This window comes from Ligilactobacillus pabuli (assembly GCF_022836475.1).
Taxonomy (GTDB): Bacteria; Bacillota; Bacilli; order Lactobacillales; family Lactobacillaceae; genus Ligilactobacillus; species Ligilactobacillus pabuli.
Map to the genome: position 1 here is coordinate 1 of NZ_BQXH01000001.1, position 115,343 is coordinate 115,343.

The 115,343-nt window shown below is 39.9% G+C and carries 111 protein-coding genes, 1 tRNA gene, 1 other RNA gene and 1 other annotated feature (1 of these 114 running past the window's edge); of the genes, 92 read left to right on the top strand and 21 right to left on the bottom strand.

Features of this window, described 5'->3' with window-relative positions; translation table 11 throughout:
- Window positions 1-148: 148 nt before the first annotated feature.
- Window positions 149-709, bottom strand: coding sequence for a peptide deformylase (def, locus tag LPAF129_RS00005; protein WP_244053728.1), 561 nt, complete (start codon window positions 707-709; stop codon window positions 149-151).
- Window positions 710-931: 222 nt separating this feature from the next.
- Here def and LPAF129_RS00010 point away from each other — a divergent pair, with 222 nt between their 5' ends.
- The 15 genes from LPAF129_RS00010 (at window position 932) to holA (ending at window position 17,258) form a co-directional block, all read left to right on the top strand.
- Window positions 932-1,846, top strand: a complete 915-nt coding sequence (locus LPAF129_RS00010; protein WP_244053730.1) for a lactate dehydrogenase — start codon at window positions 932-934, stop codon at window positions 1,844-1,846.
- Window positions 1,847-1,848: 2 nt separating this feature from the next.
- Window positions 1,849-2,139, top strand: a complete 291-nt coding sequence (locus LPAF129_RS00015) for a UPF0223 family protein (protein ID WP_244053732.1) — start codon at window positions 1,849-1,851, stop codon at window positions 2,137-2,139.
- A gap of 4 nt (window positions 2,140-2,143) precedes the next feature.
- Window positions 2,144-2,920 (top strand): inositol monophosphatase family protein, encoded by a 777-nt coding sequence (locus LPAF129_RS00020; RefSeq protein WP_244053734.1) that lies wholly within the window; start codon window positions 2,144-2,146, stop codon window positions 2,918-2,920.
- Window positions 2,921-3,059: 139 nt separating this feature from the next.
- A complete protein-coding gene (gene typA, locus LPAF129_RS00025; RefSeq protein ID WP_244053736.1) occupies window positions 3,060-4,901 on the top strand; it encodes a translational GTPase TypA in 1,842 nt (613 codons plus the stop codon).
- A 252-nt stretch (window positions 4,902-5,153) separates the two neighbouring features.
- Window positions 5,154-5,426 (top strand): DUF1507 family protein, encoded by a 273-nt coding sequence (locus LPAF129_RS00030; protein ID WP_244053738.1) that lies wholly within the window; start codon window positions 5,154-5,156, stop codon window positions 5,424-5,426.
- A 9-nt stretch (window positions 5,427-5,435) separates the two neighbouring features.
- Window positions 5,436-6,635: an FtsW/RodA/SpoVE family cell cycle protein gene (locus LPAF129_RS00035; protein ID WP_244053740.1), complete on the top strand. Its 1,200-nt coding sequence runs from the start codon at window positions 5,436-5,438 to the stop codon at window positions 6,633-6,635.
- A gap of 50 nt (window positions 6,636-6,685) precedes the next feature.
- On the top strand, window positions 6,686-10,144 hold the full coding sequence (locus tag LPAF129_RS00040; RefSeq protein WP_244053742.1) for a pyruvate carboxylase: 3,459 nt from the start codon (window positions 6,686-6,688) through the stop codon (window positions 10,142-10,144).
- 35 nt (window positions 10,145-10,179) lie between these two features.
- Window positions 10,180-10,464 carry a YlbG family protein gene (locus tag LPAF129_RS00045; RefSeq protein ID WP_244053744.1) on the top strand — a complete coding sequence of 95 codons (285 nt, stop codon included), beginning with the start codon at window positions 10,180-10,182 and terminating at the stop codon, window positions 10,462-10,464.
- A gap of 18 nt (window positions 10,465-10,482) precedes the next feature.
- A complete protein-coding gene (gene rsmD, locus LPAF129_RS00050; RefSeq protein WP_244053746.1) occupies window positions 10,483-11,046 on the top strand; it encodes a 16S rRNA (guanine(966)-N(2))-methyltransferase RsmD in 564 nt (187 codons plus the stop codon).
- Between the two features lies 1 nt (window position 11,047).
- On the top strand, window positions 11,048-11,527 hold the full coding sequence (gene coaD / locus LPAF129_RS00055) for a pantetheine-phosphate adenylyltransferase (RefSeq protein ID WP_244053748.1): 480 nt from the start codon (window positions 11,048-11,050) through the stop codon (window positions 11,525-11,527).
- Window positions 11,524-12,534, top strand: a complete 1,011-nt coding sequence (locus tag LPAF129_RS00060; protein ID WP_244053750.1) for a SepM family pheromone-processing serine protease — start codon at window positions 11,524-11,526, stop codon at window positions 12,532-12,534. The genes coaD and LPAF129_RS00060 overlap by 4 nt, the downstream gene beginning before the upstream one ends.
- 77 nt (window positions 12,535-12,611) lie before the next feature.
- On the top strand, window positions 12,612-13,337 hold the full coding sequence (locus tag LPAF129_RS00065) for a helix-hairpin-helix domain-containing protein (protein WP_244053752.1): 726 nt from the start codon (window positions 12,612-12,614) through the stop codon (window positions 13,335-13,337).
- Between the two features lie 111 nt (window positions 13,338-13,448).
- Entirely contained in the window at window positions 13,449-13,937 is a 489-nt protein-coding gene (locus tag LPAF129_RS00070; protein ID WP_244054138.1) for a ComE operon protein 2, read from the top strand.
- 33 nt (window positions 13,938-13,970) lie between these two features.
- A complete protein-coding gene (locus LPAF129_RS00075) occupies window positions 13,971-16,208 on the top strand; it encodes a DNA internalization-related competence protein ComEC/Rec2 (RefSeq protein WP_373875014.1) in 2,238 nt (745 codons plus the stop codon).
- Window positions 16,209-16,226: 18 nt separating this feature from the next.
- Window positions 16,227-17,258 carry a DNA polymerase III subunit delta gene (gene holA, locus LPAF129_RS00080; protein ID WP_244053756.1) on the top strand — a complete coding sequence of 344 codons (1,032 nt, stop codon included), beginning with the start codon at window positions 16,227-16,229 and terminating at the stop codon, window positions 17,256-17,258.
- A 61-nt stretch (window positions 17,259-17,319) separates the two neighbouring features.
- On the opposite strand, the gene rpsT is transcribed toward holA, so the two are convergent.
- Window positions 17,320-17,574: a 30S ribosomal protein S20 gene (gene rpsT, locus LPAF129_RS00085; RefSeq protein WP_244053758.1), complete on the bottom strand. Its 255-nt coding sequence runs from the start codon at window positions 17,572-17,574 to the stop codon at window positions 17,320-17,322.
- Window positions 17,575-17,885: 311 nt separating this feature from the next.
- Here rpsT and rpsO point away from each other — a divergent pair, with 311 nt between their 5' ends.
- The 10 genes from rpsO to LPAF129_RS00135 all read left to right on the top strand — a co-directional run bounded on the left by rpsO (window position 17,886) and on the right by LPAF129_RS00135 (window position 32,008).
- Window positions 17,886-18,155: a 30S ribosomal protein S15 gene (gene rpsO / locus LPAF129_RS00090; protein ID WP_244053760.1), complete on the top strand. Its 270-nt coding sequence runs from the start codon at window positions 17,886-17,888 to the stop codon at window positions 18,153-18,155.
- A gap of 192 nt (window positions 18,156-18,347) precedes the next feature.
- The gene (locus tag LPAF129_RS00095) at window positions 18,348-20,567 is read left to right on the top strand and encodes a polyribonucleotide nucleotidyltransferase (protein WP_244053762.1); all 2,220 of its coding nucleotides are present in this window, start codon (window positions 18,348-18,350) and stop codon (window positions 20,565-20,567) included.
- Window positions 20,568-21,009: 442 nt separating this feature from the next.
- Window positions 21,010-22,713, top strand: a complete 1,704-nt coding sequence (locus tag LPAF129_RS00100) for a ribonuclease J (protein WP_244053764.1) — start codon at window positions 21,010-21,012, stop codon at window positions 22,711-22,713.
- A 20-nt stretch (window positions 22,714-22,733) separates the two neighbouring features.
- Window positions 22,734-23,666, top strand: a complete 933-nt coding sequence (locus LPAF129_RS00105) for a hypothetical protein (protein WP_244053765.1) — start codon at window positions 22,734-22,736, stop codon at window positions 23,664-23,666.
- Between the two features lie 200 nt (window positions 23,667-23,866).
- Window positions 23,867-25,054 (top strand): elongation factor Tu, encoded by a 1,188-nt coding sequence (tuf, locus tag LPAF129_RS00110; protein WP_244053767.1) that lies wholly within the window; start codon window positions 23,867-23,869, stop codon window positions 25,052-25,054.
- Between the two features lie 208 nt (window positions 25,055-25,262).
- Window positions 25,263-26,579, top strand: coding sequence for a trigger factor (gene tig, locus LPAF129_RS00115; protein WP_244053769.1), 1,317 nt, complete (start codon window positions 25,263-25,265; stop codon window positions 26,577-26,579).
- 155 nt (window positions 26,580-26,734) lie between these two features.
- Window positions 26,735-27,982, top strand: coding sequence for an ATP-dependent Clp protease ATP-binding subunit ClpX (gene clpX / locus LPAF129_RS00120; protein WP_244053771.1), 1,248 nt, complete (start codon window positions 26,735-26,737; stop codon window positions 27,980-27,982).
- A gap of 152 nt (window positions 27,983-28,134) precedes the next feature.
- A complete protein-coding gene (gnd, locus tag LPAF129_RS00125; protein WP_244053774.1) occupies window positions 28,135-29,556 on the top strand; it encodes an NADP-dependent phosphogluconate dehydrogenase in 1,422 nt (473 codons plus the stop codon).
- Between the two features lie 203 nt (window positions 29,557-29,759).
- Window positions 29,760-30,446, top strand: a complete 687-nt coding sequence (locus tag LPAF129_RS00130) for a response regulator transcription factor (protein WP_244053776.1) — start codon at window positions 29,760-29,762, stop codon at window positions 30,444-30,446.
- The gene (locus tag LPAF129_RS00135; RefSeq protein ID WP_244053778.1) at window positions 30,446-32,008 is read left to right on the top strand and encodes a HAMP domain-containing sensor histidine kinase; all 1,563 of its coding nucleotides are present in this window, start codon (window positions 30,446-30,448) and stop codon (window positions 32,006-32,008) included. The genes LPAF129_RS00130 and LPAF129_RS00135 overlap by 1 nt, the downstream gene beginning before the upstream one ends.
- A 62-nt stretch (window positions 32,009-32,070) precedes the next feature.
- Here LPAF129_RS00135 and yidC read toward each other — a convergent pair whose 3' ends face one another.
- Both yidC and LPAF129_RS00145 read right to left on the bottom strand, forming a co-directional pair.
- On the bottom strand, window positions 32,071-33,003 hold the full coding sequence (gene yidC / locus LPAF129_RS00140; protein ID WP_244053780.1) for a membrane protein insertase YidC: 933 nt from the start codon (window positions 33,001-33,003) through the stop codon (window positions 32,071-32,073).
- A 129-nt stretch (window positions 33,004-33,132) separates the two neighbouring features.
- Complete coding sequence (locus LPAF129_RS00145; protein WP_373875015.1) at window positions 33,133-33,414, bottom strand: acylphosphatase; 282 nt, start codon at window positions 33,412-33,414, stop codon at window positions 33,133-33,135.
- A 244-nt stretch (window positions 33,415-33,658) separates the two neighbouring features.
- Here LPAF129_RS00145 and LPAF129_RS00150 point away from each other — a divergent pair, with 244 nt between their 5' ends.
- The 19 genes from LPAF129_RS00150 (at window position 33,659) to recN (ending at window position 48,896) form a co-directional block, all read left to right on the top strand.
- Complete coding sequence (locus LPAF129_RS00150; protein WP_244053783.1) at window positions 33,659-34,822, top strand: hydroxymethylglutaryl-CoA synthase; 1,164 nt, start codon at window positions 33,659-33,661, stop codon at window positions 34,820-34,822.
- 148 nt (window positions 34,823-34,970) lie between these two features.
- On the top strand, window positions 34,971-35,978 hold the full coding sequence (locus tag LPAF129_RS00155; protein WP_244053785.1) for a hypothetical protein: 1,008 nt from the start codon (window positions 34,971-34,973) through the stop codon (window positions 35,976-35,978).
- Window positions 35,979-36,135: 157 nt separating this feature from the next.
- On the top strand, window positions 36,136-37,026 hold the full coding sequence (locus tag LPAF129_RS00160) for an exonuclease SbcC (protein WP_244053787.1): 891 nt from the start codon (window positions 36,136-36,138) through the stop codon (window positions 37,024-37,026).
- Window positions 37,019-38,014: a hypothetical protein gene (locus LPAF129_RS00165; RefSeq protein ID WP_244053789.1), complete on the top strand. Its 996-nt coding sequence runs from the start codon at window positions 37,019-37,021 to the stop codon at window positions 38,012-38,014. The genes LPAF129_RS00160 and LPAF129_RS00165 overlap by 8 nt, the downstream gene beginning before the upstream one ends.
- A gap of 11 nt (window positions 38,015-38,025) precedes the next feature.
- Window positions 38,026-38,499: a hypothetical protein gene (locus LPAF129_RS00170; protein ID WP_244053790.1), complete on the top strand. Its 474-nt coding sequence runs from the start codon at window positions 38,026-38,028 to the stop codon at window positions 38,497-38,499.
- Window positions 38,500-38,625: 126 nt separating this feature from the next.
- Window positions 38,626-38,699, top strand: a tRNA-Arg gene (locus LPAF129_RS00175).
- 414 nt (window positions 38,700-39,113) lie between these two features.
- Window positions 39,114-39,191, top strand: a sequence feature (ribosomal protein L21 leader region).
- Between the two features lie 17 nt (window positions 39,192-39,208).
- Window positions 39,209-39,517 carry a 50S ribosomal protein L21 gene (gene rplU, locus LPAF129_RS00180; protein WP_244053792.1) on the top strand — a complete coding sequence of 103 codons (309 nt, stop codon included), beginning with the start codon at window positions 39,209-39,211 and terminating at the stop codon, window positions 39,515-39,517.
- A gap of 24 nt (window positions 39,518-39,541) precedes the next feature.
- Window positions 39,542-39,865 (top strand): ribosomal-processing cysteine protease Prp, encoded by a 324-nt coding sequence (locus LPAF129_RS00185; protein WP_244053794.1) that lies wholly within the window; start codon window positions 39,542-39,544, stop codon window positions 39,863-39,865.
- Between the two features lie 25 nt (window positions 39,866-39,890).
- The gene (rpmA, locus tag LPAF129_RS00190) at window positions 39,891-40,172 is read left to right on the top strand and encodes a 50S ribosomal protein L27 (RefSeq protein ID WP_244053797.1); all 282 of its coding nucleotides are present in this window, start codon (window positions 39,891-39,893) and stop codon (window positions 40,170-40,172) included.
- A gap of 159 nt (window positions 40,173-40,331) precedes the next feature.
- A complete protein-coding gene (locus LPAF129_RS00195; RefSeq protein WP_244053799.1) occupies window positions 40,332-41,393 on the top strand; it encodes a M24 family metallopeptidase in 1,062 nt (353 codons plus the stop codon).
- Window positions 41,394-41,568: 175 nt separating this feature from the next.
- Window positions 41,569-42,126 carry an elongation factor P gene (gene efp, locus LPAF129_RS00200; protein WP_244053802.1) on the top strand — a complete coding sequence of 186 codons (558 nt, stop codon included), beginning with the start codon at window positions 41,569-41,571 and terminating at the stop codon, window positions 42,124-42,126.
- 21 nt (window positions 42,127-42,147) lie between these two features.
- Window positions 42,148-42,579, top strand: coding sequence for an Asp23/Gls24 family envelope stress response protein (locus tag LPAF129_RS00205; RefSeq protein ID WP_244053804.1), 432 nt, complete (start codon window positions 42,148-42,150; stop codon window positions 42,577-42,579).
- A gap of 1 nt (window position 42,580) precedes the next feature.
- Window positions 42,581-42,982, top strand: coding sequence for a transcription antitermination factor NusB (gene nusB, locus LPAF129_RS00210; RefSeq protein WP_244053806.1), 402 nt, complete (start codon window positions 42,581-42,583; stop codon window positions 42,980-42,982).
- Between the two features lie 367 nt (window positions 42,983-43,349).
- Window positions 43,350-44,696 carry an exodeoxyribonuclease VII large subunit gene (gene xseA / locus LPAF129_RS00215; protein ID WP_244053810.1) on the top strand — a complete coding sequence of 449 codons (1,347 nt, stop codon included), beginning with the start codon at window positions 43,350-43,352 and terminating at the stop codon, window positions 44,694-44,696.
- Window positions 44,689-44,931: an exodeoxyribonuclease VII small subunit gene (locus tag LPAF129_RS00220; RefSeq protein WP_244053813.1), complete on the top strand. Its 243-nt coding sequence runs from the start codon at window positions 44,689-44,691 to the stop codon at window positions 44,929-44,931. Before xseA ends, LPAF129_RS00220 begins: the two co-directional genes overlap by 8 nt.
- Window positions 44,924-45,811: a polyprenyl synthetase family protein gene (locus tag LPAF129_RS00225; protein WP_244053816.1), complete on the top strand. Its 888-nt coding sequence runs from the start codon at window positions 44,924-44,926 to the stop codon at window positions 45,809-45,811. Before LPAF129_RS00220 ends, LPAF129_RS00225 begins: the two co-directional genes overlap by 8 nt.
- A gap of 10 nt (window positions 45,812-45,821) precedes the next feature.
- Window positions 45,822-46,649 (top strand): TlyA family RNA methyltransferase, encoded by an 828-nt coding sequence (locus tag LPAF129_RS00230; RefSeq protein WP_244053817.1) that lies wholly within the window; start codon window positions 45,822-45,824, stop codon window positions 46,647-46,649.
- 46 nt (window positions 46,650-46,695) lie between these two features.
- A complete protein-coding gene (locus tag LPAF129_RS00235) occupies window positions 46,696-47,169 on the top strand; it encodes an arginine repressor (RefSeq protein ID WP_244053820.1) in 474 nt (157 codons plus the stop codon).
- A 41-nt stretch (window positions 47,170-47,210) separates the two neighbouring features.
- Window positions 47,211-48,896 (top strand): DNA repair protein RecN, encoded by a 1,686-nt coding sequence (gene recN / locus LPAF129_RS00240; protein ID WP_244053822.1) that lies wholly within the window; start codon window positions 47,211-47,213, stop codon window positions 48,894-48,896.
- A gap of 45 nt (window positions 48,897-48,941) precedes the next feature.
- On the opposite strand, the gene lexA is transcribed toward recN, so the two are convergent.
- On the bottom strand, window positions 48,942-49,568 hold the full coding sequence (lexA, locus tag LPAF129_RS00245) for a transcriptional repressor LexA (protein ID WP_244053824.1): 627 nt from the start codon (window positions 49,566-49,568) through the stop codon (window positions 48,942-48,944).
- A gap of 162 nt (window positions 49,569-49,730) precedes the next feature.
- Here lexA and LPAF129_RS00250 point away from each other — a divergent pair, with 162 nt between their 5' ends.
- Together LPAF129_RS00250 and LPAF129_RS00255 are read left to right on the top strand one after the other, a co-directional pair.
- On the top strand, window positions 49,731-49,979 hold the full coding sequence (locus tag LPAF129_RS00250) for a DUF896 domain-containing protein (protein WP_244053826.1): 249 nt from the start codon (window positions 49,731-49,733) through the stop codon (window positions 49,977-49,979).
- A 123-nt stretch (window positions 49,980-50,102) separates the two neighbouring features.
- A complete protein-coding gene (locus LPAF129_RS00255; RefSeq protein WP_244053828.1) occupies window positions 50,103-50,330 on the top strand; it encodes a YneF family protein in 228 nt (75 codons plus the stop codon).
- Window positions 50,331-50,382: 52 nt separating this feature from the next.
- On the opposite strand, the gene LPAF129_RS00260 is transcribed toward LPAF129_RS00255, so the two are convergent.
- Window positions 50,383-51,015 carry a lysophospholipid acyltransferase family protein gene (locus LPAF129_RS00260; RefSeq protein ID WP_244053830.1) on the bottom strand — a complete coding sequence of 211 codons (633 nt, stop codon included), beginning with the start codon at window positions 51,013-51,015 and terminating at the stop codon, window positions 50,383-50,385.
- Window positions 51,016-51,112: 97 nt separating this feature from the next.
- Here LPAF129_RS00260 and LPAF129_RS00265 point away from each other — a divergent pair, with 97 nt between their 5' ends.
- The 4 genes from LPAF129_RS00265 (at window position 51,113) to tsf (ending at window position 54,135) form a co-directional block, all read left to right on the top strand.
- Entirely contained in the window at window positions 51,113-51,871 is a 759-nt protein-coding gene (locus LPAF129_RS00265; RefSeq protein ID WP_244053833.1) for a tRNA1(Val) (adenine(37)-N6)-methyltransferase, read from the top strand.
- Entirely contained in the window at window positions 51,858-52,145 is a 288-nt protein-coding gene (locus tag LPAF129_RS00270) for a GIY-YIG nuclease family protein (protein WP_244053835.1), read from the top strand. Before LPAF129_RS00265 ends, LPAF129_RS00270 begins: the two co-directional genes overlap by 14 nt.
- 208 nt (window positions 52,146-52,353) lie before the next feature.
- Window positions 52,354-53,151, top strand: a complete 798-nt coding sequence (gene rpsB / locus LPAF129_RS00275) for a 30S ribosomal protein S2 (RefSeq protein ID WP_244053837.1) — start codon at window positions 52,354-52,356, stop codon at window positions 53,149-53,151.
- 108 nt (window positions 53,152-53,259) lie between these two features.
- Window positions 53,260-54,135, top strand: coding sequence for a translation elongation factor Ts (tsf, locus tag LPAF129_RS00280; protein WP_244053840.1), 876 nt, complete (start codon window positions 53,260-53,262; stop codon window positions 54,133-54,135).
- Between the two features lie 167 nt (window positions 54,136-54,302).
- On the opposite strand, the gene LPAF129_RS00285 is transcribed toward tsf, so the two are convergent.
- Together LPAF129_RS00285 and LPAF129_RS00290 are read right to left on the bottom strand one after the other, a co-directional pair.
- Window positions 54,303-55,301: an MBL fold metallo-hydrolase gene (locus tag LPAF129_RS00285; protein ID WP_244053843.1), complete on the bottom strand. Its 999-nt coding sequence runs from the start codon at window positions 55,299-55,301 to the stop codon at window positions 54,303-54,305.
- A 23-nt stretch (window positions 55,302-55,324) separates the two neighbouring features.
- Window positions 55,325-56,755, bottom strand: a complete 1,431-nt coding sequence (locus LPAF129_RS00290) for a C69 family dipeptidase (RefSeq protein WP_244053845.1) — start codon at window positions 56,753-56,755, stop codon at window positions 55,325-55,327.
- 217 nt (window positions 56,756-56,972) lie between these two features.
- Here LPAF129_RS00290 and lysA point away from each other — a divergent pair, with 217 nt between their 5' ends.
- Window positions 56,973-58,265: a diaminopimelate decarboxylase gene (gene lysA, locus LPAF129_RS00295; RefSeq protein ID WP_244053847.1), complete on the top strand. Its 1,293-nt coding sequence runs from the start codon at window positions 56,973-56,975 to the stop codon at window positions 58,263-58,265.
- A 62-nt stretch (window positions 58,266-58,327) separates the two neighbouring features.
- Here the strand turns inward: lysA and LPAF129_RS00300 are convergent, their stop codons facing one another.
- Window positions 58,328-59,140, bottom strand: coding sequence for a Cof-type HAD-IIB family hydrolase (locus LPAF129_RS00300; RefSeq protein WP_244053849.1), 813 nt, complete (start codon window positions 59,138-59,140; stop codon window positions 58,328-58,330).
- 187 nt (window positions 59,141-59,327) lie between these two features.
- Here LPAF129_RS00300 and LPAF129_RS00305 point away from each other — a divergent pair, with 187 nt between their 5' ends.
- From LPAF129_RS00305 to LPAF129_RS00320, 4 genes are read left to right on the top strand one after another with little or no spacing between them, the layout of a single operon-like run.
- Window positions 59,328-60,080, top strand: a complete 753-nt coding sequence (locus LPAF129_RS00305; RefSeq protein WP_244053851.1) for an alpha/beta fold hydrolase — start codon at window positions 59,328-59,330, stop codon at window positions 60,078-60,080.
- Between the two features lie 17 nt (window positions 60,081-60,097).
- Window positions 60,098-60,424 (top strand): metal-sulfur cluster assembly factor, encoded by a 327-nt coding sequence (locus tag LPAF129_RS00310; protein ID WP_244053854.1) that lies wholly within the window; start codon window positions 60,098-60,100, stop codon window positions 60,422-60,424.
- 22 nt (window positions 60,425-60,446) lie between these two features.
- Window positions 60,447-61,418, top strand: coding sequence for an ABC transporter permease (locus LPAF129_RS00315; RefSeq protein WP_244053856.1), 972 nt, complete (start codon window positions 60,447-60,449; stop codon window positions 61,416-61,418).
- Entirely contained in the window at window positions 61,415-62,806 is a 1,392-nt protein-coding gene (locus LPAF129_RS00320) for an RsmF rRNA methyltransferase first C-terminal domain-containing protein (protein ID WP_244053858.1), read from the top strand. Before LPAF129_RS00315 ends, LPAF129_RS00320 begins: the two co-directional genes overlap by 4 nt.
- A 93-nt stretch (window positions 62,807-62,899) precedes the next feature.
- On the opposite strand, the gene fni is transcribed toward LPAF129_RS00320, so the two are convergent.
- From fni to mvk, 4 genes are read right to left on the bottom strand one after another with little or no spacing between them, the layout of a single operon-like run.
- Window positions 62,900-63,928: a type 2 isopentenyl-diphosphate Delta-isomerase gene (fni, locus tag LPAF129_RS00325; protein ID WP_244053861.1), complete on the bottom strand. Its 1,029-nt coding sequence runs from the start codon at window positions 63,926-63,928 to the stop codon at window positions 62,900-62,902.
- 18 nt (window positions 63,929-63,946) lie between these two features.
- On the bottom strand, window positions 63,947-65,020 hold the full coding sequence (locus tag LPAF129_RS00330; RefSeq protein ID WP_244053866.1) for a phosphomevalonate kinase: 1,074 nt from the start codon (window positions 65,018-65,020) through the stop codon (window positions 63,947-63,949).
- Between the two features lie 36 nt (window positions 65,021-65,056).
- On the bottom strand, window positions 65,057-66,025 hold the full coding sequence (gene mvaD, locus LPAF129_RS00335) for a diphosphomevalonate decarboxylase (RefSeq protein WP_244053867.1): 969 nt from the start codon (window positions 66,023-66,025) through the stop codon (window positions 65,057-65,059).
- Complete coding sequence (gene mvk, locus LPAF129_RS00340; RefSeq protein WP_244053870.1) at window positions 66,007-66,981, bottom strand: mevalonate kinase; 975 nt, start codon at window positions 66,979-66,981, stop codon at window positions 66,007-66,009. Before mvk ends, mvaD begins: the two co-directional genes overlap by 19 nt.
- A 324-nt stretch (window positions 66,982-67,305) precedes the next feature.
- Between mvk and dinG the strand changes: the two genes are divergently transcribed.
- The 5 genes from dinG to LPAF129_RS00365 all read left to right on the top strand — a co-directional run bounded on the left by dinG (window position 67,306) and on the right by LPAF129_RS00365 (window position 74,173).
- Window positions 67,306-70,104, top strand: a complete 2,799-nt coding sequence (gene dinG, locus LPAF129_RS00345) for a helicase C-terminal domain-containing protein (protein ID WP_244053873.1) — start codon at window positions 67,306-67,308, stop codon at window positions 70,102-70,104.
- Between the two features lie 85 nt (window positions 70,105-70,189).
- The gene (locus LPAF129_RS00350) at window positions 70,190-70,684 is read left to right on the top strand and encodes a cell wall elongation regulator TseB-like domain-containing protein (protein ID WP_244053875.1); all 495 of its coding nucleotides are present in this window, start codon (window positions 70,190-70,192) and stop codon (window positions 70,682-70,684) included.
- A gap of 21 nt (window positions 70,685-70,705) precedes the next feature.
- A complete protein-coding gene (locus LPAF129_RS00355) occupies window positions 70,706-71,890 on the top strand; it encodes a pyridoxal phosphate-dependent aminotransferase (RefSeq protein WP_244053877.1) in 1,185 nt (394 codons plus the stop codon).
- A gap of 12 nt (window positions 71,891-71,902) precedes the next feature.
- On the top strand, window positions 71,903-73,204 hold the full coding sequence (gene asnS, locus LPAF129_RS00360; RefSeq protein ID WP_244053880.1) for an asparagine--tRNA ligase: 1,302 nt from the start codon (window positions 71,903-71,905) through the stop codon (window positions 73,202-73,204).
- Window positions 73,205-73,441: 237 nt separating this feature from the next.
- Complete coding sequence (locus LPAF129_RS00365; protein WP_244053882.1) at window positions 73,442-74,173, top strand: DnaD domain protein; 732 nt, start codon at window positions 73,442-73,444, stop codon at window positions 74,171-74,173.
- A 51-nt stretch (window positions 74,174-74,224) separates the two neighbouring features.
- On the opposite strand, the gene LPAF129_RS00370 is transcribed toward LPAF129_RS00365, so the two are convergent.
- A complete protein-coding gene (locus LPAF129_RS00370) occupies window positions 74,225-76,513 on the bottom strand; it encodes a transglycosylase domain-containing protein (protein ID WP_244053884.1) in 2,289 nt (762 codons plus the stop codon).
- Between the two features lie 21 nt (window positions 76,514-76,534).
- Entirely contained in the window at window positions 76,535-77,167 is a 633-nt protein-coding gene (gene recU / locus LPAF129_RS00375; RefSeq protein ID WP_244053886.1) for a Holliday junction resolvase RecU, read from the bottom strand.
- Window positions 77,168-77,355: 188 nt separating this feature from the next.
- Between recU and LPAF129_RS00380 the strand changes: the two genes are divergently transcribed.
- The 26 genes from LPAF129_RS00380 (at window position 77,356) to LPAF129_RS00505 (ending at window position 102,089) form a co-directional block, all read left to right on the top strand.
- Window positions 77,356-77,910, top strand: a complete 555-nt coding sequence (locus LPAF129_RS00380; protein ID WP_244053888.1) for an SLOG family protein — start codon at window positions 77,356-77,358, stop codon at window positions 77,908-77,910.
- Window positions 77,911-78,047: 137 nt separating this feature from the next.
- Window positions 78,048-78,386 carry a cell division regulator GpsB gene (gene gpsB, locus LPAF129_RS00385; protein ID WP_244053890.1) on the top strand — a complete coding sequence of 113 codons (339 nt, stop codon included), beginning with the start codon at window positions 78,048-78,050 and terminating at the stop codon, window positions 78,384-78,386.
- 12 nt (window positions 78,387-78,398) lie between these two features.
- Window positions 78,399-78,773, top strand: an RNA gene (rnpB, locus tag LPAF129_RS00390) — RNase P RNA component class B.
- 128 nt (window positions 78,774-78,901) lie between these two features.
- A complete protein-coding gene (locus LPAF129_RS00395; RefSeq protein WP_244053892.1) occupies window positions 78,902-80,044 on the top strand; it encodes a THUMP domain-containing class I SAM-dependent RNA methyltransferase in 1,143 nt (380 codons plus the stop codon).
- 36 nt (window positions 80,045-80,080) lie between these two features.
- Window positions 80,081-80,467, top strand: coding sequence for an EbsA family protein (locus LPAF129_RS00400; RefSeq protein ID WP_244053894.1), 387 nt, complete (start codon window positions 80,081-80,083; stop codon window positions 80,465-80,467).
- A 32-nt stretch (window positions 80,468-80,499) separates the two neighbouring features.
- The gene (locus LPAF129_RS00405; RefSeq protein ID WP_244053895.1) at window positions 80,500-82,161 is read left to right on the top strand and encodes a formate--tetrahydrofolate ligase; all 1,662 of its coding nucleotides are present in this window, start codon (window positions 80,500-80,502) and stop codon (window positions 82,159-82,161) included.
- A gap of 82 nt (window positions 82,162-82,243) precedes the next feature.
- The gene (gene lspA, locus LPAF129_RS00410; RefSeq protein ID WP_244053898.1) at window positions 82,244-82,687 is read left to right on the top strand and encodes a signal peptidase II; all 444 of its coding nucleotides are present in this window, start codon (window positions 82,244-82,246) and stop codon (window positions 82,685-82,687) included.
- A complete protein-coding gene (locus LPAF129_RS00415) occupies window positions 82,684-83,589 on the top strand; it encodes an RluA family pseudouridine synthase (protein ID WP_244053900.1) in 906 nt (301 codons plus the stop codon). The genes lspA and LPAF129_RS00415 overlap by 4 nt, the downstream gene beginning before the upstream one ends.
- Before the next feature lie 205 nt (window positions 83,590-83,794).
- Window positions 83,795-84,319: a bifunctional pyr operon transcriptional regulator/uracil phosphoribosyltransferase PyrR gene (gene pyrR, locus LPAF129_RS00420; RefSeq protein WP_244053902.1), complete on the top strand. Its 525-nt coding sequence runs from the start codon at window positions 83,795-83,797 to the stop codon at window positions 84,317-84,319.
- A 246-nt stretch (window positions 84,320-84,565) separates the two neighbouring features.
- Window positions 84,566-85,867 carry a solute carrier family 23 protein gene (locus LPAF129_RS00425; RefSeq protein ID WP_373875016.1) on the top strand — a complete coding sequence of 434 codons (1,302 nt, stop codon included), beginning with the start codon at window positions 84,566-84,568 and terminating at the stop codon, window positions 85,865-85,867.
- A 52-nt stretch (window positions 85,868-85,919) separates the two neighbouring features.
- Window positions 85,920-86,876: an aspartate carbamoyltransferase catalytic subunit gene (locus LPAF129_RS00430; protein ID WP_244053904.1), complete on the top strand. Its 957-nt coding sequence runs from the start codon at window positions 85,920-85,922 to the stop codon at window positions 86,874-86,876.
- A complete protein-coding gene (pyrC, locus tag LPAF129_RS00435) occupies window positions 86,873-88,147 on the top strand; it encodes a dihydroorotase (protein WP_244053906.1) in 1,275 nt (424 codons plus the stop codon). The genes LPAF129_RS00430 and pyrC overlap by 4 nt, the downstream gene beginning before the upstream one ends.
- Window positions 88,148-88,188: 41 nt before the next feature.
- On the top strand, window positions 88,189-89,280 hold the full coding sequence (locus tag LPAF129_RS00440) for a carbamoyl phosphate synthase small subunit (RefSeq protein WP_244053908.1): 1,092 nt from the start codon (window positions 88,189-88,191) through the stop codon (window positions 89,278-89,280).
- On the top strand, window positions 89,264-92,449 hold the full coding sequence (gene carB, locus LPAF129_RS00445) for a carbamoyl-phosphate synthase large subunit (RefSeq protein ID WP_244053910.1): 3,186 nt from the start codon (window positions 89,264-89,266) through the stop codon (window positions 92,447-92,449). The genes LPAF129_RS00440 and carB overlap by 17 nt, the downstream gene beginning before the upstream one ends.
- Before the next feature lie 42 nt (window positions 92,450-92,491).
- Window positions 92,492-93,439 (top strand): dihydroorotate dehydrogenase, encoded by a 948-nt coding sequence (locus LPAF129_RS00450; RefSeq protein WP_244053913.1) that lies wholly within the window; start codon window positions 92,492-92,494, stop codon window positions 93,437-93,439.
- Window positions 93,426-94,136, top strand: coding sequence for an orotidine-5'-phosphate decarboxylase (gene pyrF, locus LPAF129_RS00455; protein WP_244053916.1), 711 nt, complete (start codon window positions 93,426-93,428; stop codon window positions 94,134-94,136). The genes LPAF129_RS00450 and pyrF overlap by 14 nt, the downstream gene beginning before the upstream one ends.
- Complete coding sequence (gene pyrE, locus LPAF129_RS00460) at window positions 94,136-94,753, top strand: orotate phosphoribosyltransferase (RefSeq protein ID WP_244053918.1); 618 nt, start codon at window positions 94,136-94,138, stop codon at window positions 94,751-94,753. The genes pyrF and pyrE overlap by 1 nt, the downstream gene beginning before the upstream one ends.
- Window positions 94,754-95,225: 472 nt before the next feature.
- Window positions 95,226-96,191 carry a LysR family transcriptional regulator gene (locus LPAF129_RS00465; RefSeq protein ID WP_244053920.1) on the top strand — a complete coding sequence of 322 codons (966 nt, stop codon included), beginning with the start codon at window positions 95,226-95,228 and terminating at the stop codon, window positions 96,189-96,191.
- Window positions 96,192-96,298: 107 nt separating this feature from the next.
- Window positions 96,299-97,222 carry a manganese-dependent inorganic pyrophosphatase gene (locus tag LPAF129_RS00470; protein ID WP_244053922.1) on the top strand — a complete coding sequence of 308 codons (924 nt, stop codon included), beginning with the start codon at window positions 96,299-96,301 and terminating at the stop codon, window positions 97,220-97,222.
- Between the two features lie 209 nt (window positions 97,223-97,431).
- Window positions 97,432-98,196: a DeoR/GlpR family DNA-binding transcription regulator gene (locus LPAF129_RS00475; RefSeq protein ID WP_244053926.1), complete on the top strand. Its 765-nt coding sequence runs from the start codon at window positions 97,432-97,434 to the stop codon at window positions 98,194-98,196.
- A gap of 83 nt (window positions 98,197-98,279) precedes the next feature.
- Window positions 98,280-99,446, top strand: coding sequence for a pyridoxal phosphate-dependent aminotransferase (locus tag LPAF129_RS00480; protein ID WP_244053927.1), 1,167 nt, complete (start codon window positions 98,280-98,282; stop codon window positions 99,444-99,446).
- Between the two features lie 28 nt (window positions 99,447-99,474).
- Window positions 99,475-100,251, top strand: a complete 777-nt coding sequence (gene murI / locus LPAF129_RS00485; protein ID WP_244053930.1) for a glutamate racemase — start codon at window positions 99,475-99,477, stop codon at window positions 100,249-100,251.
- Between the two features lie 35 nt (window positions 100,252-100,286).
- Window positions 100,287-100,550 carry a hypothetical protein gene (locus LPAF129_RS00490; RefSeq protein ID WP_244053932.1) on the top strand — a complete coding sequence of 88 codons (264 nt, stop codon included), beginning with the start codon at window positions 100,287-100,289 and terminating at the stop codon, window positions 100,548-100,550.
- A gap of 78 nt (window positions 100,551-100,628) precedes the next feature.
- On the top strand, window positions 100,629-100,805 hold the full coding sequence (locus LPAF129_RS00495; RefSeq protein ID WP_244053934.1) for a hypothetical protein: 177 nt from the start codon (window positions 100,629-100,631) through the stop codon (window positions 100,803-100,805).
- Window positions 100,806-100,817: 12 nt separating this feature from the next.
- Window positions 100,818-101,507: a YjjG family noncanonical pyrimidine nucleotidase gene (locus LPAF129_RS00500; RefSeq protein ID WP_244053936.1), complete on the top strand. Its 690-nt coding sequence runs from the start codon at window positions 100,818-100,820 to the stop codon at window positions 101,505-101,507.
- A 120-nt stretch (window positions 101,508-101,627) separates the two neighbouring features.
- Complete coding sequence (locus LPAF129_RS00505; RefSeq protein ID WP_244053938.1) at window positions 101,628-102,089, top strand: hypothetical protein; 462 nt, start codon at window positions 101,628-101,630, stop codon at window positions 102,087-102,089.
- A gap of 56 nt (window positions 102,090-102,145) precedes the next feature.
- Here the strand turns inward: LPAF129_RS00505 and LPAF129_RS00510 are convergent, their stop codons facing one another.
- A complete protein-coding gene (locus tag LPAF129_RS00510) occupies window positions 102,146-103,849 on the bottom strand; it encodes an NFACT RNA binding domain-containing protein (protein WP_244053940.1) in 1,704 nt (567 codons plus the stop codon).
- A gap of 187 nt (window positions 103,850-104,036) precedes the next feature.
- Here LPAF129_RS00510 and LPAF129_RS00515 point away from each other — a divergent pair, with 187 nt between their 5' ends.
- From LPAF129_RS00515 to LPAF129_RS00535, 5 genes are all read left to right on the top strand, one after another.
- On the top strand, window positions 104,037-104,465 hold the full coding sequence (locus LPAF129_RS00515) for a MarR family winged helix-turn-helix transcriptional regulator (RefSeq protein WP_244053942.1): 429 nt from the start codon (window positions 104,037-104,039) through the stop codon (window positions 104,463-104,465).
- An 84-nt stretch (window positions 104,466-104,549) separates the two neighbouring features.
- Window positions 104,550-105,416 carry a DegV family protein gene (fakB, locus tag LPAF129_RS00520; protein WP_244053945.1) on the top strand — a complete coding sequence of 289 codons (867 nt, stop codon included), beginning with the start codon at window positions 104,550-104,552 and terminating at the stop codon, window positions 105,414-105,416.
- Window positions 105,417-105,570: 154 nt separating this feature from the next.
- Entirely contained in the window at window positions 105,571-105,999 is a 429-nt protein-coding gene (locus LPAF129_RS00525) for a hypothetical protein (protein WP_244053947.1), read from the top strand.
- 21 nt (window positions 106,000-106,020) lie between these two features.
- On the top strand, window positions 106,021-106,617 hold the full coding sequence (lepB, locus tag LPAF129_RS00530; RefSeq protein ID WP_244053949.1) for a signal peptidase I: 597 nt from the start codon (window positions 106,021-106,023) through the stop codon (window positions 106,615-106,617).
- A 228-nt stretch (window positions 106,618-106,845) separates the two neighbouring features.
- Complete coding sequence (locus tag LPAF129_RS00535; RefSeq protein WP_244053951.1) at window positions 106,846-107,022, top strand: hypothetical protein; 177 nt, start codon at window positions 106,846-106,848, stop codon at window positions 107,020-107,022.
- Between the two features lie 360 nt (window positions 107,023-107,382).
- On the opposite strand, the gene LPAF129_RS00540 is transcribed toward LPAF129_RS00535, so the two are convergent.
- The 3 genes from LPAF129_RS00540 to parE form a co-directional block, all read right to left on the bottom strand.
- Window positions 107,383-107,886, bottom strand: coding sequence for an LURP-one-related/scramblase family protein (locus tag LPAF129_RS00540; protein WP_244053952.1), 504 nt, complete (start codon window positions 107,884-107,886; stop codon window positions 107,383-107,385).
- A gap of 133 nt (window positions 107,887-108,019) precedes the next feature.
- Entirely contained in the window at window positions 108,020-110,419 is a 2,400-nt protein-coding gene (parC, locus tag LPAF129_RS00545) for a DNA topoisomerase IV subunit A (RefSeq protein ID WP_244054142.1), read from the bottom strand.
- A gap of 65 nt (window positions 110,420-110,484) precedes the next feature.
- Entirely contained in the window at window positions 110,485-112,518 is a 2,034-nt protein-coding gene (parE, locus tag LPAF129_RS00550; RefSeq protein ID WP_244053954.1) for a DNA topoisomerase IV subunit B, read from the bottom strand.
- 232 nt (window positions 112,519-112,750) lie between these two features.
- Between parE and plsY the strand changes: the two genes are divergently transcribed.
- The gene (gene plsY / locus LPAF129_RS00555; RefSeq protein WP_244053956.1) at window positions 112,751-113,371 is read left to right on the top strand and encodes a glycerol-3-phosphate 1-O-acyltransferase PlsY; all 621 of its coding nucleotides are present in this window, start codon (window positions 112,751-112,753) and stop codon (window positions 113,369-113,371) included.
- Window positions 113,372-113,457: 86 nt separating this feature from the next.
- Here plsY and LPAF129_RS00560 read toward each other — a convergent pair whose 3' ends face one another.
- Complete coding sequence (locus tag LPAF129_RS00560) at window positions 113,458-114,336, bottom strand: aldose 1-epimerase family protein (protein WP_244053958.1); 879 nt, start codon at window positions 114,334-114,336, stop codon at window positions 113,458-113,460.
- A gap of 31 nt (window positions 114,337-114,367) precedes the next feature.
- Window positions 114,368-115,343 carry the 3' portion of an ATP-dependent protease ATPase subunit HslU gene (hslU, locus tag LPAF129_RS00565; RefSeq protein WP_244053961.1) on the bottom strand. 446 nt of this gene lie beyond the right edge of the window, so the window shows 976 of its 1,422 coding nt (coding positions 447-1,422); its start codon lies off the right edge, out of view — the gene reads right to left on this strand; it ends in the stop codon at window positions 114,368-114,370.

Below are 115,343 nucleotides of genomic sequence, written 5' to 3' on the forward strand. Positions count from 1 at the left end.
GGCTGGCCCCAGCCACACACCCCAGCACTTTAAACTAGCTATCAAAGTATAAAAAAGAACTCCACCTTTAAGATAGAGTTCCAAGGACCATCAACACTATTTGACAAAGTCCCAAATTAATGAGACACTTCTAGTTTAGTTAAGAACATTATCCGATTAAAACGCCGCCATCAGTGGTCTTAAACCGGTCGTCTAAGTTGATATGGTCATAAAAGAGAACACCATTTAAATGATCAAATTCATGTTGAACCACAATTGCAGGATAGTCTTTTAAGCGCGAAATATGTTTATTTCCGTCTAAGTCGTACCAACGTAACTTGATACGATTATGACGCCAAACATAGCCAGGGACATCTTTATCGACTGATAAGCAGCCTTCTCCCATACTTAAAGCAGCACCTTGAACTGATTCTGTTAAAATAGTGGGGTTAACTAAGATCTCTTTAAAGACTGGGGGCTGTGTTTCGTCATCATCGGGTACCAAAACTGCAGCCATTCGTGTTGAAGAGCCCACTTGTGGGGCTGCCAAGCCGACACCAGCACGTAAATGATATTTCTCTGCTAATTTTTCGTCTTGACTGACTTCTAGGTATTCCATCATTTTATGGCCCATTTCTTTTTCTGCATCAGAAAGTGGAAATGTTAGCTCTTGTGCTCGCGAACGTAAAACTGGGTTGCCATCGCGAGTAATATCGTCCATTAGTATCACGTTATATTGCCTCCAAAAGTTATTTTCCTCTTATTTTAGCATATTTACTGGAATGATTGTTAAAAACATTAGCATAGATCTGGAAAAGAAGATGTTTAGATACATTTTAACCGATAAAAAGCTTCCAAATTATTCGGGCAGGGAAAATTTTCAGATATTGTTTTCTGTGTTAGAATAATAAAATAATACTACATAGAGAATGACTTTGCGGGAGGCGGGTATATGACGAAAAATGTTTTGATTTCTGGCAATGATTGGCTAGTGGAAGCTATTTTACAACATAATATTATTCAAGATCAGGAACTGAATCTGATTTGGTATCAAAAAGAGACCGAGTTTCCTCGGTTAGTTCACGAGTTATTGGCGGCAGCGACTCTCGCTGAGAATTTAAATTTAACGGCAACTAATACACCAGATTGGGCGTCGATTGATTTGATACTGGTAGGGAATCAAGCTGGGGAGAAGGCGGAACTTTCATCTGATGAGCGACTGCATGCAGAAATTCATTGGACACAAATAATCGTGAATCAAGCGATGGCGAATAATTTTGCCGGTAAAATTTGTTTTTTGACCCGTTTCAGTGAACCACAGGTATTTGCAGCACTGCATTTTTCTGGCTTACCTGAAAATGCAATTTTTGGTATTGGAACTTTGCCTTTGGCATTAGTGGCTGAACAACTTCTGGCAAACACTTTGAAAATTGATGTGAGACAAATTCATGTGAGTGTTTTAGGAACCTTATTGGACCCAATTCCAGCTTGGAGTCGGGGTCTAGTTGCGGGCACACCATTACTATCATTAGTGGCACAAGAAAATAGTATATTTTCTCAGGATAAACTATTGGAAATTGAGAAGATTTTGAAAGAAAGCACACCTAAAAGTCTGTTACCTGCGATTTTAGCTAGTATTGATAAGATTTTTACTGCTTTATTTTCACCATTCGCGCAAATTTTGCCATTAACCCATCAAGTCCTGCTAGGTAAGCAAAAAATTGCAGTCAGTGAACCGGTGTTGTTGTCTAATCAAGGTGTTTCCAAGTTACCAAGTTTTACTTTATCGGAACAAGAAAAACAGGATCTGGCACGAATTAAGGTTGCAGTGCTAACGCAAATTGAAAATTTGACGGGTGGTAATTAATTATGAGTCAAGATGTTTATGAATATCCATTAATGCCTGAATGGGACATTTCTGCAGTCATTCTAGCAACTGATTTTTATCAGGCAGTTGAGCAGTTTTATGATTCTGGCATTGAGCGAGCAGATTTTTTATCTAAGTATCAACTCTTTCGTGAGTTAGAGCCTGCCAAGATGATTCAAAAACAATTAGATCAAAGATTTCAAGCCGTTTCTGGTTATAGTATTTACCAGGCGGTACAGTATGCCAATCAACATGAAACAAAATTTATTGGATTTAAACCTAAAAAGGGGTGAGCAAATGAATGAGCAATTAGCGATCCATCAAGTTGTCAGTCAATGGTTTCGGCAGGTCCGTCCGCAAATTTTAGCGGGTAGAAAACAAGGATTGGAGATTGAAAATAAGACATCACGGTTAGATTTAGTGACTAATATCGATAAAGAAACTGAACAATTTTACCGGCAACAAATCAGGCAGCATTTCCCAAATTCTAAGATTTTAGGTGAAGAGGGGGCAAAAGAAGACATCAATTCAGCTGAAGAGTTATTTTGGGTGATTGATCCAATCGATGGTACGATGAATTTTGTTAAGCAGGGTCGGTCATTTGTCAGTATGCTAGCAATCTATCACAAACAGCAGCCTGTGTTGGGCTACATTTATGATGTTGTTGCTGACCAGCTTTATTGGGGCGGCCCTGGTTTGGGAGTTTATTGTGATGAAGAAAAACTGAGTGAACCAGAAAACATCAGCCTAAAAGAGGGACTGCTGGGTGTTAATGGCCCAATGATCATGTCAAATTATCGCAATTTGCAAACAGTGGTCAAGCAAAGTGCGGGTGCACGGATCTATGGCAGTGCAGGAATTGAGTTCATTCATGTTTTGCGGGGACAATGCGTTGGATACCTGTCTCATTTACGTCCGTGGGACTATGCTGCAGGAAGTATTTTAGCAGAAAGTTTAAATTTGGTTGTGAAAACGATTGACGGCAATATACTAGACGTGGTATCATCAGAAGATGTACTGGTAGCCACGAAACGAGCTTTTAGCGAAATAACTGCTTTAATGGCTGCCAAATGATAGCCGAATAACTGTGGCTTCATTGTCACAGCTTTTTTTATGCCAGGTTATGAAAATAATGTCTAAGTTTTCACAAAATTATGAAAAACAAATGGCTTGATAGTTTCAGGATTGATTGTAATGAAAGGAAGAAAAAATTTTGAAAACACGCGATGATATTCGTAATGTTGCCATTATCGCCCATGTCGATCATGGTAAGACCACATTGGTCAATGAACTACTAAAACAGTCTGATACTTTGGATGAACATACACAAATTGGCGATCGTGCCCTGGATTCCAACGATATTGAAAAGGAACGCGGAATTACGATCCTTTCTAAGAACACTGCTGTCCGTTATAAAGACAAGCAAATCAACATCTTGGATACACCAGGACATGCCGATTTCGGTGGTGAAGTTGAACGTATCATGAAGATGGTTGATGGGGTTGTTTTGGTTGTTGATGCTTTTGAAGGAACAATGCCTCAGACACGTTTTGTTTTGAAAAAAGCCTTCGAACAACATTTAACACCAATCGTGGTTATTAACAAAGTTGACCGTCCAGGTGCGCGTCCTGACGAAGTTGTTGACGAAGTTTTGGACCTCTTTATTGAATTAGGTGCAGACGAAGAACAACTTGACTTCCCAGTTATTTTTGCTTCAGCTATGAACGGAACTTCTTCATTAGATTCTGACGTTGATAAGCAAGAACACACAATGGATCCAATTTTGGATACAATTATTGATACAATTCCTGCACCAATTGATAACTCTGACGAACCATTACAATTCCAAGTTGCAATGCTTGATTATAACGAATTCGTTGGTCGTGTTGGTGTTGGTCGTGTCTTCCGTGGTACGATCAAAGTTGGGGACCACGTTACAGTTATGAAACTTGACGGCAGCCAACAAAACTTCCGTGTTACTAAACTGTTTGGTTATTTTGGTTTGCAACGTTTGGAAATCAATGAAGCCAAAGCTGGTGACTTGGTTGCTATTTCTGGGATGGAAGACATCTTTGTTGGGGAAACAATTTGCCCTTCTGACCACTTAGAAGCATTACCAATTTTACGGATCGATCCACCTACATTGCAGATGAACTTTATTACTAACAACTCACCATTTGTTGGTCGTGAAGGCGATAACGTTACTGCTCGTAAGTTGGAAGATCGTTTGAAGGTTCAATTGCATACTGATGTTTCTTTACGTGTTGAAGATACAGAATCTCCTGATACATGGGTCGTTTCTGGTCGTGGAGAACTTCATTTGTCAATTTTAATCGAAACATTGCGTCGTGAAGGTTTTGAATTGGCTGTTTCACGTCCTAAAGTTATCTTGCGCGAAGTTGAAGGCAAATTATCTGAACCTTTCGAAAACGTCACAATTGATACACCAGACGAATACTCTGGTTCAATCATTGATGCCTTAGCACAACGTAAAGGTGAAATGACTAACATGGAAACTGGGAATAACGGTCAAACTCGTTTGACTTTCTCATCTCCTACTCGTGGTTTGATCGGTTTTGATTCACAATTCCTTTCAATGACACGTGGTTATGGGATCATGAACCATACCTTTGCTGAATACAAACCTGTGATCCGTAACTGGGAACCAGGTCGTCGTAACGGTGCTTTGGTTTCAATTAACCAGGGTAAAGCTACAACCTATGCTATCATGGGTGTTGAAGGCCGTGGGACAATTTTTGTTGACCCAGGGACAGAAATCTATGAAGGCATGATTATTGGTGAATCTTCTCGTGAACGTGACATTTCTGTTAACGTTACGAAGGGTAAGAACTTAACTAACGTTCGTCAGTCAAGTAAAGACCAAACTGCTTCAATCAAAAAACCAACTCATTTGACATTGGAAGAATCACTTGAATTCTTGAATGAAGATGAATTGCTTGAAATCACACCAGAATCAATTCGTTTACGTAAGCGGATCTTGAACACTAATGCGCGTGAAAAAGAAGCTAAGAAATCAAAGAAATCAACAAACTAATTTTTAACAAAAAAGGCTGGGTTAATTCCCAGTCTTTTTTTGTTAAAAAAGAAAGGTATTGCGTAATCGATAGATTTTAAATGTTGATTAAAAAAAATTTCTCACTGTTTTATTATTAAAAGTTGCAATATAATAGAAGGGTAGCAAAAAATTGGCTAAATAAGAAAGAGCCACAAACGCTAACGAATTTTTAAGCATTGATGAAGTATGATATAATTGCCCAAATGGCGAAAGGGGAGAAAAATTAAGCAGATGGTGAGTCAAAAAGATGCCTTAGATGTTTTAGAAGAAAATGCTGCTAGTATTCGCAAATTGATCGGTAATCAAAAATTTGCCCTATGTTTAACTGATTGTCCAGCTTTTGACGATGTCGCAGATACACGGGTCTATGGTTTTTCTTGCCAGGTTCGCTTTGCTGTTGCGTGTGGATTTTTGACCGAAAAAGAGGGACAGAAAATGGTAACTGCATTAGAAAATGATTTGGCAGATATCAAGCAAGAAGCAAGTGAACGTTCTGCTCGATAAGAAGTTGACATGAAAAAAATAAAAGAAAAACTCAAGTATTTTGATTACTATTTATTCATCCCCTACATTTTGTTGTGTATTGCGGGAATTATTATGGTGTACTCAGCTAGTTCGATTAATTTGTCTTATGTTGGGGCAAAAACAGATGCCTATTTATGGCGTCAGCTAATTTTTGTGATCGTGGGGGTCATTGGCTTATTGATCTTTAGTCATGTGAATCCCCATTGGTGGGCCAGTCCCATTTTTTTAGTGGGCGGCTTTTTCGTGCTCATTGGTTTATTGATTTTTGCCCTGCTGTTTTCGCGGGAAATTAACGGTGCAAGAGGGTGGATCTCTTTTGGACCAATCAGTTTGCAGCCAGCTGAGTTGTGTAAATTATATTTAACGATGTTAATGGCACGGACAATGGCAGTCCGTGAACAAAACCTGGAACAGGGAAAGATATATCCGACATCTGCCAAGTTAAAACCATATCTATTGGTAGCATGTATGCTGATTTTGATTTTATTAGCCCCGGATTTTGGGGGCTTTATGATCAACTTGACGGTTATTTTAGTGATTGCAACCACTTCAACTAATACAGGACGGTTATCTTATAAGAAAAGAGCCGCTGCGTGGAGTGGAGCGGCTCTTTCACTGTTATTGTTAATTCAGCTCTTGCGTCTTGGGAATCCATTAAAAGGAACCCGGCTTTCATATATGTATGAACGTTTCCAGGCCTTTTTTGATCCATTTTCAGTGGCAGATTCCTCTGGAAAGCAGTTGGTAAATTCATATTATGCAATCAGCAATGGCGGTTTATTTGGCTTGGGTTTGGGGAATAGCGTGCAAAAACGCGGCTATTTGCCAGCACCATATACCGATTTTATTTTGTCGGTGATCAATGAAGAACTCGGTTTTATTGGCAGTGCTGTGATTTTATTGTTACTGGGCTTTATGATCGCCCGGATCTTTTTAATCGGGATTCGGTCACAAAACACCTATAACACTTTATTTTGTTATGGAATCGGGTCATTCATGCTAGTACAAACCTGTTTTAATGTTGGTGGAGTTTTGGGAATGCTGCCAATTACTGGGGTCACCTTGCCTTTTATTTCTTACGGAGGTTCAAGTATGTTGGTCCTTTCCATTTCAATTGGAATGGTGATGAATATTGCTGCCAATCAAAATCGTGGAACTGAAATAGATATTGCAAAAAAAGTTAATTAAAATAAATAGAATTAAGCTAATAAGCTCTAATTTAGAAATGGTGGGAGATCATGAAAAAGATTTTAATAGCTAATCGGGGAGAAATAGCTATCCGAATTATTCGCGCTTGTCATGAACTAAAATTAAAAACTGTGGCTGTTTATGCGAAAGAAGATGAGTATGGCGTTCATCGTTTTAAAGCTGATGAAGCTTATTTGATCGGTGCAGGTGAAAAGCCAATTGCAGCGTATTTAGATATTGATGAAATTATTCGTGTGGCTTTGATGACTGGTGCAGATGCAGTTCACCCAGGTTATGGCTTTTTAGCTGAAAATGAAGAGTTTGCTCGTCGCTGTGAGCAAGCAGGGATTACCTTTATTGGGCCAACAGTCCAACAGTTACATCTTTTTGGTGATAAAGTTGCTGCCAAACAAGTTGCCTTACAGGCGGGGTTACATACGATTCCTGGTACAACTGAACCTGTTACATCCCTTGAAGAGGTTGCTCAATTGGGGCGTGAATTTGGCTATCCTATTATGTTAAAAGCAGCTTTAGGCGGTGGCGGCCGAGGAATGCGGATCGTTCATAGTGAAGATGAACTTTCAGCAAACTATCAGCGGGCTAAAAGTGAAGCTAAGCAAGCCTTTGGCAGTGATGAAATGTATGTCGAAAAATACTTAGATCATCCGAAGCATATTGAAGTTCAAATCTTAGCTGATCAACATGGTAACTTGATGCATTTATTTGAACGTGATTGTTCAGTTCAACGACGTCACCAGAAAGTCATTGAATTTGCCCCAAGTATTACTTTAAGTGCAAAGAGACGGGCTGAAATTTGTAATGCCGCTGTAAAACTTATGCAGAGTGTGAACTATCAAAATGCCGGGACCGTTGAATTTTTAGTGACAGATTCAGACTTTTATTTCATTGAAGTTAATCCACGAGTTCAAGTTGAACATACTGTAACTGAAATGATTACAGATATTGATATTGTACAGACTCAAATTAAAATTGCTGATGGGCAAAATCTTTACACAGAAATTGGTTTGCCACGTCAAGACCAACTCACGATGCATGGTTCTGCAATTCAATGCCGCATCACAACAGAAGATCCAGAAAACGATTTTCTACCTGATACTGGTAAAATTGAAACTTATCGTTCTCCAGGCGGATTTGGTGTTCGTTTGGATGGGGGAAATGCCTATGCTGGGGCAACAGTTACTCCATTTTTCGATTCATTATTAGTTAAAGCTTGTGTACAAGCACGAACATTTGAAGATGCCGTTAAAAAAATGAGAAGAGTTCTCAGTGAATTTCAAATTCGTGGGGTGAAAACTAACATTGGCTTTATGACTAAAGTCTTAAACCATCCGACTTTCTATACTGGTCAAGCACATACGACCTTTATTGATGACACCAAAGAATTGTTTATTCCTGAAAAAGAGCCAAACACCAGCAACATGTTATTGAAATATGTGGGAAATGTCACAGTTAACGGTTATCCGGGTGTAGCCCACCATAAAAAGGTTTATTATCCAGAGGCGCGGCTGGACCAACAGCAAATTACTGGGAAACCCCATGAAAATGCTAAGACTATTTTGAAAACGCAGGGTGCGGATGCCGTAATTAAGTGGGTAAAAGATCAACCGAAATTATTACTAACTGATACAACGATGCGTGATGCACATCAAAGTCTATTTGCAACTCGGATGCGGACAAAAGATATGCGGCCGGTCATTGATGTTTATGACCGTGCCTTTCCAGATATTTTTTCTGCTGAAGTCTGGGGCGGAGCGACTTTTGATGTTGCTTACCGTTTCTTGCGTGAAGATCCATGGAAACGTCTGCAGTTAATGCAGCAAAAAATGCCGAATACATTGTTACAAATGTTATTTCGGGGTTCAAATGCAGTGGGCTATCAGAATTATCCGGATAATGTTTTACGTGAATTTATTACAGAAAGTGCTCATCAAGGTGTAGATGTCTTCCGTATTTTTGATAGTCTAAACTGGGTCGATCAAATGGAAAAGAGTATTCAGTATGCACGGGATGCAGGTAAGATTGCTGAAGGAACGATGTGTTATACTGGCGACTTATTAAGTCCAAGTGAACATAAATATGACTTGAACTATTTTGTTTCTCTGGCTAAAGATCTAGTTTCTGCTGGGGCACAAATAATTGCTGTGAAGGATATGGCGGGACTATTGAAACCCAATGCTGCCTATGAGTTGATCAGCTCCCTGAAAGATGCAATTGATGTTCCGATTCATTTGCATACTCATGATACAACCGGCAATGGAATTGCTACCTATCTCCAAGCCACTAGAGCTGGTGTGGATATTGTTGATGTTGCAAGCAGTGCTTTGTCAGGAACAACCAGTCAACCATCCATGACAAGTTTATACTATGGCTTGGCAGGAAACGAACGTCAACCTGAGTTGGACTTGACCGCAGCTGAAGCAGTTAACCGTTATTGGTCTGGTGTTAAACCATATTACCAAGACTTTATGAAGACAACAGATGCGGCCCAAACTGATATTTATGAAACGGGAATGCCAGGCGGCCAATATTCTAACCTACAGCAACAAGCTCAAGCTTTAGGTATCTCTAATTTTGAAGAAGTTAAAGATATGTACCGGACAGTCAACAGTTTGCTGGGGAATATCATCAAAGTTACACCAAGTTCTAAGGTGGTCGGGGACTTAGCGTTGTTTATGTTGCAAAATAACTTAAACGCAGCTAATATTTTGACACGCGGTGAAGAACTTGATTTTCCTCAATCAGTGGTCGATTTTTTTGCTGGAGACATTGGTCAACCAGTTGGCGGTTTCCCACCAGAATTACAAAAAGTGGTCTTAAAAGGTCGGACTCCGCTGACTGTTCGTCCGGGCAGTTTAGCTCAACCAGTTGATTTTGAATTAACTAAAAAGCAGTTGGCCACAGTGATTGGAAGAGAACCAACTAAGTTAGAAGTTTTGAGTTATGTCTTATATCCTGATGTCTTTAAAGACTATGACCAGGCTAATAAACAGTTTGGTGCGGTAGAGTATTTGGATACGGCAACTTTCTATCAGGGTATGCGTCCAACAGAAACAACAGAAATTTCGTTTGGTCATGGTAAGAGTATCATCGTGAAGTTGGACTCAATTTCACGTCCAGATGATGTCGGTAACCGAACTTTATTTTTCTCAGTTAACGGCGAAACTTCTCGGATCGTAATTAAAGATCAGAGCCAGGCAATTACTGGAATTGCTGTACCAAAGGCAGAACCAACAAATCGTGAACATGTTGGAGCAACACTAAGCGGTTCCGTTTTGGAATTACTAGTTCAAAATGGGCAAAAGGTACATCAGGGTGACGAATTAGTTGTAACTGAGGCGATGAAGATGGAGACCACGATTAAAGCTCCATTTGATGGCACGATCAAACACACCTATATTAAGAAGGGTGATCTGTTGGAAACTGGGGACTTACTCTTAGAAATTAGTCCGGACAAACAACAAGGTGACCGTGAAATGCCTGAAATGTAAGGCAAAGTGAGTTACAAGTGAAAGGAGGAACGCAGTTGCCATTTGAAATTAAGCAGCGCCAAGGAATCATTGTCTATTTGTATCATTTGAAACAAAGCAAGATCCTTCGTAAATATGGCACGATTCAATACGTTTCCCGTAAGATGAAGTATGTTATTTTATACGTTGATCAAGATCAATTAGAAGAAACAATTCAGAAAGTTGCTAAACTAAAATTTGTGAAGACAGTCATGAAGTCGCCCCAACCAGAAATCAAACGCGATTTTCAAAATGGTTCTATTTATAAACTAACTGATGAAGATCAAGACAAAAATAATTAGAATTATGTGGAGAAAAAGATGAGAATAGTTGCAGGAAATTATAAGGGACGGAGATTAAAGGCTGTACCTGGGATGAAGACACGACCAACCACTGATAAGGTCAAGGAATCAATGTTTAATATTATTGGACCTTATTTCGATGGGGGGAACGTGTTAGATGCATTTGCTGGGAGTGGTGCCTTATCGATCGAAGCAGTTTCTCGTGGAGCTGACCGAGCAGTCCTAGTCGATCGCGCGTATCAGGCAATCAAAACGATTCATGATAATATTGCGGTTACTAAAGAAGAAGAACGCTTTTCTGTAGTGAAGGGTGATTCTTTTAAGATGTTGCCAGTTTTAGCTGAGCGACATGAAAAATTTGATTATGTGTTTTTTGATCCTCCATATCGGGAACAAAAAATTATTAAAATGATTCAAACCTTAGTTGAACTTAATTTGCTGAACCCTGAGGCGGTTTTAATTTGTGAAACCAACCAGGAAGCTCATTTGCCGGTCCAACTAACAGGATTTGAATTACTGAAACAGGTTGATTATGGAATAACTGAATTAACTTATTATAAATTTGTTGGTGGTGAAAATTAACATGATAGCTTTATTTCCAGGAAGTTTTGATCCGTTAACTAACGGACATTTAGATTTAATTTCACGAGCGTCTAAGATGTACGACCAAATTATTGTTGCTGTCATGACAAATACGTCCAAAAAGCCGCTTTTTTCAACGGATGAGAAGTTAGAGTTGATCAAGACTAATGTGAAAGAGATGGCTAACGTAGAAGTAATTGCGGTTGAGTCGGACTTGACTGTTAATGTCATGAATAAATTAGGAGCGACTGTTTTAGTCCGAGGAGTTCGAGATGTTAAGGACTTTGAATATGAGCGTGAAATCGCTGCTATGAACAGTCAGTTAGACGGTCAGATCGAAACGATCTTACTACTAGCACGGCCTGAATATTCATTTCTTTCCTCAAGTATGATCAAGGAAGTTGGCCAATTTCATGGGGATATTACTAAATTTGTCCCCGCTAATGTTGCGGCTGCGTTAAATCAGAAGTTAGAACGATGAATCAGAAGTTAAAGCACGTTTTAGGTTATGCAGTGTTGGTGTTGACTTTGTTAGTCTTACTCTTTTTACCGCTCCCAGTCTATCTTGATTCTCCGGGAGCTGCGCAAGATGTTTCATCTTATGTGAAAGTAAATGGTCAAAAAGACAAACAGCCGGGGCAATTTATGCTAGTGTATATTAAGCAGGCTAAAGCAACACCGCTTAGCTGGGCTCTAAGTTTTACTAACAAATATGCGACACGAACATCAGCCAAAGAAGAGGTCGGCGACTATAGTGACCGCGAAATGGCCAAAATTCAAAACTATTATATGTCATCCTCAGTGGCAGAAGCTAAATACCAGTCACTAAGCTTAGCGCACCAAAAAGTTAAGCGACAATATCTGGGAATGTATGTGATGTCGGTTTTGAAAAAGTCCAATTTTGCTGGCAATTTAAAAGTAGGCGATGTGGTGAACAAAGTTGCAGGAAAAAGCTATTCTAGTTCTGCGGCTTATATGCGGGCGCTGCAACAAATGCCGCCACGCAAAGACGTCACGATCGAGTATCAGCGTGGTCGAAAACAAGGACAAGCTCATGGTCGTTTGATCAAGTTACCGCAAACTAAGCGCTATGGTTTAGGAATCACTTTGACTGATCGGGTTAAAACTATTAGTTCGGTGCCGATTACGGCAAATATGCAAGGGATTGGTGGTCCTTCTGCTGGTTTGATGCTGACCTTACAAATGTATAGCCAATTAACTCAGCAAGATCTGCTGAAAGGACGCAAAATTGCCGGAACTGGGACTATTGAAGCCGATGGTCATGTCGGACAAATCGGTGGCGTTGAGCAAAAAGTAGTGGCCGCAAGTCGTGCTAAAGCTTCGATCTTTTTTGTCCCGAATGATCCACAGTTAAAAAAAGATAATAATTATCAAGCAGCACTGAAAACTGCGCACCAATTGAAGACTAAGCTAAAAGTTGTGCCAGTCAGCAATGTTTCACAGGCTGTGAATTATCTGAAAAATTAAATCTTGCTAAAAAAAGGAAATTTAAAAAATAAATTTCCTTTTTTTGCGTATATATTAAATGAAAGGATAAAACAGCTATGGAAAAATTGACATTGTTTTGGGAAGAGCACAAAAATAAAATCATCGTGATCAGTGGTGCGCTTTTGCTAGTGCTGATTTTAGTTGGCCCGAAAATCAAGGCTGCCAATACTTTGTTTGGTCAGAGTACACCAACTCAGCCAGAAGAACTAGTGACAAGTGAGTCTAGTACGGTTTCTAGTTCTAGTGAAGGTGAGGTGCAACAGTCCAATTCGACTGGGCAAAGTATGACTAAAAATCAATCAATTACTGTGGATGTGAAAGGAGCGGTTGTTCACCCTGGAGTCGTCACTATGCAAGCAGATCAACGTGTTGACGCAGTCTTAAAAAAAGTCGGCGGTGCTACAGCACAAGCAGATTTAAACCAAGTTAATTTGGCTCATCGCTTAGTTGATCAGATGTTGATTTATATTCCTGCAAAGGGAGAAGAGGTGCAAGTTAATAGCCCAGTTTTGGTTAGTAATGAACAGCCAGGTGAAGGTGAAACACAAGCAAGCCAAACTGAGACTGAAACGGATCCAACGGCGGAATCAAAAGTTAACTTAAATTCGGCAACTAAAGAACAACTAACCCAGTTAAACGGGATTGGCGATAAAAAGGCAGATCAAATTATTGCTTATCGCCAGGAACATGGGAACTTTAAAAGCCCAGAAGATTTAAAAAATGTTTCTGGAATCGGAGATAAAATTTTTGCAGCTTTGGCAGATCAAATTACCGTGAATTAGTTTAGTAAAAAGTTACTTTAAATAACAATGCTAGGAGAATATGCTATAATAATTTAAATCAAATTGTATCAAAAACAACATTAAAATTGATTAAACAACAAGGGGCTTAGGATTATGAAGGAACGAATTCCATGGGATCAATATTTTATGACGCAGGCAGTGTTATTATCAACTCGAAGCACCTGTGAACGTTTAGCAGTTGGTGCAATTTTAGTACGTGACAAGCGGATCATTGCGGGCGGCTATAACGGCTCAGTCTCTGGTGATACACACTGCATAGATGAAGGGTGTTATTTAGTTGACAATCATTGTGTAAGAACGATCCATGCAGAAATGAATGCAGTCTTACAGTGCGCTAAATTTGGGGTAGCGAGTGCGGATGCTGAAATTTATGTCACAGATTTTCCTTGCTTACAATGTACAAAAATGCTGTTGCAGGCTGGGATCCGTAAAATCTATTATTTACGCAATTATCATAACGATCCGTACGCAGTGTCTTTGTTAGAACGAAAAGATGTTGCAGTCCAACGGGTTGAAATTGATAAGAAGTATCTGAATGCTATTTATACGGATGACCATTTCAACGAGCAGGAGTCGTAAGCTACGCGCCAATATTATTGCTTTTTTCTTAGTTTGGATGCTTTACTAATAACGTTTGCCATTTTTGCGCACTCAATTTTATGGTTTATGCTCTGGCTGGTGCTGCAACTTAGAATTTGGCGAGCTAAGCAGTTAACTTTACTATTAGTCAATTTAGTTTTTTGTTTGAGCTGGTGTGGTTACCTAATAGTATGGCAGCAAAAAATTACGCAACAAACTCTCAGTGAGCAAGTGACAGTAAATCGTGAGTTACTGTTTATTGAACCCGATGAGTATACGATCAATGGAGATTTATTGAAGTTTACTGGTCAACGTGTTAGTAACAAACAAAAGATCCTGGGTTATTATCGGATCCGCTCTGAACAAGAAAAAGCAGCATTACAAGGGATTCAACATCCCTTGACGGTTCAAGTCGCTGGTAAAGTTGGTCCAATTAATGCGCCAACTAATCAAAATGAATTTAATTTTCAGCGGTATATGCTTGGAAAAAACATCTCTAATGAGATCCAGGTGACACAGCTTAGAAGTGCAGCGTCTCCACCTAAATTGGGATTGTTGCGGCAATTTTTGGCTATTTTTCATGTGATCCGTAAAAAGATGATCGATCATTTTGAGAGAATGCCGCAACCATTGGGCTGGTTTATTCAGGTCCTGTTGATTGGCTACCAGAGTGAACAGTTTCAAGAACAAATGGACCAAATTAATCGTTTAGGCTTATTGTACTTATTTACCTTGTCTGGGATGCATGTCTTTTATTTAGTAGCTATGATTCGTTTTTTATTGCGCCAAGTCGGTACGACCAAAGAAACAACTGATCTTTTGTTATTAGGAATCTTACCAATCTATGGTATTATTGGCGGCAGTTCCTTAGGATTGGTTCGGTCAATTTTAATGACATGGCTGCATCTTGCAAGTCAGCGCTTCGGTCAGTGGCATCTGACAGGGATAGAGACTTGGTCATTAGTGTTGTTAATGAATCTTTTTTATAGTCCCGTTGCAGTTTTTAGTTTAGGGGCACAGTTAAGCTATTTGTTGACTTTGATTTTAATTTTAAGTCGTCAAAAAAAGCAGTGGTTGACTGGTTTACAGATGGGAGCATTTACCATTCCGCTAGTTTTGCGGCAGACTTTTGTCTGGAATATTTGGACGATCCCGCTCTCGATTTTGATTGGTCCAATTTTTGATTGGCTGATTTTTCCAGTAGTGATCGTGGGAATGATTTTCGTTCCGTTCCAATTAGTTTGTAATGGAGTATTGAAAATTTTAGCAGCGTTTTTTAGCTGGAGTTCAGATTTGCCAGGAACGATTATATTTGGAAAACCGCCAGCCATCTTTATCTTATTCTGGTTGGGATTATTACTAGCATGCCAAGTTAAACCCAAAAAGCTGTTATTATTAAGTTGCTTACTTCTTTCTGGGGTGTGTGCGTATGGTTGGATTCACTTACCATTAAACGATGAGGTAACTTATTTTGATATCGGTCAGGGAGATTGTTCTTTGATCAAAACGCGATTTGATCGTCAAGTTTATTTAATCGATACTGGTGGTAAATTGTCTTTTAATACAGAGAAGTGGCAGGTTAGAAACAGTCGAACTAATGGAGAAACAGTTGTGGTAAATTACTTACACAGTCAAGGAATTTCTCGAATCGACCGACTGTACTTGACTCATCAAGATACTGACCATGTGGGTAATTTTCCGAGTATTAGCCAAAGCATTAATGTTAAGCAAATTATTGTACCGGTAGGCATGGAGCAATTAGCTAGTTTTCAGCGACGATTACAGCTTTCACGGGTTAAACCGTCAGCGGTTGTGGCAGTAACAAATCAAGTCCATGAAACAGTGCCATCGCTGGCATTACAAATTTTGCATCCATTTGAACGTGGCCAAGGGAAAAATGAGGATTCATTAGTGCTGCTTTATCGGTCTGGAAAAACCAACTTTTTGTTTACTGGAGATTTAGATCGGGCAAACGAACTAAAAGTTTTAGAAAAATATCCTAATTTAAGAGCCGATATTATGAAGACTGGTCATCATGGAAGTAAGACTGCTAGTGATCCTAAGTTTATTCAACAGGTCCAACCTAAATTAGCGATTATTTCGGCTGGAAGGAATAATCGCTATGGGCACCCGAATGAAGAAACTTTAGTGACTTTACGAAAATACCGCGTACCATTTTTATTAACTGCTCGTGATGGTATGATTAAGGTGATACTAAGTAAACAGGGACCACCAAAATTAACAACCTATGGGCAGATGAATATTTATTGATGAAAAAGAAGGTTTAAGATGAAAGTTCAACAGGCAATTAAAAATATGACCAATGGTAAAATTGCGCCAGTCTATGTCGCTTTAGGCACAGAGTCATATCTTCAAGATCAATTTAAAGATTTTTTAGTGAACCTAATCCCGGCAGAAGAACAAGAATTTAACGTTGGTCGTTATGATATGGAGGCTGTGAATCTCTCCGTTGCTATCGATGATGCACGGTCCATTCCTTTCTTTGGTGAGCATCGTCTAGTTTTACTCGAACGGCCTTATTTTTTGACAGGAACTCACCAAAAAAATGCATTAGATCATGATTTAGATGGCTTATTACAATATCTAAAAAACCCTGAGTCAGCGACTATTTTTGTAATTATGGCGCCGTATCCAAAATTAGATGAACGAAAAAAATTAACTAAGCAACTTCGTAAAACTGCAGAGTTTATTGATTGTAAGCCATTGACTGAACGTGATGTTCGGGCTGCATTATCAACTAAGTTACAGGGGCAAGGTTGGAAAATCGAACCAGCCGCGCTCGAACTGTTACTAGAGAGAACAGGAGCTGAACTCAGCGCAATAATGGGGGAATTGCCTAAGCTTGTTTTAGCAACGCAAGATACTAAGGTGATTAGCAAAAAAGAAGTAAACGCATTGGTTGCTCGTTCATTTGAACAAAATATCTTCGATCTGGTGGATTTGGTATTGGAGAGAAAAGTTAATGCAGCATTAACAATGTATCGTGAACTGTTATTGCAAAAAGAGGAACCGCTAAAAATTAACGCAATTTTAGAAGGCCAGTTCCGGTTAATGTTACAGGTCATGATTTTACGAGAGCATGGTTTTGATCAAGGAAGCATGACTAAACAAATTAAGGCTCATCCATATCGGATAAAGCTCGCTTTACGTAAAAATCGCCGTTTCAAAAGAATTGACTTGCAAAATGCTTACCTGGGCTTGGTACACGTGGAAGAAAAAATGAAATCTTCTGCGGTTGACCCAGAATTGTTATTTCAGTTATTCTTATTAAACTTTAGTCAACACCAAGGAGTTGCGTAAGTACGGCGTTTAAAAACAATAAAAAAACCATCGTCATAAAGGCGATGGTTTTTTTATTAACTTATTTAGCTAAACGAGCAGCCATTCTTGACTTATCGCGAGCAGCTTTATTGGCTTTGATCAAACCTTTAGAATAAGCTTTGTCAACGGCAGAAACTGCTTGGTTGAACAATTCTTCAGTGTTGTCAGCACCAGCTGTTTTAGCATTTTCAAACTTTTTAACAGCACTACGCATTGTGCTAAGTTGAGCAGAGTTACGAGCGTTAGCTTTTTCGTTTGTTTTTACACGTGCAATTGCGGATTTAATAATAGGCATTCAATTCACCTCCACTTGTGTGATTCCATTAACGGTAATCAATTAATTTCAACACCAATAATTATACAAGAGCAGCAGTAACATTGCAATAAAAATCGTGCATGTCAAGAAAAATTCCTTGACATTAGTGTTAAATCCTTGGAATTTAGGCAAATTCACTAAATAATTCTAAGAATATCTTGCAATTTAGGCGGATTTCTAGTATCTTTAAGTCTGTACGGATTTCCGTGCAATCCTTAAACTGAGTTAACCTGACTCACCGTCGCTTAACCCGGTCTGGGGGACAAAAATTTGAAGGGTGGAAATTACTAATGGCAATTTCAAAAGCAAAGAAAAACGAAATCATGCAGAAATATGCTCGTCATGAAGGCGACACAGGTTCTGCTGAAGTTCAAATCGCTGTCTTAACAGAAGATATTAATGAATTGAACGCACATATCGGTCAACATAAGAAGGATTACGCTTCACAACGTGGTTTGTTAAAGAAAATCGGTCATCGCCGTAACTTGTTAGCATACTTGCGTAATGAAGATGTTCATCGTTACCGTGACTTGATCCAAAGCCTTGGATTACGTCGTTAAAATTTTCATGGAAAATCACTGCGGTGGTTTTCTTTTTTTTTGCCTTTTTTTTAAAAAAGGGCGTAGTTGTTAGTTAATTTGCCAGGAAATCAAAATATTCTACTGTAAAACATATAAAAGCGGTTTCAAAAATTGTATACTAGAAAGGTAAATATGAACAAGGCTTAAATAAAAATATGGAGGAGATAGAGTATGGCTAAAAATACATATACTATCAAATTAGCAGGACATGATTTAACGGTTGAAACTGGCGAGGTTGCTAAGCAAGCTGATGGAGCAGCACTGATTCGTTTTGGCGAAACTACAGTTTTGTCAACGGTGGTTAGTAAACCAGCGGCTCAAAATGCGAGCTTTTTTCCGTTAACTATTAATTACGAAGAAAGAAAATACGCTGCTGGTAAAATACCTGGCGGCTTTATTAAGCGAGAGGGTAAACCTAGCGATGAAGCGACCTTAACTGCACGAATGATCGATCGCCCGCTGCGTCCGCTTTTTCCGGATGAATTTAAAGATGAAGTTCAAGTGACTAACATGGTGCTGAGTGTTGAACCTGACTGCTCACCAGCGCTAGCGGCCTTATTTGGCAGTTCACTGTGCTTAGGACTCTCGGATATCCCATTTAATGGACCTGCCGCGGCAGTTGAGGTTGGACAGGTGGATGGTCAGCTAGTACTTGCGCCTACAAATGAGCAAAAAGCAGTCTCAGCTCTAGATATCACAGTGGCTGGCACAATTGATAATATCAATATGGTTGAAGCTGGTTGTGACCAGGTTAGCGAAGCTGCTGTGTTAGATGCTTTGGAGTTTGGACAGGCCGAAATTAAAAAATTATGTGAGTTCCAGCAAAAAATTATCGCTGAAATTGGGCTGCCTAAAGCTGAATTTGTGGCCGAACAGATTGATCAAGACTTAACTGCAGAAGTGACGGCGCAAGCAAAAGAACAGTTAAAAACTGCGATTTTAACGGTTGATAAACAAGCCAGAGACGAAAATATTAGTGCGGTTAAACAGATGATCCTTGAGCATTACGCGGTGCAAACTGAAATGCAGCCAGAGCAAGCCGAAATTTTGGAAGATGTGTCGGAAATTTTAGATGAACTCGAGAAAAAAATCGTCAGAAAATTGATCACAGTTGAAAAAATCCGTCCTGATCACCGGGCTGTGGATGAAATTCGACCGCTGACTGCCAAAGTTGATTATATTCCACGAGTGCACGGTTCGGGGCTGTTTACGCGTGGACAGACACAGGTGTTGTCAACGCTGACCTTAGCACCGCTTTCGGAAGGCCAAACGATCGATGGCTTAGGTGAACAAAAAATTAAGAATTTTATTCATCAGTATAATTTCCCACAATTTTCAGTGGGGGAAACTGGTCGAATGAGGGCACCGGGTCGCCGTGAAATTGGACACGGTGCGCTGGGTGAACGGGCATTATTGCCAGTAATTCCAAGTACTGAAGATTTCCCGTATACGATCCGACTGGTCGCAGATGTGCTTGAATCAAACGGCTCATCCTCACAAGCCAGCATCTGTGCCGGAACCTTGGCGTTAATGGCAGCGGGTGTTCCAATTAAACAACCAGTTGCGGGAATTGCGATGGGGTTAGTTAAGGATGACGACAATTATACGATCTTAACAGATATTCAAGGGATGGAAGACCATTTGGGCGATATGGACTTTAAGGTCGCTGGCACTAAAACAGGCATCACAGCTTTACAGATGGACATTAAAGTTGATGGGGTTGACCGTGAAATTTTGAAAGAAGCCTTGCAACAGGCTAAAAAAGCACGTCTTGAAATCCTGGATGTGATCGAAAAAGAGATTCCGTCACCGCGTCAACAACTCTCGCCGTATGCACCTAAGGTTGAGACAATGCAAATCGAGCAAGACCAAATTAAAGTGGTCATTGGTAAAGGTGGGGAAACGATCAATAAGATCATTGCCGAAACTGGTGTCAAGATTGATATTGAAGAAGACGGGACAGTTCGCATCATGTCTAGCGAACAAAATGAGATCGATCGCACTGAAGATATCATTAAGCGTTTGACTAAGAAGGTTAAGGTCGGTGAAATTTATGAATCAACGGTGATCCGGATCGAAAAATTTGGAGCAATTGTGGAGTTATTCAAAGGTAAGCAGGCCTTGGTTCATATTTCACAGTTGGAAAATCAACGTGTCAATCAAGTGAGCGACGTTGTCACAATTGGTGAAAAGCTTGAGGTTAAGGTAACTGAGGTTGATTTGAACAATCGAATCAAAGCTTCGCACCGAGCCTTATTAGCGAATACTCAGTCGACAACGGCGCCACAAAAAAATTATCACGCAAATTCGCACAAAAGACCGGTAAAAAAAGGTGACAGAAATCGCAGAAATACACCTCAATTTGTGATCAAACAAAATGATGACCATTAAATGATAAAAGCGATTACACGAAGAAAATAGTCCGTTTAGGTCTGACTAAGTCGATAAGTATGTTATAATGTATCATTAAAAGACATGGAGCTGAAATTTAACCGTCTAAAATTCAGTAAATCAGTGGATGGGGTAGTTAAATTGTGTTTTTAGGAAGTAATTAAAGGTCTGAGTTGTGGAGTGAGACAAACTTTTACAGTAACGTACACTAATTTTATGGTTAAAATTACGCAGCAAGCTTACTAGTTGTTGGTAGTGAGTGTTAATAGTGAAGCTGTGTAAAATGCCTAGAGATAGTCAGCGTTTCGGCAAAAATTACTCAGACTTTTGCTTGAAGAAATTCATGTTGATATGACAGAATGTCTGCTTGAATTGGAGAATTTTTAAGTAGTGGTACACGGGCGAGTCGGCTTGGGTACAAATAATTAAGTGAGGTGAAGAAATGAGTGAAATAAAAATCTCGGCACTTGGTGGTGTCAGAGAAAATGGTAAAAATATGTATATTGTTGAAGTTGGGGATGAAATTTTTATTCTCGACTGTGGATTGAAATATCCTGAAAACGAACTATTAGGGATCGATACAGTGATTCCTGATTTTGAATACTTGCGACAAAATTCTGAGAAGATTGTTGGTGTATTCTTGACTCATGGACATGCGGATGCGATAGGAGCACTGCCGTATTTTGTCAGTGAATTTAATGTTCCAGTCTTTGGTTCAGAACTAACAATTGCTCTGGCTAAAATTACGTGTGAAAATGACAGTATCTCTAAGAAATTTAAAGATTTTCACGTAATTAATGCTGAAACCGAAATTGACTTTGAAAGTGCAACAGTTTCTTTCTTTAGCACAACGCATTCAGTTCCTGAATCCTTAGGAATCGTCGTTAAAACTAAGCAAGGAAATATTGTTTATACTGGTGACTTTAAATTTGACCAAACTGCCAGTGCAGGCTATCAAACAGATTTTGGACGTTTAGCTGAAATTGGTAAAGAAGGTGTCTTAGCTTTATTGAGTGACTCAGCCAATGCTGAAAATCCAGCTGAACCAGTGGATGAACATGTGATTGCTGATTTGATCAATGAAACGATGGAATATCATCAAGGACGGGTCATTGTCGCCTGTGTTGCTTCTAATTTGTTGCGAGTTCAACAAGTATTTGATGCAGCAGCTGCCAGTGATCGAAAAGTCACTTTAACTGGTTTTGATGCAGAAAAAGTTGTCAACACTGCCTTAAAAATGAAGAAATTGCACTTACCAAAGAAGGGTATGTTGGTTAAACCAGCTGAAATGGATAAGGTTTCACCAGAAAAACTAGTTATTTTGGAAACTGGTCGGGCCGGAGAACCATTGAAATCCTTGTACCGGATGGCAACTGGCAAGTACAAAGGAATTAATTTAGCAGAAGGCGACTTAGCCTTTATTACCACAACACCTTCGCATGCAATGGATACAAAGGTTGCTAAAACACGCGACATGATTTATCGTGCTGGTGCTGAAGTGAAGGCAATTTCCGATGAATACAATTCATCCGGTCATGCTAGTAAACGTGATCTCCAACTGTTGATCAACTTGTTGCATCCACAATATTTGGTGCCAATTCAAGGTGAATACCGCCTGATGTCAGCCCATGCTGAATCTGCAGAACAAGTTGGGATCAAACCACAAAACATTTTCTTATTAAAAAATGGGGATGTTTTGGAATACGCTAAAAACAAAATGATTATTGGCTCTTCAATTGACGCTGGCAACACGATGATCGATGGGAGCGGAATCGGTGATATTGGTAATATTGTGTTACGTGACCGTAAAGTTCTGTCAGACGATGGAATTTTTATTGCCGTTGTAACGATCGATCGTAAAAAACACAAGATTATTGATGCTCCAAAAATAACTTCCCGTGGATTTGTGTTCGTTAAAGCTAGTCGTGATTTGATGACAGAAAGTGCTTCAATTGTCACTAAGGTCGTTCAGGATAATCTGGATAATAAAGAATTTGACTGGAGCCATTTGAAACAAGATATTCGCGAAAATTTGAATCATTATTTGTATGAACAAACACATCGTCACCCAGTTATTTTGCCAATTATCATGGAAGTAAATCAGCATCGTCATTACAAGAAGAAAAAACCAGTTGCTGATAAATAAAGTGATGGTGAAACAACTGTATGTCAGAAGAAGAGCTTAGAAATCAAAAACAGCAACAAGCTGAACAAGCGCTAGCTGAGCACAACTATGTTGTTGCCGTACCGCTTTTCGCGGAACTTTATGAGCAGCATCAAACTAGTCGCCAAAATTATTTGTATGTGGAAGCGTTGGCCGGGACCGGTCAATATGAAACTGCGTTGGCAGTGGCACAAGAAAATATCAATAGTTATTTGGCTGAAGATGATCGCTTAATTAGGTATATCCATGTGGCTGTTTTTGCGGGGCAAGGATTAATTGTAACCGAGCTGCTAGAAAACATTCGCAGCTATATGACTGAGATGGAAAGTCAAACTATCTTTGCTGCTTTGCAAGCAGAAACTGAAGTCTATCAAACGCAAAAACAGGAACAATTAGAACAGGTAAAAAAGAAACTTCAGTATCTGGGCTTAGAACAGCCGCTTAAGCAACGAGCTATAGCTAAACAATCCCGCCAGCTTTCAAAAAGAGATTTTTTAAAAGCTGTGCAGGCGGCATTAGTTGATGAAAATGTTCATCCCTTGGTACGGGCAGCCTTTTTAAATGATCTTCGTTTACTACAAGTGGGGCAAGCAATTAACTACCTGACGTTTGAACATCAACAAATTCAAGTTATGCCAAACCAATTATTGGCCTTGGAAGAGACGCAAGTTTATCATGCTTTTGAAAAAATGGTGGCCGTTAAGTTTGAGCGAAGAGTTGATCTAGCGCAGAAGGTTTTGGATGAAATCACATTGAAACTGATGCTGCTTTATCCAATTTATGATGGTATCGATTCAAAATTGGAGCAGTGGTATGCAATCTTTTTAAATGACAAGGTTTTATTGGATCAATCTGAAACTAATAAAAAACTGGCTGAACAATTAGAAAATAGCATTTCTGAGTGGGAGCCAGGAAAAAAAGAGCTAAAAAAATAAAAATCTTGAAAATTTTTGGTTTTTAGTATTTACAAATGGAATTTCTATCTATATAATAATTCAAGGATTCTTCTCTATCTATAGTTTTAAGCATTTCATAATGCTTGGAATTATGGAGAAGAAGTAGTATAATTAAAATCAAAGGATTATCGGCAAATTATTGCGGGTTTTCTTTGTAAAATCACAGGAGGTTCGTATTAATGGCAAAAGAACATTACGAAAGAACAAAGCCGCATGTTAACATTGGTACAATTGGACACGTTGACCATGGTAAATCAACTTTAACAGCTGCTATTACAAAAGTTTTATCTGAAAAAGGTTTGGCAGATTTCCAGGACTACTCATCAATTGATGCAGCCCCAGAAGAACAAGAACGTGGTATCACAATCAACACTTCTCATATTGAATATGAGACAGAAAAACGTCACTACGCTCATATTGATGCCCCAGGACATGCTGATTACGTTAAGAACATGATCACTGGTGCCGCTCAGATGGACGGTGCTATCTTGGTTGTTGCCGCAACTGATGGCCCAATGCCTCAGACTCGTGAACATATCTTGCTTGCGCGTCAGGTTGGTGTTGAATACATCGTTGTCTTCTTGAACAAGACAGACCTTGTCGATGATGATGAATTACTTGACTTGGTTGAAATGGAAGTTCGCGATCTTTTGAGCGAATATGACTTCCCTGGTGATGATATTCCTGTTGTTCGTGGTTCTGCTCTTAAAGCCTTACAAGGTGACGAAGAAGAACAAAAACATGTTCAAGAATTACTTGATATTGTTGACGAATATATCCCAACTCCAGACCGTCCTACAGACAAGCCATTCTTGATGCCTGTCGAAGACGTCTTCACAATCACTGGCCGTGGTACTGTTGCTTCTGGCCGTATCGATCGTGGACAAGTTAAGGTCGGCGACGAAGTTGAAATCGTTGGTTTACGCGATGACGTTATCAAGACCACAATTACTGGTGTTGAAATGTTCCGTAAGACTCTTGATGTTGGTGAAGCCGGCGATAACATCGGTGCTTTGCTTCGTGGTGTTGACCGTGAACAAGTTATCCGTGGCCAAGTTTTGGCACAACCAGGTTCAATCCAAACACACAAGAAGTTCAAGGGTGAAGTTTACGTCTTGTCAAAAGAAGAAGGCGGACGTCATACACCATTCTTCTCAAACTACCGTCCACAATTCTACTTCCATACCACTGATGTTACTGGTGTGATCGAATTGCCAGAAGGTGTAGAAATGGTTATGCCTGGTGACAACGTAACATTTACTGTTGAATTAATTTCACCAGTTGCTATCGAAAAAGGCCTTAAATTCACTGTTCGTGAAGGTGGCCGTACTGTTGGTGCCGGTGTCGTTTCCGAAATCGACGACTAATCAGTTTTTCAAAGAGTCCGGGCGTTGCTCGGACTCTTTTTTTCGATATTTTTAAACTAAACATGAGTTGAAGTGAAAAATTTGTTTTAAAAAAGCTGAATATTACTACTTTTTGCTCTGAAACATTTACATTTCGGCTTTTGTAGGTTACACTAATTGAGTATGCAATTAATAAATTGTACAAACTTATTTGCTCGGAGGGAAAATAATGTCTGCAAAATGGAATAAAGAAGAAGGCACAAACAACGGTAAACTTACCTTTGAAATCCAGCCTGAAAAAATCAAGGAAGGATTAGACACTGCCTTTGACCGTGTTAAAAAATCTTTGAATGTCCCAGGTTTCCGTAAGGGGAAGGTTCCTCGTCAGATTTTCAACAAAATGTTCGGCGAAGAATCACTTTACCAAGATGCTTTAAATGCTATCTTGCCTGAAGAATATTCAAATGCTGTTAAAGAAACTGAAATCAAACCTGTTGATCAACCTGAAATTGATGTTGAATCAATGGAGAAGGACTCCGCTTGGGTTTTGAGTGCTAAAGTGACTGTTGAACCAGAAGTTGAATTGGGTCAATACAAGGATCTTGAAGTTCTTCCACACCCAACACGTGTCTTGAAAGCTGATGTTGAAAAAGAATTGGAAAACAAACGTCAACAACAAGCTGAATTGGTTTTGAAAGAAGACGCTGCCGCTGAAAAAGGCGATACAGTTGTGATCGATTACGAAGGCTCCGTTGATGGTGTACCATTTGACGGTGGCAAAGGTGATAATCAATCATTAGAACTTGGTTCTAACTCTTTCATCCCTGGTTTTGAAGATCAATTAATTGGTCACAAGTCAGGTGAAGAAGTTTCTGTCGAAGTAACTTTCCCAGAAGATTATCAAGCTGCTGATTTAGCTGGTAAAGATGCTGTTTTTGCAACTAAGATCCATGAAGTTAAGGAAACAGAATTACCAGAACTTGACGATGAATTTGCCAAGGATGTTGACGAAGATGTTGACACACTTGAAGAACTCAAAGCTAAGATCAAGGAAGACTTGAAGGCTAAAAAGGTTGCTGAAGCTAAGAGTGCCATCGAAGACGAAGCAATCGGCTATGCCGTAGACAATGCTAAGATTGGCGAAATTCCAGAAGCTATGATTGAAGAAGACGTTCATCGTCAGATGGATCAATTCATGTCAAGCATGCAACAACAAGGAATCAATGCTGATATGTACTATCAATTAACAGGTACTTCTGAAGCAGACTTACATGCTCGTTTTGCTGAAGGTTCAGAAAAACGCGTTAAGACTAACTTAGTCTTAGAAGCAATCGTTAAGGCTGAAGATATTAAAGCTAGTGAAGATGAAATTTCAGCTGAAATTAAGGATCTTGCTGGCCAATATGGTTTGGAAGAAAACGTTGTTCGTGACGCTTTATCTAACGATATGTTACAACATGACATTGCTATTAGAAAAGTTGTCGACGAAATTGCTGACTCTGCTAAGCAGACACGCAAACCAGACGAAAAGAAAGACGAAGAATAATTTCGTTTAAAACTAAAGAATCACGGTGATCCATGCTGGTCAGCCGTGATTTTTTAATAGGCACATGGATGAATAGCAGGTAATAAGCCAACTATTCGCCTTTTTAGCCTAAGTTTGATAGAATTAGCTTAATTATTAAGCAAGGGTGATATTTAATGTATGAAAACATGGATGGTAATGGACCAGTAACTTGTTCATTCTGTGGTAAATCAGAAAGCCAAGTCAAGAGTATGATCTCTGGACCAGGCGTTTATATTTGTAATGAGTGTGTTGCTTTAGCACAGTCTATTATGGATGAAGAAACTAAGTCTGAAGTACAACATGATCTTGAGAAAGTCCCTACACCACAAGAAATTGTTGATTTGTTAAATGACTATGTAATTGGTCAAACAGAAGCAAAACGGACTTTAGCTGTCGCTGTTTATAATCATTACAAGCGCGTTAATTCAGCGATGACAGCCGATGATGATGAAACTGAATTACAAAAGAGTAATATTTGTTTAGTTGGCCCAACTGGCTCAGGGAAAACATTTTTAGCGCAAAATTTGGCACGGATCTTAAATGTTCCGTTTGCCATTGCAGACGCAACAACTTTAACCGAAGCAGGTTATGTGGGTGAAGACGTGGAAAACATTTTGCTTAAATTATTGCAAAATGCTGATTACGATGTTGAGCGCGCTGAACATGGAATTGTCTATATTGATGAAATTGATAAGATCGCAAAAAAGAGCGAAAATGTTTCAATTACTCGTGACGTTTCAGGTGAAGGTGTTCAACAAGCACTGTTGAAAATCTTAGAAGGAACAACAGCTAATGTTCCACCACAGGGTGGTCGTAAACATCCACAACAGGAATTTATTCAAATTGACACAACTAACATTTTGTTTATCGTTGGCGGTGCCTTTGATGGAATTGAAACTATGGTCAAGAATCGTTTAGGCGACAAAACAATTGGTTTTGGAGCCGATTCCCACCAGAATTTTGATGAAAGTAAGAGCTTAATGCAGCAAATTATTCCAGAAGACTTATTAAAATTCGGTTTGATTCCCGAATTTATTGGACGTTTGCCAATTTTAACAGCATTAGAGAAACTTGACGAAGATGATTTGGTTCGGATCTTAACAGAACCAAAGAATGCTTTGGTTAAGCAGTATCAGAAACTGTTGAAGATGGATGATGTTAACTTGCATTTTGCACCAGGCGCTTTGAAAGAGATTGCGCATTTAGCAATTGATCGAAACACCGGAGCGCGTGGCTTACGTTCAATTATTGAAGCAACCATGCGTGATGTGATGTTTGATATCCCGAGTCATGAAGATATCAAAAAGGTTTCCATCACTAAAAATACTGTCTTAGGGACAGAAAAACCGCGCATTGAGAAAAAAGATGTTAAAGCATCATAGCTAAGGCGACGACTCGTGGATACGGGTCGTTGTTTTGTCTAAATGCAAAATTTTTTAGGATAAAGATTTCAATTTACTTTATTTATTTTTTTATTTTTGCTATGCTTGACGAAGAGATGTAATTTTTGAGAAACATTTAGGAGGCTACAGTGATGGATAAAGCACAAATTGGTGTAATCGGCATGGCCGTAATGGGTAAAAACTTAGCTTTAAATATTGAGAGTCGAGGTTATTCAGTCGCAATTTTTAACCGGACTTCTTCAAAGACTGAAAAAACTGTTGCGGATCATCCTGATAAAAATTTGGTGCCTAGCTACTCGCTTGAAGATTTTGCTGCTTCATTGCAAACACCGCGGAGAATTATTTTGATGGTTAAAGCAGGTCAACCAACGGATGCAACGATTCAGGGGTTACTGCCATTCCTTGAAAAAGGCGATGTTTTGATTGATGGTGGGAATACCTTCTTTGAAAATACAATTAGACGGAACAAGGAATTAGAAGATTCAGGCATTAACTTTATTGGTATGGGTGTTTCTGGCGGTGAAAAAGGTGCGTTAGAAGGCCCTTCATTGATGCCAGGCGGTCAAAAAGAAGCTTATGATTTAGTTAGCCCAATTTTAGAACAAATTGCTGCTAAAGCTAAAGATGGGCAACCATGTGTCACGTATGTTGGACCAAATGGTGCTGGTCACTATGTAAAGATGGTCCACAATGGGATCGAATACGGCGATATGGAATTGATTGCTGAAAGTTATAACTTGATGCGTAATGTTTTACAAATGTCAACGAAAGAAATTGCTGATACCTTTAACGAATGGAAACAAGGCGAATTAAGCAGTTACCTAATTGATATTACCGCTGAAATTTTGACACGGACCGATGATTTGGGCTCTGGTGAACCAATCGTTGATAAGATCTTAGATCGTGCCGGTAATAAAGGAACAGGTAAGTGGAGTTCACAAAGTGCCTTGGAATTAGGTGTTCCACAATCTCTGATCACTGAATCTGTATATGCACGTTATATTTCTGCTTTGAAAGACGAACGTGTTGCAGCCAGCAAAGTTTTGCACGGTCCTGATTTTGATTTATCAACGGTTCAAAAACAGGAGTATATCGAAAAAATTCGTCAAGCACTCTACTTTAGTAAAATCATGAGTTATGCTCAAGGTTTCGAACAGTTACGAGTTGCTTCAGAACATTATGACTGGAACTTGAAGTATGGCGATATGGCTAAAATCTGGCGTGAAGGCTGCATTATTCGGGCACAATTCCTACAAAAAATCACCGATGCTTTTGAAGGACAACCTGATTTGAAGAACTTAATGCTTGACCCATACTTTAAAGATATTGCTGAAAAGTATCAGGGTGCAGTTCGTGACGTCGCTGCTTTAGCTGTTCAAGCAGGAGTGGCATCACCAGGCTTCACTAGTGCGATCACTTATTATGATCAATATCGTTCAGCTGTTTTACCTGCTAACTTGATTCAGGCACAGCGTGATTACTTTGGTGCACACACTTATGAACGTAATGACCAAGAAGGTATCTTCCATTATGAATGGTACCATGAAGAATAATTAGAACTAAACAAGAAGACTAGGCGTAAAACTCACGTCTAGTTTTTTTGTTCTCAAATTTTAATGAGAAAAACTGAGCTTTTATTGGCTAAGTTGACCGTTAGATGTGTAATTTTAGCGAATAAAATGTTAAAATTGCATTTGTAGACAATTGGAGATTTAAAAATAAAGACTGGAGAATCAGTTTAGGAGAGTGCGAATTAATGAGTAATATTTTAATTGTGGAAGATGAAAAAAATCTTGCGCGTTTCGTTGAACTAGAATTACAACATGAAGGCTATACAACTCGAGTGTGCAAAAATGGCCGCGAAGGGTTAGAATCAGCATTAAACGAAAATTGGGATGCAATTTTGCTAGATTTAATGTTACCAGAATTGAATGGCTTGGAAGTTTGCCGTCGTGTTCGTCAGGCAAAAAACACACCAATTATCATGATGACAGCTCGTGATTCTGTAATCGACCGGGTTTCAGGGTTAGACCATGGTGCGGATGATTACATCGTTAAACCATTTGCAATTGAAGAACTGTTGGCGCGCTTAAGAGCTTTGTTACGGCGAATTGACTTGGAAAGCGAACAAAATTCATCGAAACAGACAACGGTCACTTACCGCGATTTGACGATTGAAAAAGAAAATCGGGTTGTTCGTCGTGGGGATGAAATTATTGAGTTAACAAAACGTGAATACGAATTACTGTTAGCTTTAATGGAAAACGTAAACATTGTTTTGGCACGTGATGTATTGTTGAAAAAGGTTTGGGGCTACGAGTCACAAATTGAAACTAATGTTGTTGATGTGTATATCAGATATCTACGCAACAAGATCGATCGGCCGGGTGAAGATAGTTATATCCAAACTGTGCGTGGAACTGGATACGTAATGCGTTCGTAATGGAAGTTCTTAAAAACAAAAAGTCAGTATCAGAAAATGGCAGCAATAACAAGAAACGCTTTATTTCAGTAAAAGTAAAATGGTCGGTCGGCACAGGAATTGGCGTTTTATTCATTTTCGTGATCTTTTCAATTTTATTGTTTCAAAGTTTTTCAAGTATTTTATTACGACAAGAAAAAAGTTACTCTTATAATGCTTTATCAACCGCCTCCGAACGCTTAGAAAATCGTGACCAGGAATTAGACTCACAGCATGTTAAAAAAATTCTCTCATACGATGTTGGTCCAAACGAGCAGGAAAACGGTAAAAATGCTCCCGCACCATACTCTGATGCAGCTTTTATTTCTTTAGCGCGGAAGAATTTGACAGTTAGTATCTATAATTTGTCTGGTGACTTAATTTTTGCGTCACGCGATGTTCCTTATCATTTTAAAAAAGCAGGTAGTAACAATGATGAAGTTGTAAATAATGGTAAAAATCATGTCTTTGTTACTAGTCGGCCGGTCAGATCTCGTTCAACCCATCAAGTGATTGGCTACGCTCAAGTTACTAATGTTTTAAAAGATTATGATCAAACACGTAACAAGTTACTGTTGATTTTTGTTGTCTTTGGAATCACAGCAGGCTTAGCCATTGCTTTACTGAGCTTGGGCCTTTCTTCTTGGTTATTAAGTCCAATCGAAGCGCTAAATGATGCAATGCGGAAGTTAAGCGCTGGAGATGAAGGAAAGGCAATTGCAACTGTGCGTGTTCCTCCGATGAGCCAGCATGACGAACTTTCAGAGCTGAGCGAATTGTTTAATGATATGTTAGATCAAATGCAGGGCTATATTGAACATCAACTCCAGTTTGTGGAAGATGTTTCACATGAGCTGCGGACCCCAGTTGCGGTAATTAAGGGCCATATGGACCTTTTAAACCGCTGGGGTAAAGATGACCCGCAAGTTCTGTCTGAGTCTATTGAGGCCTCCTTACAAGAGATTCAGCGGATGGAAAGCCTTGTACAAGAGATGCTGGATCTTTCTCGTGCAGGTCAAGTCAATGTGCAGTTCGGTCATGAAACTAGTGATATCCGTGAAATAACTTTACAGACTTTTTCAAATTTTGAAATGATCCATCCTGATTTTCATTTTGTCCTAGATAATGAATTAAAAGACAAAACGTTAGTTAAGATGTATCGGAATCATTTGGAACAAATTATTGTGATCCTGATGGATAATGCGGTTAAATATACCCGGGAACGCAAAGAAATTTACGTTAGTTTGGCAAAGACCAACCGGTATGCAGAGTTGGTCGTGCAAGACTTTGGCGCTGGTATTCCTGAAGAAGATGTTAAACGGATCTTTGATCGTTTTTACCGTGTGGATAAGGCCCGGAGTCGGGAACAAGGCGGTAATGGATTAGGATTGTCAATTGCACAACGACTGTTAGAAGGTTATCATGGAAAAATTACGGTCGAAAGTGCTGAAGGACAAGGCTCCTTGTTTAAAATTTCTTTGCCGTTAGTTTTACCTGAACAACAAAAAGAGACAGAACCAACAACTAAAAAGAATAAAAAATAATAGCAATAAAAAAGTATGCTTAGCAATTACTCATTTTGAGTAGTGTTAAGCATACTTCTTTTTTATTTACGATGCTGCTGTTTACCAGCATTACGCTGACGGTTCTTTTGATGAATTTCTTCTTGTTGTGTTGATGGTTGAGATTCCTTCTCAGTCCCGGTTGGAGTAACAGGACGAGGCTTCTTAGCAGGTACTTTCAATGGATGTTCTTTGATGTCTGCAGCGACTTGCTTTTTGATGCGAGGTCGCATGAACAAGATCATCAACGTTTGTAAACAGGCAAAAATTCCACCCACGAAGAAGTATAATCCTAATCCGGCTGGGGAAATATAAGTGATCCCAGCAGTCATAATTGGACTGATCAGTAACATGCTTTGCATTTGCTTTTTCTGTTCAGGACTTAAACCAATCAATGACATATAGCCTTGAAGGGCATAAATGACAAAGGTTAAAGCCACTAACGCAAAGCTGCGTTGACCTAAGTTGATTCCGTAAAAATAAGAACTAGATAGTTCTGGCGAATATTGAATTGCCGCATACAAAGCTGCAAAAATTGGCATTTGAATCAGTAGTGGTAAACACCCAATTCCACCAGTCATTGAAATATTGTTGTCTTTGTACAGAGCCATTAGTTCTTGGTTAGCAGCAACTTGTTCTTCTTGACTTTGTGCTGCTTTGGTACGAGCTTGAATGTCTTTCATGTAAGGTTGGATCACAGCCATTTTTTCCTGTTGAATAGTTGACTTGCGCGATTGATTCAACATAACTGGCATTAAAATCAGCCTGACAATAAAGGTAATCAAGATAATTGCCCAGCCCAGATTATTGCCTAACTGCTGTGCGAGCCACATTAGGAGATGCTGAGTGGGAATTGCTAGGTTATCGTAAATCCAACCATACGGTTTACCACTTGATGTTCGGCGGACACAACCGCTCAGAAAAACAACTAGCAGCAAAAAGAGTGGTAAAAGTTTACTGATTTTCTTTTTGTTCATTTTAAGTTCCTTTCGTTAAGAAATACAATATTTATACTACCACAAACTATCTATGGTTTCTACAAACGAATGGAAGCAAGGCCAATTTATGGGGAAGAAAAAAACCGCCCGGTTAAAGACGGCTTTTTGCTAATAGACGACTGCGAAATCCGGGTAGTTGCTTTGAGGAATCTCGGTTAATGCAACGTGGTCTACTCGAGCAGCAGGTGAAGGCGAATTTTTAATTCCTGTAATAAATTGTTGTAACTGATGTTCATCGGCTTGAGCTTCGATGTAAACGTCGCCATTCATCAAATTACGAATGATTCCTTTGACGTCCAAACGGTCAGCCAAAATTTTGGCGGTGTATCTGAAACCAACTCCCTGAACCATACCAGAGACTGTCATTTTTACTGCTTTCAATCTAAGCACCTCCTAATATTCACCAATATTATACTACAGATTACTAACCAATTACATAAGCGAGCAATTAATGAAAAAATTAGTAAGTTTAGGTAGAGAATTTTGCCAGTTGGCTTAGAAGTACGTTATAATAGGAAAGTCAATTTAGATCATTAACCTAAAGAGTTAAGTTAGTCACTTAAATAGTTAGAAAAATTGTTAAGATTAACTTGGGTATTAGGTAAAAAAAGTAATGAAACAGAGGTAAACTGAAATGAAGATTGGGATCGATAAAATTGGTTTTGCGACGTCAAACCTGTACGTTGACATGGCCAAACTAGCGCGCGCAAGAAATGAGGAACCAGGAAAATATTTAGTAGGTTTGGGACAAAGCAAAATGGCAGTCATTCCTACGACTCAAGATGTGGTGACTCTTGCTTGTAATGCAGCAGAAAAAATTTTGACTCCTGAAGATAAAGCAGAGATTGGGTTAGTGATTTTTGGAACTGAATCTGGTATTGATAATTCTAAATCGGCAGCGGTTTATGCTGCAGATTTACTGGGCTTGTCAGAAAAAATTCGGGCTTTTGAAATTAAACAAGCTTGTTATGGTGCAACTGCAGGAATTGCAATGGCTCGTGGGTATTTAACTTTAAATCCCACTAAAAAAGTACTAGTTTTTGGTGCAGATATTGCTCGGTATGGGTTAAAAACTTCTGGGGAATCTACGCAAGGCGGCGGAGCGGTTGCAGTGTTGCTCAGCGTGGATCCGTCAATTCTAGCATTTGATCCTAAGACCACATATCTAGCACGAGATATCATGGATTTTTGGCGTCCGTTGGATAGAAAAGAAGCCCTGGTAGAAGGTAAATATTCGTCTCAAGCATATTTAGACTTCTTTACAGAGGTTTACACCGATTATGTCAAACAAACGGGTTTGACCAGTGCTGATTTCGATGCGCTAATTTTTCATTTACCTTACACTAAAATGGGTTTGAAAGCGCTGAGACTTGTGACCGAAAAAGCAACTCCTGAGGTGGCTGAATCTTTGACTGAAGAATTTGAGGCATCTCGTCTGTATAATCGGAACGTAGGTAATTTATACACTGGTTCACTTTACTTGAGTTTATTATCGTTATTGCAGAATAGCACTAAACTACAAAGTGGGTCGCGAATTGGGTTGTTTAGCTATGGTTCAGGCGCACAAGGTGAATTTTTCAGTGGTGTTTTGCAAGATGGTTTTACAGCCTTAGCTAACGATCAAACTGTGGCTACAATGCTAGCGCAGCGGCAAGAAGTAAGTGTTGCAGAATATGAGCAAATTTATCAGGCTGGATTAAACGTGAAAAACGGAATGCAGCTTCCAATCGAAGATGATCCAGCACCTTATGTGTTAACTGGAATTCAAGACCACCAGCTTCAATATTTAAAACGTTAAAAGAATGAAAAAAGTCGCTAAAATGCGGCTTTTTTTTTGATTTTCAAAAAAATTTAAAAAAAGTTGGCAAAAAAAAGTCAAAAATCGATTTTTTTGCGTATCTACTCTTTGTAGAGTTTAATTTACAAATTGATAAGGAGTGGAAAGAATGTCAGATGTTAAAGAGTACTACGATTTAATGATCTATCCGCAAGGAGAACAAATTGATTTGATCAATGGGTGTTTTGAGCTAAGCAGGAACGTGATCCGTGAAATGAATAAGTTTTACCAAAAGACGGATACGGATGGTGTTTTAGTAGAAAAAAGCAGGCAGATTTTAAACCGCTTTGAAAATCGAAGTCGGCATCATTTGACTAGCTTAGCATTAAGTACGGTGGTAGGGACTTTAGCCCATTATCGTAGTGAAAATCAAGCGAAATACCTAGCTGAAATTAATGAAATTAGCGGCTTTTCTAGCAGTTTCGTCGCAGAACATGGTCTGTGTTGTTTATTCACTAAGGACCAAGGAGAAGCGCTATTAGTTAATAATTTACTCTTGCTGCCTGGATTAGGGACGGTGCCAATTGAATGTAAGTGGGAACATTGTTTCAATAAAATTGCTTTTATGTTTATTTATCGAGTAGGAGCTGATTATCGCACGCGGATTTATAGCAGCTGGCCCTTTGAAAAGCCGCAAAAGCACGCAGATCAATGGTTAGGCGTTAATTTTGGCAAACATAAGTTGTTATTTCTAAGCGATGGCAGAAATTACTCGTTTTACCATCTATTGAATGGTAATAAGCGAAAAGGACAAGTATTTCAGCGCATCGACAGATTTATGTATTATGCTGATATTTGTCAACAAATCCTAAAACCAGGATTACAGGGAGTGATTGTACGGCAGTCGCAACTACTGCATTGTTTACCAAAAACGCAATCTTTAACTGAAAGATATTATTTCATAATTTTCTTACTAGAAAAAATGTCAACTAAAAATATTAAGCTCCGTGTAGTTAATGATGAAATCAAAGGAACCGATGATTTTGCAACCGCACGAGCCATTAGACATGCTGGCAAATCATTTGAGGTCATTGATATTAAAGATTTGTTAAGTCAAATATTGCCAGGAAATGGCGGACATGAAAAACGGCTCAAATTTAAGTCAAATTTTGGCTAAAACTAAGTCGGTCGTTAAAAGATGAATGTTTGAGATCCAAAAGACTGAGAATTTAGATACATTCAATTCAATACATTTGAACTTGCTAACCATCTATGCAACAATAAAAGCAATAGATTAGTAGCTGGAGCAACTGGCTACATTAGGAGAGGTTAACATGGCAAATAATAATGAATTTGTTTTATCTGATCATGATACTGCAACTACGACAGTCGTGCAGGCAGTCGTTAATAAAAGTCGCTATCTTCAAACGCTGCATCAAGCGTTAGAGGAACAAGATGATCGGTTAGTATACCAATTGATTAATTCTGAAAAATATGCACAAGAAATCCAACAAGCACGACATATTTCTGCCGACCCAAGTAATGAGGCGCTGGTGGTGGATTTACATAACCAGCTAAGTGCATTCTTGAGTCAAAAGCTAATTAACTTTTTACACAAAAATTATCCGTTTTTTTATTTTGAAGAAATTGGTGAAGGCCAATATCAATTTTTCTTTGGAAATTGGTGGGGACGGCGTTTATTTGGCACGCTTGATGTTTTAAATGTGAGTTTTAATTTTGATAGTAGTGAGTATCGTAAATTAGCACGGACCTTTGAACTGGATCATCAACAAAAACGATTAAATACTGATCAAATTCAAAAAATTTCGCTGGAAAACGATGAACTGCAAGAATTGATCGATACTCAGGACCAAAGAGATCAACAAAAAGCAGAGTTAAGGGCCAAAATTAAACAAATTTCTCAAGAAAAGGTAATGCCTTGGGAAGCAAATCGGCAAAAAGAAGAAAAGCAAGCATTGATCGATCAGTTAACTAAACTGACTGAAACTGATGAGTTATCGAACAACGCCTACCAAGAAATTCGGCAAAATGAAAATAAAATCCTAGAATTGTCTAAGGAAGATACTTTATTAAGTTATGAAAAACAAAGTATTGTAGCCAAATTTGGTGATTTTAAAAATTTTGAAGAGCAAAATGAAATTCTCTATCGAGATTATATTGCACATTTAATTGCTACCAGAGGGCAGGTGAATGCTGATGAATAATACAACAGAAAATCCAACAGTTATTTTCCAACCCGATGGAACAGTTGAAACGGTTGTAGTCGATCAAGCTATTAGTACAACCACACGGTTACAAAATTTTAATGGTGAACTTAAGTCAAGTTTGCAAAATGGATTAGAATTTACTGCTCTTTTGGACCAGTTAATTCAAACCAATGATCCGCATGAACTATTAGATGCCGTGACACAGCTAATTGATTACCGTTTAAATTCCGATTTTTTAATTTTCCCGCAACAATATAGTGAAGCTGATTTTTATTTGATTTTCCTGAGTAGATTATTGCAACAGCATCAGAATAATCAGCTAATTTTACAATCTAGTGATCGTCATCATGAACTATATCATGAATTTCCAGGGATCAATGCTGCTGGATATTTTACTTTCCAAATTGATGCACAAAATGCTGGTGGGGCATATTATGTTGAACGGCAGTCACAAGCACGGTTATTTTATGTGAACTTTTCGAAACATATTTTAAAATTTAATGCTACGGCAGTTACTTCTTTATTGGTAGTCGATTACCAGAAAAAATTTGTTTATCCAACAGTTAAGAAGTTTGTCTTATTGTTAATTAAAATTGGCCACCTATTTAAAGAAGATTTTGGTTTCGATGTTGATTTTAATATTTTGGATCAATCAAATTCAGCAATGTATCCAGTCATTAAGGCCGATTTACCAGCCGAATCACTAGATAAGCTGTTCGTCGTTGCATCTAAGGCAGGACACATGTTAAAGGCTGGCGTTAATGGCGAAGCTATCTTAGAGCTAAAGCCAGGCTTGATAGTTACTTTTGGTGATGAGGCTCAGTTAGGAATGACTGAACAAGAACAATGGGTCATCAATGTTAATGATTCTGATGAAGAGCTATCCTGGTTTGATTTACTATTTAACTATGACTTTATTCGTGATTGGTATTTAGATAATTTGAATTTACTTGAAATTAAAGTTGATCCCAGGTATTTTGATTAGAGGACAAAGTAGTGAAAGTTAATGAAATGAGTATTGCGGCTCGTAATTCTCGAGCCAAATCATATTTAAAACTGACTAATTTTTCAGAAAAAGAGCGACAAGCTGCCTTATTTGCTGATTTAACAATTTCGTTAAGCGAGGTTTTGGTCGCTAGTCAAGGTGAAAACCAAGATATTCTCTTAGATAAATATTGTCAGACAGCCGGGCGCTTTTTATTAGTTGCTAGCAGCCAGAATGTGATGGATCGTTTTTTGATTTCTGATGAACAAATTGCGCAGATTCAAAATAAATGGCAAACTAAGTCTTATAATGTCATGTACTTAATTTTGGAACAACAAGTGCAGAATGCTTATTTTAAACATCAGGTCGATGACCTGGTCCACGCATGGCATATGTTTTTAAAGCTTGGCTTGGTGGATCTGAATTTATCAGAATCAACAATTGAAAAACACTTTTTTAAGGCTTATGAGATAGAACCACTGTAATGATAGTTTTAATTAAACTCATCCTAGTTGGGGTGAGTTTTTGTTTTCATTACAATTTAGTTGATAAAAATTATTGAATTTTGTTTGACATAATATTAGAACTTAGCTTATAATAATACTTGTATTGGTTCGGTAGCTCAGCTGGATAGAGCATCCGCCTTCTAAGCGGATTGTCGAGAGTTCGAATCTCTCCCGAATCATAATAAACAACTTTAAATATAGCTCAACCACGTAGAAACACTGTTAAATCGGTGTTTCTATTTTTTTATTAAAGGCAAATAAAGGTAATTAATGGGGGATTTAAATTCGTTGCACTTTTTTATCAACAAAATTCGACCTGGATCAATTGTTAAACTGGCTATTTTTCGTGCAGAAATTATGGATTGTTCCCCAGTAAATAAGTAGATGAAGTTTTTACGGTGGATGAAGAGTGTTTAACATGGTACAAGTAATTATAGAGAGTTTTTTATATAGTAATAGGATATTGGCCGATGCTTAAGTTGATATTGGATGGGGATAATGTCTAGAAAAAACAGAAAAATTAACAAATTCGAATAAAGTTGTTGACTCAGACCGTTAATTTTGCTAACATATGTACGTTGTATTTGTGCATGTCACAACTACAACCGCACGTTTTAAGTTTAAGCATCCAGTTTTTGGATCACTACATTACGGCGAGTCTAAGTCAAATACAAGGAGGTGCACATAGATGTACGCAATTATTAAAACAGGCGGTAAGCAATATAAAGTTGAAGCTGGTGACGCAATTTACGTTGAAAAGTTGGCTGCTAACGCAGGTGACAAGGTTACATTTGACGAAGTTGTTTTAGTTGGCGGTGAAAAGACTGTCATTGGAACACCAGTTGTTGATGGTGCTAGTGTTACTGGTACTGTTGAAAAACAAGGTCGAGAAAAAAAGGTTGTTACTTTCAAGTACAAGCCTAAGAAGCATTCTCATACAAAACAAGGCCATCGTCAACCATATACAAAGGTTGTTATCGATGCTATCAACGCCTAACAAGTTGAAGGAGTTGCATGTTAAATGATCAAAACCCATTTTTTATCAGAGAATGATATTGTTTGCGGTTATTTGCTTCAGGGACATGCTGATTCTGGAGAGTATGGCTATGATATTGTCTGTGCTGCAGTTTCTGTTTTAGCAATCAATACCGTGAATAGTTTGGAGCAATTAGCGCTTGTGCAACCACAAGTCGTTTCAGACGATGAAAATGGCGGTTATCTTAAGGTAACTTTAAGCCAGGCTGATGCTAAAAAACCGGCTGCTCAATTATTATTAAATAGTTTTGAGCTGGGGATTCGTAGTATTATTGATAATTATCAAGAATATATAACTATAGAAGATTAATAAACAACTAGGAGGTGCTCGTGTTATGTTAATGAATTTACAGTTCTTCTCCCATCATAAAGGGGGCGGTTCGACTTCTAACGGTCGTGACTCAAAAGCTAAGCGTTTGGGTGCAAAACGTGCCGATGGTCAAACTGTCACAAGTGGTTCAATTTTGTACCGTCAACGTGGTACACATATCTACCCAGGTATGAACGTTAAGATCGGTGGCGACGACACATTGTTTGCTACTTCAGCCGGTGTTGTTAAATTTGAACGTAAGGGCCGTAACAAGAGACAAGTTTCGGTTTATCCTACAGCAGAATAATTAACCAAGCTGTTAATACCGGGATTCCATTTTGGGGTCCTGGTTTTTTTATTTTTTCAATAAAAAATATAATAGTGATATTTTCGTTACTGATATTATGTGTTGAGTTAAGCTTTCTGTTATACTTAAATGGTAACAAAAAATGAAAGGCCTGATATAATGTCCGATGTTAGATTAGAAAAATTACGCACAAAATTTCTTGAAAGCAAAATCGATGGTTTCTTAGTCACTGATCCGTTAAATATCTATTACTTGAGCGGTTTTACTGGTGATGAAGGCTTGCTGTTAATTACTTCCACAGACAAGTATTTAATTACAGATTCTCGGTTTGAAGAACAGATTAAAGTTGAGAATCCTGATTGGAATGCTGTAATCACGAGAGAATATTTAAAAGCTGCTTGTGATATCGCAGCTAAACAGCATCTTGACGCAATCGGTTTTGAAGATAATTTGGATTATGCGTCTTATGATCTGTTAGATGAGACATCAGTTGCTGATATCGTTCCTTTTAGCGGCTTTGTTGAAGAATTACGTGCAATTAAAGACGATGAAGAAATTGCACTGATCAAAAAGAGCTGTGCGTTAGCTGATGATGGTTTTAAATTTGTAATTGATAATTTAAAAGAAGGACAATCAGAGCTTGATCTTGCTAATGATCTAGATTATTTCATGAAAAAGCATGGCGCTTCAGCCCAATCATTTGAAACGATTGCTGCCAGTGGTGAGCATACAACTTGGCCACATGGGACAGCAACTTCGCGTAAAATAGTTCAGGGCGACCTAATTGCATTAGACTATGGTTACTTTGTGGATGGCTATACTTCAGATGTTACCCGGACGTTTAGCCTAGGGCAGCAAAGCCAAGAGGTTAAAGATATTTATCAATTAGTGCTTGAAGCACAACAGGCTACGATCGAAGCTGTTAAAGCTGGTGTGACTGGTGCTCAGTTAGACCATACCGGTCGTTCGATCATTGAAAAAGCTGGTTATGGTAAATACTTTAATCATGGTATGGGACATGGTATCGGTTTAGATATTCATGAACTGCCCAATGTCGGTCAACGCTTTAATGATGTGATGCAAGCTGGTGAAATTATTACCATCGAACCAGGAATTTATGTTCCGGGTGTTGGTGGAATTAGAATCGAAGATGATTTGTTAGTGACTCCAACCGGTTCCGAAGTTTTGACCAAGTGTAACAAGAATTATCTCGAACTTTAGTTTCTCAGGCTAAGTTACTAAAAGTATCAGTGGTCAGTAAAGAATATGTAACTATCGTTATTTTTAGTAAGGCCTTGCTTGACAAAGGGCGAATTTCACGTAAAAATAAGAAGATAAGACTTTTAAAAATTAGCTTCGGAAGATAAGGGCACAAAGCCAAGGAGGATTTTATAAAATGATTTCAGTAAATAACTTTAAGACTGGTTTAACAGTCGAAATTGATGGTGGATTATGGCGTGTGATTGAATTTCAGCATGTTAAGCCAGGTAAGGGTTCTGCTTTTGTTCGTTCTAAGCTAAAGAACTTACGGACAGGTGCGATCCAAGAAAAAACTTTCCGTGGCGGTGAAAAAATTAACCAGGCACAGATCGACCGCAAGAAAATGCAATACTTGTATGCTGATGGCACCAACCATGTTTTCATGGATACAACAACATACGAACAATTAGAATTACCTGCAGAACGAATTGAAGATGAATTGAAGTTCTTGAAGGAAAACACAATTGTTAGTGTGATCATGTATGGTACAGAAACACTCGGAGTTGAATTACCAAATACTGTAGATTTGGTTGTTTCTGCAACTGAACCTGGTATTAAAGGTGACACAGCTTCAGGTGGTTCTAAACCAGCTACAATGGAAACTGGTTTAGTTGTGCAAGTTCCATTCTTCGTTAACGAAGGTGACACCTTGACAATTAATACAGTTGATGGCACATACATTTCCCGTGCCTAATTTGACTAAGGAGGTTTAGTCGTGTCTGAAGAAAACAATCTTGTTTTAAATAGCAGTCAACCGAGCCTTGGGGAAATTAAAATCGCACCTGAAGTTGTGGAAGTGATCATTGGGATCGCTGCAAGCCAGGTTGAAGGTGTCTACTCAATGCATGGTTCGATCGCAAATAGTTTTTCTAAGTTATTTGGTCGGCAAGACCGCAAACAGGGAGTTAAGTTAGCCGCTGCACAAAACGAATTAAAAGTTGATATCAATGTCTTCTTAAATTACGGTGTTTCTGTGCCTAAAGTTGCTGCCGCAATTCAAGATAAGGTTGCCCAACAGGTCTTGTTTATGACTGGTTTAAATTTAGCCTCAGTCGATGTGCACGTTCAAGGCGTTGTCCCTGAAAAGATTGAAGCAACAGTAGACCCAAATAACATTTTTGGAGAAGAAAAAGAGGACAAAAAGTAATATGGCAATAAAAAGGCAAAAAATACGTCAGGCTGCTTTTCAAGCTTTATTTGCATTACAAAGCAATTTAGATGCGAATCCAGTCGACGTTTGTCAACAAATTGCACAAGAGGAACTTGAATTAGAAGAAGCTCCTGAGTACATGCGAGTTTTGGTTAATGGTGTGACTGAACACCAAAAGGAACTTGACACTTTGTTGGCAGCTCATCTGAGTTCAAAATGGTCCTTGGATCGATTGAATAAGACTGATTTGTTAATTTTAAGATTAGCCGCATTTGAAATTAAGTATGAAGATGAGGTTCCAAATCGAGTTGCGCTCAACGAAGCTTTGGAACTTGCTAAGGTATTTAGCGATGATCAATCACGTCGTTTTATTAACGGTGTGTTGTCCAACCTAATTTAGGTTGATCAAAAAGTCTGAGTGGTAATGATAACCGCTGCAGGCTTTTTTTGATGAAATAAGTTTGGTGTCTGCAAAACAATTAACGCTAGAATTTTAAAATGCTGAGAGTTGCATTAGTTTTGTGCAAGTCAATGTGATAAAATTAAACTAATATTATCAACGGACGATCCAAACAGTGATTTTACATAGAGACAAGAATTGAGTCAAATTAGTAGTGAAAAAAGAACGTTCAGTGATAACTAGTCATTACTTTTTTGACAGCTGTTGACTAGAATGTGAAGACAGACTTGTTTGCTTGATTGTTTGCGCTTGAAGTGGAATACTGGCCATCATAAAATATGGAATTTATCAGGAGGAGATTGAAAACGTGACGACAGATAAATACTTAACCGTTACGGCCTTGAGTCGTTATTTACACAAAAAGTTTACCGTTGATCCTTATTTACAAAGAGTTTTCTTAACTGGTGAAATTTCAAATTTCCGCTTACGTCCTAGACACCAGTACTTTAGTTTAAAAGATGACCACGCTAAAATTAGTGCTGTCATGTTTCAATCCAACTTTAAACGAGTCAAGTTTACTCCGGAAGAAGGAATGAAGGTTTTAGTTGTAGGGAGAATTGATTTATATGAGCCAAACGGAACATATCAAATCAATATTGAAAGTATGCAGCCTGACGGGGTTGGTGCTTTATATGAAGCCTATGAACAATTAAAAAAGAAACTGACAGCAGAAGGCTTATTTTCGGTTGAAAAAAAGTCGTTACCCCGCTTTCCTAAGAAGATTGCAGTAATTACTAGTCCATCGGGTGCAGTCATTCGTGATATTATTACCACCGTTCGCCGTCGTTATCCAATCGCACAAATCGTTTTATTTCCAGCAGTTGTTCAGGGAGATCAAGCGGCTGATTCGTTAGTAGGACGTCTGAAAGAGGTTAGTTTGCATCATGATTTTGATACGTTGATCATCGGACGTGGTGGTGGGTCAATTGAAGACCTATGGCCTTTTAACGAAGAAAAAGTAGCTCGTGCGATTTTTGCTTTAGATATCCCAGTGATTTCTTCAGTTGGTCATGAAACGGATACAACAATTGCGGATCTAGTAGCCGACTTACGTGCGCCCACTCCAACGGCAGCGGCTGAACTGGCAACTCCAGTGTTAACCGATGAGATTTTAAAAATTACGCAGCAACGGTTACGATTATTACAAGCAGTCAAAATGATTATTCAACGTGATCAGCAATTGGTCCAACGACAAACAGGTTCATATATCTTTAAAACCCCAGCTCGCTTGTATGAAGGCTATTTACAAAAGTTGGATTTCTTAAATACAAAATTACTGGCAGAATTTCGCCAGCAATTGTCTGACAAACAGAGAAGATATTTACAGGCCAACGGTCGCTTAAAAACCAGTGACCCACGCCCACAAATCAAATATGCCAAAGCAACTGTGCTAAATGAGCATAAGTTATTAGTTAAGAGCATGTCCCAGTATTTGGTTAAGCGCCAGAATCTTTTAGCGCAAACGACGGCACAGTTAAATGCCTTAAGTCCGTTATCAATTATGGGACGTGGGTATTCATATGTTAGTCAAACTGGCAAGATTATGCGCACTGTACATGATCTACACGTCGATGATGAAATTGAGATCCATCTAGCCGATGGTGTGGCAAAAGCTCAAGTAACAGCGTTAAAGGAGGAAAAAACGAATGAATGATGAACAAGTTCAGCCAACATTCGAAGAGAATTTAGCTGATTTAGAAAAAATCGTAAATAAATTAGAACAAGGTGAAACTCCACTTGAAGAAGCTCTAGCTTCATTTCAAGAGGGAGTTAAGTTAAGTCAAAAATTGCAAACTACTCTGGAAAATGCCGAAAAAACGTTAGCTAAAGTGATTGATGAAAATGGCGACGAACAATTATTTGAGCAAGGACAAGATAATCATGAGTAAGAAGACATTGAAGCAACTCCAAGAGGTTGAAGTTCATGAATTAAACCAATGTTTAGCTGACGAAATTTCTGCCATGCAGGCGCAACAGACATTAAAGGATGCGATGTTGTATTCGGTCGAAGCTGGGGGCAAACGAATTCGCCCACTGATTATTTTAGCGACCTGTGCTAGTTTTGAACGTGAAATCGATGCAAGTGTGTTTGCAGTTGCGGGGAGCTTAGAATTTATTCATACTTATTCGTTGATCCATGATGATTTACCAGAGATGGATAATGATGATCTGCGGCGTGGAAAACCAACCAATCACAAGGTTTATGGACAAGCGTTAGCGGTGTTAGCTGGCGATGGACTATTAACAGCAGCCTTTGAATGGTTAGCACAGGCAGGATTGCCCGCTGAAAAAAATGTAGCTTTATTGGCTGAATTGGCACATGCTGCTGGGCCGCAGGGGATGGTTGATGGTCAGGCTCGTGACATTGAAGGTGAACACCAACAATTGACCTTGCCGCAGCTGCAAGTGTTGCACGCTGGTAAAACCGGTGCCTTGATCCGTTATGCTTTTATTGCCGGGGCACAATTATCGGCTGCTTCTTCTCAACAAGAAGAAATTTTAAGTGATTTTGGCGCGAAATATGGGTTAGCCTTTCAGATTTATGATGATATTTTAGACGTTACTTCTACCGAAGAAGAGATGGGAAAAGCTGTCCATAAAGATGAGGCGGAAAATAAAAATACTTATCCAACTTTGCTGGGATTAACTGGAGCTCAAGACAAGTTAACTGAAGTTTTAAGTCAGGCACGAGCAGATTTAACACAGTTAGCAGCAACGGGAATTAAGTGTGATTTGTTTGAAGAATTGTTAGGATATTTTAAAATATAAGGTAAAGATAATGAAAAAAGAACGTATTGATGTGTTATTAGTACAACAAGGCTTGTTTGAAAGTCGAGAACAAGCCAAAAGAGCTGTCATGGCTGGTGAAATTTTAGGTGAAAATGAAGAACGCCTAGATAAACCCGGCATGAAAATTGACCCAGAGATCCACTTGCATTTTAAAGGGACCAAGATGCCTTATGTGAGCCGAGGCGGGTTAAAATTAGCTAAAGCTTTAAAAGTTTTTAAGATTAATTTAAGAGATCGAGCAGTTTTAGATATCGGATCATCTACTGGCGGTTTTACTGATGTTGCCTTGCAAAATCATGCCCGCTTGAGTTATGCCCTAGATGTGGGGACCAACCAATTGGTCTGGAAGCTGCGCCAAGATGAACGGGTCGTGGTAATGGAAAATACGAATTTCCGTTACAGTAAGTTAGCTGATTTTACCAAAGGTCAGCCTAACTTTGCTTCAATTGACGTTTCGTTTATCTCATTACGGCTAATTTTGCCGACTTTACATGAAATTTTGCAAACAGGTCAGGATGTAGTTGCTTTGATCAAACCGCAATTTGAAGCCGGTAGAGAAAAGGTTGGTAAACATGGGATCGTGCGTGAAGAACAAACGCATTTAGAAGTTCTAAACGATGTTTTGGGCTTTGCTTTAGAAAATGGGTATGATGTCAGTGGCCTTGATTTTTCTCCCATCACAGGCGGGTCAGGCAACATTGAATTTATTGCCCATTTAGTGGCTTGTCCAGCTGGACAAAAAGGACAAAACTTGTTAAAAGTTACTCCTGAAGCCGTGGTTAAACAAGCACATCAGACACTATTACAACAGTCTTAGTTAATGCAACTAAGCAAAAATTTTCGAAGTGTGAGGTAAAAACTACATGAGGAAACAAGAGCGTCATAAATTACTGAAACAATTATTAGTGGAAAATATTATTTACCGGCAAGAAGATTTAGTAAATTTATTAACTGAGCGAGGAATTGAAGTTACTCAAGCAACTATTTCTCGAGATATCAAGCAGTTACAATTAGTTAAGGTCCCTTTGAGTAATGGCAGCTACCGGTATACTTTACCATCAGAAAAAGAAGTAGATGCATCCGTAAAGCTAGCTAAAACGATCCAAGATGCCTATATTGATTCTGATGTCCATCATGAGATGTGTATGCTAAAAGTTCAACCTGGTAATGGACCGACTGTGTCAAGTTTAATTGATCAGATGCAGTATTCTGAAATTTTTGCATGCATCAGTGATGATGATACAGTAATTATTTTCAATCGTTCAGAAAAAGACGCACTACAAATGCATGAAAAAATTATGCAAATGATAGATGCTAAAAAACAAAGTAGAAGGTAGTACTTCTGCTATACATAAAATGTTGTTGGAGGTGGAAGCTTTTGTTAAGTAGTTTGACGATTAAAGATTTTGCGATTATTGATAAAATTCAAATTGACTTTCAACCAAAAATGACGGTTTTAACTGGGGAAACGGGTGCTGGTAAGTCGATTGTGATCGATGCTTTAGGTTTGCTCGCGGGTGGACGCGGATCAAGCGACTTTATTCGCAAGGATCGTAAAAAGGCGTTGTTACAGGCATTATTTGTTTTACCGGAAGGTGCTAAAGCTTATCAGATTTTAGATGAGATCGGGATCACTTATGATGATAGCGGCTTGGTGTTACAGCGAGAACTCTATCGGAATGGACATAATATTTGCCGGGTGAACGGGGAACTAGTTAATTTAACCAACATGCGTCGAATTGGTGAGACTTTGATCGATATTCATGGACAAAATGAGCATCAGGAGTTGATGCGTCCAGAACAACATTTAGTTTTATTGGATAGTTTTGCACAACAAAAAATCGGTAAATTAAAGGCTCAGTATCAACAAAGCTTTCATGAATATCGTCGACAAAAAGCAGCATTAGATAAAAAAGAAAAAAATGAAAAAGAGTGGGCACAACGGTTGGATATGCTGCAATTTCAAGTTGATGAAATTGAAACAGCACAACTTAAGGTTGGAGAAGAAGACCAACTCAGTGAAGAAAAAGAACAACTTGATAATTATCAGACTATTCATGATGCGCTCGAAAATAGTTACCAACTCTTAGCGGGAGAAGATATCGATGTCTTAGGGCAAATTGGCAGCATTATGGAAAAAATGCAGCATGTGGCTGGTTTATCACAAGAACTCGGTCAAATTAGTCAACATGTTGATGATGCATATTATAGCCTGGCAGATTCTGTGCATGATATTTCTAACCAACTGGCTACCATGGAATGGGATGAGAATCGTCTCGATGTGATCGAACATCGCTTGGAAGAGATTCATCAGCTAAAACGGAAGTATGGCAATTCGATCCCAGAGATTCTAGACTATTACCAAAAAATTAATGTTGAATTAAAGGATATGCAGCAAACTGATGCAGATTCTGACGAATTACAACAAGCGTTAGACGAGTCATATCAGGCTTGTCAACGACTAGGTGAAAAGTTATCAGCCGAACGTCAGAAAGCTGCGGTTCAGCTCGAAAAGGCAGTTCATAAGGAGCTAAAGGCTCTATATATGGAGAAGGCAGTTTTTTCTGTAAAATTTTTGAATAACCTTGAAAAGGCTTTGGCTAGTGATGGAATCGACCAAGTCGAGTTTTATATCCAAACTAATCCGGGCGAATCGATGGGGCCATTGGCTCGAATTGCTTCTGGTGGAGAATTGTCACGGATCATGCTGGCACTTAAAACTATTTTTGCTCAAAGGCAAGGTGTGACGAGCATTATCTTTGATGAAGTGGATACAGGAGTCAGTGGGCGTGTGGCGCAAGCTATTGCAGAAAAAATCAGTTTGATTGCACAAAGTTCACAGGTTTTGTGTATTACCCATTTACCTCAGGTTGCTGCTGTGAGTGACCACCATTATTTAGTAGCAAAAAAAGTGCAAAAGGGACGGACAGAAACGAATGTTAAACCTTTAGCTGCCCCGGCGCGAATCGAAGAGTTGGCTCGCATGCTGGCTGGTACAGAAATCACTGATTTAGCTCGAGAACATGCGGCTGAATTATTGAAAATGGGACATTCGAAAAAATGATCACAAAAAAAAACAAGCAACTGTCAAACAGACAGTGCTTGTTTTTTAACTAATGAAATTACGATAGAGACCAACAACTTTACCTAAAACAGTGACGGAATCCAAAATGATTGGCTCCATCGTATCGTTTTCTGGTTGTAAACGGAAATAGCCGTCTTCTTTAAAGAATCTTTTACAGGTTGCTTCGTTTTCATCCGTCATTGCAATGATGATATCACCGTTATCTGCGGACCGTTGTTGTCTAACAATGACTTCGTCGCCATCCAAGATACCAACGTTAATCATACTTTCACCACGAATGGTTAACATAAATAAGTCTTGTGCAGAATCATAGTTAGGAGGTAGCGGGAAGTAGTCAGTGGTTTCTTGGACCGTTAAAATCGGATTACCTGCAGTGACAGTACCCAATACTGGAATCTGACTTGCCGTTTCATTAATTCCTAAAGCTTCTTTACCAGCTGTAGTTATTTCTAATGCACGTGGTTTAGTAGGATCTTTGTGTAAATAACCACGTCGTTCTAACCGTGCGATGTGTCCATGAACAGTAGAAGTTGAAGAAAGGTTGACAGCTTCGCCGATTTCACGAACTGTTGGCGGATAACCTTTCTCATGTACACATTCGTAGATGAATTTTAACACGGAGATCTGTCGTTCTTCGATCACTTTGGACATCACGAACACCTCATTCATTTTTTATAGTTTAAGCTTAGCATAAACAACTGTAAATTTCAAACGAATGTTCGGATAAAAAGCTTGAGTTTTTTGGAATAATTGTTTATGATTAGCAGTATTGAACTCTAAAGTGCAAACTTTTAAGTGAAAAGGGGTAATGGAATGGATAATGGAATTCCACAAAATTTAATCGATCGAATTAATGAGTTGGCAAAAAAGAAAAAGGCGACTGGTTTAACTGTTAAAGAACAAGAAGAACAAAAAAGACTACGTGCCACATATTTAAGTATGTTTCGTGAAAACTTCCGCAGTCAAGTTGAAATGCTGCAAGTTTATGATAAAGACGGTAAGGAAGTTACACCTGACAAAGTTAAAAATATTCAGAGAAAACGCGGTTTAAGAGACGACTAGTTAAGTAATGGAACGTTTTTTGTAAGGAGTTATGGGGTATTTTAGCATGCCCCCTTTATTTTTAGCTTGCAATTGTGTAAACTTAACTAAGTAAGCAAAAGTTAAGGAAGGGAGTAGTTGATGATGTCTACACCAGTTTGGATTTTTATCGTCATCATCGCATTGATTTTAGGACTTGTTGGCGGCTTTTTCGCAGCCCGCAAGTATATGGAGAGCTATTTACAAAAGAATCCACCGATCAATGAACAGATGTTAAGACAAATGATGTTACAGATGGGTCAAAAGCCTTCAGAAAAGAAACTAAACCAAATGATGACAGCAATGAAAGCTAATTACGGTAAGAAAAAGTAAGATTAGTTGTCAAACAAAAAAGCCGGGTGCTCACCCGACTTTTTGTTTACCCTCATTTATTTGAATGTTTGGAAACATCGATATATTTAAAATCTGGGTCGATTTGTTGATCTAATTTTTCAAATGATTGTTCCATTTGATTTAGCAATTGATTTTGGTATTCATCAGTCATTTTGGTTTTACGATCAACATAGATTGGATCACCAAAGGCAATTGTGACACGTTTACGAGTAAACAATTGTTTAAAGCTGAGTGGTCCTTGATAAACAGTTGGTACGATTGGGACTCCTGCTAATTTGGCAATCAAGGTCACGCCGCCTTTCATTTCTTCTGAATGACGAGTTCCTGATGGAAACATAATCAAAGAAAGTTCCCGCTTGCGTAACCATTTAACGGGCGTTTTGATGGCAGAAGGGCCAGGGTGCTCACGATCAACTGCAAAAGCGTTGGCATGTTCTAAAATATAGCGCAAAATTGGATTAGTAAATAGCTCTTTCTTCGCCATAAAACAGAATTGTTTTGGAGCAGCGGCTAATGCAAAGTAAATCATGTCAAACCAAGTGCGATGCGGGCCAACTAAAATATAGTTTCCCTCAGGTAGTTTTTCTTTGTTAAGGTAACGGTGATTACCGTTAATAATAGCGACGACGACTCGCGCTACTACACGAATAAATGAGTAGAACATCTTAGTGACATTCCTTTCCAAAAATATTAGTATTAAGAATAGTATTGCATATGTACGATACTTGTTGCAAGTTTTGATGAGAGAAAGTGTTGTAAAAATGACAAAAGAAATTCAATTAGCGGCAAATGAACGCATTGATCAGTTATATGCGAATGAAATTAAAATTATTCAAAGTGCAGAGGTGTTTTCATTTTCTCTAGATGCTGTGTTATTGGCAGATTTTGCTCACCCTGTACTCAAGCAAAGGGGTAAAATCGTCGACCTTTGTGCTGGCAATGGGGCGGTCGGTTTATTTTTAACTAAAAAAACTCGGGCACAGATCACGGAAGTTGAAATTCAACCGCGTTTAATTGACATGGCAAAACGCAGTATTGAGCTCAATGATTTAACCGCTCAAGTGAACACTTTAAACATTGATTTAAAAGATATCTTTCATCAGCTCCATAAGGATTCGGTTGATACAGTTACTTGTAATCCACCATATTTCGCTAATGAACCGACGAGTAAAAAAAATCCGAACCCGTATCTGGCGTTAGCCCGGCATGAAAGCACAGCTTCGCTAGCTGATATTATTGAGGTGATCAGCGGCTTACTAAAAATGGGCGGCAAAATGTATATGGTGCATCGACCAGAACGGTTACAAGAAATCTTTAGTTTACTGGCAAAAAATCGCCTTGTACCCAAAAGAATTCGTTTAGTCTATCCTAAGGCAGGTCGAGAAGCCAACATGGTGTTAATTGAAGCTATTAAGGATGGAAATCCTGGCGGTTTAAGGTTTATTCCACCAGTGACGGTCTATGATGAGCAGGATGAGTATTTACCAGAGGTGAAACGGGTTTTATATGGAACAGAGTAAACAGTATTTTTTTTACGTGTGTTTATGTGCTGATCAGACCTTATATGGCGGGTTTACGACTGACTTGAAACGACGTTTAGAACAGCATAATTCAGGCAAAGGGGCTAAATATACGCGTAACCGCAGACCAGTCAAGATGATTTATCATGAAGAATTTTCCAATAAATCGGCGGCTTTAAAAGCTGAGTATGCTTTTAAACATCAAAGTCGTGCTAAAAAAGAACTGTACTTAAAGCAACATGGTGTTGAGCCAAATATTCTGGTGAACCATTGATGTCATCTTGAATAGTTTGATTTGCTTAAAAGTCGACGGATTTCTAAAAACTCGTTGCAATTAGAGAGATAATCCTTTACAATTAGAAAGGTGCCTTTTTGAGGGCACTCAATTCACACTCTGTACGCTGGGTGAGTAGTGCTTAGTTAATAAGTTCTCATCAAATGAATACAGAGGAGGAAAAAAACTATATTCGGAGGTACTAGTAATGTCAGTTATTACTATGAAGCAATTGCTTGAAGCCGGTGTTCATTTTGGACATCAAACACGTCGTTGGAACCCTAAGATGCAGAAATATATCTTTACAGAACGTAATGGTATCTATATCATCGATTTGCAAAAGACTGTTAAATTAATCGATAAAGCCTACAACTTTATGAAAGAAACAGCCGAAAACAATGGGGTTGTTTTGTTTGTTGGTACAAAGAAGCAAGCACAAGATTCAATCGCTGAAGAAGCAACTCGTGCGGGCCAATACTACGTTAACCATCGTTGGTTAGGTGGAACTTTGACTAACTGGAACACGATCCAATCACGTATCAAACGGTTGAAAGACTTAAAGAAGATGTCTGAAGACGGTACATTTGAAATCTTGCCTAAGAAGGAAGCAGCTAAGTTGACCAAACAAATGGAAAAACTTGAAAAATTCCTTGGCGGGATTGAAGATATGCCACGGATTCCAGATGCTGTCTTTATCGTTGACCCACGCAAAGAAAGAATTGCTGTTAAGGAAGCTCAAAAATTGAACATTCCAATCGTTGCTATGGTTGATACAAACGCTGACCCAGATGAAATCGACGTTAAGATTCCTTCTAACGATGATGCGATCCGTGCCGTTCGTTTGATCACTTCTAAGATGGCTGATGCTGTCATTGAAGCAAACCAAGGCGAAGAAAATGATGAAGTTACCGAAGATACATTCGGCAAAAAAGATGAAAAAGTAGATTCCATCGAAGATATCGTTGAAGCTGTTGAAGGCAACAACGATCACAAAGATGCTGAATAGTTAATTTCAACTTAGACTGTCTCAGATGTAGGGTAAGTTTGCCTGATGGTCTGAGGCAGTTTTTTAAATCAAAGTTATTATAAATATTATTAAGGAGGCCATTGAGTTATGGCAAAGATTTCTGCTTCCCAAGTTAAAGAATTACGCGACAAAACAGGTGTTGGTATGATGGACGCTAAAAAGGCATTGGTTGCTACTGAAGGCGACTTCGAAAAAGCAATTGACTTTTTGCGTGAAAAAGGTATGGCTAAAGCTGCTAAGAAGAGCGACCGTATTGCAGCTGAAGGTTTAGCTAACGTGATTATTTCCGGTAACTCTGCAGTAATCGTTGAAGTTAACGCTGAAACTGACTTCGTTGCTCAAAATGCCCAATTTAAAGATCTTGTTAAGCACATTGGTGAAGTTATCTTAGATAAGAAACCTGCTGATGTTGAAGCTGCTTTGAAAGTTGCAACAGACAAGGGAACTTTGAACGATGACTTGATTGAAGCTACTCAAGTTATTGGTGAAAAAATCAGCTTGCGTCGTTTTGAATTAGTTACAAAAGAAGACGGCGACAACTTTGGTGCATACTTGCACATGGGTGGTTCAATTGCATCATTGGTTGTCCTTGAAGGCGCTGATGAAGCAACTGCTAAAGATGTAGCAATGCACGTTGCAGCTATCAACCCAACTTTCGTTACTCGTGAACAAGTTCCTGCAGAACAAGTTGCTCATGAAAAAGAAGTTTTGACTGAAGAAGCTAAGAACGAAGGTAAGCCTGAAAAAATCATCGAAAAGATGGTTACTGGCCGTTTGAACAAGTACTTTGCTGAAATTACTTTGGATGACCAAGACTTTGTTAAAGATTCTGATCAAACAGTTGGCAAGTACGTTGCTTCTAAGAATGGTTCAGTTAAGAGCTTCGTTCGCTACGAAGTCGGCGAAGGCATGGAAAAGAAACAAGAAGACTTTGCTGCTGACGTTATGTCACAAATTAAATAATTAGTTTACGTTAGGTAATTTGGAAGTAGACCTCGTGGTGCTATTTCAGGTTAGTTAATGTAAGCGAGAGATACTCTGGTTGTTGAAAAACAGCTGGAGTATTTTTTTGATCCAAATAAAAAGCGCCGGTCACTTAATTGGTGAACGACGCTAATCGGACTAATTTTTTAGATTGTTAATGCGAGTGATTGCAGCCATTTTTGTGGAATCAAATGGTTTTGATTCAGACTCCGATCTTCTTTCATAATCACCTGGTCTGCAGCTAAATATTCGGTGAAGTCATGCAGCTCACTTTGTGATAGAGCACAAAGCTGTTTTTGATAAATTAATCCTGTGATCGAGATGGCTTCTGGATGTAAAACTGCCGGGTCAGTAAAAATTTTGTTCGCTGCTAATTGGTGTCTTTGTTCGCTTTGAACTAGTGCACTTTTACTTGTCAGTGGCAAATTTTCAGCTCCGTAAAACTCAGCATACGGATAAAATGCCTGCAGCAACTGTAAATAATTTTTATTCCAAATAATTGGGGTCTGGTTTAACTTAGCAGTTTTATCGTAACGATAGAGTCGTTCCGGATTAAAAGGCGATAACAAAGCTGTTAACGGAGCATTTGCATTGTTTTTAGTGATGAATTTTGTCAGCATTTCTTGCATGCCGTTTTCACTTAATGCATTTTGATTTTTAGTTAAAGGTGAAATTTTTGAACCTAAAACTAGAATATCTAGCTGACTTTGCTGGAAAATTTTTTTCCAACGTTTGATCCGTTTATTATGATTACCATGGGTATAGACTGCATCACAATAACCAACTGTTTTTTCTGGCCCTGTAGCTAACAAGGCAAAACTGCCAAATTGACCATCGTCGTTTGGAAAAGCTGTTAGGCGAATGTCACCAAGTGTTAGTGGATATTGATAAGGAATTATTTTTAACTGGACTTGAGTTTCAGCTAATAATTTAACGGCGATCAGTTTTTGAATTAATTTATAGAATTCAAAAGACACATAAACGTTTTTTTGTTCGTCATAATCGGCTAAAAAATCTAAAGCATCATTATCAAGGTGAGTTAAAATCACATAATCATGTGCTGCCAAAGGATCATGTTCACTAAAGACTGGATCACAAATCACAGTTGTTTCTTGACTACTTAAAGTTAGGTAATTGTTAGACAAACAATCAACCTCCTTTGTAAATGTTAAAGATTTGCGTCGGTTTTAAAGTTCAAAACTGACATATCAGTAGATTCTGTGACTAAATTACTAATTAACTGCTGCATGTTGTCTAGGCCTAATTGTTGGAAGGCAATGCTTTGTTGCGTTAAATATTCTGTACGTTTCTCACCGGATAGTTTTAGTGCCTCTTTGTCACTGGCGTGTAACAAATGACCTAATGCAACATTAGTCTCTTTTTGCGTATCCTTTAAAAAGCCTTGGAGTTCGGTATAATGACCATCTACCAAGACACCCGCTAATTTGTAAACCCAGTAGGCTGAATCAGGACTATACTTTTGCTGGCCGACTTTATAGGCTGGATGGACGTCAGTCGTGCCGGCATAAATCGGAATAAAAATACTTTCGGCTGTCACACCCATTGCTAACCAGTGTAGGCCAGCAATCTCTGTTGGCAAGTCTTGACGGATCTGTAAAATATGAGATTCTTGAGTTTTCGCTAAACTAATTGGGCGGAATTTATGCTTTTGTGCTTCAGTTCCAAAGCCTAAAGGATCATAGGGTGTATCTTGAAAATGAGAAGCTAAAACATATTTAAAATCGTCTAAGCCTAATAAACGGTTAGCTTTGCGAATAAATGGCAGTTCTTGATTCATTGGCTCTTGCTGAATTTCTGGGTTAAAGATTTTTTGACCATACCAAACGCGTGGAGTGCTATAGATCTCGTCTGATAAATCATGGGTACCAAAAATATTTCTAAAGTTAAACCCTTGTGGTTGTGGGTTCAAGTGATTTTCCGCTACAAATTGCTGGATATTGGTGGCAAACATGAAATCATCAGGCTGGTCAAAATTAATTTCTTGAATCGCTAGCTGATTGGCCACAACAGCATAAGAGTCGTCAGGAATTCTTTGAGCGACCCACTGATGACCACTCCCGGTTTCTAGATACCAGACTTCATCTTGGTCAGAAAATAAAATACCGTTGCTTTCACTTGTACCATATTCTTCAATAATTTTGCCTAAACGTGCCACACCTTCACGAGCAGTGTGGATATAAGGCAAAACGACAGTTAACATTGCTTCTTCGCTGATACCGTCTTTAACGAGCGGGTCAAAACTTAAGACTCGTTCATTAGCGTAGGCACTTTCGGTCGCACTCATTGCGACACCGTACTCGTTAATACCGTCTTCTTCAAAGACACCAAACTTGTCAGTCCATTCAGGTGTGGCTGTGTACTTACCCTGAATTTTTGGCAGAGTTAGTTTAAATCCATTGTCTGGTGAAACAAATTCTGGTGCTTGTTCAAACTCTTGGTGAGCATGAATGCGTAAGTGCTTTGGCCAAGCACTTTTAGAATCTTCATTGCGGGCAATAATAGTTGAGCCGTCGATCGTGGCTTTTTTACCAGCTAAAATACTGGTACATGCTGAAAAATCATCGTTGTTAAATGGCATTGCTAGTCTCCTTTAATAAATAGTTCGAGAGTTTTGAGAAAGCTCACAACATATAGGTAAGTCAATTTTAGCATATTTATTTAAAATTGCGGTAGAGTAAGACTTATTTTTATGCAAAAAGCGTGCTAAACGATGATTGCTTTTTAAATGAAAATTCAGTATGATACCAATTAACAAATTAAAAAACAATTTTTGAAGACGAGTGGGAGGGTTTGATTTGTCAAAAGAGTCAACCAGTAAGACAGAAGAACAACTCCAAGTTGGCGGAGTGAATGCATTAAAATTAGCAGCTAATTATGGTACGCCGCTGATAGCCTATGATGTTGGGGCCATTAAACAACAAATTCAGTCATTTAGAGAGGCTTTTATTCGGGCAGGAATTAAGTATCGCATCGTTTATGCTAGTAAGGCATTTTCATCTTTAGCAATGTATCGCTTACTGGCAAATGAAGGTGTAGGCTGCGATGTAGTTTCTGGTGGTGAATTGTACGCCGCTCTAAGAGGCGGGATCTCCCCGGCTATGATTGAATTTCACGGTAATAATAAAACACCAGCTGAACTAGCAGAGGCAATTTCACAAGGAATTGGTTGTATTGTAGTTGATAATTTTTATGAAATTGAACTTTTGGAAAAAATTTGTGAGGCACAGCAGCGGACTGTGAAAGTTAGTCTACGTGTGGCCCCAGGGATTGAGGCTGAGACTCACCAATATATTGCTACGGGACAATCTAACTCTAAGTTTGGCTTTGACCTCGATTCAGGGCAAGCAGAGCAGGCATTAAAGCAGCTATTACACTCCAAGTATTTACAAGTGATCGGTGTCCATTGCCATATTGGTTCACAAATTTTCGCGATTGCCGGTTTTCAAATGGCAGCTGCAAAAATGATTGATGTGTTACAACGGTGGCAGGAAAAATATGCTTTTGAAGCGCAGATCCTTAATCTAGGGGGCGGCTTCGGTATTAAGTACATCACAGCTGATCAACCGCTTAAACCTGCAGAGTTTGTCAGTGCCATTATCACAACTGTCCAACAGGAGGCTCAGAAAAAACACTTGCAGCTTCCTGAAATTTGGATCGAACCCGGACGTTCTCTAGTTGGAGAAGCCGGTACCACACTATATACGGTTGGTTCAACTAAAACAGTGCCTGGAATTTGTAATTTTGTTGCGGTCGACGGTGGAATGGGAGATAATATCCGGCCGGCTTTGTATGGAGCACAATATAGTGCTTATTTGGCTAAAAATCTGCAGGAAAAAGCGACCCAAGTGGCGACAATTGTGGGAAAATATTGTGAATCGGGTGACGTTTTGGTCAAGCAGCAAAAATTACCGGCAGTGCAGGCGGGGGATGTGTTAGCTATCACGTCCACCGGAGCATATGGGTATTCGATGGCTTCTAATTATAACCGAAATGGTCGTCCACCAGTGGTATTTTGCGAATCAGGACATGACAAATTGGTTTTGAAGCGTGAAACATATGCTGATATGTTGTCTTTAGAAGTGGATTAATAAAAAATGCAAACTCTTCCCAAAATCAACTGGGAAATAGTTTGCATTTTTTTTTAGTTTAGTTATTCAGCAAGGTCCAAATGTTCTGTTAAATACTGGGCAATGCCATCGTGATCATTATCAAGCGCTGTGACTTCGTTGGCAAAATCTTTGATCCAAGGGGAAGCATTTTGCATCGCGATCCCTGTACCTGCGTATTTCAACATTTCAATGTCATTTTGTTCGTCACCAAAAGCCAGAATATCTTGGCGGTCAATGTGATAATGGTTTGCTAAAAACTTTAAGCCGACTTTTTTAGTGACATTTTTTGGTGATAATTCAAGAACAGGAGCAGCACCGCCCCAGACACTGACAGTTACGGCTGAATCATATTCCTGCTGTAATCGACGGGTGATTTCTGCTTTTTTAGCAGGATCAACCAACATAGTGATCGCGGAAGGGTCTTGGGTTAAATTCAACCGATTCAAAACTTCCTGTGATCGAGATGCTGCCGGAAAGAAAGGTGAAATTGCACTGTCTGTTGAGTCGGTCAGCTTTAGTCCGCGCCCTTCAGCAGCGATGAGTTCAATTCCCAAACTAGCCTTTGATTTTAAAATATCTAGGACAATTTCTTTTTGAAAGGTGATTTCATATGCTTCGTCCCAGTCTTGGTGAGGCAAATGACCTAAGGCCCCGTTAAAATTGATCATTGGTGTGGTTAAGCCTAATTCATCGTAATAATTAACTGCCATTCGGTCTGAACGACCAGTCACGATTGAAACGATATGGCCGGCTGCAGCAGCTTTTTGTAAAGTTCTTTTTGTGTTTTCTGAAATTTGACTGGCAGAATTTAAGGTCGTGCCATCTAAGTCTAAAGAAATCAGTTTTCGGTTCATCGGTCTAGCCCCCTAAGAATTGTAAATAATAGTTAACAACAATTGTACCATAAACCCGGTAACTCCCAAAGAGATAAAATAAATGACCAACCTTTAGTTAGTGGATCTTAGCGTGATCCGGATGAAAATGTACAATTTAGAGCCTTTAATGTATAATTTAACTATTGAAAATGGAGGGGTTTTAGAAATGATCACTGTTAGTGAAAAGCAACCAAATGGTTTACCTGTACTAGAAGTTATTGATGAGAACCTGATGAATGACAAGCTACCGTTGATTATTTTTTATCATGGTTGGACAAACTGTAAAGAAGTAGTCTTGACGCAAGGGTATGAATTAGCGAAGAAGGGTTATCGGGTACTTTTACCAGAAGCATTGTACCATGGCGTTCGAGCTGAGGGTGAAGTGCGTGAACATGTTCTTTCATTTTGGGAAATCATTTTTAAGTCTGTGACTGAATTTCCGCAGTTAGTTGATTTTTATCAAAAAAAGGATTTAATTAAAGATGACCAGATCGGTGTCGGCGGTTTTTCGATGGGCGGGATCACGACCTGTATGTTAATGGCGGCTTATCCACAAATTACCGGTGGAGTAGTAATTTCCGGAACACCACATCCAGTTGAGTTTGCACAAACTTTATTGCAGGCCTTACCAGCCGATGACCGTTTGACGCCTGAATTTATTGACCAGCAGCTTAGTGGGGTAGCTGCGTATGATCTCGCTTTACATCCAGAAAAGCTAGCCGGTCGGCCACTTCATTTTTGGCATGGTGATGCTGATGACCAAGTTCCATGCAAAATGACGCAGGAGTTTTGTGCAACTGCATCAAAGCAAGTTGAGACACAAAAAGTTAGTTTGCACCTGAGTGCGGGTGCACAACATAAGCTATCTTACGCAGTTACTGAAGAAATGGTTCAGAATTTCCAACAGTATCTCAAATAGGTGAGGAGACGAAGTTAATGGCAGAGCAAGCTAGAACCACCACAGAAATTAAAGAAGATATCTTGGGACGGTTACAAACGGTGATCGACCCAGAGCTAAATATTGACATTGTTAACTTGGGACTGATTTACAATGTTGATCTGCAAACTGATGGTAATTGTCTGATCGAGATGACTTTAACGACAATTGGTTGTCCGTTAACTAATATACTCGCAGATATGGTAGAAGCTGCGCTAAAAGATGTTCCTGAAATTAGCACAGTCGATGTTGATTTTATTTGGGAGCCAGAATGGACCGTTGACCGTATGACACGCTATGCTAAGATGGCGCTGGGCATCCACTAAATTTACAAAGGAGTTTGCAGCATTGTTTAGAAATAGAGCAATTTTAACAATTTTAAATTTCTGTTTGGCTTTTTTGGCGGTCTTTATTTTCTTAGAAATTCAACAACGTGACGTAGTGATCAAGTTGAATAATCATAATTTATCATTAGATACTTATCGGGTAGAATTTAAAGAAAACCTAACAGCTAAAGAAATTGATCAGCGACTAAATGATTCTGCGGAGATCAAAGATGTTCAAGTGCATTACCGTCCGCGTGGTACGAAAAAGATCACATACTTTTTCGGCAAAGGATCATTTGCGACGCCGCCGTTGGTATCGGGCAACTTTTTTTCTAAAAACGATTTTAAATCCGATCTAAGTGTGGCTGTGGTTGGTCAAAAGCTGGCGCCACAACTTTATCAGCCCAAAGACCAACAATATTTGAAATTAAATAATAGGTATATTCCGGTGATTGGTGTGATGGGAGAAAAAATTCCGTCGAATTTAGACCAGCAGATTTTTATTGCACCTTCTCAGAGCAAATTAGCGACAATGAAGGTCCAGGATTATGATGTGATGATCGATGGTGATCAAAAATTAGCGGCACAGGTCTTGAAACAGACATTACCATTAAAAAAATTGGTGAAGATCCATGCTAATCAATTTGTGATGTCACGCTGGGAATGGATGACCAGCCACTGGTTTGAACTGATTGGCTTACTGGCAATTTTTGCGGTAATGTTACTTGAAATCGGCTTGTGGATCGTTTCATCCCGTCAGTTATATCAAGAGGCCTTACGGGCTGGATTACGTTCAGCTCAATTAGCACTGAGTGAATGGCAAAGTTTTTCCCTCTTTAGCGTCTTAGGCTTGCTGGGCGGGAGTTTGATCGGTGCATTAACGTTTAGTTTACAGGATTATGGAGCGTTGATCACGTATTTAGGTGTGGGCTTCGCCATAGTAAGTCTATTGTTTAATCTTTGTGTTAGAAGGAGTATTAAAAAAATTAAATGAAATTACCACAAGAGTTTATCGAAAAGTATACAAAATTACTAGGTGATGAGGCACCAACTTTTCTAGCTAGTTTTGATCAGCCTTCTGAGAAAGGTTTTCGGATCAATCCCTTAAAAAACCAGTTTAGGCAGGTTCAGTATCCGTTGACAGATCCCGTTGAATATACAAAAAGCGGCTATTATGGAACTGTTAGCGGTCGTTCATTAGAACATCAAAGCGGCTATGTGTATAGTCAAGATTTAAGTGCAATGTATGTCGCAGAAAACGTTGATGTTAGGGCAGGAAGTAAGATCTTGGACCTTTGTGCTGCTCCAGGCGGAAAATCGACACAGGTTGCCTCAGCGATGGATAACGATGGCCTATTAGTCTCAAATGAAATCAGCCATTCGCGTGCTAAAATTCTGGCAGAAAATGTTGAACGAATTGGTGCGCGTAATGTCGTGGTTTTGAATGAAACACCTGCTAAACTAGCAGAATCATTTTCCCAATACTTTGATCAAATCTTGGTTGATGCTCCGTGCTCTGGAGAAGGAATGTTCCGCAAAGATCATCAGGCGGTTTCGTATTGGAATGAAGAGTATCCGCATCAATGTTCCGTGCGACAACGAGAAATCCTGACTTCTGCTTTAGAAATGTTGGCTCCAGGCGGGAGTTTGATTTATTCAACTTGTACCTTTGCTCCAGAAGAAGATGAACAAATTATTGCTTGGCTCTTAGAAACATATCCAAGCCTGCAAGTGGCAGAGATTCCACGTTCACAGGGAATGGATCAGGGCCGTCCTGAATTTGCGAATGGCGAACCAAGTTTAGCCAAAACAGTGCGGTTATGGCCTCATCATTTTCGTGGTGATGGACACTTTGTTGCTAAGTTAACTGATAATCGGCAACCGGCAAGCGCTTCAAATGAGCCCAAGAAAAAGAAGAAGGGTAAGAAAAAAACGGTCAAGCATGGCCTGACCGCAGACCAATGGGAGTTATGGAATGATTTTGCTCAAAACTTAGCTGCAAAATTTCAGTTCTCACATGCTGATTTACGTTCATATGGAGATCATTTGTATTTTTATCGGCATGATTGGCCTGACCTTTCAAAATTGAAATTTATGCGTCCAGGGTTGTTATTAGGGGAATTTAAAAAGAAAAGATTTGAACCGTCATATACATTGGCGTTAGCGTTGCATCCTGATGATTATCAACAGACCCTTGAATTTTCACATGAGCAGTGGGCAGCATATGTTCATGGGGACACTGTCCAGTTAACAGAACAGGCACCGAAAGGATGGGCATTACTAATTTGTGAAGATAAACCATTTGCTTTTGGTAAGGTCGTTGGTCAAACTGTTAAAAACTTCTTCCCGAAGGGACTGCGATTTTTAAAAGAACCGCTTTAATTGTATTATACAAAATAAGCTATAATAACGCCACATAAAAAGGCTAACTTTCTGAAATTAAATTCAGAGAGTTAGCCTTTTTGTGTACTACAACTAATGTGTGAGCTGTTGCTGGAAGGCAAGCAGCTTTTCAGATAAAAAGACGTTTTCATGGTGCAAGTCGCTGATCGAGCGACAGCCTAGTAATAACATGATTTTAGCAACTTCAATTTTTAAGTCTTTAATTAATTGATCCAATCCTGCGTCACCTTGTTTGATCAAAGTATGTAGGAATAGGCCAGAGATCCCCACGTTATCTGCACCAAGTACTAAACATTTCACAATATCCAAAGCATTTCTAATACCGCCAGAAGCTGTAATTGAAAAGTTCTCCCGGTATGCTTGGACTGCAAGTAAAGATTTAGCCGTGCTTAATCCGCTATCCGCCATGAAAGAATATTCTTTTCGATGGCGGCGTTGATTTTCGATCGTGACAAAATTGGTACCGCCATGGCCAGCTAGATCAACATATTTGACACCGATTTGTTGCAATTTATTTAATGTCTTTGGTGTTAAACCCATGCCGACTTCTTTGACAATAACCGGAACTGGACATTCGTCAACTAACTGCTTAAGGTTTTCTAACCAATAAAACGAGCGGTCACCTTCAGGCATGACAAGTTCCTGTGCGGGGTTCAGATGAATTTCTAGCGCTTGAGCATTCGTCATAGCGATTGCCTTTAACGCGTGATCAAGGCCGTGTGAGGCTCCTAAGTTCGCTAAAATCATCCCAGTCGGATCATTTTGCCGCACAACCTGAAAGGAAGAGACAGCAGTTGAATCGGCCAGAGCGACGCTTTGAGATCCAGTTGCTAGCGCAAGACCATTTGCGGCGGCGATTTTAGCCAAGCGGGCGTTTAATTTGCCGGTTTCTGGACTGCCGCCTGTCATTGCATTAATAAAGAAAGGAGCTGCAATTGGATAATTTGCTAACTTAGTTGAGATGTCAATTTCGTCTAAGGCTAATTCTGGTAGGCTATCAAACATTAATTGAACCTCATTCAGGTCAGTTTGGGCATTTTCTTGATACTGTTTTTCGGCAATAATAACATGCTCATCTTTTCGGTGGGCCTGAATATTCATGTTAAATCTCCTTTCAGATCAATCGATCACATTGTGGACTTGCAGATTTAATGGTTCAATGTCTGCGTGACGCCATTGAGTGTAAACCTGGTCAGAATCGATGCTGCTGGTTAGAACTGCGATTCCACAGTCACCGCCGCCAGCACCAGAGGATTTAGCAACACCGCCGAAAGATTCGGCAATCTCAATTAGTCGACGTAATTTTGGAGTTTCAAGCTCAAAATTGCTAAAAGCGGCTAAATCATTTAAAATCTTGCGGTTTTGCTGAAGCCCTTCTTGAATTAGAGCCAATGATTTACGATGGAAGCCATGAATGATTTTCTCTAAACAGGCAGTGTTTTCTTGTAAAAAGCGTTGATACTTGGCTTTTTTTTCGGCCTTTTTTAAACCAACCACATCAACTAAATGCGAGGTTGATGCAGGGGAACCAGTCCAACCAATTAGTAGTTTTAAATCAGCTGGCGGGTCTAAAATTTCAATTTTTAATTGCGGCCATTTTAATTCAACTAGCTCGTTCAGCGTATATTCACGTCGAGCCAGTTCTAGCCATTCACGGTCAAAGGAATGGTAGGCGATATAGCCGCCATAGACACTGGCAGCGATGTCGCCTAAAGAACCATTACCTTGGACTTCAAAATGGGCGATTGCTGCTAGTTTGAACAGCTGGTCTTTTGTTACAGATAAATCATAAAAGACACAGAGAGCCTTAACTGTGGCAACTGTGACTGCAGCAGAAGAGCCTAGCCCATATTTTTTGCCATCTGGACTATCAAGTTCACTATCAATACGCAGGTGGTAGCAACACATTTTTTTGCCTAAAGATTGAGCGTACTGTTCGGCAATTTTTATGCCGGAAAGAATATAGTGGAAAGGATTATCGCGGTTATCAAAAATCATTTGATTCCCTTGTCTTTTCCAGTAAATTGATTCTTCTTTATATTGTCGTGAAATAATAGAGCCATAGTCGTGACTTTCTTCTACCGACACATGGACAAATTGGTTTAACGCCACAAGAATGGCGGGGTAACCGGTCTCAACGACGGCGTATTCACCCGCGAGGTAGAGTTTGCCGGGGGCTTTGACCTTAATCAAATAAATCAGACCCTTTCAGGAAAATATTTCTTAATTTTATAGTAATTTAACGTTTGGACCAGCTGCTGCAACCAGCAGGTGATCACTAGGAAAGTAATGGTGCAACTTATCTAATATAACATCAAGGTCCTTATTTTTACAAATTACTTTCACATTCGGACCGGCATCCATTGTGTAATAACAACTGATTCCTGCTGCTCGTAAGTTTTCGACCGCTTGCATCGCGATTAAGCTTTGCGGTTCAAAATAATTAAAGTGCGGGACTGCACTCAAGTTTAAGGCATGCATCCTTAATGCATTACTTTCAGCAATCTCGCCAAAGCGTTGGAAGTCATTATTTTGCATCGCCTGCTTGATTGCTGCAAGATCCTGAGTTGCTGATTTGATCCAAGCTGGGTAAAAGGGTGACGTTTCGACCACCGTTTGCATACCGTGACGAGAAGAAACCTTTTTTGGCAAAGCGTCAACTACGATGGCAATCATTCGTAGATCCCAATCAGTTTGGAAATCTAATGGTTGCGCATATGAACTTTGATCATCTGTTCCTGGGAGCCATTCTGCAAAACCACCAAAAATTGAGCGCGTTGCTGAGCCAGAACCGCGGCGGGCTAAGCGAGAAAGCTCTGTGAGACTAAAGTTCTGTCCTGCAGCCGCAGTTGCAGCTAAGGCTAAAGCAGCATAAGCTGAGGCAGAAGAGGCTAAACCAGCTGCAGTCGGAACATGGTTAGTTGACTTGATCAAAGCATAATTTGAACTCCGTGTTTTTTGACGGACAATATCCATAAAACGGGTAATTTTAGGATCAGCAACTTCTGTGCCGTTCAAGTAAAAAACATCTGCGTTCAAATTAGGCAAGTATTCGACTGATGTGTCTGTGTAAAATTTGTCTAACGTTAATGATAAAGAACCATTCATGGGTAAAATTAACTGTTGATCTTTTTTACCCCAATATTTGATCAAAGCGATATTAGTATGTGCACGTGCTGTTACTGCCGAATTTTGCATGCTGCTCCTCCTGCGTTTGGTGATAGTGGCTGAATCCAATAATTAGTGATCCCGTGTTCTTGTAAGATCGTTGCGAGCTTTTCAGCAACCGTACGATTAGGTGCCAAGTTAATAAAGCAGCCGCCGCAACCTCCGCCAGTTAATTTACTACCTAGAGCACCATTTTGAACTGCGAGTTGGATTAAATGATCAAGGCCAGGTGTACTAACACCAATGGCTTTTAAATGTTGTTGTGCTTGATTCAATGACTGACCCAATCCGACTACGTCATTTTGAGCTAACTGTTCACGAACTTGCAGTGTCAGTTGGCCTAAACCAGACAGGTGTTTTTGTGTGGCAACTGGCGACTGAGCGAGATGGCTTTTAACTAGCTGAATAGCTTTGCTGGTTTGTCCCTTGATCCCACTATCACAAATTAACAAGTAAGCGTCCATATTAATTGGTAAAGGACTTGGTTCATGTCCGCGAATCAACCAAATGGGGTTATCACTGGCAGCAGTAGCAGCATCCAAGCCTGAAGGATTCTTATGGGTATCAGTTTCAGAAATATCCGCTAACCGCAGCGTTTGACTATGGGTCAAATTTAAATGAAATGCGTCATATAAACAGCGGATGATCGCGATGGCGACGGCGGCTGATGAACCCATTCCACGTTCAGCCGGTAAATGACTTTCGATGGTTAAGGTGAAACCGACTTGTTCTTGGTGTTCTTGCTGGAGAATAGTTTTGATCAAATGACCTAACCCAGCCATTTGTGACGGTAGATCCTCAAGTGGTCCATCAAAATATGAACTACGAAGTAACTGTTGGTGATCTTTTCTAAAAGAGAGCCGAGCCTCTGCTTGAATTGTTGTTAAAGGAAGAGCGATTGCTGGCTGGCCATATACAACTGAATGTTCACCAATCAAAATGATTTTTGCATGGCTGTGGCCGCTGCCGTCTGTTCTTCGTTCCATAATTTTCTCTAGACTTCCTCTCAAATGATTTTGGTTATTTTTGAAATAGGTTACAATTAAGCTAGTCTTTACAAAAAGAGTGTAGACTTTAATTGTTTAGCAACATAATTATACATTTTAGCACTGTTTCAGACAATGATAAGTCACCGATTCACTGATTTTTATCCTAAAAACTAGTAAAAATTTAAGTTATATAGTAATTTTGGGGTGACTGTTACCCTTGAAAGAATAGTAATTAAGTGGACAAAAGCCCGTATTACTGGTAATATCAACGATTGTAATGAGTAATTTTAAATTGATCAATTTTTTAAAAGCGGTGAAAAAATGAGCAGCCAACAAATATATGCAGTAGTAGACCTGGAAACGACTGGGACTGCGATCAACGGGACTAATCGAATCATTCAATTTAGTTGTACTTTTGTGCAAAATCAGCAAATTGTCAATGAGTTTTCGACCCTAGTTGATCCCAAGCAACCAATTCCAGCTGAAATTTCGCAGTTAACCAATATTAAAGATAAAGATGTTAGAAAAGCCCCTAGTTTTGAAGAAATAGCAGGGACGGTTTATTCATTGCTGCAAAATACTGTTTTCGTCGCCCATAATATTGCGTTTGATTATAATTTTTTAAGTAGTGAATTAGTACGGGTCGGTTATCCGGAATTAGATCTTCAAGGAATCGATACGGTTCAGTTAGCGCAAATCGTGTTGCCAACCTTGCCATCTTATCGTCTTTCTGATGTTAGTCAATTTTTGGATCTAAAGCACGATCAGCCGCATAATGCAGCTAGTGACGCACAAACAACGGCAGTTTTATTGATCAAATTGCAAAATAAAATTGCGGATTTTCCGGTCACGCTGTTGGAAAAGCTGACACAGATGGGTCGACAACTGGAGTTTGAAACAGGTGACTGTTTTAAGGCAGTGTATGATAAAAAAAGAAAATTAGATAGTAAATTACCAGCGAATTTAATGTCAGTCGGTGGTATTATTTTACAACGACCGGTTTTTTCTAAAGATTCGTTAGCACCATTGGATTACCCAACTAGTTTAGCAGAAAAAGAAAAACTGTTTACTAATTCGATTGAAGTTCGGTCAGCACAAGTCTCTATGATGGATGAAATTGCTGTATTTTTCAATAGTGATGAACAGGTCCGGACAATTGATGCACCGACCGGAATGGGCAAGACTTTAGGTTACCTTTTTCCTGCTGCATATCAAGTGGGACAGGGCAAACAAATCGTGTTGAGCACGGCAACCACGGCCTTACAAAGTCAGTTGCGAGATCATGATTTTCCGTTGCTTAAAGATGTGCTGCCCTTTGGAAATTCAATAGTTTCTTTAAAAGGAATGCAGCATTTTATCGACTTAGAACGTTTTATTCGTTCTTTAAAAAAATCGCAAAATTCACATACAAATGTGCTGCAGATGCGGATCTTAGTGTGGCTAATGCAAACTAAAACCGGTGACTTTGATGAGCTGCACATCACTAAAATGCAAGATCCAATTTTTAGTGAAATCAGACATCACGGAATTGAAAACCTTGACCGGGAAAGTCCATTTTATGCGGTTGATTTTTTAAGACGGCAAAAAGCTGCAGAAAAAAATGCTGATTTTATTTTAACTAATCATGCTTATCTTAGTCATCATGTTGCCGAGTTAGCAGGACCGCAGCGAATATTGATCGTAGATGAAGCACAGCATTTGGCTGAAATGACGCGTAAAAGTAACCGGCGTGTTTTAGATTTAGATGAGATCAAAATTTTGGCGGATTCATTGTTAGTCAAACTGCAATCCCATGAAAGCTATTCTTTTGTTGATTTAGTGGACGCCAATGTTTTGACAGCTGCTGAATTCAAGGAACTAGTTAAATTAACTCGGGTGATCGATTTTACGACGCCACAACTTTCCAGTGAATTTGAGGGTAGATTCGTAAGAAAAATTCAGCCCGATGAATATTACGAAAAATTGATCGAGCCAATGAAAATGCGCGGCTTTATTAAAGCCCACTTGGCGGAATTTACAGCGGTTGCCAAAGCTTACCGCAAATTAAACCAGGCTAATCGCAGGCTATATCAGAATTATGTCATGCAAACCGAGAATTTGCATCTCAGTTCAGTGCAAAGACGATTATTAGATAATTACTTTACACTCACGGATTCATTGGAGAAAGAGTTACGTAACTGGGAACTATTTGATTTAGACCAGCTGGAAGCCTTATTTGAAAATCAGCTGATCTGGTTAACAAAATCAGGTGTTCCAGGTGCTCATTTACGGTTGAATAGCGGTTTAATGGAGACAAAAGGTTTCTTGCAAGAACAAATTTATTCGGCGTTTGAACACACCTTATTGATTGGAGCGAGTTTGTCAGCTGGATCGATTAATGATTATGTGCGTAATAGTCTGGATCTACCAGCAGATTCCAAAATTTCAGGCTTTCAATCAGCCTTTAATTATGAAAAACAGGTTCAAGCACTAGTGGCTGCAGATGCACCTGATGTAGGTCAGGTCGATTACCGGGATTACTGTGAGTATTTGGCAGAGACCATCGCACAAATTAGTGAGGCTGTTCCACGTCAGACCCTAGTCTTATTTAATTCGTTACAAACGATTGAAGATGTTTACCATTTGTTACAGCATAAGAAAATTACCAATATGCGTAATGTATTGGCACAAGGAATTTCTGGCGGAGTAGAGAAAGTTAAAAAGAGGTTTATCATGGACCATGACCACCATGCCTTATTATTAGGGACTGGTAGTTTTTGGGAGGGAATCGACTTACCCCAGGATGATTTGGAATTGCTGATCATCACACGTTTACCATTTCAACCTGTAGCATCGGTGGTGAATCAGGCACGTTATCACCGGGTTGAACAGCTTGGTGAAAATCCGTTTTCTAAAATTGCCTTGCCAGAGGCAGTTTTGAAGTTGAATCAAGGTTTTGGACGGCTCATTCGCACTCCACAGGACCGAGGCGCGTTTGTGTTACTAGATTCGCGGATCTTAACTAAGAAATACGGGGTAGTTTTTGAAAAGGCACTCCCACAAGGCGTAGACCTTAAACAGATCTCCAGCCAAGAAATTCCCGCAGATTTACAAACTTTTTTTAAAAACGATCCGCGCTAACTTTAATCCATTTCCAATGATTGGTATAATAGCTAATATTAGGGATTAAATGAGCTGGATAACAGTCAACAAGGACAGGATAAAAATGAATAAAAATCATCGCCGCAAGTACAAAATTTGGTGGACTGTAGTTTTAGTCATCGTACTAGCCCTCGTCGTTTTCTTTCGCGGGGCTTTTGGTCCACGTCAAGAAAATGAACAAAAAGCCGTTGCCGTGGCAGAAAAATATGCTCATCTCAGTCATAAGTCCAATTACTATGAATTCAGTCGAGCGGGAAAAGAATATCACACGGTAGAAGGAACTAATCGTACTGGTGAAAAAATTTATGCCATTGTTTCGGCGAATAATCGGCGGATCAATGTGTTTGCAGCTAACAAGGGGTTAACTGCTAAACAAGTTTCTGCACAGATAGTGCAACAAAGAAAGCCGAAAAGAATCTTACACGTTGCTTTAGGGATGGACCAACAGGGCAAACAGCCGGTCTGGGAAGTGACCTATTTGAATCAAAGTGGGAATCTATGCTATTCGCTGGTAGAATTTAAAACAGGTACAGTCACCAAAGAAATTCAAAATTTATGATATGATAGGGGAATGATTTAAATGCAATTTGCGCAACGAGTACTAGACTTGCAGCCGTCAGCAACAATTGCTTTATCTGAGCAAGCTAAAAAGCTCAGTGCTCAAGGAGTTGACGTGATCAACTTAACAACAGGAGAGCCGGATTTTGCTACACCTGAGTTGATCAAGCAGGCTGCAATCAAGGCCATCGAGGCTGATCAAGCTAATTCATATACTTCAGCTAGCGGGATCCCCGCATTAAAGCAAGGAATTGCCGCGCAAGTTAACCAACAATATGGGACAACTTTTACAGCTGCTAATGTGGCGGTAACTACTGGGGCTAAGCTTGGGCTATATTTATTGGGCCAAGCTTTGCTTGATCAAGGCGATGAAGTTTTGATCCCAGTTCCGTTTTGGGTCAGTTATGGGGAACAAGTCAAGTTAGCTGGCGGCCGTCCAGTCTTTGTTCAACCACAAAATGCGTCTGGTAAAGTTGATGTGGCTGCTTTAAATCAAGTTGTTTCAGCTAAAACTAAATTATTGATTTTGAACTCACCTCAGAATCCATCAGGCTTAGTTTATTCTAAAGATGAACTGCAAGAAATTGGAGAATGGGCAGTCAGTCATGACATTATCATTTTAACTGATGATATCTATCGTGATTTAGTTTATAATCAAACTGAGTTTCATTCGACCTTGGAATTAACAGGAGCAATCGCCAAGCAAACAATCTTAGTCAGCGGCTTTTCTAAGTCATACGCAATGACTGGTTGGCGTGTCGGCTATGTTGTTGGAGCGCAAGCGTTAATTTCTAAGGTGAATGCTTTACTTGGACAAACCACTAGTAATTTGACGGCGGTCAGTCAATACGCCGCTTTAGGAGCCCTTGATCTACCACAAGCACAGATCGAAGAAATGCGCAGTAGTTATGAACAGCGGTTAAATCATTTTTATCCGCAAATTGCTGCGATCCCTGGTTTTTCTTTCCCAGTTAAACCACAAGGGGCATTTTATTTCTTTCCTGATGTACGTGAAGCTTTAAAAATGACGGGAATCGCAACAACAACTGAGTTTGCTGCGCAGCTGTTGGCTGAGGCACATGTCGCACTTGTCCCTGGAGAAGCTTTTGGTCAACCTGGATTTGTCCGGTTAACTTACGCTGCAGATGAGACTAGTTTGACAGAATGTGTTGCGCGTCTGAATCAATTTATGAAATTACATATGTAGGAGGAGAAGTTCGTGGAAACTATTAGTATTATTGATGCAAAAAACCACGTTGATCAAAAAGTAAAGATCGGCGTCTGGTTAACTAACAAACGTTCGAGCGGGAAAATTGCTTTCTTGCAATTACGCGATGGTTCAGCATATTTTCAGGGAGTTGTCGTTAAAAGTAATGTAACACCTGAAACTTTTGAATTAGCCAAAGAGGTCAAACAAGAAACAAGTATGTATGTCACAGGAACGATTCATGAAGATTCACGTTCCCATTTTGGTTATGAAATTGAAATTGAAGCAATTGAAATCGTTGGTGTCAGTGAAGATTATCCTATTACACCGAAAGAACACGGGACTGATTTCTTGATGGATCACCGTCATTTATGGCTACGGTCCAAAAAACAGTTTGCAAATATGCAAATCAGAAATGAAATCACCCGGGCAACGATTGAATTTTTCAGCCAAGAAGGTTTTATTAAATTTGATGCGCCAATTTTAACCGGAAGTGCACCTGAAGGAACTACCGAATTATTCCATACTGAATATTTTGACAAGGATGCTTATTTATCTCAATCCGGACAGCTATATGCTGAAGCCGGTGCGATGGCGTTTGGCAAAGTGTATACTTTTGGCCCAACTTTTAGAGCTGAAAAGTCTAAAACACGGCGTCATTTGATTGAATTCTGGATGATCGAACCTGAAATGGCTTTTATGCACCAGGAAGAAAGCTTAGAAATTCAGGAACGTTATATTGCATTCTTGGTTCAAAATGTTTTGGATCATTGTGACTATGCGCTAACTTTATTGGGTAGAGATAAGGAATTGTTACAAGGCTATACTAAGCTGCCTTACCCACGAATTTCTTACGATGAAGCAATTCAGCTTTTGCAAGATTCTGGCGAGTTTGATGGCCTTGAATGGGGTGCCGATTTTGGTTCACCAGAAGAAACTTATTTAGCTAATCATTTTAGCCAACCAGTCTTTGTAGTGAACTATCCTAAGGCAATTAAGCCATTTTACATGAAACCACATGCAACTCGAGATGATTTAGTGGTTTGTGCTGATTTATTGGCACCAGAAGGTTATGGCGAAATTATTGGCGGTTCAGAACGTGCAACTGACCCTGACTATTTGGAAGCTCAAATTAAAAAGGCCGGTTTAAACGAAAAAGATTACCAGTGGTATCTAGACTTACGCAGATACGGTAGTGTTCCTCATTCTGGTTTTGGTTTAGGCTTAGAACGAATGGTAACTTGGATCAGCGGTGAAGATCATATTCGTGAGGCAATTCCATTCCCACGGATGTTAAACCGGATTTACCCATAAAAATTATAGGAATGGTCGCATTGTGTGCGAACCATTCTTTTTTTAGAATTTGATTAGGAGAATTAAGAAAATTAAGTTAAAATATGCGTAATAAAAAAATAACAGTTTCAAGCAAATTTGCAGGATCCGCGGATCATTGGTATCGATTTAATCAGACGATTTTGTCATTAAAGGCGGAGGCTCGATGGTCGAGCGGTTCTGCTTTGTACGGCTCGCTAAATCTGGGGAGGAATCAGCGTGGAACAAATTTTTACGGAGTTCATTAAGCAAGGACAGATGACTGTGTCCAATATGGTTTTAAGGCACTACTCGCAATTAGGGTTAACTAACGATGAATTTATTTTGTTTCTTCAAATCTCCAGCAGTTTACAAGCAGGTAACGATTTTCCAGACTTGGAATTGATTGCAGGAAGAATGGGAGTTAAAACGACAGAGGTTTATGACCTAGTGCACCAGTTGTTAGCTAAAAAACTGCTGACGATCGAACCTGTGAGTGAAAGTGATGGTAAGCAGCATGACCAGTACAGCTTTGAACTCTTATATCGTAAATTGGTAGTACTTGCAGAGCAGGCACAGCAAAAGGAAACAACTCATAATGCAGCCTTTGAAAAATCTCAGGTCTATAATCAAATTGAAGAAGAGTTTGGTCATCCGTTGTCACCGATTGAAATGGAAACAATTGATTCGTGGCTGAAAAAAGATAAATATACACCAGAATTGATCAATGCAGCTTTACGAGAGGCAGTGTTAGGGCGAGCATATAGTTTGAAGTATATGGATCGAGTCTTATTAAATTGGGAGAAGAAAAATATTCGGACCGCTGCGGATGTGGAAGAATTTCAAACAAAACGCAGGCAAGGCTTAGCAGGAGCCGATAACAAGCAAGGCACCAAAGAGCAGGGCAATGCTAATAAAATTAAAATTCCGTTGTATAAGTGGTCTGAACAACCAAACCACCACGACAAATAAGCACAAAAAAAGAAACTCCAAATTTTGGGGTTTCTTTTTTTGATACTTTACTTATTGTCCCTGAGTTGTTTCAGCCGAAGAAGCAGGGCTGGAAGAATTCTCAGGCTCACTATCAGGAGTAGAGACTGATGATGATGGAACAGTTGAGCTGGTTTCTGGCACAGACGATTGAGTTGGTTCACTGCTGGAGCTAGGCTCTTCACTACTTTCGTCTTCACTGCTCTCTTCTTCAGAACTAGAGCTAGAACTAGAGCTAGAACTTGAAGAAGAACTTGAACTGCTCTTTTCTTTTTCTTTGATGATATTTGCATCAGGAGCACCCGCGAGGTAAAGCTCTTGGACGCCGTTGACTTGTTTGGTTAAGACGTTACTTGGCCGCGTCCAGTCGCTGTTAGTCTTGCCTTGAGCAATATAAGACATAATTGATTGGTAAGCCAGCTGTGCCAGACGAGTGGACATGGAATCGAGATAGTTGGTTCCTTGGTATGGATGGTCATAGCCAACCCACACAGAGATCGAATAGTTTTTAGTATAACCATTAAACCAAGAATCCATCGAAACATCAGCTGGGAATTTACCAGCAATATCATCAGGATAAGCGTTGGTCCCGGTTTTTCCGGCCTGGTATAAACCAGGGATCTGTGCTCGGGTCCCAGAACCCATTGGCGAATTGATGACGCCTTTTAACATGTCAGTAATCATGTAAGCAGTGGATGATTCCATAACATGCTTACCTTGGCTGGAATAGTCATGAACTTGACCATCAGCTGTTTGGATTCGGTTGATATATTCTGGTTTGTAATAGGTCCCACCATTGGCGAATGCTGCGTAAGCTGCGGCATTTTGCAAGGTTGACGATGGGAGGCCGATCCCATTTTGGGTTTCTAATTCTTTTTTATATTTAAAACCTAACTTACTAATGAAGTTTTGCGATTTAGATAATCCAACGGATAATAACGTCTTAATTGCAGGAACGTTTCGTGACTGGACCAAAGCATCGCGCATCGTCATTTCACCCTTGTACTGATTATCAAAGTCCCGTAACTGAATGTTTGTTCCAGGATAGGTGTATTTATCATCCTTTAGTGAATGGTATGTGGCCCAGTTCAAATATTCAATTGCTGGGGCGTAATCCATCAGCGGCTTAGCGGTTGAACCGTTAGTCCGATCAGTTTGCACAGCACGATTTAAGCCATAGGTGACATTCCCGGTTTTTCTTCCACCCAACATTGCAACAACTTTACCATTATTAGGGTTCACGATAGTTGAAGCAATTTGTAATTTATTGTCTGGGAAGTAAACATAGTCATTAGAATTAGCAATGTTATACAAACGTTTTTGAATATTCATATCTAAATTAGTATAGATTTTCAACTGTGAACCATAGGGATCATAACCTTTTTTCTTAACCTCTGTGATGACTTGTTTAATGTAGGGGTCTGAAATTTTAGCTTTGTTGTTTTTTTGTTCGTTTTGGTGAACAGGTAACAAACCTTGATCGATTTTTTCAGCCTTGGCAGCGGTCAAATCAGCTTGGGAAATCTTTTTGTTCTTATACATTGCGTCTAAAACTTCATTTCTACGAGCTAAGGCCAGCTGGCTGTTGGAATAAGGATTATATTGCGATGGTGCATTAGGTATTCCAGCAATTAAAGCCGTTTGGGCTAAATCGAGGTCTTTGACACTCTTACCATAGTAAAATTTAGCGGCTGTTTGCATCCCGTATGAACTGTAACCCATGAAAACCTTGTTAACATAGAAGGTTAAGATCTGATTTTTAGAATAAGTTTGATCAAGTTTCCGTGCTAACCAAGCTTCTTGCGCTTTACGTTTTAAAGTTTGGTCAGACTTCTTGGTTGAAAAGAAGGCCAATTTGATCAATTGTTGGTCTAAGGTACTCCCGCCTTGCAGCCCATTAGAAGAATGAGTCAGGTTAGCAAATGCTGCCCCAAAAGTTCGTTTAATGTCTACACCTTGATGCTGATAAAAACGTCGGTCTTCAATAGAAGTGACAGCATCTTTCAGTTGCTGAGGTACTTCGTTTGGCTTAAGCGCAACTGCATTTTGTGAGCCTAAGTCGAGGATCTTTTTATTGGCAGAATCGTACAAGACGGTAGCACCCGGATTTTTTAAGTTTTCTTCATTTAATGCCGGAGCGGTTCTGGCATAAGAAAAGAACAGGGTGGCTGCCGCTGCGATCGCGACTACCGCTAATAAGAATAATGACCAGAAAATTTTAGCAAAAAGATGTCTTTTTTTGCGTGGATGTGCTGGTCGTTTATTTTGTTGCTGTTGCTTGCGTTGTTGAACACGCGAATAGTTTGAATCTTGTTTACTCATGATAAACATAAACTCCTTTAGTTAAGGCAAATTTATTTTTTTGATCAGTTGATCGACGCCCTGAAGGTAGGGCAGACGGGGACTGATCTGATAGTTGATCAAATAACTTTCTCGCTTGATTTGCTCGTATGGAATCGATTTACGTCCGGACTCTTGATTATCCCAGTAAGCAAATAATATCTGCGAAGGCATCACATAAATTTCTTGACGGACAACAAATTTAACAATTGTAAAGCAAATTCCCTGCTGTTGAACACAGGCTTTCATATGTTTAATTTGATGGTCATGAAAGTTACTGAGTGGAAAAGAAGACCGATTTCGTGTTTCTTTAGCCTCAAAATCAATGTAGTGTCCGTGATAAACACCGTTATAATCTGTGGTAGAAGCTTGCTTAAAGTAGGCTTCCTTAATTACAGCGGCACTTCGTTTAGGATAATTAACATTAACGATTTGAATGGGGATCGGCTTTTTGTGAATCACTGCTTGGCCAGTTTCCAGATAATATTTGTTACTCAGATTAATTTCTTGTTCGAGTGACATCCCACGATTGCCATAAATGACATTGCCATTTGTCGGAGCAGTGCGAAAGTTTGATTTCGGCTGAGCCGTGAACTGATCGCGAAATGAATTGCCATTTGGATAGTTTTTGATCATTTATTTCACACTCCTATGCGCTTAATTATAGCAACTCAGTGGTTTATAAGCAAAGTTTGAAATTGTTTTTTAGTAAGATTATACTAAGTGTTAATGAGCAACTGCAGCTGAGCAGTCAATCTACTAGAGCGAATCACTGGCCAGTGCTAGATTAACGCTGGCCTTGTGGGGGAAATGGAGGAGTTAATTTGCGCCTATGGGTCACCGGCTATCGGTCTTACGAGTTGAGTATCTTTAATGATCAAGATCCAAAACAAACTGTGATTAAGCAAGCTATCAAAAATAGTCTACAAGAATATCTTGACCGCGGGTTAACTTGGGTGCTAACTGGTGGTCAGCTGGGAGTTGAACAGTGGACGGTTCAGGTGGTCCATGAATTGCAAGCGGACTATCCTGAACTCAAAGTTGCAATGTTATTACCGTTTGCTGATTTTGGCAATAATTGGCGCCCGGAAAAACAGGCACAATTACTAACTTTGAAAGAGCAGGCCGATTTTTTAGGTGAAGTTAGCCGACAGCCATACCGTGCGCCACAGCAATTAAAAAACTGGCAAAATTTTATGTTACAACATACAGAAGCAGCTGTCATGGTGTATGATCCGGAACATCCGGGAAAATCCAAATTTGATTATCAGGCTGCAATGAAATATCAAGAAAAAAATGACTATCAATTAGAAACTTTAGATATGTTTACTTTACAAGATACTGCAGATTTAATGGCAGAAGAACAATTATTAGACTAAAAATGGTTTTTAGTAGCTAATTTGAGGCATTTTAGGGTAAAATTAAAGAGATTTACTAAAACCCCTTGAAATTCTCAACTAAGCTGTTATAATAATTATGTTATGAGTTAAGTTCCTATTGGATGAGGTGCAGTGCAATGGAAAATGTTAAACTAACGCCTAAAGATATAGTCAATAAACATTTCAAACCGAAGATGCGTGGTTATGATCCGGCTGATGTTGATGAATTTTTGGATAGTGTTATCCAAGATTATGAGACATACGCCAAGGAAAATCAACGCCTTCAGGCTGAAAATGATCGCCTGGTCAGCAAGGTTGACGAACTGACAAAACAGGTGGCTGTTGGTAAATCCGGGCAAACATCACGTCCAGCTTCTAATACGACAAATATGGATATTTTAAAACGTTTGTCTAATTTAGAGCGCCATGTGTTTGGAGCCCAACTTAATGATGATAATCATAGTAATCAGTTTTAATAAAGTAATGTAGTTTTCTGGTAATCGCGGTCTGCTTAAGCAGGCTGAGGAAAGTCCAAGCTTACACAAGCTGAGATGCTTGTAGTGTTCGTGCTTGCTGAAAAAATAAGGCAGGGGACCTGTGTAACAGGTTACGGCAGATAAAAGGGCTAAAATTTCGATCATGCCTGAGTAGTCTTGAAAAGTGCCACAGTGACGAAGCAAATAGGGAAACCTATTTGATGGAACGCGGTAAACCCCACGAGTAGGTAACCCAAATTATGGTAGGGGCGCTTCATGACGGAAATGAACAAATCATGGGGGCGAATGTTAATTCATTCGGAGATAGATGATTACCACCGATTTCGAATCCTGGTTCGAATGACGTACGGAACGTGGCTTATAGAGGACTACATGACAGGTGTCGGGGTAATTTTATTATCCCGGCTTTTTTAATAGTAAATTTTAGGAGCACCAGTTCGGTCAAAGACTTGAAACTGTTTGCTCTATTTGAATAAAAATCTGGGAGGATTCTAGTGCGAGAATATAATTTAATTGCAACCTGTGCGTCAGGGATCGAAGCTTTAGTTGGTCAAGAGTTGCGTCATTTAGGCTATGAGGCACAAGTTGAAAATGGTCGGGCGCGTTTTAAAGGCACATTGGAAGATGTGTTTCGGACTAATTTATGGCTAAGAACTGCTGACCGGGTTAAAATTGTTTTAGCTGAATTTGAAGCAAAAACCTTTGATGACTTGTTTGAACAGACAAAGGCCCTAAATTGGGATCAATTTTTGCCAATGGATGCTGAATTTCCAGTCAATGCTAAATCGCAAAAATCGACTTTGCATCACGTACCGTCGATTCAGGCCATCGTCAAAAAAGCTGTCGTCAAACAAATGGCGGAAGCTTATCACCGGCGTACCAGATTTCCTGAGAGTGGTGCTAAGTTTCAAATTGAAGCTGTTGTCAATAAAGATCAGGTGATGTTGTTACTTGATACAACGGGCAATAGTTTGTTTAAACGTGGATATCGGGCAGAAAAAGGTGCAGCACCTTTGAAAGAAAATATGGCTGCAGCCTTAGTTTTGTTAGCAAAATGGTACCCAGAAATGCCGTTTATTGATCCAGTTTGCGGTTCAGGGACAATTCCAATTGAAGCGGCCCTAATGGCTAAGAATGTGGCACCTGGCTCATGGCGAACGTTTGCGTGTGAACAGTGGCCAATGTTCCCGGCTGAATTGGCACAAAGACTTCGAGCTGAGGCCAAAGAAGCAGAAAAGAAGGACCAAAAATTAGCAATTTATGGCTATGATATTGACGGTGAGATGATTGAAATTTCCCGCTTGAATGCTAAAAATGCTGGTGTCTTACATGACATTGAATTTAAACAATTAGCTGCGAAAGATTTCAAGACGACGCTTAAAAACGGTGTGATCGTTGCCAACCCGCCATATGGTGTTCGGTTGAGCGATCAAGAAAATGCCGCCAAACTATACCGCCAGATGGGCGAAGTTTATCGGCCAATGACGACTTGGAGCAAGTACATCTTGTCCAGTGACTTAAACTTCGAAAAAGAGTACGGACAAAAAGCTACTAAGCGACGGAAGTTATATAATGGTGCATTACGAACTGATTTATTCCAATATTGGGGTAAAAAAGAACGCACACCGCAACAATAAGTAAGTTTAGTCAAAGCAAGGAGTGAGATCAATACAATGAAACAGCGGTATAGTTATCAACCTGACCTTGCGACTAGTGTGATCTGCTGGTCGTTTACCGGAATGATTTTTTTGGCTAGCATGCTCTTTTGGCTAGAAATCACAGTGATCCAGCCGTGGACGATCGGTCTTTTCGTGATTTTTGTACTCGTGGTCGTACTTCAACTTCGAATGCGAACGCTTGTTTTTGAAGAGGAAAAACTGCAAATTAATAAAGTCATTAAGATCAATAATGATAGTGTGCACTATGATGACTTGACGGCCATTGAAACTAGACAACATCAATTAGTTTTAAAAACTACTAAACATCAATACACCGTCCTACTAAAAAAGGCAGATGTTCAACAAGTGGCACAACAGTTGAGAGACAAGTTGAAACACTGAGTGAGACTGTGTTAGTTAAATGGGGGAGTCTTATGCAAGATATAGAAATTGCACAGCAGGCTAAGCTGTTGCCGATCGGGGAAATTGCGCAAGAAGCTGGGATCGCGCCAGAAAAGGTGGAACCATACGGTAAATTTAAAGCAAAAATTACTTTACCAGTGGCTGAGTCGCCCAAAAAATTACTGGGGAAATTAATTTTAGTGACTGCTATCAGCCCCACACCGGCGGGTGAAGGTAAGTCGACAGTCACTATTGGCCTAGGTGATGCCCTAAAAGCAAGCGGCAAAAAAACGATGATCGCTTTACGTGAACCATCAATGGGCCCTGTCATGGGAGCTAAGGGTGGTGCGACTGGAGGCGGTTATGCGCAAGTTGTGCCGATGGAAGAAATTAACCTGCACTTTACTGGTGATATGCATGCTTTGACGGCTGCTGCCAACACTTTAGCGGCTTTGATCGACAACCATCTTTATCAAGGCAATACCTTACAACTTGATCCTAAACGGATCGTTTGGAAACGAGCGTTAGACATTAATGACCGGGCTTTGCGGCAGGTCGTGGTGGGGCTCGGTGCAGCAACCAATGGTGTGGTCCGCGAAGACGGGTTTGAGATTACCGTGGCGTCTGAGTTGATGGCTGTTTTATGTTTAGCAGTTGATTTGCAGGACTTGAAACAGCGGCTAGCTCAAATCCTGATTGGCTATACTTATACAGGAGAACCAGTCACCGTGGGACAGTTGGGTGTTGCTGGCGCATTGACGACGATTTTAAAAGATGCATTAAAGCCAAATTTGGTTCAAACACTGGAGCATACACCGACACTGATCCATGGTGGCCCGTTTGCGAACATTGCTCATGGTTGCAATAGCGTTTTGGCGACTAAAACCAGTCTTGAGTTGGCAGATTATACCGTGACAGAAGCCGGTTTTGGTTCAGATCTAGGGGCGGAAAAGTTTTTAGATATTAAAGTCCCAGTCCTAGGGAAAACTCCGGATACGATCGTGATCGTCGCAACAGTCCGTGCGCTTAAAATGAATGGCGGCGTTGCGAAAACGGACCTTGAGCAGGAAAATCTAGCAGCCCTACAACGAGGTTATGCCAATTTAGCGCGGCATCTACAAGCCATGGCTAATTATGGAGTTCCGCTTGTCGTCGCAATCAATCAATTTGCGAGCGATACCTCGGCTGAGTTGCATCTACTAGTTGATCTTTGTCAACAAGCAGGTGTGGCGGTAGAAGTGACTGATGTTTGGGCCAAAGGCGGCCGTGGAGCTGAGCAACTGGCTGCAACGGTGGCAAAAAGCTGTGAGTTGAATAGCAATTTCCAGCGGTTATACCAGCCGGACCAGACTTTGGCAGAAAAAATTCAGACGGTCGTTACCAAAATTTATGGCGGTGATGGGGTTGAATATTCAGCGCAGGCTTTACGCCAATTGACTGAATTTAAGGCTCGTGGTTGGGACCAACTCCCAGTTTGTTTGGCTAAGACACAATATTCATTTAGTGATGACCCCAAGCGTTTAGGTGCACCGCAGGATTTCAAGATCCATGTCCGTCAACTAATTCCGAAGCTTGGTGCAGGTTTTATTGTTGCGCTAACTGGGAATGTTTTAACCATGCCTGGTTTACCCAAAACACCAGCTGCTAATCAAATTGATGTGAACGCAGCTGGGCAGATCACAGGTTTATACTAGAAAAAGTTAGTTAGAGGGCCCTGCTAGAATGCTTTTGGTTGACTGGCAGCCCAGTGAATAGAGATGAAAGGCGCCGATTTGTATGCCGTTATACGTATTATTAGTTTTTGCGGTCGTGTTGCTTGACCAGTCGCTCAAGTTTTATGTACAAGGCAACATTGCCTTAAATCATAGTGAGGTCTTGGTTAATCACTGGCTATCGCTGGCACATATTCGCAACTATGGAGCTGCTTGGAGTATTTTACAAGGCCAACAGTGGTTTTTTACCGTAGTTTCTTTAGTGGCCATTGTTGTGGTCATTTATTACTTTATTAAGTTATGGAAAAATTGGGGTTATGCCCTGGGGTTAACGTTGATCTTAGGCGGAACGTTAGGTAATTTTGTCGACCGCTTACGCCTCGGCTATGTAGTCGACATGTTTGAACTCGATTTTATTAATTTTCCGATCTTCAATGTGGCTGACTGTGCGTTAACAGTTGGTTTGTTAATTATATTAGTCGTAATGTTAAAGGATGATTCACTATGAAAGAGTTATTGATCACCACAGAAACTGGCCGGTTGGATCAAGTCTTGGGAGCAGCTTTTCCGGAATATTCGCGTTCGTCAATTAAGAAAATGTTACTGGCGGGCGATATTTTGGTGAATCAGGCCCAACAAAAACCGCGTTACCTGGTGAAAGCAGGCGACCAAGTGAGTTTGCAAGAGCCGGCTCCGAAGGTGTTAGACTTGGTGCCGCAAAATATTCCACTAGACATCGTTTATGAAGACGATGATGTGTTAGTCGTGAATAAACCGGCTGGAATGGTGGTTCATCCAGCGCCGGGACACCCAGATCAGACGCTGGTGAATGCTTTGTTATACCATTGTCCCTTATCTCAAATTAATGGGACCTTACGGCCAGGGATCGTTCATCGGATCGACCGCGACACTTCAGGTTTATTGATGGTTGCTAAAAATGATCAGGCTCATCGCAGCTTGGCCCAACAATTAAAGGACAAAACTACCAGCCGTTACTATTTGGCACTGGTGCACGGCGTGATTCAAGAAGATCATGGGACGATCGATGCGCCATTAGCCCGGAGTCCCAAAGACCGCAAGAAACAAGCGGTTGTCGCTGACGGACGACATGCCGTGACGCACTTTACGGTTCTACGACGTTATCAACAGTATAGTTTGATCAAATGTCAGCTAGAAACTGGGCGGACTCATCAAATTCGGGTCCATTTAAAATATATAGGGCACCCAGTGGCGGGCGATCCAGTTTATGGACCAAAAAAGACCTTAGTCGGACCAGGCCAGTTTTTACACGCTGCTGAGTTGGGCTTCACGCATCCTGTTAGCGGCAAACGGTTAACTTTTACCGCACCGTTACCGGATTATTTTGAAAAAACGCTGGCGGACCTTGACAAAGAGTCAACAAACTTGTAAACTAAATAAAAAGTTAAGTTCCTTTTAAAACTTAGTCCAGAGAGGCTAGTAAAGGCAGCATTGATGAAAAAAGTTCGGTCTGTGAAATTAACAAACTCGACTGCATCCTCAACCGGCTGCAGGCGGGTTTTTTATTTTGACGTAAACCTTAGCCGCCAATCAAGACACTAACTGGAACCAAAAAATTGTGAAGGAGGCAAACAGCATGGCAAAACAAATTTTAGATGAAATCGCAATGAAACGTGCACTAACTCGGATCACCTACGAAATTATTGAAAACAATAAAGGGGTCGAAAACCTGGTCTTAGTGGGGATTAAAACTCGCGGCATCTTTTTAGCACGACGGATCGCAGCGCGTTTACAAGAATTAGAAGGTGTGAGCGTCGGCATTGATGAATTAGACATCTCGCTGTATCGTGATGATGTTCAACCAGAGCAGCAGACCACTAGCGACCAAGTTGCACAGTTTCCAACTGATGTTACGGACAAAAATGTGGTCTTAGTCGATGACGTTTTGTTTACGGGCCGGACGATCCGCGCTGCTTTGGACGGAATCATGGTTCAAGGACGGCCACGCCAAATTCGTTTGGCAGTCTTAGTCGATCGTGGGCATCGTCAGTTACCGATCCGCGCCGATTTTGTGGGCAAGAATATCCCAACTTCTTGGGCGGAAAAAGTAGCGGTTTATATGAACGAAGTCGATGGCCAAGATGGGGTCGAATTAGTTTAATTTATAAGTGAATAAAATCAAAGTAACCATTTAAATGACTCCAGTGAGGGCGTAACGGTTGAGCTAGTAAGAGATTAGTTAAGGGGACTAGTCTAACTACTACTGGCAATTTAACAGCTAGCCTGGATCATTTAACCGTGATCCAGGCTTTTTTAATGGCGAAAATCAGGGGAGATGGAAGTAATTTAACGATAGCAGCTCAGTTGTTAGCCGGTTTAATTCAAACTGGTTTGAAAAAAGAAAGGAATGTTAATTGTGTCAGAAAAAAATAATACAACAGAATTTAGAAATGAAGAAGCACTACTAGATATTCACGATAAACCGAGTTTTGGTCACTGGTTAGTTTTATCGATCCAGCATTTATTTACCATGTTTGGTGCCACAGTGTTAGTGCCATTATTGATTGGGATCAACCCAAGTATTGCTTTATTTGCCTCCGGTGTCGGAACTTTAGTTTACATCTTTTGTACTAAGGCGAAGATCCCGGCATACCTGGGTTCAAGTTTTGCCTATCTGGTCACGATGCAGGGACTAATGCATCAATACGGCTATCCTGCGGTTGGCCAAGGGGCGATTGTTTCAGGTTTAGTTTACGTGCTTGTGGCATGGTTGATCTCAAAGTTTGGGTCAACTTGGATGGATACGGTCTTGCCGCCAGTTGTAGTGGGGCCGATCATTGTGGTGATTGGTTTGTCATTGGCAACGACCGCTGCGAACGATGCCATGTTTAATAACTCGCACTATGATTTGAAATTTTTCGCAGTTGCGATGTTCACACTGCTGATCACTATTATCTTTAACATGTTTCTAAAAGGTTTTTCTAGCATGATCCCAGTTTTGTTAGGAATCGTGTGCGGTTATTTAGTCGCATTAGCGGTGGGGATCGTTGACCTTGAACCAGTCAAAGCAGCTAAGTGGTTTAGCCTACCAGCATTTAACGTGATGTTTGTTAATTATGACTTTAAATTTTACCCGGCAGCCATTATCGGGATGGCGCCAATTGCGTTTGTGACGATGACTGAACATATGGGACATATCATGGTTTTGAACAAACTGACTAAAAGAAACTTCCTGAAAGATCCTGGTTTGCATAAAACCTTGTTGGGCGATGGCCTTTCAACCATTATCGCTGGTTTTGTGGGTGGTCCTCCAACTACTTCTTACGGTGAAAACATTGGTGTCTTAGCGATGTCACGGGTTCATAGTGTCTGGGTGATCGGCGGTGCCGCGATTTTTGCAGTCATCTTTAGTTTCTGCGGTAAAATCGCAGCCGTGATCCAAACTGTTCCAAGTCCAGTGATTGGTGGAATTTCGTTCCTCTTGTTTGGGATGATCGCAGCGAACGGTTTACGGATCTTGATCGATTCTAAAGTTGATTATGAAAAGAAACGTAATTTAATTATTACATCAGTGATCTTAGTGATCGGGATCGGCGGTACCTACTTGCAATTTGGCCACTTCCAGTTAACCAGTATTGCTTTGTCAACTGTTTTAGGTATTATCTTAAACTTGATTTTACCGGAAGATGCGCTGAGCGAAAAAAATTAATCAGTTGAAATATACCGTGTCAGTTTGAAGTTAACATAAAAAGGAGTCCGTCATGGCAGAAAAAATAGCACCAGTTTTATTAAAAAATTTTGTTTCAGTCGAAGATCTAACTGTCAATCAAATTGAAAGTTTGTTGGCACGAGCCCAATTTTTTAAAGACGGGGGTCAGGTTCCGAAATTTGGCCGCCAATTAACTTGTGCTAATTTATTTTTTGAAAATTCAACCCGAACTAAGTTGAGCTTTACGATGGCAGAAAGCAAACTCGGATTAAAGATCTTGCCTTTTGAGCCGGAGAGCAGTTCAGTTAAAAAAGGCGAATCATTATATGATACTTTGTTAACGATGTCGGCGATCGGAGTTGATCTAGCGGTTGTGCGCCATCCGCAAAATAATTACTATACCGACTTGATCGACCAGCCTCATTCTCAGCTGGAGCTGGGGATCTTAAATGGCGGTGACGGTTCTGGACAACACCCATCGCAATCTCTATTAGATTTAATGACGATCAACGCTGAGTTTGAGCACTTTGACGGTTTAAAGGTTGCAATTGTTGGGGATCTGACAAATTCCCGTGTGGCTCGCAGCAACATGCAGCTGCTCAACAAGTTAGGCGCGACCGTGTATTTTTCTGGCCCACGGCAGTGGTTTACGCCTGAATTTGAAGCTTATGGAAAATACTTGCCCTTTGATGAATTGCTCGAACAAATTGATGTCTTAATGTTACTACGTGTTCAGCATGAACGGCATACAGATCTCAGAGCAGAAGAAAGCTTTAGTCCGACTGCTTATCATCAACGCTATGGTTTAACAATGGAACGCTATGGGCATTTAGCTAAACATGCCATTATTTTACATCCAGGTCCCATCAACCGCGACGTCGAAATGGCCAGCGAGTTAGTTGAAGCGCCTAAGTCGCGTTTTGTGGCCCAAATGAAAAATGGTGTTTTTATGCGCATGGCGATGCTTGAAGTTGTGATCAACGGACGCCAGTTAGGAGGACAAGCATGACTCAAACCTTAATTAAGAATGGACAAGTTTTAGTCGGCAAACAGTTATTAGCGACGGATGTGTTGTTCGACCAGGACAAAATTGTTGCAGTGGGGAAGAATTTAACAGCTGAAAAAGTAATTGATGCGACCAGATTAGTCGTGGCACCTGGGTTTGTCGATGCGCATGTGCATCTTAGACAGCCAGGGCAAACTGCTAAAGAAGATATTGCATCGGGGACCTTGGCTGCGGCACATGGCGGGTATACGACGGTGTGTGCAATGGCGAATGTCACGCCGGTTCCTAATACTGCGGCACAGTTAAGCAAAATGTGTCAGTTAAACCGCCAACATGGTCGGATTCGCGTCTTGCAATATGCGCCAGTCACGGTCGACTTGACCACAGAGCAGTTAACCGATTTTGCCGCCATGAAACAAGCGGGTGCTTTTGCCTTAAGCAACGATGGTCATGGAATCCAAGCTGCTCAAACGATGGCTCAAGCGTGTCAGGAGGCGGTCAAATTCGATTTAATGCTAGCAGCGCATGCTCAAGATGACAGTTTGTTTGACCAAGGTGTGATCAATCAAGGAGAAGTTGCTCAACAGTTAAACGTCCGGGGAATCCCCGCCAGCAGTGAAACAGTACAAGTGGCCCGGGACTTATTGTTAGCGGCTCAAACTGGAGTACATTACCATGTTTGTCATATTTCTACCAAAGAAACGGTTGAATTGATCCGGCAGGCAAAAAAACGCGGGGTCAAGGTCACTTGTGAAGTTACACCCCACCATCTCTTGTTAACGGAACAACAGATTACCAGCCAGTCAGCAACTAACTATAAGATGAATCCACCATTGCGGACTTCAACTGATCAGGAAGCGTTACTGGCAGGATTACAAGACGGTACGATCGATATGATCGCGACCGACCATGCACCGCATACTGTAGCTGATAAGGCTGGCAGTCTCACCCAAGCGGCTTTTGGTATTACCGGCAGTGAAACGGCCTTTAACATGTTATATACTCAACTAGTTCGTAGCGGGAAGCTAACGTTAACACAGCTGTTATTACTATTAAGTACGAAACCAGCCGCGGCTTTGGGATTAAGCGATGTTGGTCAGATCTTGCCAGGAAAGCGGGCAGATCTAGTGCTGCTAGACCTAAATGCCCAACGCTCACTTCAAGAACAAGATTTTTTGTCTAAGGGAAAAAATACGCCGTTTACCGGAGAAACAGTATGGGGCCAAACGGTAGCAACGATCGCAGCAGGACAAGTTGTGTATCGGCAAAAATAAATGTGAATTAACTTGTATCAGATAGAAAGGCAGTGGGAAGAATGAAGCGATATTTAGTTTTAGCAGATGGGACAGTCTATCAGGGACAAGCATTTGGTGCTGACTGTGCATCGACAGGCGAATTAGTCTTTACAACTGGAATGACCGGTTATCAAGAAGCAATTACAGATGATTCCTACGCTGGACAGTTATTAGTTTTTACCAATCCTTTACTAGGAAATTACGGTGTCTCTGTCGCAGATAATGAAGACATTGTTTCAAATTGTGCCGGAGTAATTTGTCGGCAAGTCGCCAGGGTCGTTGATAGTTGGCGTTCGTCTGAAACGTTGGGTGACTTTTTGACCCGGCAGCAGATCCCTGGAATTAGCGGGATCGATACCCGGCAACTAACGCAAAAATTACGGACTTCTGGGACGATGGCAGCCAGATTGACTGATGAGCTGCCTGAGCGATCAGAACTGAAGCAACAACTGGTTTTACCTGCAAGCAGTGAGCTGTTAGCCAAGACAGCGCAAAAGAGCCCATACTCGATCCCAGGTACCGGCCACCAAGTTGTGGTCGTGAATTTCGGTGCCAAACAAAGTATTTTACGGGAATTGATGAAACGAAATTGCAACATTATAGTCGTACCAAGTACTTATAGTGCAGAGCAAATTTTAAATTTTGCGCCTGAAGGAGTTGTGATCTCTAATGGACCTGGAGATCCGACTGACTTTCCACAAGCCTTACCATTAATTCGTGAGCTGCAGCAAAAGACAGTCTTACTGGGGATCTGTTTAGGCCATCAATTATTTGCTTTAGCTAACGGAGCCTCGACCTTTAAGATGAAATTTGGACACCGTGGTTTTAACCATCCCGTGACCGAAGTTGCCACCGGTAAAACAGTATTTACATCTCAAAACCATGGCTACGCCGTCGATGCTTCATCGATCGACCGGAATGTTTTGTTGGAGACCTACGTAGAATTAAATGATCAAACGGTTGAAGGACTGCACCACCGCACATACCCAGCACTTTCAGTTCAATTTCACCCGGATGCTAGTCCTGGTCCGCATGATGCCGTTGATATTTTTGATGACTTTATTTCAATGATCGAAACACAAGGGGAGGAAGAAATTGCCAAAGAGAAATGATATCCATAAAATTTTAGTTCTGGGTTCTGGTCCAATTATTATTGGGCAGGCTGCTGAATTTGATTATTCAGGGACACAGGCCTGTTTAGCCTTGAAAGAAGAAGGTTATCAAGTCGTTTTGGTCAATTCTAACCCAGCAACGATCATGACTGACCATGAAGTAGCTGATCAAGTTTATCTCGAACCTTTAACGGTAGAAACAGTTACCAAGATCATTCGGCAAGAAGCACCTGATGCAATGTTGCCAACGTTAGGCGGGCAAGTTGCTTTGAATCTAGCGGTAGCGTTGGCAGAGACTGGGGTTTTAGATGAAATGCACGTTCAGCTGCTAGGTACAGGCTTAGCCTCGATCTCCCAAGCTGAAGACCGTGAGAAGTTCAAACAGTTAATGAATGACTTAGGCGAACCTGTCCCTGCGTCTGTGACGGTCCAAGAAGTAGAGCATGCGCTAGAATTTGCCAAACAAGTTGGTTACCCAGTCATTGTGCGCCCGGCTTTCACGATGGGCGGAACGGGTGGCGGGATTTGCCGCAACCAAGCACAGTTAGAACAAATAGTCGCGAACGGCTTGGAACTTTCACCTAGTCACCAGTGTTTGATCGAACAGTCCATTGCCGGTTTCCGCGAGATTGAATTTGAAGTAATGCGCGATGGAGCAGATAATGCCTTGGTCGTCTGTTCAATGGAAAACTTTGATCCAGTTGGTGTTCATACCGGAGATTCAATTGTTTTTGCGCCGACGCAAACTTTAAGTGATCAAGAATATCAAATGTTACGTGACTGTGCGCTCAAATTGATCCGGGTACTCAAAATCGAAGGCGGTTGTAACGTACAGTTGGCTATGTCAGCCACCAGCATGGAGTACTATGTGATTGAAGTTAACCCACGGGTCTCACGGTCCTCTGCTTTAGCTTCGAAGGCTACGGGTTATCCGATCGCAAAGATGGCGGCAAAAATTGCAGTTGGGTTGAAATTAACTGAGATCATGAACCCAGTTACTAAAACGACCTACGCCGAATTTGAACCAGCCTTAGATTATGTAGTGGCAAAGATCCCACGTTGGCCTTTTGATAAGTTTACTCAGGCTGACCACACGATCGGGACGCAAATGAAAGCAACTGGTGAGGTGATGGCCTTAGGGCGTAATGCAGAAGAAGCCTTGTCCAAGGCGGTCTCTTCGCTAGAAATTGCGACGCATGACTTATACTGGGACAAAATCACGCAGGTCAGCGACGAAGTCTTAGCTAAATACTTAGTCCACCCGACTGATGAACGGCTCTTTTATATCGCTGAGGCTTTCCGCCGCCAATGGTCGTTAGCCGATGTTGCGGGTTATACTAAGATGAATCAATATTTCTTGGATATTGTTTTGCACCTGGTCCAACTAGAAAAGCAAGTTCAAGCACAGCCTTTTGATGCAGACCAGTTAGAAGAGGCCAAATACTACGGTTTTAGTGACGAGACAATTGCTCGTTTGTGGCAGACTTCTGAAAGTCAAGTCCGTCAATTGCGGCATGAGCACCAGTTGTTACCCGCCTATAAAATGGTCGATACTTGTGCGGCAGAGTTTGCCTCAGATACACCATACTTTTATAGTACCTACGGTGAAGCAAACGAAAGTCAACGCTCTAATAAGCAGTCGGTCTTGGTGATCGGTTCTGGTCCAATTCGGATCGGACAAGGGGTAGAATTTGATTATGCTACGGTCCACTGCGTGAAAGCCTTGCGCAAGGCTGGTTATGAAGCAATTGTGATGAATTCCAACCCAGAAACTGTTTCGACAGATTTCTCAATTTCTGATAAACTCTATTTTGAGCCGTTAACTGCCGAAAAGGTACTGGATGTGGTTGAGCTCGAACAACCATTAGGGGTCATTTTACAGTTTGGCGGTCAAACTGCGATCAACTTGGCGGAACCGTTCGCTAACAATGGGGTGAAGATCCTGGGAACGAGTTTGGATTCATTGAATCAGGCCGAAGATCGCGATGAATTTGACCAGTTGATCAAACAACTTGGTTTAATGCAGCCGCAGGGTAAAATCGCCTACTCAACGGCGCAAGCAGTAGCAGGGGCTGAAGAAATTGGTTATCCGGTCTTAGTGCGCCCGAGTTATGTTTTAGGTGGCCGGGCAATGCAGATCGTCGAAAACGAAACACAATTGCGCCAATATTTAACGGAAAATGCCACGACAGTCGGTGATAAGCCCATTTTAGTTGACCAGTACCTCGAAGGTCGTGAATGTGAAGTTGACGCCTTATGCGATGGTGAAAATGTCTTACTGCCAGGGATCATGGAACACATTGAACGTGCAGGAGTCCATTCAGGCGATTCGATGGCCGTCTATCCACCCCAACATTTGAGTCAGGCTGTTAAAGACCAAATTGTTGAAATTACGGGTCAACTAGCAGCTAAATTGCATTGTCTAGGCATTATGAACGTTCAGTTTATTATTGTCAAAGAACAGGTTTATGTCTTAGAAGTCAACCCACGTGCAAGTCGGACCGTGCCATTCTTGAGTAAGGTCACCGGCTTGGAGATGGCACAAGTTGCCACTCGGATCGCATTAGGTCAGTCATTAGCGGCACAAGGCTTAACAGCCGGTTTGCTGCCGGAACCAACCACTAAGTATGTTAAAGCGCCAGTCTTCTCCTTTAGCAAGTTAAACGATAGTGATAGTCTGTTAGGGCCAGAAATGAAATCAACTGGTGAAGTCATGGGCAGCGACCCGCAATATGCGAATGCATTATTGAAGGCTTTCTTAGGGGCAGGAATGTCATTACCAGCAAACGGTAATGTGTTATTGACAGTTAGTGATGAAGACAAACAGCAGGTCACCTCAATTGCGCAACGTTTTACGCGGATCGGCTATCGCTTGTATGCGACAACTGGAACGGCCAACTTATTGGCTGAACAGGGCTTGCACCCAACTCAGGTGGCCAAAGTTCACGAGAAACAAGCAGATCAAGCGGGAATTGTTGATTTGATCGCAGACGAAACGATCGACTTAGTGGTCAATACGATGGGTGAAGATGTCGCTAAGAACTCTGACGGCTTTTTGATCAGACAAACAGCGATTGCGCATAATATCTTATTGCTAACTTCATTAGATACAGTCGAAGCCTTATTACTGGCGTTGGAAGGACAGTATTTGACAACAGCGCCATTATAAAATGAACTGACAATTAGCTAAACGAAATGGGGAAATGAGTAAATGAATGAACAGCGCTTAGCAGTCGAATTACCAGGATTAACTTTAAAAAACCCAGTAATGCCGGCTAGTGGTAGCTTTGGCTTTGGCGATGGTCGAATCGCTTTGGAAAATGATTTGAATCAGCTGGGTGCAGTTGTGTTGAAAACGACCACTAAAAACGCTCGAACTGGGAATCCGCAACCACAAATTGCACAGTTTCCTGAAGGCGTCTTAAATTCAGTGGGATTAACTAATCCAGGAGTTAAAGCTGTAGTGCAGCAAAAACTTCCTGCTTTGAGAACGAAGTACCCAGATTTGCCACTCATTGGCAGTGTTGCTGGTGAATCAGTGGAAGATTATATGATAGTTGCACAACAGTTAGCGGAATCTGGTTTGCTCCAAGCGCTAGAATTGAATGTTTCTTGTCCCAATGTTGCAGAAGGCGGGATGCAGTTTGGTGTTGATCCGCGTACGATCACCAAGCTAACCAGTTTAGTTAAGCAACAGGTCGACCTGCCGGTGTACGTTAAATTATCGCCAAACGTGACTGATATCGTGGAATGCGCGCAAGCAGCCGCATTAGGTGGTGCAGATGGGTTAACCATGATCAATACGGTCTATGGAATGCGGATCGACCCAGTGACTCGTCGACCTGCGGTGGGCAATGTGATGGGCGGCTGGTCTGGTCCAAGTTTAAAGCCATTAGCTATTCGGATGATTTATCAGGTCGCACAGCAGGTGGCCTTGCCGATCATCGGAGTGGGCGGAATTAGTAGCGCAGCCGATGTAATTGAAATGTATTTGGCTGGTGCGAGCGCAGTCCAGGTTGGAACGGCACAATTTAGTGATCCATTAGCTTGTTGGCACATTATTGCAGACTTAGAAGAAGAGCTCGATAAATTACAACTGACGAGTTTAACAGAACTAAGAAATGAAGTTAAAGAAGGGTTTTTAAATGAGAGAAGATAGACCAATTATCGCCCTTGATTTTCCAGATCAAGAGAGCGTCATGAAATTTTTAGAGCTTTTCCCCAGAGATGAACAATTGTTCGTTAAAATTGGAATGGAACTATTTTATAGTTGTGGACCAAAGCTAATTACAGAAATGACAGACCGCGGCTACGATGTCTTTTTAGACTTAAAGTGTCATGATATTCCTCATACAGTTGAAGCTGCTTTAAGAAGTATTTCGAAGTTAAATGTTACTTTAACTACTGTCCATGCTAGTGGCGGTCTACAAATGATGCAAGCGGCCAAACGCGGCCTAGCTGCTACTGGTTCAAAAGCAAAAATTGTTGCGATCACTCAGCTAACATCAACTTCTGAAGAAATGATCCAACAAGAACAACTCGCACCTGTAACTATGGCCGAAAGTGTTAGCCATTACGCTCAGTTAGCCGAACAAGCTGGGTTAGACGGCGTAGTTTGTTCAGCCTTTGAAGCTCAACAAATTAAAGAAGTAACCAATAATGATTTTTTGACAGTGACACCAGGGATCCGGTTAAAAACGGACAGTCATGATGATCAACAACGAGTAATGACACCTGATCAAGCTGCCCAAGCTGGCGCAGCAATGATCGTTGTCGGTCGCAGTATTACACAAGCAGCAGATCCATACCAGGCATACTGTGAAGTTAAGAGATTATGGAAAGAAGGACAAAATTAATGAAACAAATTGCTGAGGCACTATTAAAAATCAATGCCGTTAAACTATCCCCGAAAGAACCATTTACATGGGCCAGCGGGATCAAAAGTCCAATTTATTGTGATAACCGCTTAACTATTAGCTTTCCTACCGTCCGTAAAATGATTGCAACAGGAATGGCACAAATTATTCGCGAAAAATATCCTGATGCAGACGTGATCGCTGGGACTGCCACTGCTGGTATTCCTCATGCAGCTTGGGTCGCAGAGTTGTTAGACCTGCCGATGATTTACGTTCGCTCCAAACCTAAGGATCATGGTAAGGGAAAGCAGATTGAGGGGGTTGTTTCTACTGACCAAAAAGTAGTTTTGATCGATGATTTACTGTCAACTGGCGGAAGTGTTCTCACAGCGGCAGCAGCGGTACAGGCAGAAGGGGTAGAGGTCCTTGGAGTAGTAGGAATCTTTAACTATGAGTTAGCTGCTTTACAAGAAAATTTTGCAGAGCGTAACTTAACTTATCAAACTTTAACCAATTATTCTGAACTTCTGGAAGCTGCTAATGCCGAACGGACGTTCACGGAGGCAGAAATGGCTTCGATGTTGGAATGGAAAAAAGATCCAACCGCTTGGAAGTAAAATAGTTAGAAAAAAGATATACTTATTTTAGTAGTTTGCAAATCAAACACTAAAGCAGGTATATCATTTTTATTTTTCAAGCTTGATTGGAAAAAATAGGGCTGATCAAACTAACATATAATAGTCATAAAATCAGAGCTTTTTTACTATTTTAATCACGTTGGTCAATGATATTTGCGAAAAAATTGGCTAGAGTGTAAACTTATTATATGTATCAGTCTAAGGTAAAAGTTAAGTTGTTCAAATTTTCCAACTTAGTTGATAAAAATGCTGAAAAAAACTATTTTTTTGCTGTGAAAGATACTTATTCTTGATATACTTATAAGTAATAGCTACAAGAGTGTGGTTAGTTTTTAATCAACGAGTTAGATAGTTTTTTAAGAACTTAGTTTTGCAACACGAAACGGCTAAAGTGACTAGAATTATGAAAAATGATATTTAGTTATTTATATAAAGAAAAGGGGTCGTATGTATGAAAACTCAGCATGAAAGTATTTTTTCATCAAAGACGCTAACTTATTTTTTACAGCTGGCGGAAACAATGAGCTATACTCAAGCTGCGCAAATTTTAGGCATTACGCAACCAGCCTTAACCCAGCAAATTAAAAAGTTGGAAAAAAATGTTGGTGCGCCTCTGTTTTATTCAGTGGGCAAAAAGTTGCATTTGTCTGATGCTGGTTATACCATGCTAGATGCAACACACCAAATTTATGAAACGTTAAACCGAGCAACTGACGAAGTCCAACAAGCAACCAGTCCTGATCTGGGTGAAATTAACGTTGGTATTTTAGCTTCTATCGATACCGGGGTCTTTTTCGATTTCGTAGTTAAGTTTTACGAACGACATCCAAATGTCAAGTTGACGATCTATTCATTAACTCGCAAAGAAATTTGGGAAGGCTTAGAAAATAATCAACTTGATTTGGCGATTATGTACTTGCCTGATGGAAGCATTAAAAATTGGAAACAATATGAGATTAAGACGATCTTGGCTGAAAACTTATTATTTGTGCACCACAATGAGAAGTTGAAAAAACGCCGGAAAGTTAAGTTAAAAGATACATTAAACCGTCCATGGGTCGGATATCCGCTTGATTTTTATGTGAATAATCAGTTACATGAGGCATTTCGTAATGAAAATATTGATAGTCCTGATTTTGCGGCACGTTTTACACAACCAGAACAGCTATTGCAATTTGCTAAGAAAACTGACACTTATACCGCATTACCTGATTCATTTGTGGCATCCCGTCAGAAAGAAGCTGCAGGACTTTATCAGGCACAATTTGAACCCGCAATTAATTTTGAAATGTCATTTGTTTATCGCAAAGGTAAGAGTGAGATTCCACGGATCACGAATTTCTTCCAAGAATTTGACCAATATTTAATCGATAAAGATTATATTTCACGCTTGACAGAATCTATTGAGGAGAAATAAGCTAGAAGTAGCAGTACTTTGCTTGATAGTGTTCCAGTCAATTTGGAATTCAAATTGTTTGTTAGCTTTATCAAATACCATATTTATATTAAGGAGAGTTATTTTAAATGAAACAACTAGTTTTTGGTCACAAAAACCCAGATACAGACGCAATTGTTGCCGCTAAGGCATATTCTTATTTACTAAATCAATTAGGCTATGAAACTGAAGCTGTTGCTTTGGGTGAACCAAATGACGAAACCAATTTTGTCTTGGAACATTTCTCAGAACCAACACCGCGCGTAATTACCAGCGCAAGCTCTGAAACAGAAGAAGTTGTGTTAGTTGACCATAATGAAGCACAACAAAGTGTTGACGATATTAAAGATGTTCGTGTTACACATGTGATCGATCATCACCGCATTGCCAACTTTGTAACAGCATTGCCATTGTACTACCATGCAGAACCAGTGGGTTGCACAAGTACAATTATCTTTAAAGAATTTCAGGAGAACAATGTTGAAATTCCAGCCAAACTTGCTGGATTAATGTTATCTGCTATTATTTCAGATACATTATTATTCAAGTCACCAACAACAACGGATGTTGATATTGCCATCGGTAAAAAGTTGGCTGAAATTGCTGAAGTTGACTACGAAAAATATGGCTTGGCAATGTTAAAAGCAGGGACAAACTTAGCAACTAAAACTGCTGAAGAATTAGTAACATCTGATGCTAAATCATTTGAAATGGGTGGTAAGACGGTTCGAGTTGACCAAGTTAACACTGTTGACTTAGATGAAGTTTTTGCTCGTGAAGATGAATTACGCGCAGCAATCGAAGCACAAAACAAGGATAATGGTTATGATTTATTCTTATTAATGGTTACTAATATCTTGGATTCAAATACTCGCTTATTAACCTTGGGCTCTGGACAAGAAGTGGTTGAAAAAGCCTTTGATCAAAAGCTTGTAGATGATAAAATGGATCTTCCTGGTATTGTTTCACGTAAAAAACAAGTTGTACCACCATTGGAAGAAGCTTTTGCCTAGTTTGTAACAACTTAACAATAAAAAAATGGTCTGTACCTCAGTAAAAGGGGCGCGGGCTATTTTTATTGATTACATGAGTAAATTGTTACTTTAACTAAATTACAAAAATTAAAAAACCACCACAAAGGGAGGTTAATCATTAGAAATACTTTTATTTACGTAGATAAAAACATATAATAAGAAGGAAAACATTATTTGAGGTGATTATAATGAGTCAAGAAAAACGAGTAGAATTAATTAAACAATTACTAGAAGAAAGACAAGAACTGTCAACTAAAGATATTATGAGTGAATTTGGTATCTCTCAGGATACAGCCCGGCGAGATATAGTTTTGCTAACCAAACGTGGTGAAGTTCGTCGAACTCATGGGGGCATTTTACCACTTGACTTTGGGAGAAGTGTCCCTAATTATGAAAGCCGCCTAGCACGTTTTAGCAAGCCTAAAACACAGATTGCGTTAGAGGCATTAAATTATTTTAAACCACAGCATGTTTACTTCATTGATTCATCAACAATTTTGTTGAAAACATGTCAAAATCTAAATGTTCCGTTGACGGTTGTGACACACTCGCTAGATAATTGTATAGCTTTGGCACAAAATAACAAAGTTACGGTTAAAAGTTTGAGTGGAACACTTGATCATGATAATCGTTTCTTCTATTCAAATTTAGCAATGGAAGAGTTACAAGATATTATGTTTGATACCGCGTTTATTGCCGCCTCAGGAATCGATGAGAATGGTGTCTATCTACTTGATCAAGACGATGCCGAAATTGTTGGGATGGCTGTTAAACGAGCTCGAAAAGTAATTTTAGTAGCGGAACATCAGAAATTTGTTAATAAATCTTATTACCGAATCTGTTCCTTAGACAAAATCTCACTTTTTATTACTGATAAAATGCCGACTAAAAAGCAACGAGAACTGTTTTCTCCCGAAACGGAAATTAAAATCGCAGAGAACATTAGTAAATAATTAAATAAATTAGATTTTTCGTGGAAATTCACACCCTGAACTTGTTATAATAGTGTAAATTCAATGATAGGTGCGTGAGAGAAATGACGTTAGAACATAAATTTAATCGACAAGTTGAACAAGTGGCAGTTTCAGATATTCGTCAATTTGATATTGATGTTAGTGAGATCCCTGGAATCATTAAATTAACTTTAGGTGAACCAGATTTCAACACACCTGAACACGTTAAGCAAGCAGCAATTCAAGCAATTAATGATAATCAGTCCCACTATACTCCTAATCCGGGAATTCCTGCATTACGAGAGGCGACAGTAAAATATTTTAATTCCAAGTACCATTTAAATTACGAGCCTGATCAAGTTATTACAACAATTGGCGCAACAGAAGGAATTGCTACTGCATTACAAACGATTTTAAACCCAGGTGATACAGTTTTAGTTCCCACGCCAGTTTTTCCAATCTATTTGCCGATCACTGAAATTAATCACGGACAATGTGTGACGATCGATACTAGTCAAGATAATTTTGTTTTGACGCCTGAAAAATTAAAGGCAACCATTGCTGCTAACAAAGAAAAAAATATCAAAGCGTTAGTATTAGTTTATCCAAGTAATCCAACCGGGGTAACTTATTCAAGACAACAGCTGCAAGATTTAGCACAAGTGATCCGCGAAAGTGGAATGTGGGTCTTATGTGACGAAGTCTATGCAGAATTAACATATTCAGATGAACATACAAGTCTGGCTGAATTTTTACCAGACCAAGTTTTGTTAGTGTCCGGTTTATCTAAATCACACGCAATGACTGGCTGGCGTGTTGGCTTTTTATTTGGGCCAGAAGATTTTATCGAACAGGCAATTAAAGCTCATCAGTATCTGGTTACAGCACCAACTAATAACGTGCAATTTGCAGCTCTTGCAGCCGTTACTAATGGTCAGGAAGATAGTTTGCCAATGAAAGCCGAATATCTCAAACGCAGAGAATACCTTTGTCGTGAATTGGCAGCTAGCGGATTCGAAGTTGCTAGTCCTGACGGCGCCTTTTACCTGTTTGCCAAAATTCCGGCTAAATTTGGAACAGATTCATGGCAGTTTGTGCGTGCGTTGGCCAAAGATGCACATGTTGCTTTGATTCCAGGAGCTTCTTTTGGACCAGGCGGTGAGGGCTACGTTCGCTTAAGCTATGCAGCCTCAATGGAAGATTTAGAGACAGCAGTACAAAGAATTAAAGAATATGTAAATCAAAAGTAGTTTTTAGTAATATTGGAGGCAAAGAATTTTGAATGCTAATGAAAAGCAAAGACCTATTGGAGTTTTTGATTCTGGTGTAGGTGGGATTAGTGTCTTAAAGGAAATCTATCAATTAATGCCTAATGAGACATATTTGTTTTATGGTGACTCGGCTCATGCACCATATGGAGTTAAAAGCCCAACAGAAGTGTTTGAACTTAGCCATGCAATTGTAGAAAAATTTATCGCGCAGAATGTTAAAGCCATTGTCATTGCCTGTAACACGGCCACTAGTGCCGCTATCGCTCGCTTACGGCAAGAATACCCAGCAATTATATTCGTGGGCTTAGAACCAGCTGTTAAGCCAGCCGTAGAACATCAGAAAAACTCAGAAATTATTGTGATGGCAACAAAGTTAACTTTAAAAGAAAAAAAGTTTGCTGACTTAGTTGATCAGTATGAAGATCAGGCTAATATCGTCCGCTTACCGGCTTCAGAGCTAGTTGAATTTGTCGAACGCGGCGAGATTAATTCACCGGAATTAAATACCTACTTAAACAATTTATTGCATCCATATCTTGGGAAAATAGATACGATTGTTTTGGGTTGTACACATTTCCCATTTGCTCGGGATGCGATTCAAAAAGTAGTTGGCCCAGATGTCTTCATCATTGACGGAGCTTATGGTGCAGCTAAACGGCTTGAAAACGAACTGATTCGGACTGATCTTCGCAATGATACTGTTACCGAGACTGAAATTAGTTTTGCTAATAGTAATCCTGATCCAGCCGAAATTCAGCTTAGTCATCAGTTATTTGAGCTCTAACATATTATTTCATATTGGTGGTGGAACAAAGTAGGATGTTAACAGTTAGAAAAGCGCAATTAGCAGATCTACCGACAATTATGCAGATCTTTACGGAAGCAAAAAATTATTTAATGGAGCAACACATCCCACAGTGGCAAGATGGAACACCAGACCAAGCTGTATTTACGGCTGATATCCAAGCAGGTGACCTCTATGTGTTGACGGATGAGACGAATTTGTTAGGAATGGCGGCTTTAAAGCTTGGACCTGATCAATTTTATCAAACTATTACAAATGGTAGTTGGCATTCAGATTAGCCATACTATGCGATCCATCGCTTTGCTCTTGGTAATTTAGCTCGAGGCAAACATTTAAGTGCTAAATTTTTTCAAGCGTTGTTTTCAATTATTCGAGCAACAAAAATTACTGATGTTCGAATCGATACCCATCCCCAAAATAGCGGTATGCTGCATGCAATCGCTAAAGCTGGTTTTCAGTACTGCGGGATAGTTGAAGTTAATCAGGAACAAAGTGATCCAACTAGAAAAGCATTTGATTTAAACTTAGAGTAGGGAGCAATGGGTGTGAAAAAAACTTATCAGACTTTTATTTTTGATTTGGATGATACCTTATTAAACTTTAAATCTGCGGAAAAACAGGCATTACAAGCGATATTTAATGATTTTAAGCTAGAGCTAGACCAAAATGCGCAACAAGCTTTTAGTAAGTTTAACGAAAGTTTATGGAAAAAGTTGGAAAAAAAGCAAATTACTCGAGCCGACTTATTTGAACAACGATTTCAAACTTTTTTTAGAAATTATTATCATTTAGAGGTTGATGGTAACCAGTGCTCGGATCAATATTTGTCCTACTTGGCAAATGGGCACGAGGAAATTACTGGAGCAAGACATCTATTGACGAACTTAGCATCAGCCAATAAACAAATCCTCTTAGCGACTAATGGTGTTGCTCGTGTTCAAAGTCAACGGGTTAAGGATGCACAATTCACCGATTTTTTTGACCGAGTCTTTGTTTCAGAAGAAGTTGGTGTTGAAAAACCAGATGCTGAGTTCTTTAAATATTTATTTGCACATTCGAAAGCAATCCCTGAAAATTCGGTGATCATCGGAGATTCGCTGAGTTCTGATATCTTGGGCGGTAATAATGCTGGAACTGATACGCTCTGGTTTAATCCGTTAAATCACCAAAATCATTCACAGATCAAGCCAACTTATCAAATCAGCTCCTTAAATGAAATTTGCAAATTTGCCTAAAAAAATTTAATTAAACTTTTGCTTTCATTGATTGTGGTTTATAATGAAGATAGTTTGTAAATTTTGATAGGGATAGTTTTGTGCTATGAGCGGAGCTTCCCAGTTAATAGGGGGATTTTGATGATTGAAAGTATTCGTTTAAAAAGAAAACAAACAGATGCGATTGCAATCGGTGATGTGGTTCAGTACCATAGCGGAACTTTTGTGGTCATCAATATATTAGGAATCGAAGCTAAGCCGAATCGAGATAATGACTACAGTGTATTTTATTACTGTCTAGGCCAGCTTTACGGTTCGCCTGATTTGTCCGCAGATTATTTAACTACTGAAAATGAACTACGCTTTACACCTGAACAATATGGAAATATTCCACAAGTAGGTGATATTTTCTTTGACAATACTATCGGCATCTGGGTTCGGATCCTAGAAATTCGTGAAGCCTTTTTTGTTGGCAAATCTTTACGAGTTAGATTTAAATTTACACCCATTAAAGAATGGTCGCGGGAAAAAATGGAGCGGGCGTTCAATGATGCGCGAGAACGACATATGAAATTGATCAAGGGTCCAGCGCTTCACAAATAAAAAACTTTCCACCGTCATCGCAGCACAATCTGCAAAAATGACAGTAGAAAGTTTTTTTATTTGTCGGCTCTTAATTGAGCAACTTGATCCTTATCAGGAGTTACAAACAACGTTTTTTGTCCTTCATAAATCACAAAGCCGGGTTTGGCACCATTTGGTTTATGAATATTTTTGACTGGGACATAGTCGACGGCCACATTAGCTGAAGCACGACCCTTTGAAAAATAAGCAGCTATTTGAGCAGCTTCTAGGAGGGTTTGCTCGCTTGGGGCTGAGTCATGGATAATGACATGGGAACCGGGAATATCTTTCACATGGAGCCAAATTTCGCTCTTCTTGGCAGTTTTTAAAGTTAAACGGTCATTTTGCAAATTATTTTTTCCGACTGAGATCAAGACACCATCGCTGCTAACAAAACTAGCAGGCTGACTCAGATTCTTTTGTCGTTTCTTTTTTTGGTTCTTCTTTTGCTGCTTTAAATAACCCTGTTCTTGTAATTCTACTTTAATCTCAGGCAAATCTCCCGGATCAGCTAATTCAATCGTTGCCTGTAATGATTCCAGGTAATTGATTTCTGCTTTGGTCCGCTTAATTTGTTCATTTAAATAAATTACAGCGTTTTTAAGCTTCTGATAGCGTTTAAAATACTTTTGCGCATTTTGAGAAGGACTGATTTGATTTGAGAGCGCGATCTTAACAGGTTTTTCATTATCATAGTAATTAGGGAGCGTAATTTCGGTCATGCCGCGTTCAACTTGATACAAGTAAGTCGTCAATAGTTCACCCTTAACTCGGAAAGTATTAGCATTAGCAGTTGCTTGCAATTCTTTTTCCTGCTTTTTTAATTTACGCCGATTTCTGCGCAAGTTATTGGTAACAACTTTAATTAACACAGAACCCTGTTGCTTAACACGGTCACGTTGCGCTTTATCCTGATAATAGCTATCTAAGAGTTCACTTAAAGTTGAGAATTCAGCTTGAATACCCATTTGGGCAGGAGTGAAGCTAAAAGCAAGTTGCTTGCCTTGCTGGATAATAACGGGCTGTGGATGAAGCGTTTGCTCTAAAAAGTCAGTCATCGTTGATTCAGGGGAGCTATCAGCTGCTGCATGTAACGTATCCGCTAACTGGAGACCTGAAAGGCGCGAAAATCCTTGATAAGTTGCACTGAGTTGTTCAGCGAGGACATCACGGTTAGGATAATTCTCCAGCAATTCAGCAATCTGGTGCTGCTGTTCAAATGGATCAAGTTTATCTTGTTTAGGCGGAGTCCGGTAAGTTGACCCAGGCAAGAGCGTCCGATAACGATCTTGCTGCATTGAGACGTGTTTAATTGCGTCTAACACTTTATTTTGATTGGAATCAATTAAAATTACGTTACTATGACGGCCCATAATTTCGACGCTCAACATTAAAGTTATTTGGTCGCCTAATTCATTTCTACGAGTAAAATTAAGATAAATTACCCGGTCATTTTGTAATTGCCAAATTTTTTCAATTTGTGCACCATCCAAATACTTACGCAGCATCATGGTAAAATTTGTCGGTGTTTGTGGATTTGCGTACGGAATTTTAGTGATTTGGATCCGCGCGTAATTAGGGTGAGCAGACAGTAAGAGGGGATAATTTTGCCGATTAGCACGAATCGTTAAAATTACCTCATTTGAATACGGCTGTGATATTTTCGCAACACGGCCACCAGTTAGCAGCGTTTGCAGTTCGTTAACCATGGCATGTGCAAATAAGCCATCAAAAGCCATCACCAACACTCCTTTGTTTTTCTAGATTTGTATCTTATCTATTTTAACCTTTATTTTAGGCAGGGGCAAAGTAATTTGCATGTTGTAACAATCAAACGCAAAGATTATGAACTTAGGGGGAATAAAACTTGTTTGTCATCGCTATTAGTTGTAATATACAATTAACATTAAAATTGGAGGCGAAATAGTGAAAGCGAGTTTAACAGTTTTACTAGAAGTGCAAAAAGATTATACGCAATTGTTAAAAAAACTGACCCGACAGCATACTTTAACAGTCGCTGAATGGCAACTGCTGCAAAATGTGGTTGACGGGCAAGATACCCAGGCCGAACTGGTCGCAACAACGCAGTTAGATGTTTCCACCTTAAGTCGGCAGCTTAGCCGCTTAGTTGAAAAGAAAATGTTGACGATCAAAAAATTAGGCGAAAAACCAACGACCCGGAAAAAGTACCTGTATCAGATCACCAGCCAAGGCCAAGCTGCCTTAGACGGGATGAATACTGACTTTCAAACAATGAACACTGAACTATTTTCGCAGTGGACAGAAGAAGAACAAAATTTACTCAAGATTTTGCTTAACCGGCTAAAAACTAGCTTTGACCGAATCGAAAACTAGCGAACATGCTTGGAGTATGGTAGCATTAAAAACGCAATTATTTTATTAATTATGTAAACAAAAGATCAAAGTAGGTGTACATTTATGAAAATAGCTGTTGTCACAGATAGCACGGCTTATCTTTCACCAAAACAAATAGAAAAATATAATATTCATATCGTTCCCATGCCAGTCATTATTGATGGCAAAACCTATCGTGAAGGTGTTGATCTCACAACTGATCAATTCTACGATAAATTACGGACGTCAGATTCATTTCCCAGTACTTCACAGCCAGCTGTGGGTGAATTAGTCCAGATGTATGAGAATTTAGGGGACCAGGGCTATGATGTCGTGATCAGTATCCATTTGGCTGCTACAATTTCTGGTTTTTATAATACATTACAAACTGTCGTAGCTCCACAGGTTAAAAACACCAAGGTGATTCCATTTGATTCAGAAATCACGGTGTTACTGATGGGTTATTTAGTAATTGAAGCTGCACGAATGGCACAACGCGGAGAAACTCCAGCGACAATTATTAGCCGTCTAGAACATTTACGTCAAACACAAGACGAATACTTCGTCGTTGATGATTTACAAAATCTGGTTCGCGGCGGACGGTTATCCAATGCAACAGCTTTTATTGGGAGTGTTCTTAAAATTAAGCCAATTCTAACGTTTGATGAAGAAACTGATCAAATCGTTGCATTTGATAAGGTTCGTTCCACTAAGAGAGCTCTTAAACGCGTTGAAAGCTTATTTGAGGAAAAACTAAAGAAGGTCGATTATCCAGTCAGGATGATTATTATTCAAGGTAATGATGAAGAAGCAGCTATAAACTGGCAGCAAAAATTAGCCAAACAATACCCTGACTTTACCATTGATATTAGTTATTTTGGCCCAGTCATTGGGACACATTTGGGTGAAAAAGCCTTAGCCTTAGCTTGGATGGAAGACATCGATAAGTAACTGAAAAAGGCTAGATCAGCAAGCAAAAAGGATTAAGGCTTTGACAGCTTAATTAAGTTTGGATTAAGAAGAACTATCTGCCTTTCATTTTGCAGATTTACTTGATTATAATAAGTTTATTGTCACTGTAAATTAGCAAAGGAAGGGATTAATTATGTTGAATCGCGGACTTAACGTTTCCACTGGTTTAGTTGGAATTGTTTATGTCTTGAGTGAGATCTTGTACCAGATCGTCGTCTGGTGTTTGATGAGTTTTAATAAAATGTCATACTTAACTGCCTTCAAATTTGCTGATCATCGGGGCTTCTTTTTTACGTTTATTCTTGGTTTAACTTGTGTTTTGTCCGTCATTAGTTTGATTGCACTGATCAGTAATTTAATTTTATTTACGCGAGCTGATTTTTTCTTACGGATCTTGTTAACGCTCAGTGCGTTCTTTTTACCGTACTTGCACGGACAACTCACCAGCAGTATCTTAAGTGAATTCTTGTTTGTTACTTTTTTCTTACTGTACTTAAATAAAATTAAGGGACGCAAACAAGACTTTAAACAGGCTGAGTTTAAGAATTATAAGCAATTATAAACTGTTAATTAAAGGAGAACTATGAAAACATTTAAATCAATCATGAGTTGGATCATGCCAATTGTTTTGGGGCTTTTGATCGCCGAACTAGTCAGAGTTTTCTTATTTACACCAGTTAAGGTCGACGGGTCGTCCATGTATCCCAACTTGCAGTCTAGTGAGTATGTAGCATTACTTAAGCAGGCCAAAATTAAGCGAGATTCGGTGGTTGTGTTCCATGCTTATGGAGTTGATCACCAGAACTTAACGCTAGATAAAGATACCAAATATGTCAAAAGAGTCATTGCTTTGCCGGGTGATCGAGTAGAATATAAAAACAACGGTGATTTATACGTTAACGGCAAATTCCAATCGCAAAGTTATATTACTAAAGCTCAGCAAAAGCAAGGAACGCTTGAATTAGCAAGTAGTTTAAACGCTGCACCAGCGGTTCATTTAGGGACAGGTCAGAGTTTTAAAGTTCCTGCCGGCAAATATTTTATGTTGGGTGATAATCGGGCCGAGTCAAATGATAGCCGTTATTATGGCTTTGTACCACGAGGAAAGATTTTAGGTGTAGTTAAAGTTGCTGTGTGGAACAATAAACGAAATGCAATCAATTCATTTGCAACTAACTAAGTTCAAATAACTAACAAAAGGTCGATGATTTCTGATCGGCTTTTTTGTTTGGAAAAAATTTTGGAAAAATATTTTGGAATGAAGTAACAACAGAGCTATTAATAATTTTAAAATAGTGTAATAAAAGTAATGTAATTAAGTTTCACGCTAAAATAAATATCTTGGGGGCTGCTGGGGCGGTTTTAATTTATAACCCTACTTTCGATAATGTATATTATGTAAACTAGAATGAAGAAAAAATCATCAGGGACCCCCCTCAGATTTGCTGTTAATCTCTGGCTCATTATTATTAAAACAGTGTTTTTAAGCTGTAAAACAGGAATTAAACGTTCAAATAGTTGGCAAAATAAAAAAATAAACAAAAAAGTTAAAAATAATTTGTCCAAGCAGCAAAATTTAGTTTAAAAAAATTGCGCGTCAGCCATAAAATTTGCTAAGCTAACTAATTTTTTGCCTTAAATTCAGTATTTTAACCATTTTTTGTCAAATTTAGCTCATAATAACGTATTTTGAGCAATTTGAAACTTGACGGATGATTTAAGATGACTCAAAGCAATTTTTGCTGGCCGTTTCACTGATTTAACGCCAATTAGCGTAATATGCCAACGCTTATCGTTAAAATCACTAATGAATGCTATTAAAACGGTACTTTAAGCTACTTTAATCACTAAATGGTAAAAGTACCTGTAGTTTGGCTCAAAAGTTCGTCAGCAGTCATAATTAACGCTTTTTAAGGTCAAGTAACTTAATTACAAGTAATCGTTGCTAATAAAGACTTGAATTTTGGGCTTGAGCCTTAATATAATCGATTGCGACCACCAAAGCTACGATCAGTTGTTCGTGTGCTTGATCTTGTGCGGCTTGTTGGGACATGGAAATTTCATAAGTGTCACCCCAAGAAAGCCATTGTTTATGAATTGACGCAATTTCGACATTATGCTCTAAAATGGTAAAATTCATCGCAAAAATATCGCCTTCGACCGTAATACTTTGGGGACTAAAAGTATAATGCGGTTTGAGGATAGAAAAATCTTTCTTAATTTCAACGGTTAGTTGGTCATTAGTTTCTACGATAAATTTTGGTAAAAAAGCCAGGATCTTTTTAGTGATCGTTGCAACAGTTTGCTGCAATCGATCTTTAAGTTCAAATGTTTTTGGCGCACTGAATAAACTGCCCTGAACATAATAGTGGACATTTTGTTCGTCGTCTGTGATCGTGAACTTCTCGCCGGCACTAAATATTTTTTGCTTAACATATAAATTTTTCATCAACTTGCCCTCTTTTTTGAAAATAAATTGTTGTCTTCAGTTTAACATGTTTGGCTGCTGAAATACATTTAAAATAAAATTGTGGTATACAAAAAGGCTGAATCACAACGATCCAGCCTTTTTATGTGTCATACTATTCTTCTTTTTGTTCAGGCAGTTTAACTTCCAGCCAGATTGGTTCGCCCTGTGATTCGCTATCTAAAATAAAGGAACCATTTGAGTAACGGTCGTTAACTGGATGGTCAAACGGATCTACAACGACCCTTTCATTATGGCTAGTTGTAATATACAATTCACAATTTGCTGGTAACAATGCTGCTAATTGAACGCGATGCGGAGCCTTTTTTAATTCACGCAGAATTTGTACTCCTCGTCGTGCTCGAGTAGTTTCTGGGACAGCATTCGCCTTCATGCGCTTGAATGAACCGCGCTGAGTGATAATTGCGAGGTCATCAGTCTCATGCACTAACATAACACTTGTTAAGTAGTCATCACGCAAGTCCATGTTCTTCACACCTGCTGCTTTAGCGCCGCTGGTAGGAACATCGGCTAATGAATAACGCAGACCATAACCACTATAAGAGGTACAGAAGACTTGTAAGTCAGTGTCTTCTTGTGCCTGATAGTCAATTAAGATGAGCTCATCCGAAGTAGTTTTTAACTTCATGAAGACGCTGGCTCGTGACTTATAGGTCCGACCTGGTTTCAAATCAGCTAATTCAGTTTGTTTGATAAAGCCCTCTTTTGTGGCAAAAACAAACTTACCGCCCTGCTTTAAATCTTTAAAGCAGTAGGCTTGCAGTACGTATTCGTCGTTTGCTAAGCCGACTGTTTGCGACAGATGTTCACCAGTATCTTTCCAGCGTGTTTCCGTTACATCATGGACCGGCCGATAAATCATATTACCTTTATTAGTAAAGATAAAGAGATGGTCTAAGGTATTCACTGTGGCAGTGTAAATCACTTGATCTTCATCTTTAAGTCCGTTTTCATCTGGACCAGAGGCTTTGAATGAACGCAGAGATGAACGTTTAACATAGCCATCATGTGAGACCAGTACTTTAACATCTTCTGCTGCAACCATAACTTCAGTTTCAATTTTAATTTCTGAAATTTTATCCTGAATTTCGGTTAAGCGTGGTGTCGCATATTTTTTATTGACAGCTTTTAATTCTTTTTTAATGACTTTGTCTAACTCTTTAGGATCAGCCAAGATTTTTTGCAACTGTTGAATTTTTTTAGCTAATTCTGCAGCTTCAGTTTCTAAAGCAGTCACATCGGTATTAGTTAACCGGTATAATTGTAAAGAAACGATTGCTTCGGCTTGCTTTTCACTAAAATCATAAGCTGTGATCAAATTCTGCTTAGCGTCTCGTTTATTCTTAGATGAACGGATCGTGTGGATCACTTCATCTAGGATTGAAAGAGCTTTGATCAGCCCTGCCACAATATGCTCACGTTCTTGCGCTTTGTTAAGGTCAAATTGGGTTCGTTTAGTTGTAACATCGCGTTGATGCTCGATATAAGCGGCTAAGATCGTTTTTAAGCCGACATGTTCAGGCCGTTTGTGGTTAATAGCCACCATATTAAAGTTATAAGAGACCTGCAAATCAGTATTCTTAAATAAATAATTTAAGATCCCAGTTGCGTTGGCATTTTTCTTCAATTCAACGACGATCCGTAAACCTTCTCGGTCAGTCTCATCGCGAACTTCTGCGATACCTTCCACTTTTTTAAGTAAGCGTAATTCATCAATTCTCTTGACTAACAGGGCTTTATTAACTTCATAGGGAATTTCCGTGATGACGATCTGTTGTTTGCCGCCACGTAATTCCTCAATGCTGGTTCTTGAACGTAGTATCGATTTACCCCGACCTGTCTCATAGGCCTTCTTAATGCCGTCTTTTCCTTGTAAAATCCCACCAGTTGGAAAATCTGGTCCTTTCACAAATTGCATTAAGTCAGCTAATGAAGCCTGCGGGTGGTCAAGCAAGTAGACCGCCGCTTCAATTGTTTCACCCAAATTATGAGTAGGAATTGTAGTTGCGTATCCGGCTGAGATCCCAGTTGCACCATTAACTAACAGGTTAGGAAAACGGGCGGGCAACACTGTTGGTTCATATTCAGTATCATCAAAGTTTAACACCATTTCTACGGTGTTTTTATCGATATCTCGTAACATATCACCGGCAATTTCAGAGATTCGCGCTTCAGTATACCGCATCGCAGCTGGCGGATCTCCATCCATCGAGCCGTTATTTCCGTGCATTTCAATTAAAGGCTGGCGTAACTTCCAGTCTTGACTCAAACGAACCATCGCTTCATAAATCGATGAGTCTCCATGCGGATGAAAGTTACCCATCACGTTTCCGACTGATTTCGCCGATTTTCTAAAGGCCTTATCAAAGGTATTGCCATCTTGATTCATTGCGAATAAAATGCGCCGTTGAACTGGCTTTAGTCCGTCACGAATATCTGGCAGTGCTCGTTCTTGGATAATATATTTTGAGTATCGTCCAAACCGCTCACTCATTACCGCTTCAAGTGAGAGTTCTTGGATGTTATTGTGTTGTTTAGTATCTGTCACTGACTCTCACCTCACTTCTTGCTATTCTTGGACTGTGCTAATTTCTGATCAAACAAGTTTTCATGCTGCTCAGAAACCTGAGTTGGATCGCCATGTGCTCCCTCAACTGCGACAGTATCCAATAAGCTTCCGTCTTCTTCCAAAGAGAATTTAACATTTTTTTCGATCCATTTTCGTCGTGGTTCAACTTTGTCACCCATCAATGTCGTGACCCGTTTTTCGGCTAAGGCATTATCATCGATTTTGACCCGGACTAAGGTTCGTGTTTCTGGATTCATTGTTGTTTCCCATAACTGGTCAGCGTTCATTTCACCCAGACCTTTAAAGCGTTGCAATAGGTAACCTTTACCCATTTCTTTGCTGACCTGGTCAAGTTCTTCATCTGTCCATGCGTAGCGAATCTTGTCCTTTTTTTGGACCTTCTTTTGTAGTTTGTACAAAGGCGGCAAAGCGATGTAAACTCGTCCAGCATCGATCATTGGACGCATGTACTTATAAAAGAATGTTAGCAATAGGATCTGGATGTGTGCTCCGTCGGTATCGGCATCGGTCATGATCACGATTTTGTCATAATTAGCGTCTTCGATGTTAAACTCAGCACCAACGCCAGCACCAATGGTATAAATCATGGTATTGATCTCTTCATTTTTAACGATATCTTGCAGCTTGGCCCGTTCCGTGTTTAAAACTTTTCCACGTAAAGGTAAAATTGCTTGGAACTTCCGGTCGCGTCCTTGCTTGGCGGAGCCGCCAGCGGAATCCCCTTCGACTAAGAAGAGTTCATTTTTCTTAGCGTTTTTAGATTGAGCCGGAGTTAGTTTACCAGAAAGCAGTTGTTCCTTTTTCCGGCGTTTTTTACCATTGCGGCTTTCATCTCTGGCTTTCCGTGCTGCCTCACGAGCTTCTCTGGCCCGTAATGATTTGCGCACTAGGTTTTGGGCAAATTCCCCATTTTCCATTAAATAGTAATTTAGTTGTTCTGCTAAAACACCATCGACAATTGTTCGAGCTTCCGGCGTCCCCAATTTTTCTTTGGTTTGTCCTTCGAATTGCAGCATTTCTTCTGGAACACGGACCGAAATGACTGCTGATAATCCTTCACGAACGTCGCTGCCTTCCATATTTTTATCTTTTTCTTTTAACAAACCAACACTGCGTGCATAGTCGTTAAAAGCTTTGGTCCAGGCTGAACGCATTCCGGCTTCATGGGTCCCGCCATCCTTAGTTCGCACGTTATTGACAAAGGACAACAAGTTTTCGGAGTAACCATCATTATATTGAGCAGCTACTTCGACTTCCATCCCTTGTTTGGAACCGTCAAAGTACATCACATCGCCAATCGTATCTTTGTCTTCATTGAGATAGGTCACAAATTCTTTAATACCTTCTTCATATAAAAAGATATCTTGGTGATCTGTGCGCTCATCAGTCAATGTGATCTGAACACCCTTCAATAGGTAGGCAGATTCACGTAACCGTTCGGCTAAAACGTCATAATGGTAATGGGTCGTCGAAAAAATGCTCGGATCCGGTTTAAAAGTCACTTTGGTTCCACTAGGACGTTTGGTCTTACCTAGTTTCTTAAGGGTTCCCACTGGTTGACCGCCATTTTGGAAATCTTCTTCGTATTCGACCCCATCACGAACAGTATTGACAGTTAAGCTAGACGATAAGGCATTAACGACTGATGCACCAACCCCATGCAGACCACCAGAAGTCTTATAACCGCCTTGGCCGAACTTTCCGCCGGCATGCAAGACGGTAAAAATAACTTCCACGGTGGGGATGCCGGTAGAGTGCATCCCCACCGGCATTCCACGACCATAATCACAGACAGTGATCGAGTCATCGGCATGGATCGTCACATCGATCTTTTTGCCATAGCCAGAGAGTGCTTCATCGACGGCATTGTCGACAATTTCATAAACTAGGTGATGTAATCCGTGTGTATCAGTTGATCCAATGTACATTCCGGGACGCTTACGTACTGCTTCTAGTCCCTTCAGGATCTGGATCGAATCATCATTATATTTAGGTTTTGTCATTGAATTTTCAAATCCCTTCACGCTTAAAAAGTCGGTTCATTCTTAAAAATGTTCCGACAGACTTTTTATATCATAACCCATTTATAGCTGCACTGTAAAGTCATCCCTCTGCCAATCAACTAGCCGGTAATGCACTATGACCGACAAATTTACTAGCATTTCACGTAGAATTAAATTGCCCCTAACTCAATAAACTGCTAGAATTAAAAGGCAAGAGAAAGGAGGCCAAACTGTGGATTTAAATATTATTTGGATGCTTCTAATTGGTTACCTGCTAGGTTCGATCCCATCCGGTGTCTGGATCGGGAAAATCTTCTTTAATAAAGATATCCGTAATTTTGGTAGTGGTAATATGGGGACTACCAACACTTTCCGTGTTCTTGGTAAAAAAGCTGGGATCGTTGTGCTGTTACTAGACATGTTAAAAGGTTCAGCAGCTGCTTTATTACCCTTAATGTTTCATTCAAACGCGAATGCCTTATTAATTGGACTTTCAGCTATCTTTGGGCATGCTTTCCCATTATTTGCTCATTTTAAAGGTGGCAAAACTGTCGCAACTAGTGTCGGGGTCTTAATGATTTATAACTGGCAATTTTTCTTATTAGCCTGGGCAATCTTTTTGATCACCATGTACGTAACTAGTATGGTCAGTGTGGCTAGTATGATCGGTTTCACCCTGATCACGATCAGCTCTTTGTTCTACCACGATTGGGTCTTAACAGTAGTGGCATTAGTCCTAACCATTTTTGTGTATGTCAGACATTGGAGCAACCTCGGTCGAATCGCACGAGGCGAAGAAAATATGGTTCCATTTGGCTTCGGTTATCGTCGCCGGCAGAAAAAGAATCACTAAGCATCACTTAATTATGAACTAAAAAATAAGCTGTTGTTTCCCAGCCAGTTAATGTGGCGGAAACAGCCAGCTTATTTTTTTATCTTTTAAAAGACTGTAACAGAAAAGCCAGCCTGGAACTCCTGCTTAGGTGCTAACTGATTGATCGCAAATTTATGGGTCAAGTCGCCATCAGCATCTTGAGGATCGGCTAAGCCCCACCATGGTTCAATGCAGACAAACTGACCATCAGCCGGATATGAAGACCAAAGACCGACGTACTTAGCGTCCTTAGTATTGATCTTGACCCCGTGTTGTTGAGCTTGATCTTGTAAGGTAATGATTGTTTTTTCTTGTTCCAAATTATAGATCAACGCGTCATCTTTAAACAATTCCCGGCTAACAGCCAAATGAGCTTCATCTACCGCATATTCAGCTTGAGGATCAGTTAAACTATTTGCTAATGGAACACGTTTCCGACTCTTAGCCGGAGCAAAATCGATCTCATAATCAGTATATGCTTCACCAGGAACCAATGGAGCCCGGAAAGCCGGGTGAGCACCGATTGCAAAATATAAGTCGCTGTCTTCTGCTGGATTATAAACCGAGTAATCTAAGCTTAATTCAGACGCCGTTAAAGTATAGGTCAAGCGTAGTCTGAAGTCGAAAGGATACTTGGCTTTGGTTGCTTCATTTTGAGTAAGCTCAAACACTGCGCGAGAACCATCATTTTCAATCACAGTGAAATCTTGGTCCCGGGCAAAACCATGTTGAGTCATCTGGTATTCTTGCCCGGCAAAATGATAGGAATCATTCTTCAACTTACCTTCAATTGGAAATAAAACTGGTGAGTGGCGCCCCCAATATTTAGAATCGCCAGACCACATGTAATCAATGCCGCTGTCTTTAGCGACTAAACTGCTTAATTCTGCTCCGTGTTCATTGATCACTGCACGAACTTGTTTGTTTTCAATGATAACCGCCATGATAGTTCCCCCGTTTTTTTCTTGTCTGAGTTTACAAAATATAGTGTGCTAAATCTTTATCAGCTGCAATTTTACCAATTTTTTCTTCGACATAAGCTTCGGTGATCGTAATCTCACCCATTTGCATGTCTGGGCCTTCATATAATAAATCTTGGAGCAAACGTTCTAAGATCGTGTGTAAACGACGGGCACCGATATTGTCGGTATCACGGTTGACTGCAAACGCAATTTCCGCGATTTTATGGATTGCTTCGATAGTGAAAGTGACCGAGATATTGTCAGTCTGGATCAAGGCAATATATTGTTTGATCAAGGCGTTAGTTGGTTCGGTTAAAATCTTGACAAAATCATCCGCACTGAGATCATCTAGTTCGACCCGAATTGGAAAACGGCCTTGTAATTCAGCAATCAGATCCGATGGCTTGCTTTCATGGAATGCTCCAGAAGCAATAAACAAGATATGATCAGTGTTAACTTGACCGTATTTAGTCTTGATCGCAGACCCTTCGACGATTGGCAAAATATCGCGTTGGACCCCTTCACGGGAAACCTCACCGGAATTTTGTTTTGACTGGGAGGTAATTTTGTCAATTTCATCGATAAAAATGATCCCAGTATTTTCTGCACGGTGAATGGCAGCTTCGGCTAAGTCAGCGGTATTTACTAATTTTTGAGATTCTTCTTGAACTAGTACTTCACGCGCATCGCGGACAGCCATCGTGCGTTCGACCTTCTTTTTAGGCGCTAAAGCATTCAAAGCTTCACCCAAGTCGATCCCCATTTGGTTTAACATGTCGGATGAACCGGGGTTCTTGCGGCTAGGGTCGTCAACTTTAATGGTCACTTCATGATTTTCCATCTGACCCCGACGCAGTTTTTCGCTGACTGCTAAACGCTCATTGCGAATTGCATCCGTGACTTCCCCGTTTCCATCATCTTCATCTTTGTGCCCATTAGCAGGAAGATGTCCATTTTGGAGATCTCTCATCATTTGCATAAAGTTTTCT

Bases quoted from the DNA above. Each gene is read 5' to 3' on its own strand.
- pyrE (WP_244053918.1), top strand. From the start codon at position 94,136: ATGAAACAAATTGCTGAGGCACTATTAAAAATCAATGCCGTTAAACTA.
- LPAF129_RS00425 (WP_373875016.1), top strand. From the start codon at position 84,566: ATGTTAATTGTGTCAGAAAAAAATAATACAACAGAATTTAGAAATGAA.
- LPAF129_RS00465 (WP_244053920.1), top strand. From the start codon at position 95,226: ATGAAAACTCAGCATGAAAGTATTTTTTCATCAAAGACGCTAACTTAT.
- pyrR (WP_244053902.1), top strand. From the start codon at position 83,795: ATGGCAAAACAAATTTTAGATGAAATCGCAATGAAACGTGCACTAACT.
- LPAF129_RS00480 (WP_244053927.1), top strand. From the start codon at position 98,280: ATGACGTTAGAACATAAATTTAATCGACAAGTTGAACAAGTGGCAGTT.
- LPAF129_RS00400 (WP_244053894.1), top strand. From the start codon at position 80,081: ATGAAACAGCGGTATAGTTATCAACCTGACCTTGCGACTAGTGTGATC.
- LPAF129_RS00270 (WP_244053835.1), top strand. From the start codon at position 51,858: ATGGAACAGAGTAAACAGTATTTTTTTTACGTGTGTTTATGTGCTGAT.
- yidC (WP_244053780.1), bottom strand. From the start codon at position 33,003: ATGAACAAAAAGAAAATCAGTAAACTTTTACCACTCTTTTTGCTGCTA.
- LPAF129_RS00300 (WP_244053849.1), bottom strand. From the start codon at position 59,140: ATGAACCGAAAACTGATTTCTTTAGACTTAGATGGCACGACCTTAAAT.
- LPAF129_RS00350 (WP_244053875.1), top strand. From the start codon at position 70,190: ATGAATAAAAATCATCGCCGCAAGTACAAAATTTGGTGGACTGTAGTT.
- LPAF129_RS00225 (WP_244053816.1), top strand. From the start codon at position 44,924: ATGAGTAAGAAGACATTGAAGCAACTCCAAGAGGTTGAAGTTCATGAA.
- LPAF129_RS00030 (WP_244053738.1), top strand. From the start codon at position 5,154: ATGGTGAGTCAAAAAGATGCCTTAGATGTTTTAGAAGAAAATGCTGCT.
- LPAF129_RS00355 (WP_244053877.1), top strand. From the start codon at position 70,706: ATGCAATTTGCGCAACGAGTACTAGACTTGCAGCCGTCAGCAACAATT.
- LPAF129_RS00430 (WP_244053904.1), top strand. From the start codon at position 85,920: ATGGCAGAAAAAATAGCACCAGTTTTATTAAAAAATTTTGTTTCAGTC.
- LPAF129_RS00310 (WP_244053854.1), top strand. From the start codon at position 60,098: ATGGCAGAGCAAGCTAGAACCACCACAGAAATTAAAGAAGATATCTTG.
- coaD (WP_244053748.1), top strand. From the start codon at position 11,048: ATGATAGCTTTATTTCCAGGAAGTTTTGATCCGTTAACTAACGGACAT.
- LPAF129_RS00035 (WP_244053740.1), top strand. From the start codon at position 5,436: ATGAAAAAAATAAAAGAAAAACTCAAGTATTTTGATTACTATTTATTC.
- LPAF129_RS00230 (WP_244053817.1), top strand. From the start codon at position 45,822: ATGAAAAAAGAACGTATTGATGTGTTATTAGTACAACAAGGCTTGTTT.
- LPAF129_RS00405 (WP_244053895.1), top strand. From the start codon at position 80,500: ATGCAAGATATAGAAATTGCACAGCAGGCTAAGCTGTTGCCGATCGGG.
- LPAF129_RS00060 (WP_244053750.1), top strand. From the start codon at position 11,524: ATGAATCAGAAGTTAAAGCACGTTTTAGGTTATGCAGTGTTGGTGTTG.
- tuf (WP_244053767.1), top strand. From the start codon at position 23,867: ATGGCAAAAGAACATTACGAAAGAACAAAGCCGCATGTTAACATTGGT.
- LPAF129_RS00535 (WP_244053951.1), top strand. From the start codon at position 106,846: ATGAAGAAAAAATCATCAGGGACCCCCCTCAGATTTGCTGTTAATCTC.
- LPAF129_RS00185 (WP_244053794.1), top strand. From the start codon at position 39,542: ATGATCAAAACCCATTTTTTATCAGAGAATGATATTGTTTGCGGTTAT.
- LPAF129_RS00475 (WP_244053926.1), top strand. From the start codon at position 97,432: ATGAGTCAAGAAAAACGAGTAGAATTAATTAAACAATTACTAGAAGAA.
- holA (WP_244053756.1), top strand. From the start codon at position 16,227: ATGAAAGTTCAACAGGCAATTAAAAATATGACCAATGGTAAAATTGCG.
- LPAF129_RS00250 (WP_244053826.1), top strand. From the start codon at position 49,731: ATGGATAATGGAATTCCACAAAATTTAATCGATCGAATTAATGAGTTG.
- LPAF129_RS00540 (WP_244053952.1), bottom strand. From the start codon at position 107,886: ATGAAAAATTTATATGTTAAGCAAAAAATATTTAGTGCCGGCGAGAAG.
- LPAF129_RS00160 (WP_244053787.1), top strand. From the start codon at position 36,136: ATGGCAAATAATAATGAATTTGTTTTATCTGATCATGATACTGCAACT.
- lspA (WP_244053898.1), top strand. From the start codon at position 82,244: ATGCCGTTATACGTATTATTAGTTTTTGCGGTCGTGTTGCTTGACCAG.
- LPAF129_RS00490 (WP_244053932.1), top strand. From the start codon at position 100,287: ATGTTAACAGTTAGAAAAGCGCAATTAGCAGATCTACCGACAATTATG.
- fakB (WP_244053945.1), top strand. From the start codon at position 104,550: ATGAAAATAGCTGTTGTCACAGATAGCACGGCTTATCTTTCACCAAAA.
- LPAF129_RS00415 (WP_244053900.1), top strand. From the start codon at position 82,684: ATGAAAGAGTTATTGATCACCACAGAAACTGGCCGGTTGGATCAAGTC.
- tig (WP_244053769.1), top strand. From the start codon at position 25,263: ATGTCTGCAAAATGGAATAAAGAAGAAGGCACAAACAACGGTAAACTT.
- LPAF129_RS00560 (WP_244053958.1), bottom strand. From the start codon at position 114,336: ATGGCGGTTATCATTGAAAACAAACAAGTTCGTGCAGTGATCAATGAA.
- parE (WP_244053954.1), bottom strand. From the start codon at position 112,518: ATGACAAAACCTAAATATAATGATGATTCGATCCAGATCCTGAAGGGA.
- LPAF129_RS00235 (WP_244053820.1), top strand. From the start codon at position 46,696: ATGAGGAAACAAGAGCGTCATAAATTACTGAAACAATTATTAGTGGAA.
- LPAF129_RS00105 (WP_244053765.1), top strand. From the start codon at position 22,734: ATGTCAGAAGAAGAGCTTAGAAATCAAAAACAGCAACAAGCTGAACAA.
- LPAF129_RS00525 (WP_244053947.1), top strand. From the start codon at position 105,571: ATGTTGAATCGCGGACTTAACGTTTCCACTGGTTTAGTTGGAATTGTT.
- LPAF129_RS00020 (WP_244053734.1), top strand. From the start codon at position 2,144: ATGAATGAGCAATTAGCGATCCATCAAGTTGTCAGTCAATGGTTTCGG.
- rsmD (WP_244053746.1), top strand. From the start codon at position 10,483: ATGAGAATAGTTGCAGGAAATTATAAGGGACGGAGATTAAAGGCTGTA.
- LPAF129_RS00015 (WP_244053732.1), top strand. From the start codon at position 1,849: ATGAGTCAAGATGTTTATGAATATCCATTAATGCCTGAATGGGACATT.
- efp (WP_244053802.1), top strand. From the start codon at position 41,569: ATGATTTCAGTAAATAACTTTAAGACTGGTTTAACAGTCGAAATTGAT.
- mvaD (WP_244053867.1), bottom strand. From the start codon at position 66,025: ATGCAAAATTCGGCAGTAACAGCACGTGCACATACTAATATCGCTTTG.
- lepB (WP_244053949.1), top strand. From the start codon at position 106,021: ATGAAAACATTTAAATCAATCATGAGTTGGATCATGCCAATTGTTTTG.
- LPAF129_RS00450 (WP_244053913.1), top strand. From the start codon at position 92,492: ATGAATGAACAGCGCTTAGCAGTCGAATTACCAGGATTAACTTTAAAA.
- LPAF129_RS00010 (WP_244053730.1), top strand. From the start codon at position 932: ATGACGAAAAATGTTTTGATTTCTGGCAATGATTGGCTAGTGGAAGCT.
- fni (WP_244053861.1), bottom strand. From the start codon at position 63,928: ATGAATATTCAGGCCCACCGAAAAGATGAGCATGTTATTATTGCCGAA.
- rpsO (WP_244053760.1), top strand. From the start codon at position 17,886: ATGGCAATTTCAAAAGCAAAGAAAAACGAAATCATGCAGAAATATGCT.
- clpX (WP_244053771.1), top strand. From the start codon at position 26,735: ATGTATGAAAACATGGATGGTAATGGACCAGTAACTTGTTCATTCTGT.
- rpmA (WP_244053797.1), top strand. From the start codon at position 39,891: ATGTTAATGAATTTACAGTTCTTCTCCCATCATAAAGGGGGCGGTTCG.
- gpsB (WP_244053890.1), top strand. From the start codon at position 78,048: ATGGAAAATGTTAAACTAACGCCTAAAGATATAGTCAATAAACATTTC.
- recU (WP_244053886.1), bottom strand. From the start codon at position 77,167: ATGATCAAAAACTATCCAAATGGCAATTCATTTCGCGATCAGTTCACG.
- LPAF129_RS00195 (WP_244053799.1), top strand. From the start codon at position 40,332: ATGTCCGATGTTAGATTAGAAAAATTACGCACAAAATTTCTTGAAAGC.
- LPAF129_RS00505 (WP_244053938.1), top strand. From the start codon at position 101,628: ATGATTGAAAGTATTCGTTTAAAAAGAAAACAAACAGATGCGATTGCA.
- LPAF129_RS00265 (WP_244053833.1), top strand. From the start codon at position 51,113: ATGACAAAAGAAATTCAATTAGCGGCAAATGAACGCATTGATCAGTTA.
- parC (WP_244054142.1), bottom strand. From the start codon at position 110,419: ATGAGTGAGCGGTTTGGACGATACTCAAAATATATTATCCAAGAACGA.
- LPAF129_RS00510 (WP_244053940.1), bottom strand. From the start codon at position 103,849: ATGGCTTTTGATGGCTTATTTGCACATGCCATGGTTAACGAACTGCAA.
- rplU (WP_244053792.1), top strand. From the start codon at position 39,209: ATGTACGCAATTATTAAAACAGGCGGTAAGCAATATAAAGTTGAAGCT.
- LPAF129_RS00320 (WP_244053858.1), top strand. From the start codon at position 61,415: ATGAAATTACCACAAGAGTTTATCGAAAAGTATACAAAATTACTAGGT.
- LPAF129_RS00155 (WP_244053785.1), top strand. From the start codon at position 34,971: ATGTCAGATGTTAAAGAGTACTACGATTTAATGATCTATCCGCAAGGA.
- LPAF129_RS00305 (WP_244053851.1), top strand. From the start codon at position 59,328: ATGATCACTGTTAGTGAAAAGCAACCAAATGGTTTACCTGTACTAGAA.
- LPAF129_RS00065 (WP_244053752.1), top strand. From the start codon at position 12,612: ATGGAAAAATTGACATTGTTTTGGGAAGAGCACAAAAATAAAATCATC.
- LPAF129_RS00470 (WP_244053922.1), top strand. From the start codon at position 96,299: ATGAAACAACTAGTTTTTGGTCACAAAAACCCAGATACAGACGCAATT.
- LPAF129_RS00100 (WP_244053764.1), top strand. From the start codon at position 21,010: ATGAGTGAAATAAAAATCTCGGCACTTGGTGGTGTCAGAGAAAATGGT.
- LPAF129_RS00150 (WP_244053783.1), top strand. From the start codon at position 33,659: ATGAAGATTGGGATCGATAAAATTGGTTTTGCGACGTCAAACCTGTAC.
- rpsB (WP_244053837.1), top strand. From the start codon at position 52,354: ATGTCAGTTATTACTATGAAGCAATTGCTTGAAGCCGGTGTTCATTTT.
- tsf (WP_244053840.1), top strand. From the start codon at position 53,260: ATGGCAAAGATTTCTGCTTCCCAAGTTAAAGAATTACGCGACAAAACA.
- LPAF129_RS00165 (WP_244053789.1), top strand. From the start codon at position 37,019: ATGAATAATACAACAGAAAATCCAACAGTTATTTTCCAACCCGATGGA.
- LPAF129_RS00095 (WP_244053762.1), top strand. From the start codon at position 18,348: ATGGCTAAAAATACATATACTATCAAATTAGCAGGACATGATTTAACG.
- LPAF129_RS00040 (WP_244053742.1), top strand. From the start codon at position 6,686: ATGAAAAAGATTTTAATAGCTAATCGGGGAGAAATAGCTATCCGAATT.
- LPAF129_RS00370 (WP_244053884.1), bottom strand. From the start codon at position 76,513: ATGAGTAAACAAGATTCAAACTATTCGCGTGTTCAACAACGCAAGCAA.
- nusB (WP_244053806.1), top strand. From the start codon at position 42,581: ATGGCAATAAAAAGGCAAAAAATACGTCAGGCTGCTTTTCAAGCTTTA.
- LPAF129_RS00290 (WP_244053845.1), bottom strand. From the start codon at position 56,755: ATGCCATTTAACAACGATGATTTTTCAGCATGTACCAGTATTTTAGCT.
- LPAF129_RS00440 (WP_244053908.1), top strand. From the start codon at position 88,189: ATGAAGCGATATTTAGTTTTAGCAGATGGGACAGTCTATCAGGGACAA.
- dinG (WP_244053873.1), top strand. From the start codon at position 67,306: ATGAGCAGCCAACAAATATATGCAGTAGTAGACCTGGAAACGACTGGG.
- gnd (WP_244053774.1), top strand. From the start codon at position 28,135: ATGGATAAAGCACAAATTGGTGTAATCGGCATGGCCGTAATGGGTAAA.
- LPAF129_RS00220 (WP_244053813.1), top strand. From the start codon at position 44,689: ATGAATGATGAACAAGTTCAGCCAACATTCGAAGAGAATTTAGCTGAT.
- lexA (WP_244053824.1), bottom strand. From the start codon at position 49,568: ATGTCCAAAGTGATCGAAGAACGACAGATCTCCGTGTTAAAATTCATC.
- pyrC (WP_244053906.1), top strand. From the start codon at position 86,873: ATGACTCAAACCTTAATTAAGAATGGACAAGTTTTAGTCGGCAAACAG.
- LPAF129_RS00260 (WP_244053830.1), bottom strand. From the start codon at position 51,015: ATGTTCTACTCATTTATTCGTGTAGTAGCGCGAGTCGTCGTCGCTATT.
- LPAF129_RS00130 (WP_244053776.1), top strand. From the start codon at position 29,760: ATGAGTAATATTTTAATTGTGGAAGATGAAAAAAATCTTGCGCGTTTC.
- LPAF129_RS00135 (WP_244053778.1), top strand. From the start codon at position 30,446: ATGGAAGTTCTTAAAAACAAAAAGTCAGTATCAGAAAATGGCAGCAAT.
- rpsT (WP_244053758.1), bottom strand. From the start codon at position 17,574: ATGCCTATTATTAAATCCGCAATTGCACGTGTAAAAACAAACGAAAAA.
- LPAF129_RS00255 (WP_244053828.1), top strand. From the start codon at position 50,103: ATGTCTACACCAGTTTGGATTTTTATCGTCATCATCGCATTGATTTTA.
- pyrF (WP_244053916.1), top strand. From the start codon at position 93,426: ATGAGAGAAGATAGACCAATTATCGCCCTTGATTTTCCAGATCAAGAG.
- mvk (WP_244053870.1), bottom strand. From the start codon at position 66,981: ATGGAACGAAGAACAGACGGCAGCGGCCACAGCCATGCAAAAATCATT.